The organism is Halomonas sp. R57-5 (genome assembly GCF_900070345.1).
Taxonomy (GTDB): domain Bacteria; phylum Pseudomonadota; class Gammaproteobacteria; order Pseudomonadales; family Halomonadaceae; genus Vreelandella; species Vreelandella ventosae_B.
On the sequence record NZ_LN813019.1, the window covers coordinates 4,783,591 to 4,898,933 of the forward strand.

The window sequence follows — 115,343 nt, forward strand, 5'->3', positions numbered from 1 at the left end:
AACGATCTCGGTTTTGGCTTCGGGAATAACGAAGTCATTTACACCGATAGAGGCGCCTGACCAGGTCGCCAGACGGAAACCGGTATACATCAGCTGGTCAGCGAAGATGACGGTCGGCTTGAGGCCAGCACGACGATAAACTTCGTTGATCAGGCTGGAGATCGCCTTCTTCTTCATCGGCTGATCGATCAGCTTGAACGGCACCCCTTCCGGCAGAATGCGGAACAGCAGCGCACGGCCGACGGTGGTGKCGTAAATACGCCGGTGGAAGCTACGCTCGCCGGTCTCTTCTTCAATGTCGATCTCGTCTAAACGCACTTTAACCCGTGCGTGGAGCGATACTGACTGGGTACCGAAAGCGCGCTCGACCTCATTAAGGTCAGAGAACACCATGCCCTCGCCTTTGGCGTTGATCTTTTCGCGGGTCATGTAGTAAAGACCCAGTACAACGTCCTGGGACGGCACGATGATCGGCTCGCCGTTAGCGGGCGAAAGCACGTTGTTGGTGGCCATCATCAGCGCACGCGCTTCGAGCTGGGCTTCCAGGGTCAGCGGTACGTGTACCGCCATCTGGTCACCGTCAAAGTCGGCGTTGTAGGCGGCACATACCAGCGGGTGCAGCTGAATCGCTTTACCTTCGATCAGCAGCGGCTCAAACGCCTGGATACCCAGACGGTGAAGCGTGGGGGCGCGGTTAAGCAGTACCGGGTGCTCGCGGATAACATCGGCAAGGATGTCCCACACTTCCGGCAGCTCGCGCTCGACCATCTTCTTGGCGGCTTTGATCGTTGAGGCGTAGCCCAGCGACTGCAGCTTGGAGTAGATAAACGGCTTGAACAGCTCAAGCGCCATTTTCTTGGGCAGACCACACTGGTGCAGACGCAGCGTCGGACCTACGGTAATTACCGAACGGCCCGAGTAGTCGACGCGCTTACCCAGCAAGTTCTGACGGAAACGGCCCTGCTTACCTTTGATCATGTCAGCGAGCGATTTCAGCGGACGCTTGTTAGAGCCCGTGATCGCACGGCCACGACGGCCGTTATCCAGCAGTGCATCGACCGCTTCCTGGAGCATGCGCTTCTCATTGCGCACGATAATATCCGGCGCATTGAGATCGAGCAGACGCTTCAGGCGGTTGTTACGGTTGATCACACGACGGTAAAGGTCGTTGAGATCGGAGGTCGCGAAGCGGCCACCGTCCAGCGGTACCAGCGGACGCAGATCCGGTGGCAGCACGGGCAGCACTTCCATGACCATCCACGCCGGCGCGTTGCCGGAGTGGTAGAAGGCTTCAAGCAGCTTGAGGCGCTTGGAGAGCTTCTTGATCTTGGTTTCTGAGTTAGTCTGCGGAATTTCTTCACGCAGATGGTTAATCTCTTCTTCCAGATCGATGTCTTTGAGCAGCTCTTGAACGGCTTCGGCACCCATACGAGCGTCAAAGTCGTCGCCAAACTCTTCCAGCGCTTCAAAGTACTGCTCGTCGTTCATCAGCTGACCACGCTCAAGCGTGGTCATACCGGGGTCGATAACGACAAAGCTTTCGAAGTACAGCACGCGCTCGATATCACGCAGGGTCATATCAAGGAACATGCCGATACGCGACGGCAGTGACTTCAAAAACCAAATGTGGGCGACCGGCGAGGCGAGCTCAATGTGCCCCATGCGCTCACGGCGCACGGCGGCTTTGGTCACTTCGACGCCACACTTCTCGCAGATAATGCCGCGGTGCTTCATGCGCTTATACTTGCCGCACAGGCACTCGTAGTCTTTGACCGGACCAAAGATCTTGGCGCAGAACAGACCATCCCGCTCCGGCTTAAAGGTACGGTAGTTGATGGTCTCGGGCTTCTTCACCTCGCCAAACGACCAGGAGCGAATCATGTCCGGCGACGCCAGGGTAATCTTGATCGCGTCAAACTCTTCGGACTGAGACTGCGATTTGAGTACTTTCACCAAATCTTTCATGGGACGGCTCCTAGCTCTCTAACTCGATATCGATGCCCAGCGAGCGGATTTCCTTAACGAGTACGTTAAAGGATTCCGGCATGCCTGCCTGCATGGTGTGGTCGCCATCCACGATGTTTTTATACATCTTGGTGCGGCCTTCGACGTCGTCCGACTTGACGGTGAGCATCTCTTGTAGCGTGTAAGCGGCGCCGTATGCTTCCAACGCCCACACTTCCATCTCACCGAAGCGCTGACCACCGAATTGCGCCTTACCACCCAAGGGCTGCTGAGTAACCAGCGAGTAAGAACCGGTAGAACGCGCGTGCATCTTGTCGTCTACCAAGTGGTTAAGCTTCAACATATACATGTAGCCGACGGTGACCGGACGGTCAAAAGCGTCACCGGTACGGCCATCGAACAGGGCCATCTGACCCGATTCAGGAATGTCCGCCAGCTTCAGCAGGTGCTTGATTTCGTGCTCTTTAGCACCGTCAAACACCGGCGTTGCCATGGGCACACCGCCTTTTAGGTTCTTCGCCAGGGCGATAATTTCATCGTCGGTCAGGGAATCGAGATCTTCAATACGCGTACCCTGGGTATTGTAGATCTGCCCCAGGAAGTCACGAATTTCAGCGACCTGCTGACCGCGTGCATCGCGCAGCATGGCTTCGATCTTGACGCCCAAGCCACGCGCCGCCATGCCCAGGTGCGTCTCAAGGATCTGACCAACGTTCATCCGCGACGGTACGCCCAGCGGGTTTAGCACCACGTCAACCGACTCGCCCTTCTCGTCAAACGGCATGTCTTCGATGGGCATAATCGCCGAGATAACACCTTTGTTACCGTGACGACCGGCCATCTTGTCGCCTGGCTGGATGCGACGCTTCACGGCCATGTAGACCTTGACGATCTTCAGTACGCCCGGCGCGAGGTCATCGCCCTGGGTCAGCTTGCGCTTCTTATCTTCAAAGCGCTCATCCATCTCTTTACGACGAATTTCCAGCTGTTCGTCAGCCTGAGCCAGTAGCTCATTAAACGACTCATCCTGCAGACGCAGCTTGAACCACTGCTGACGCGGCAGTTCGTCGAGGTAATCCTCGTCCAGCACATCGCCTTTCTTGAGGTTCGGGCCACCGTTAACGGCCTGACCGTCAAGGGTACGCTTGAGACGCTCAAAGGTGGCATCTTCGGCGATACGGTAAGTCTCTTGGAGATCCTTACGTACCTCATCAAGCTGGGTGCGCTCGATCGACAGGGCGCGGGAGKCTTTCTCAACGCCGTCACGGGTAAACACCTGAACGTCGATGACCGTGCCTTTCATGCCTGTCGGGGCACGCAGCGAGGTATCTTTAACGTCAGACGCTTTCTCGCCGAAGATAGCACGTAGCAGCTTCTCTTCAGGCGTCAGCTGGGTTTCACCCTTCGGTGTCACTTTACCGACCAGAATATCGCCCGGGCCGACTTCGGCACCGATGTAGACAACGCCCGCCTCATCCAGCTTGGAGAGCGCAGACTCGCCCACGTTCGGAATATCAGAAGTGATTTCTTCTGAGCCCAACTTGGTGTCACGAGACACACAGGTCAGTTCCTGAATGTGAATGGTGGTGAAACGGTCTTCTTGAACAACCCGCTCGGAAAGCAGAATCGAGTCCTCGAAGTTGTAGCCGTTCCAGGGCATAAAGGCGATGCGCATGTTCTGGCCCAGCGCCAAGTCACCCATATCCACCGACGGGCCGTCGGCGAGAATATCGCCACGCGCCACGTTATCGCCAGGCCGCACGATGGGGCGCTGGTTCATACAAGTGTTCTGGTTCGAGCGGGTGTATTTGGTCAGGTTGTAGATATCAACCCCGGCTTCACCGCCGATGATCTCATCTTCGTTAACCCGTACCACCMCACGACGCGCGTCAACGGAATCAATCACGCCACCACGATTCGCCACCGCACAGACACCGGAGTCACGGGCAACAAAGCGCTCCATGCCGGTACCTACCAGCGGCTTGKCGGCACGCAGGGTAGGAACCGCCTGACGCTGCATGTTCGAGCCCATCAAGGCGCGGTTGGCGTCATCGTGCTCCAGGAACGGAATCAATGCCGCTGCGACCGAGACGACCTGACGGGGTGATACATCCATCAGCGTCACTTGCTCGGGACGCATAAAGGTGGTCTCACCGCGGTGACGCACCTGAACCAGATCATCGCTTAGCTTGTTGGACTCATCTACCGCCGCTGACGCCTGGGCGATAACGAAATCGCCCTCTTCGATCGCCGAGAGATGGACGATGTCGTCGGTCAACTGACGATCAACCACTTTACGGTACGGCGTTTCAAGGAAACCGTAGCTGTTGGTGTGGCTGTAGGTCGCCAGCGAGTTGATCAGACCGATGTTCGGGCCTTCCGGCGTTTCGATCGGGCATAGGCGCCCATAGTGCGTGGCGTGTACGTCACGTACTTCGAAGCCAGCACGCTCACGGGTCAAACCACCGGGGCCGAGTGCTGACACACGACGCTTGTGGGTAACCTCTGAGAGCGGGTTGTTCTGATCCATAAACTGGGAAAGCTGGCTGGAACCGAAGAACTCTTTCACCGCCGCCGCGACCGGCTTGGCGTTGATCAAGTCTTGGGGCATCAGGCCTTCGCTTTCGGCCATGGAGAGACGCTCTTTCACCGCGCGCTCTACACGCACCAAGCCAACGCGGAACTGGTTTTCAGCCATCTCGCCAACGCAGCGAATACGGCGGTTACCCAGGTGATCGATATCGTCAACGTCACCGAAGCCGTTGCGAATATTGATCAGCTCGCGCAGCACATCCAGGATGTCTTTACGATCCAGTACGCCGGAGCCGGTGTCAGTATCACGACGCAGGCGACGGTTGAACTTCATGCGGCCAACGCCCGACAGGTCGTAGCGGTCCTCAGAGAAGAACAGGTTGTTAAACAGCGTCTCGGCAGACTCTTTAGTGGGCGGCTCGCCGGGGCGCATCATGCGGTAGATTTCCACCAAGGCTTCAAGCGCGGAGTTAGTCGCGTCCAGCTTCAAGGTGTCGGAAATGAATGAACCGCAGTCAAGATCGTTAGTGTAGAGCGTTTCCACCAGAGTGATGCCACCCTGAGCCATACGCTCGAGCACTTCGGGAGTGATTTCGGTATTACATGGGCAGATCAGCTCGCCGGTCTTGGAATCGATCTGATCTTTGGCCAGGGTTTTGCCGAACAGGTACTCCATCGGCACATCCAGACGCTCAAGGCCGGCTTTTTCAAGCTGACGAATGTGCTTCTGGGTAATCCGACGCCCCTCTTCAACGATCACATTACCTTCGCCATCTTTGATGTCGAAAGTGGCCGTTTCGCCGCGCAGGCGTGACGGCACCAGCTCCACAGAGAAACCGGATTTCTCAATGTGGAAGACGCTGGTTTCAAAGAACTCGGCGAGGATCTCTTCGGTGTTCATACCCAGCGCACGCATCAATACCGAGGCCGGCAGTTTGCGGCGACGGTCAATACGTACGAAGACGTTGTCTTTGGGGTCAAACTCGAAGTCTAACCAGGAGCCACGGTAAGGAATCACTCGGGCAGAGTAGAGCAGCTTGCCGGAAGAGTGGCTCTTACCTTTGTCGTGATCAAAGAACACACCGGGCGAGCGGTGGAGCTGGGATACGATAACCCGCTCAGTACCGTTGATAACAAAGGTACCGTTCTCCGTCATCAGGGGGATTTCCCCCATGTAGACTTCTTGCTCTTTAATATCTTTAATGGCTTTGTTCGAGGAGTCGCGATCATAAATGATCAAGCGAACCTTGACGCGCAGCGGGGCGGAGTAAGTCACACCGCGCAGCTGGCACTCCTTAACATCGAACGCCGGCGTACCAAAGCGGTAGCTGACATACTCAAGCGCTGCATTGCCGGAGAAGCTCTCAATCGGAAACACGGACTTGAATGCCGCGTGCAGACCGATCTCGTGACGCTCGTCGGGCGAACGATCTTGCTGGAGGAAGKCGTAATAGGAATCAAGCTGGATCGCCAGCAAGTAAGGCACATCCATTACTTGGGGCAGTTTGCCGAAATCCTTGCGGATGCGTTTTTTCTCAGTATATGAGTAAGCCATCTGTATTCCCCAGCTTGTTCACCATGGGTGACCGATGCGTGGTCATCTGCCCTACGGGCGTGTCAGACGCAGACAGCAAGCTCCTAAATCGGTAGCTCGCCGTCGAAAATCTAGTTCGATAACTCAGTCGTCGATAACACTGTCGTCGTTAACACTATCTTCAATAGCGCTTCAATAACGCTTTTACGCTTCTGTCGCTCTGCTATTTACCAACAGCAATGCTGCTATTAAACACCAGTTGCAACAGAAAAAGGCCGGCAGCGGGATATCCCGCCGCCAGCCGTGGAAGCTTACGCAGCGCGTAAAGCCGTCCGCACAAGGCTTACTTGAGCTCGACGGTTGCGCCCGCTTCTTCCAGCTTAGCTTTAGCTGCTTCAGCGTCGTCTTTCGACAGACCTTCTTTGATGGTCGCCGGAGCGCCGTCAACAGCACCTTTAGCTTCTTTCAAGCCAAGGCCGGTGATCTCACGAACTGCTTTGATCACGTTAACTTTCTTGTCGCCAGCAGCGGYCAGAACGACGTCAAATTCAGTCTGCTCTTCAGCTACTTCGCCGCCAGCAGCCGGGCCAGCCATTACGGCAGCCGCGGCAGAAACGCCGAACTTCTCTTCCATTGCTTCGATCAGCTCGACAACTTCCATCACGGTCATGTCGGCTACAGCATTGATGATATCGTCTTTAGACAGTGCCATTGTTTCATTCCTAACTTTGCGGGAGTCTCGGTCAGCCGATGACTCAGGATTCATTGCTCGGTTCAGGCAGCGTTCTGGTTCAACCATTCACGCCACCAGCAAAAAGAACTGCTTATGCAGCTTCTTGCTTCTGGTCGCGCAGCGCGGCCAGAGTACGAACCAGCTTGCCAGCGGAGGCTTCTTTCATTACCGACATCAACTTGGCAATTGCTTCGTCGTGAGTCGGTAGGGTTGCCAGACGGTCGATGTCAGCAGCCGGAATCAGCTCACCTTCGTAGGCCAACGCTTTTACTTCGAAGTCCTTGTTCGTTTTAGCAAACTCTTTGAACAAACGAGCGGCAGCGCCCGGATGGTCAGTAGAGAAGGCCAACAACGTAGGACCAACAAAGCTATCGTTCAGGCACTCCCACTGAGTGCCCTCGAGAGCGCGGCGAGCCAGCGTATTACGTACAACACGCAGCTCTACACCATTCTCACGCGCCTGCTTGCGCAGATCGGTCATTTTACCAACCGTAACGCCGCGAGAATCAGCAACTACGACGGAGAGTGCGCCCTTGGCCGCTTCACTGACCTCGGCAACAATCGCTTTCTTGCCTTCAAGTGCTAGTGGCACAGTGATCACTCCTTCGTGCCGGAACCCAGAAAGGTTCCGGTGGTTACCATCTCTCCCCGCTCTACTTGCAAAAGCGTTGCAAAGCGGAAAGCCTTGGGGATGGTGCTCACCAGAAAGCCGTTAAGCTAAACCAACTGGCGGCCACACCATCTGCGCAGGCGCTTATGGGGCAATTAAGCCGCCCTTGTCAGTACAAACAACGTACGAGCTAAGGACGGCACCTGCGGTCTTTGACGATGCCCCGGCCAGTGATAGTCACCAAACGGGGGACCGCAAAGTTCTTGCTCAGTTCTTACTACAAATCTACCGATCGTATGCTTTAAACAAAAGCAGAGTGATCGATGGTCAAACCCGGGCCCATGGTAGTGGACAGAGTCATTTTCTTAAAGTAAATACCTTTAGACGCGCTCGGCTTGAGGCGCTTCAGGTCAGCAACCAATGCTTCCAGGTTGCCGTTAAGTGCTGCTGCGTCAAAATCCACTTTACCCAGGGTAGTGTGGATAATACCGTTTTTGTCGGTACGGAAACGCACCTGACCCGCCTTGGCATTTTTAACCGCTGTCGCCACATCAGGCGTTACGGTGCCAACTTTGGGGTTAGGCATCAGGCCACGCGGACCTAGGATCTGACCTAACTGGCCAACAACGCGCATAGCGTCGGGCGAAGCGATAACGACGTCAAAATCCATCACGCCTTTTTTCACTTGCTCAGCCAAGTCGTCCATACCTACGATGTCGGCACCGGCTTCTTTAGCGGCATCGGCATTAGCACCTTGGGTGAAGACCGCAACGCGTACGTCTTTACCGGTACCGTTAGGCATGACGGTAGCGCCACGCACAACCTGGTCGGATTTACGTGGGTCAACGCCCAGGKTGATGGCGACATCAACGGACTCTTTGAATTTAACCGTAGACAGCTCAGCAAGCAGCGCTACTGCTTCTTCAATAGAGTAGGCTTTGGTAGCGTCTACTTTTTCGCGAATGATTTTCGCACGCTTAGACAGTTTAGCCATGATCAGAGACCCTCCACGTTTAGGCCCATGCTGCGAGCACTGCCAGCAATGGTGCGTACAGCGGCATCGAGATTCGCAGCCGTCAGGTCAGGCTCTTTGGTCTTGGCGATCTCTTCAAGCTGCTCACGGGTCACGGTGCCGACCTTCTTCTTGTTCGGCTCACCAGAGCCGGACTTGATACCGGCGGCTTTTTTCAGCAGCACGGCAGCAGGCGGCGTCTTGGTGACGAACGTGAAGCTACGATCAGAGTAGACAGTGATCACGACTGGCGTCGGCAGGCCCGGCTCAATTTCTTGAGTCGCGGCGTTGAACGCCTTACAGAATTCCATGATGTTCACGCCGTGCTGACCCAGCGCTGGGCCTACCGGCGGACTTGGATTGGCTTTACCTGCAGCAACCTGCAGTTTGATGTAAGCCTGTACTTTCTTGGCCATCTTTAACACTCCAGTTGGGTAATAGCGCCCGAAGGCTCCCCGGCACCAGTGAAACAGCTGAACCAGCCATTTCACACGAATTAAAACTTACCGCTTACTTACTATTCACTACTAACTATTTACTACTCACCCGCTACTCTTTCTCAACCTGAGAAAATTCTAACTCAACAGGCGTAGAGCGCCCAAAGATCAGCACGCTGACATGCAGACGACTCTTTTCATAATTGACTTCTTCGACGACACCGTTGAAATCGGCAAACGGCCCATCAACAACACGCACCGACTGACCCGGCTCAAACATCGTTTTGGGCCGCGGCTTATCGGTACCGTCTTTAACGCGCAGCAGAATTGCATCCGCTTCGCGTGATGTAATTGGCGCGGGCTTCTCTTTKGTGCCACCGATAAAGCCCATAACACGCGGCGTCTCATTGACGAGGTGCCATGTTTCGTCGGCCATCTCCATCTCGACCAGTACATAGCCAGGATAGAATTTACGCTCGCTCTTGCGTCGCTTGCCGTCGCGCATTTCAACGACTTCTTCGGTTGGCACCAGAATTTCGCCAAAGCGATCTTCCATACCATACATTTTCACGCGCTCAATCAGCGAGCGCATGACATGCTTTTCAAAGCCAGAATAAGCGTGGACGACGTACCAACGTTTGGACATGAAAGCTCCTAACCAATGACGCCGGACATCGCCCAGCCAAGAAGAGTGTCGATCAACCACAGCAATAGCCCGACCACCAGAACAGCCACCAGCACAATGGCGGTGGTCTGAATGGTTTCGGGACGGGTCGGCCATACAACGCGCTGAATCTCTTTCTTGGCGCTTCTGGCAAGCTCTACTAAATCACGACCTTTGGTAGTGGTTAGCACGATCAAACCGGCAATCACACACAACACTACTACACCAAGTACGCGGTAGAGCAGGCCAATATCGGCGAAATAGGTATTACCAACAACAGCAACGACAAGCAGCGCTACGACCGCCGCCCACTTGAGCCCGTCATGGCGCGTCTGTTGCACCTCGGCGCCATGTTTTACAGAACCAGGCTTCATAAAAACGAGACTCCTCAGGGTACGGCGAACGATAAAATAATTTCGGAAAAAAGACATACCAACCTGGGGAAGGTTGGCAGGCCAGGAGGGAATCGAACCCCCAACCTGCGGTTTTGGAGACCGCTGCTCTGCCAATTGAGCTACTGGCCTGTATCGTCGTACTGACTTTCTACATTTGCTTCTACTTCTGCCGACAAGCGTTTTTTTCAACCGCCTATACAACAGCGGGCGCCATGGTAGCGAAGAAACCCACCACTGACAACCCCTTCTTTACGCCTAGGCGTTACAAAACACCACCTAAACGCAGAGACAAAAAAAGCGAGCTTTGCTCGCTTATTTCGCAATATGGAGCTCATGGACGGAATTGAACCGTCGACCTCACCCTTACCAAGGGTGTGCTCTACCCCTGAGCTACATGAGCCAAACACATCAACTGGAGCGGGCGGCGGGAATCGAACCCGCACCATCAGCTTGGAAGGCTGAGGTTCTACCATTGAACTACGCCCGCAGAACCTGTCTTAGAATGACGATCCGCTGCACGAGGAACAGTAGCTAATGCCCGCTTACCGGCTTTTCATTCCCAAGCGATGAACAACTCAGCGCTTGATAAATCTGGTGGAGAGGGAAGGATTCGAACCTTCGAAGCTTTCGCGGCAGATTTACAGTCTGCTCCCTTTGGCCMCTCGGGAACCTCTCCAACTGTGGCGGCACATTATGCCAGCCTTCAAAACAGTGTCAAGCGAGATATTTACTTAATTTATCGTAGCTTGCGATGCTTGCACATCTGCTGACTGCCTTGGAACGCGCTGCATTTTGTCAAAGCAGCATAGAGAATGCAAGCCCAGCGCGAATCTTTTCTAGCGCCACTGGCTCAGGCACCCGCGGCGCGCCCGACATTTTACCAGCCCGCTCCGCGAGGGTCATCGGAAAGCACGCCTCTAAGCCGCCGTAGACCATATCGGGCCACACCGCGTGGGGCACCTGCACCCCTCTTGAGACAACCCGCGCATCGCCCCCCGTCAACAGCATCGGCAACGCCACACCCTCTTGGTCGCACACTTCACTATAAATACGGTTGATGGCACTGACGGCCGCCATATAAATACCGTGGTTCACGGCATCGACTGTGCGCCGCCCCGGCTCTAGCAACTCATCGGCCTCACTCTCCGGGTCGATAGCGACATTGCGAGTACCTAGCTTCAGGCTCTCTTTCATCAGGCGCAGACCGGGGATAATAAAGCCGCCAAGATGACTTCCGCCCGGCAAAACAAAGTCAATGGTAATCGCGCTACCGCAATCCACCGCACAACAGCCACCTGCTAGCTGATACCCCGCCAGCGCCCCCATCCAACGATCAACGCCCAAGCGCCCCGGCTCTTCGTAACCGTTAACCACGCCTAGCGCCTCATGGGTGGAGCGCGCCACGTGCACATGGCGCACCCGGCGGCGCAGCAAGGCGACCGTCTCCTCCAGCACGGCCGCCCTGGCGACACTGGATATACGCACCGCCTCGACGACATCAAGATCGGGGATATCGGCCCCTGGGCGCCACTCTTCCCGGGTCCACACCGCTCCACGGGAACGTATCTCGCTACTCTCGGCATCCTTTAGCCGCCACTTAGACAGCGTGTTGCCGATATCAAGATCCAGAATCATAAACGCCTGCGTACGCTAATCTCACCGCCAGCTAGGCGTCGCGAGTGACCATTTTCGGTAACCCATAGGTTACCACTCTCATCCACTTCCCCCGCGACGGCCTCGCTGGTCTGCTGCCCCTGAATTACCCGAATGGGCAGCCCTGCATAGGCGTGGCGTTCATTCCAGGCATCACGCCAGGCACTAAAACCCTCCTGTTCAAAGTTAGCCAGCATGGCCAATAGGCCTGCCACCTCCTCTGAGGCCAACTGGTTGCGTGAGATATTCGGCAGCCGCTCGAAAAGCGCGGCCACGGGCTGATCGATGGCGGCTCGCTGCGCCTCGGGCAGCCATAAATTCATACCAATGCCGATAACCACCTCACAGGGGCCTGCCGCATCGCCGGTCACTTCAATAAGAATGCCGGCCAGCTTGCCTAGCTCATCGTCAGGCTCATCCCCCTGCTCGGAGAGCAGGATATCGTTTGGCCACTTGAGCTTCGGCGCCACGCCGTGCTGCTCAAGCACCTGGGCAACGACAACGCCCACCGCCAAACTCAAGCCTTCCAACACGGCAATACCCGACTCGAAGCGCCAGCCCACCGAGAGCATTAGGCTCTGCCCCCAGGGCGTCGACCAGACACGCCCGCGCCGCCCMCGCCCCGCCGTCTGCAGCTCAACCAGACAGACCTCTCCATGTCCGGCGCCCTGTTCAAAGCGTTGACGCAGATATTCGTTGCTGGAGGGTAACTGATCTTCAACAAACAGACGCGCCAGATGGTGGCGCGCCTGAGCGGGCAGCTGCTCAACGATTTTGGCGCCCTCCAAGGGCTCCAGCCGCTGCGACAGCTGGTAGCCACGGCCTTTCACCGCGACGACTTCTACCCCGAGCGCTTCGAGTTTTTTTAACTGCTTCCACACCGCCGCACGAGAAATTCCCAGCGTTTCACCCAGCTGCTCGCCAGAGTGAACCTCGCCATCGCTTAACAAACGCATCAGGTTGCCGATGGTCATGCTCCTGCCCCAGTGGGAAAAGCGCTATTCTAGCGGATGAAGGTTCGCGGCGAAAACTTTCCGGGGGGCGACCAAGGTCGATAAGCGCTCCAGTAATATCAGCGAAGCCTTCGACATGGTAGAATAGTTATTGGACGCAAGCCCTGAGCCAAGATGGTCGGCAAATTGCCAGCCCTTGCGACCCGCATTTTCCGACCCGTGGACAAACGGGTGTTCACAAGAGTTCTCTCTCAGCATGCAAAACCAGCAAAACTCCAGCGCGGTTAATAACCTGCGCAACGTCGCGATCATAGCCCACGTTGACCATGGTAAAACCACACTGGTCGACAAACTCCTGAGCCAGTCCGGCACCCTTGACCGTAAAGCAGAAGGTCAAGAGCGCATCATGGACTCAAACGACCAGGAGAAAGAGCGTGGCATTACCATTTTGGCCAAGAACACGGCCATTCAGTGGCAAGACAGCCACGGTAACGGCTACCACATCAACATCGTGGATACGCCTGGGCACGCCGATTTCGGCGGCGAGGTTGAGCGCGTCATGTCAATGGTCGATTCGGTGCTACTGCTAGTAGACGCCGTTGATGGCCCGATGCCGCAAACTCGCTTCGTGACCCAGAAAGCCTTCGCCCAGGGCCTCAAGCCGATTGTGGTAGTCAACAAAATTGACCGCCCCGGCGCACGCCCTGACTGGGTTATCGACCAGATTTTTGATCTGTTCGATAACCTGGGCGCGTCTGATGAACAGCTCGATTTCCCGATCATCTACTGCTCTGCCCTAAACGGCATTGCTGGTATGGATCCTGAAGAGTTGGCTGACAACATGGACCCCATGTTCCAGGCCATCGTCGATATCGTTGATCCACCTCAGGTGGAGCTCAATGGCCCGTTCCAGATGCAGATCTCCGCGCTGGATTACAACAGCTATGTGGGCGTTATCGGCCTGGGTCGCATCAAGCGTGGCGCGGTGAAACCGAACCAGCAGGTGTCGATCATCGGCGTTGACGGCAATGTGCGTAAAGGCAAAATCGGKCAGGTCATGACCCATATGGGCCTGGAGCGCGTGCAGACCAACGAAGCCACCGCGGGCGATATCGTCTGTGTTACCGGCATCGACGATCTGTCGATCTCGGATACGCTATGCGATCCGGCCAAGGTCGAAGCACTGCCGCCGCTGTCTGTCGACGAACCGACCGTTTCAATGACCTTCCAGGTCAACGATTCACCGTTCGCCGGTAAAGATGGCAAGTTTGTGACCAGCCGTAATATCAAGGATCGCCTTGATCAAGAGCTGATTCACAACGTGGCACTGCGCGTTGAACAGGGCGAAACCCCTGAGAAGTTCAAGGTTTCCGGCCGTGGCGAACTGCACCTCTCGGTGCTGATCGAAACCATGCGTCGTGAAGGCTTTGAGCTAGCCGTAGGCCGCCCCGAAGTGATCATCAAAGAGATCGACGGTGAGAAGCAGGAGCCCTACGAAGAGGTCATCATCGACTGTGAAGAGCAGCACCAGGGCTCTATCATGGAAGAGCTGGGCTACCGTAAAGGTGAGATGACCAACATGCTGCCGGATGGCAAAGGACGGGTTCGCCTGGACTTCATCATTCCTGCCCGCGGCTTGATCGGTTTCCGTGGCCAGTTTTTGACCCTGACTTCCGGCACCGGCATCCTGACCAGCCGCTTTGATCACTACGGCCCGCTGAAGCCTGATGCCTCTATCGAGCGTCGTAACGGCGTATTGGTCTCGATGGTTGACGGTAAAGCCCTTGCCTATGCGCTGTATGCGCTGCAAGAGCGCGGTAAGCTGATTATCGATCACGCCACGGAAGTCTACGAAGGCATGCTGATCGGCATCAACAACCGCGCTAATGACATGGTGGTTAACCCCACCAAAGGCAAGAAGCTCGACAACATGCGCTCCACCGGTAACGATGAAAACATCGTATTAACCCCACCGGTTAAGTTCTCCCTGGAGCAGGCCATCGAGTTCCTCGACTCCGACGAGCTCGTCGAAGTCACGCCGGTGCACATCCGCCTGCGTAAAAAGCTGTTGAAAGAGACCGAGCGTAAGCGTTACAGCAAGAAGTAATCCGCTCCAAGCAGTAAGTACCCAAAAACCCGCGAAAGCGGGTTTTTTTATGTCCTCGCCCTTCTGCGCTAACATCAGCTCCCAGCGTTCACCCCTTTGCCACTACCTTTGCCAAGATAGCTCCCTAAACGCAGCCTAAACGCTAATACGCTGGAAAGGCGGCGCGTTCTATCGCACAGTAACGCTAAATTCAGCGCGTCCAAGGCACGCTGACATCGCTATATTCATACAGGCGTTTGGATACCACCCCATTCTGACGCCCAACTACGGACACTCTTACCCATGAGCGGTCATAACGTCTGGACGCATAAAGGCACTTTTCTTCTCGCCGCAGTTGGCTCCGCGGTCGGTCTGGGCAACCTGTGGCGCTTCCCCTACCTGACCGGTGAAAACGGTGGCGGTGCCTTTATATTGGTCTACGCCTTGACGATCTTTGCCGTCGGCATTCCCATTCTGATTGCCGAGATCATGCTCGGCCGCACCAGCCGCCAGAGCCCGATTATGGGCATGCGTCACCTAACCAAAACCCACGGCACTTCCCGCGCCTGGGAAACTATTGGTTGGCTGGGCGCCGCCTCGGCGTTTTTGATTTTAAGCTTCTATTCGGTAATTGCCGGCTGGGCGATTCACTACACTTGGCTAATGCTGACCGGCTCGCTGGTGGGCGCCGATGCGCAAACCATTGGCACTGGCTTTGACGCCCTGCTGGCCTCCCCCGGCCTAATGACGCTCTATCACACCCTTTTCATTGCGGCGTCCGCGCTAATTGTGGGTATGGGCATTCACAAAGGAATCGAATCAGGCCTGCGCATTATGATGCCCGCGCTGTTTGTGATTTTGTTGGTGGTGCTGGCCTACGGCGTGGTGAATGGCGATATAGGCGCCGCCGCCAGCTTTCTATTTACCTTTAATATCGCCGACCTTAGCCTTGAGGGCTGGCTACAGGCCATGGGGCAGTCATTCTTCACCCTGAGCCTGGGAATGGGGGCCATCATGGCTTACGGCGCCTACATGCCCAGCGATGTCTCACTGACCCGCACCGCCTTTGCTGTCGCCATCGTCGATACCGCCGTGGCGATGGTGGCGGGCCTGGCTATTTTTGCGCTGGTGTTTGGCGCCGGGTTAGAGACCGGGCAAGGGCCTGGACTGATGTTTGTCACCCTTCCGCTGGCGTTTGCCGAGATGCCTTTTGGCGCGTTGGTCGGCGGCGTATTCTTTATTCTGGTGCTCGGCGCCGCGATCAGCTCCTCTATTTCGCTGATCGAACCCGTCGCCGCCTTCCTGGTGGAGCGCTTTGACATGACCCGGCCACAGGCGGTCACGATCATGGTTATCGCCGCCTGGGCAATGGGTTTGCTGACCGTGGTTAGCTTCAACATTTGGGCCGAGGGGACGATATTCCATAGCCTGTTTGGGCGCAGTGCGTTTGAGTTTATCGAGCTACTCACCAATATCTTTATGCCGGTGGGCGGTCTGCTGATAGCGCTGTTTGCCGGCTGGGCGCTAACCCAGAGTGAAGTGATGAAAGAACTGGGCAGCAGCGTCACCTGGTTTAAGCTATGGCGTTTTCTGGTGCGCTTTGTGGCGCCTGCTGCGGTGGCCTTTGTGTTTTTACGCACCATTCCTCAGGTGGATGGCTATTTGATCCCCACCCTCGGTGCGCTGCTCATGATTGGGGCCTTTGCAGCCAGCCAGCGTTGGCTAAAAAAACCACAACAAACAACTTAATAACAGTGCGCAGGCGGCTTTTTAGCCGCCTGTATCGCGTGGAGACACCATGAACCCTCTTATTGATGTACAGCGAGTCAACAAAGCGTTCGGCGGCTTACAGGTGATTAACGACTGCTCCATTCAGGTGGAGAAGGGTTCCATTACCGGCATGATCGGCCCTAACGGCGCAGGCAAATCTACCCTGTTTAATCTGATTGCCGGCGCTTTAGCCCCGAATAGCGGCCGCGTTCTGCTCGATGGTGAAGACATTACCGCGCTTAGTGCCGACCAGCGTTTCCACAAAGGCCTGCTGCGTACCTTCCAGATTGCCCACGAGTTCAGCCAGATGAGCGCGCTGGAGAACCTCATGATGGTGCCACCCAAACAGGCGGGAGAAAGCCTTTTTAGCGCTTGGTTAAAGCCAGGCATAGTGCGCCAAGAAGAAGCCGAGGTGCGCCGCCGCGCGCTGGAGGTGATTGATTTCGTCGGCCTGCACCACGTGCGTAATGAGCTAGCGGGCAACTTGTCCGGCGGCCAGAAGAAGCTGCTGGAGCTTGGCCGCACCATGATGACCAATGCCAAGGTGGTACTCCTTGATGAGATCGCTGCCGGGGTAAACCGCACCCTGCTGGGCGACTTGATCGGCAATATTGAGCGGCTCAACCGCGAAATGGGTTACACCTTCCTGGTCATTGAGCACGATATGGAGATGATTGCCCGCCTTTGCGATCCGGTTATCGTGCTGGCTCAAGGCAGCGTGATGGTGGAGGGGCATATCAACGATATCCAGAATAATCCTGAGGTCATTGAGGCCTACTTCGGTACCGATGCCGCTTAAGCGTGACGTTTTCTCCCATTAGCCAATTAATATAATGATGTCGCTGCCAAGCGACCTTGCTGGAATACTTTGCTTATGTCATCAACAACCAGGCCATTAATCGACGCACGCGATGTGCACGGCGGCTATGGCGGCATGAATATCCTTAACGGGGWAAACATGACGCTGGAAGCCGATGAGGTCGGTGTGATCGTCGGCCCTAACGGGGCGGGCAAATCCACCATGCTGAAAGCCGTCTTTGGCCTGCTGCATGTTAATCAGGGCGAGATACTGCTTAACGGCCAGCCGATCCAAAATCTACCGCCTAACCAGCTGGTGCAGCGCGGTATGGGCTTTGTGCCCCAGGAGAAGAACGTTTTCCCCAGCCTTTCGGTGCAGGAAAACCTGGAGATGGGCGCCTTTTTAAAGCCGCAAAACGTCAAGCGCATGCTCGCTCAGATCTATGAGTTTTTCCCACCGCTGTACGAAAAGCGCCGCCAGCCTGCCGGTGAGCTTTCCGGTGGACAGCGCCAAATGGTCGCCATGGGCCGCGCCTTGATGGCCGAGCCGAGCCTGCTGTTGCTGGACGAACCCACCGCGGGGCTGTCGCCGCTGTATATGAATGAGATTTTCGACCGCGTCAAACAGATCAACGCCGCTGGCGTGGGTATTTTGATGGTGGAACAGAACGCCAAACAGGCACTCGCGATAGCCGATAAAGGCTTTGTGCTGGCCGCTGGCCAAAACCGCTTTACCGACACTGGGGCAGCACTGCTTGCCGACCCCGATGTCGCCAAAAGCTTTTTGGGCGGCTAGCCCCAGGGAGATACACGTGAACGAACTGGTTTTTTTCATCAATAATGTGGTGATTTCGGGCAGTGTAAGCGGCTCCATTTATGCCATCGGGGCCATTGGGGTAACGCTGATTTTCAGCATTATGCGCTTTGCCCACTTTGCCCATGCCGATATGATGACCTTCGGCGCCTTTATGGTGCTGCTGCTTACCACACTGTTCCCAGCAGCGGGCGCCAGCATCGGCGTGCCAACGGCGGTTTTAATGCTGCCGCTGGCGATGCTGCTTACTGCCGCCTTAGCGGTGGGGATCGACAAAACCTTCTATAAGCCGCTACGCGCCCATGGGGTAAAGCCAATCGTGTTAGTGATTGGCTCACTGGGTGTCACGTTAATTTTGCAGGGTTTGATTCGCCTGTTTTCCGGTACCGGCGGGCAGAGCCKCTATGTAGATGATCGCAAGGAGATCTTTCGCCTGGCACTACCCTTTGAGGGCGCCCGGGCGCCGATTGTGGTAACCGAACCGCAAATCTACCTGTTTGTGATTACCCTCGTCGCTGTTGTGGCGCTGCACCTTTTTCTTAACCGTTCGCGGCTAGGCAAGGCAATGCGCGCCATGTCGGATAATCCTGAGCTAGCCCAGGCATCGGGGATCAATACCAATACCATTGTGGCGGTAACCTGGATCATTGCGGGTGCCCTGGCCGCCATTGCAGGGACGCTGCTCTCCCTGGATGTCACTTTCAAGCCCGACTTAAGCTTCTTCCTGCTACTGCCTATTTTTGCTGCTGCCATCGTGGGCGGTGTGGGCCACCCTTATGGGGCGATTGTCGGTGGCTTTGTGGTCGGCTTTGCCGAGACACTGGCGGTGTTTAACTGGAACGTGCTGCTGCGCCCCTTCCGCGACAGTCTGCCCACCTGGTTAGAGCTCCCCTCAAACCTGGCCTTTGTGGGTACCGAGTACAAAATTGTGGTGCCGTTTTTCATTCTGGTAGCCATTCTGGTGTGGCGCCCCACCGGACTGTTTAAAGGCAAGGTGATCTAATGAGCCATTCAGAAAAAACGCGCAACCCTGCCTACACGCCCCAAGACGCCACCCAACAGCGCCGCTTTCCACTGCGCGAACTGGTCCTGTTCGGTGCACTGCTGGTCGCAGTGTTAGCGGTCTATGCCATCATGGGCGCCGCCTATAGCACACGCATGCTGGTAGAAGCAGCTTGTTACGCCATTCTTGCCTTAGGGTTAACCATTCAGTGGGGCTACGCTGGGCAGTTTAACGCTGGTGTGATGGGCTTTGTTGCTCTGGGCGGCTTCTGCGCGATGTTCTTTAGCGTGCCGGTCAATGATGCCTTCTGGGGCACTGCGCTACCCGGCGAATTTGGCCGCGTGCTGCTATACGGTGCCGCCGCTACCCTACTGATCGTGGGCGCCAGCAAACTAGATCGCCTGGGTGTGCCCAAGCCCCTGCGTACCTTTATCGCGGTGGTACTGGGCGTCGTGCTTTACCTGGTGGTTATTAGCCAGTTACGCGAGGTCACTGATGCGATTGAAAGCCAGGCAGGCTTCGTCGGTGGGCTAGGCTTACCGCCCTGGATCGGCTGGATTGTCGGGGGCGCCTTGGCAGGTGGCGTCGGCTACTTTATTGGCCATATCTGTTTGGGCTTACGCAGCGATTACTTGGCTATTGCCACCCTGGGCATTGCCGAGATCATCAAGGCGTTTTTGAAAAACTCTGACTGGCTAACCCGCGGCACCGCCACGGTTTCCCCGCTACCCTGGCCAACACCGGGGCCAGCTGAGCTGGGCTTTACACTGTCGCGTGCCATCTACCTTTCGTTTACCGCGGTGATCATTGCGGTAATCTTCTTTCTGCTCAATCGTGCCTACAACGCCCCCTGGGGACGAATGATTCGGGCCATTCGCGATAACGAAGTGTCTGCGGCGGCGATGGGTAAGGACATCAACAAACGGCGTCTGGAAATCTTCGTGCTGGGCTGCATTCTGATGGGTCTGGGCGGCGGCATACTGGGCACCTTCAACAGCCTCTTCGACCCACAAGGCTACCTGCCGCTGAACCATACCTTCCTAGTGCTGGTGATGGTGATTCTGGGCGGGCCGGGCAATAACCTGGGCACCATTTTTGGCGCCGTGGCGGTGTATATCATCTGGATTATGTCCGAGCCCCTGGCGCTGTTCTTAATGCAGTTAGCGGTGGCCTTTGGCGAAGGTGCGTTCGGCTGGGATGCACCGGGCAATATGGATAGCCGCGCCCTACAGGCACGGGTGCTGGTGATTGGCTTACTGATCACCATGGTGCTGCGCTTTGCGCCCAAAGGGCTACTACCCGAGAAGATCAAAAGCCACAGTTGATCCTCTCAGCTGCTGACTCATAAAAAAATGCCCGGCTGGTAACAGCCGGGCATTTATTTTAACGCTCAGCGGGAAGCTTAAAGATCAACCTGACCTTTGCTGGTAAAGGTGCCGTCTTCCACAGCCATCTCGACCACCACGCCAGGCACGTCGCCGTTGTCATCAAACTCATGCGAACCAGAGGCGCCTTCATAGTTGATGTCGGTGCCCGCGGCAATCAGCTCAACCGCTTTTTCCCACTCGCCGGGCAGAATGACCTCGCCGGGGGCACTGGAAACACTGCGCAGCGCTTCTGAAAGGCCTTCACGCTCAGCGCTGCCGTTCTGCTCAATCGCCAATGCGATCAGGAAAGCGGCATCATAGGCCTGGGCGGCAAATACTGCGCTTGGATCCAGTTCAGCAGCTTCGGCGGCTTCGATAAAGATATCGGTACCGGGCAGATCAGGGCTGCCGGGGCGCGTGGCGATCATGCCATCCAGCACGTCTGCACCGATAGCTTCGATAAGGCTATCMCCGACCATGCCGTCAGCACCTACGTACTGGGTAAACATGCCACTTTCGTAGGCTTGACGCAGTACCGTCTGCCCCGAAGTGTCGGCGTAGGCCAGCACGACGAGGGTATCAACGCCGCTCACCGAGAGCGAGCCTAGCTCAGAGCGATAGTCGGCGCGGTTATCTTCGTGGGCCAGGTTCTCGGCAATCTCGCCGCCACCGGCCTCAAACGCGGCGCTGAAGGCGTCAGAAAGGCCCTGACCGTAATCATTATTGACGTAGGTCACCGCCACTGCGTCAATGCCTTTTTCAAGCAGTAGCTTAGCCAGCATTTCCCCCTGGAAGGCGTCTGACGGCACGGTACGGAACACCAGGTCGTTGTCATCAAGCTCCGATACCGCAGGGGCGGTAGACGCAGGCGAAACCATCAATACGCCACCGGGAATAGCAGCGTTGTTAGCCGCGGCAATGGTCGCACCAGTACACAGCGCACCGACGATCGCGGTGACATTTTCAGAGTTCACCATGCGATCGGCGGCGTTAGAGGCAGCCGATGCATCGGAACAGGTCGTATCGCCGGACGGCATCACCAATGTTTGGCCGTCTAAAATACCGCCCTGCTCATTGATCTGCTCAACGGCTAGCTGCGCCCCTTCAAAAATGGGTGGCGTTAAACTTTCAATTCCCCCGGTAAAGCCGCCCAAGAAGCCAACTTTGACCTCTGCCTGGGCTAATCCGGTCATTGCCAGAGTTGAAGCCGCCACAGCGGTGGCTAATGCGCGCTTGTTGATCATGTTATTTGTCGCTCCCAGTGAGATAAAAATGTATGCATTTTTTTAGTATGCCCCAGCGGACAATCGTTAAGGCTGCTATTAATCTGGAACTGGAACGCCAAAAACACAAGCCTCGGTTTCTAACGCTACTTCGCAACAGGTACTACAGCCAGCGTTCAAACTTGAGCGTGTGGCTTAACCAGGCGTTGAAATCGCGCCAAAAACTACCCGGCTCAGCGGTTAAAACTTCCATTTCACCATCGCGCTCTAGGTGCCAGTTCAGCTCTCTTTCTGGCGTGAGATCGACGCGGTAGCTCAGCGAAGGCTCTTGACCGATGGCAACCAGATCATTAAATGCCTGCATCAGCGATTCGCTGCGCGCCAGCACGCCAATTTCCGTATTCCAGTAGATTGATCTAGGGTCAGCGTTAAATGACCCCACGAACAGCTGATCGTCAAAGCTCAAGGCCTTGATATGCAGCGCCGAGGCAGAGGCCCCAGGCACCGCCATATCTTCATCGGTACCCGCTTCTTGTTCGGGGCGCAGCTCAAAAAGAGTGACACCATGGGCTAGCAGCGTTTCACGCCAGGGTGCGTAGGCGCCATGCACCACGGCAGCGTCTGTGGACTCCAGTGAATTGGTAATAATTTCGACGGCCACGCCCCGGTCAGCAAGCTCGGTTAGGTTTTTCACCCCCCACTCAGTGGGTACAAAGTACGCCGAAATAATCACCAGCCGCTCGTTCAGCTCAATACCCTCGGTTAAATCACCGAGCAAGGTCTCTCGCCATTCGGGCGTTGCCGATGAAAGCTTGCCGGGAATATCCCACATCGCCCGACCTTCGCCCCAGTGCAGCGTCTCCCAGGGCGGTGAGTCGCGCGGCTGACGGCGCAGCTCGGTGAAATATTGCGAGTCGGCATTATCGTCTAACCACTCCTCCAGCTCAGTTTTGAGCGTTAGCCAAGCGTTATCCGCTACTCGGTGGTAGCGTTCAATGGGCTGTGCCAGGCCGTGGTTCCAATACATATCAAAGCTGCGCGAAAGCTCGGGCACCACATCGCCAATGGTCGCAAAGTCCAAATCGGCAAAGTTGCGCGAGTCGTTGGCATCAAAATACTCGTCGCCCAGGTTACGCCCGCCCACAATGGCAACGCTGCTATCAGCCACCCACAGCTTGTTATGCATGCGCCGATGTTGCTGAGCCGGATTAACGACAGACGCCAAAACCCGCGTGAACATATGTCCACGACCAACCGGCAGCGGGTTATAGACCCGCACATAGATACCAGGATGACTCGCCAGTGCCGCTAAGCGATCCCCTTGGCCAACCGCGCCTATATCGTCGACCAGCAAGCGCACCCGAACTCCCTCTTCCGCCGCTTTAATCAGCTGCGCCAGGATCAAGCGCGTGGTTTGGCCATCGCCCAATAGGTAGGTTTGAATATCTAACTCACGCTGCGCTTGGCGAATCAGCCTCACTCTGGCGGCAAACGCTTCTTTGCCATCGGCCAGGAGCGCAAAGCCATCCGGAGCTGACTGTTCCGCTAGTGCCTGATGCGCCTGACCGCCCAACCATGTATTACGTGCGTCTGATGGAGCAAGCGCGGTGTGATGCTCGCGTACCACCGCGTGGGTACAACCCGCCAACAGACCACTTAGCACCAGCAGGCCCAGCCAGAGAAGCCAACGATAGGGGCTAGGCATCATCATGATCGTTGTCATGAGCACCGTCTTCAAGGCGCTCGGCCCAACGCTTGCGAGCTAAATTACGGCGATAAAGCCGCACCAGCGCAATCGTTAACGCGGTGACCAGCATGGCGGCCAGCACCACACCCTGCCAAGGGCGTGCGGCGTTCCCCATGACAGTTTCCAGGGTAATAATCAGTATTAAGCCAATCGCTTGGGAGCCGATCGCTAGTGCGCGCAGCTTATCGAAAGCGGGTGGGGGCATAACGTCTCCGTAATTTTCAGCTCGCATGATATGGTCTGCAAGTGTACCTGCTTCGCGGCATGCTTAACGGGAAACCTAAGTTAAAAAATCTAAGTTAAAACCTGAACTGGAAATCCATGAACGCCATTGCTCTCGGCCCGCTACTGATTTCACTGCCCCGCCTTTACGCGGTTGGCTGCGCGCTGCTACTGCTACTCTGTGCGCGGCTTTTATTAGGGCTGCCCCGCCCGGCTCAACAGCGTTGGTTTACCGGACTTATTATTGTTTGGCTAGTCGGCGCGCGGGTGGGCCATATTCTGCTCAACCTGGAGAGCTATAGCGCCGCCCCGCTGGAAGCTTTCAAGGTCTGGCAACCCGGCTACCACGGCCTATGGGGCATGGCCGCTGGCTTGGTATGGACGGCCTGGACGCTGCGCACGCGGTTACTGGCTATGGGCGGTGCGATGGCCATGCTAATCGCCGCCTCCAGCCTATGGCTGGTGCTGGTCACCCTGGCGCCCCTGGGCAGTGACTTTGCGGTTGATGCCTTACCGGAGGTCACCCTTGAGGATGTAGAAGGCAATGACGTGCATCTACCCTCACTGACCGACAACGCTGACCTGATTATCGTCAACCTGTGGGCCMCCTGGTGCCCGCCCTGCCTGCGTGAAATGCCGCTACTTGAGGAGGCCGCCCAGCGCGATGGCGTCAGCGTGGTGGTTGCTAACCAAGGCGAAGACCTGCTGCCCATGGTGCGCTACCTGGATGAGCAGCAGCTTGAGTTTCGCTACGCCCTGCGTGACCCCAGCCAGCAACTGATGGCGCTTTTTCAAGCACCGGGATTACCCACCACCGTGCTGTTTGACGGCCAGGGGAACACCCTGGATGTCCACGTTGGCGAGCTTACCCGAGCCCATTTGGATCGCTGGTTACAAGATTGATGCCGATACACCTTAATCCCCCCGCTGCTTTGCGTTAGAATCCCCCGCCCTGTTGTCGCCGGTGCTCACGACCGGCGGCATACGACCCGTTTTGCAGACTCCCCCGAGGCATCATGAGCGATTTTTCTCCCGGCCAACGCTGGATTAGCGACGGCGAAGCTGAGCTTGGGCTCGGCACCGTGCTTAACTGCGACGCCCGTAGCGTTACCATTTTGTTCAGTGCCAGTCAGGAAACCCGTACTTACAATACCCGCCAGGCCCCGCTTACCCGCGTTATGTTCGGCAGTGGCGACCGCGTGCTGTCCGCCGACGGCTGGCAGATCGTCGTCGATGACAGTAAAGAGTCCGGTGGTCTAATCACCTATATCGGTGAAGACAAGGAGGGCAATCTGCGCGAACTGCCCGAGGCCAAACTCGCCGACACCATGCAGTTCGATCAGGCTCGCGACCGCCTGCTGACCGGCCAGGTCGATCGCAACGATTGGTTTGACTTGCGCTTTCGCACCTTGCACCACTATCAGCGTATCGAGCAACACAGCGCGCTGGGCTTCTCCGGGCCGCGCATCGATCTCATTCCTCACCAGCTCTACATTGCCAATGAAGTTGCTAATCGCCACGCCCCACGCGTGCTGCTAGCAGATGAAGTCGGCTTGGGGAAAACCATCGAAGCCGGGCTGATTCTGCACCGCCTGCTGCTCAATGGCCGCGTTGAGCGGGCGCTGATTCTGGTGCCCGACAGCCTCACCCACCAGTGGCTGGTCGAGCTGCTGCGGCGCTTCTCGCTTAACGTTTCGCTGCTGGATGAAACCCAGAGCCAGGCTCACGGCAGCGAAAACCCCTTTGAGAGCGCTCAGCTGGTGTTAGCCAGCCAGGGCTGGCTATTTGCCAACCCGCAACGTCAGGAGCAGGCACTGGCCAGCCAGTTCGACCTGCTAATTGTGGACGAAGCGCACCACCTCGACTGGAGKGAAGAAGGCAGCGGCCCCGGCTACCGGTGCGTCGAACAGCTTTCGGCGGTGATACCCGGCCTGCTGCTGCTCACCGCCACTCCCGAACAGATGGGTATCAAGAGCCACTTTGCCCGCCTGCGGTTGCTGGATAGCGAGCGCTACCACGATCTTGAGCGCTTCAAAGCCGAAGAGAGCCACTACACCGAAGTGGCCCGCGCCATCGACGCCTTGGAAGCGCTACCTAACGACCCTAGCGCCCGTACCGACGTCTCCGCGGTAGCCGATGACCGCGACAGCCAAGCGCTGCTGGCTATCCTGTGTAACGAAGAAGCAGGCAAAGCGCAGCAGGACGCCGCTCGCGCCCAATTGAGTGAAGCGCTGCTGGATCGCCACGGCACCGGCCGAGTGATGTTCCGCAACAGCCGCCGCCACGTAGGTGGCTTCCCGGAGCGACGCCTCAATCTAGTGCCCTTAGCGCTGCCTTCGGCCTACCGTCGCGTCGTGCGCCGCTTAGAGCGTGATGATGATTACCTCGACGAACTGTTGATCGAGACCGGCATGGATCATCCCGATGTGTTGATCTATCCCGACGCGGCCTATCGCGAGCTCAGCAATGATCCGCTCAACGGCGAAGACTGGTGGCACATCGACCCGCGGGTTAACTGGCTGCTGGAGAAGCTCAGCGACGACAGTGAGAACGGCTTCGCTAACGAAAAAGTCCTGGTCATTGCCCACCACCGGGAAACCGCCGAAGGGCTTGCCGAAGGGCTGCGGGTGCTGGGCGGCTACCATGCGCCGGTGTTCCACGAAGACCTCTCGCTGATCGAGCGTGACCGCGCGGCGGCAGCCTTTGCCGATGAAGACGAAGGCGTACAGGTACTGGTGTGCTCGGAAATTGGCTCAGAGGGGCGCAACTTCCAGTTCTGCCGCCACCTGGTGATGTTCGATATGCCCCAGCACCCGGATCAACTCGAACAGCGCATCGGCCGCTTGGATCGCATCGGTCAGCGCCATGCCATTGAGCTGCATATTCCCACCTTTGAAGGTAGCCCCGGCGAGCGCCTGCTGCGCTGGTACCACGAAGGTATGGATGCGTTCAGCGCCCCTCATGGGGTTGGCAACGACCTGTTTGATGCCTTTGGGGACGCCCTGGCTGACGCCCTGCTGGATGATGAGGCACTGGACGAGATCATCGCCGAAACCCGTACGATGTTTAGCGCCAAACTGGCCGAACACGATGCGGGCCGCAACCGGCTGCTGGAGCTCAACGCCTGCCGCCCCGCTCGCGCTCAACAGGTGATCGACGCGGTGCAAGAGCTTGATGATGATACCGCCCTGCCGCGCTACCTTGAGCGGGCGTTGGATATTTTCGGCGTGGATAGCCAGGAGATTGGCAAGGGCTTAATGCACCTGCAGCCCAGCCAACATATGCTCGACGGCCTGCCTGGACTGGTCAAAGGCGAAGAGGGCTTTACCGCCACCTACAGCCGCTCCCAGGCGCTGGCCCGTGACGMCATCCAGCGGCTCTCCTGGGAGCACCCACTGCTGCGCGAAATGATGGGCCGCGTGCTGGATGGCACCATGGGCAACTCGGCGCTCGCCCTGCTGCGCCACGACGCCATTCCCAGCGGCCGATTGATGGCCGAGCTGGTTTTCCGCACCCACTGCCCGGCACCCAAGAAGCTGCACCTTAACCGCTTCCTGCCGCCCACCGCGGTGCGCCTGTTGCTGGATGAATCGGGCGCCAACCTGACCAGCAAGATCTCCTTTACCGGCTTGGGCAAGAACCTGCAGAAGGTTAACAAGTCGCTGGCGCGGGATTTGATTAAGAGCCGTCACGACCAGCTGCGCGAGCTGCTAACCCAGGGTGAAGGCGAAGCCGAGCGCCAGCTGCCCAGCATTGTCGAAAACGCCGAAGCGCGCATGCGCGCCCAGCTGGATGCCGAGATTGCCCGCTTAACGGCACTTGCCGAGCACAACCCGGCGGTACGCAGCGCCGAAATCGACGCGTTAAAAGATGAGCGCCAGGCGCTTAGTGAAGCGATTGAGAACACCCGCCTGCGGCTTGACTCAGTGCGGGTGATTATCACCGTTGATGCTGACCGCTAAGCTATTGTTGCTTAAAGTATGGCCTCAAGCGCCTTGTCGAGAGTGGGGTACTGGAAGGTAAACCCTGCCTCTTCAAGGCGTGCGGGGCGCATATCGGCGCCGGTCAGCAGCAGCCGCGACATTTCTCCAAAGCCCGCTTTCAGTACAAAGGCGGGTACTGGGAAAATCGCTGGACGGTTAAGCTGCTTGGCCAAGGTTTTAGTAAAGGTGGCATTGGTCACCGGGTGCGGAGCGCTGCCATTGAAGGCGCCGCTCAAGCCCTCTTGATCGATGAGAAACAGGATCGCCGCGACTAAGKCATCGCGGTGAATCCAGGGCATAAACTGCTCACCGCTACCAAAACGGCCACCTAAACCCAACTTAAACGGCGGCAGCATCTTCTCCAGGCTGCCTCCCCCCGCCTCTAGCACMAAGCCAATGCGCACAATCGCCAGCCGCACGCCCATGGCCTCAATCGGCCGGGCGGCAGCCTCCCACTGCTTGCATAGCCGATGGGCGAACTCGTCGTTGGGCATTGTCTCTTCGCTCACCACCCGCTTACCCTGATCGCCGTAGTAGCCCATCGCTGAACCCGACACCATTACCTTGGGCAGCGGCTGGCCGTTGGSTTTCAGCTGCTCGCACAGCGCCACCACTTGTTCGGTCGCCGCCACCCGGGAGTTAATCAGCTTGGCTTTCTGCTCATCGCTCCAGCGCTTGGCGGCAATCGGCTCACCGGCCAGGTTAACCAAGGCATCCGGCGGCGACTCAATAAACGCCTGGGCGCTATCGCGAATGTCGCAATTGTTCGGCAAACGATCACGCACTTGGTGAGGCGAGCGGGAGACCACCTGCACCTCGTGGCCTAATTCGACTAACTGACGACATAGCCGCTGACCGACAAAGCCACTGCCTCCGGTGATTAATACGCGCATAGGAGTTGCTCCTGTTAGGTGACATCGTTGAAAGCCTTCATGGCTGTGCGAACAGCGTCGCAGCTTAATCAAGAAAACGATGACTAAATTGTACGGAATTTATACACAACTGCTACAATGCACCTCTACAACGCTTAATTCGACCTTTATTACCCGCTGCGAGGGCTCATGGCCAAACCGCTATCGTCGCTTCCCGCCCATCACTCGGTCGCTATCATCGGCGCAGGCATCGCAGGTCTTGCCTGCGGGCAGGTACTGGCAAGTAATGGCGCCAGCGTCACCCTATTTGATAAAGCCCGCGGCCCCGGTGGGCGTATGTCGAGTAAACGCAGACCCAGCGCGACGCTTGATTTAGGCGCCCAGGCATTTAGCGTGCGCGACGCGGATTTTCAACGCGCCGTCGATGAGTGGCTAACCGCAAGCTGCCTAGCGGCCTGGCCCACATGTACCTATCAGGCTAGTTCACGCGGCTGGCAGGCGCACGACGATGGCCAAAAACGCTACACCGGCGCGCCCAGAATGAGCTCTTTGACGCGGCATATGGCGGATTCGCTAACGGCCATGCCCAATGCCGAGCTGCATACCGGCACACCCATCGTGGCGCTTGAGCACTCGCCCAACGGCTGGCGGCTATTAGCTGCTGACGAGACTCGCCACGGGCCTTATGACCAGATCGTGATTAGCGCCCCGCCGCCACAGGCCCATCCGCTGGTCAAACCATGGGACGATGCGTTGGCAGCGGCGTGTCTCACCCAAGAACAGCGGGCGTGTTGGGCGGGATGGGCGATTTTTGACGGGCCGCTTCCGGCAATACCCGGCGTTGACCCGCAATGGCAGATGGCGCGTCTCGCCGATCCACTCCTTAATCTGACCCTTAATATCGTATCTCGTAATCAAACCAAACCTGGCCGCAACGCTCAGCCTGAAGGCGTCAGTCTGCTAGCCCAGCTTGATTGGAGCGAGGCCCATTTAGAGCAGTCTGCAGACGCAGTGGCTCAGCAACTCTTAAGTGCATTTAAACGCATTTTGCCTTCGTCAGCAGAGCTACCCCCATTAGTTGAAATAGGCGCGCACCGCTGGCGCTATGCGCAGCCATCAACCCGCTGCGAGCATGATTACTTATACAGTACGAACGGGTTAGCTCTGTGCGGCGACAGCTTTCGCGACGGACGCGTTGAGGATGCCTGGTTATCCGGTCACCGTTTAGGCGAGGCACTAATAGGTCGGTCGGTTCAATAAGCACGGAGCTTTAATGATTAAGAAGGATTCTTATAAAGGTTGTACCGGGTAGCGACAAGTTGTACAAATGGGCATACAGTATCATGCTAATGTTCAGCTCTTTAATCAGGCAAACCTTCACATGGAACATGAATCACCTTCGCCGCGGCGAACACTGACACGCCCCCGCAGCGCCACGCTGCCGCTAACAACGAGGTACTGGCGCCCATGAGTCTTAAGGCGACCCACCCACCCGATACCCCACTCTATCCGATACGCGAGGTTTCTCGCTTAACAGGAGTCAATTCGGTCACCCTGCGCGCCTGGGAGCGACGCTACGGGCTAATTCGCCCCCAGCGCACGCCGAAAGGCCATCGTTTATATGCCCAGGACGACATCACCCGCATCGAACGCATTCTGCAGTGGCTCAATCGTGGTGTGCCGGTCAGTCAAGTCGCCGACTTGCTTGACCAGCCAGAAACAATTGAGACGCCGACGCCGGATGCCGGTGATTGGGCGAGCCAGCGCCAGCAGCTGCAGGCCATCATCGAAGCCTTGGATCTTGCCAAACTGGAGGCATTTTATCACCAGAGTTTGGCCCTCTACCCGCTGAGCATTGCGATCAACGAGCTCTGGCAGCCGGTTATTTTAACCTTAGAGGCCAAGTGGGCCATTCAGGCGGATCAGCTAGTTCGCCGTACCTTGGAAGCGTTCCTGCGCAGCCAGGTGGGCATTCGTTTGCACTACGCCAATCAGGCTACTCGGGGCCCGCTGATTCTGCTCAATGCCATGCCCGATGACCCTGGCCCGCTGTGGGTGTTGATGTCGGCGCTGATGGCTAGCGAACAGGGCTACCGGGTGCAGATGCTTGACCACTCACTGCCGCTGGAAGATCTTCCCCAGGCAGTGGCGCGACTGCACTCATCGATGGTGCTGCTCTCTAGCGGCCAGCGCGAGAGCGACAGCTATATTCACCAAGCGCTGCCTAAAGCGGCCGAGGCGCTTAACGTGCCCATCGGCGTATGCGGCGAGGTGGCGCGTCTGCGTGAAAGCGACCTGCGCGATAGCCCAGTGCATATGTTGGGCGATGATTTGCCCCAGGCCATTGCCCGTTTGCGCCCGCTATTACGCGAGTCGGGCGTACTCTAGCCAGCACGCTTTTATCCTGGCCGTTCGCCCATGTGGCGACCGGCCATTTTTTTGTGCCGCAGGAKCCCCCTATGACAGGTGAGCGTATGAAACATCAGTTGATATGGCTGCGCAGTGMCCTGCGTATTGACGACAACAGTGCCCTCGCCGCCGCCGCGGCTAAGGGCCCTGTGATAGCGGTGTTTTTGCGCAGCAATGCCCAGTGGCAACAACATGGCCACGGCGCTAATAAGCTGGACTTTTGGGCACGCGGCGTTGCGAGCGTAAAAGCGGCGCTCAACGGCTTGAATATCCCGCTACTGCATCGCGATATTGAACGCTATGACCAAGCGCCCGAGGTACTGCTCGACATCGCTCGTGAATATGCCGTTGAACAGCTGCACTTTAACTATGAGTACGCGCTCAATGAGCGGCACCGTGACCAGGCAGTGCAGGACGCCTTTAAGCAGGCCGGTATTGCCGCCCATGGTTACCACGACGCCGTCGCCTTTGCCCCTGGCAGCCTGCTAACCGGCAAAGGCGACTACTACGGGGTATTTACACCGTTTTCCAAAGCGTGGCACAAGCAGGTCAGCGCCGACCAGCTGGCGCTGCGCGAGACACCAAAGGTGCAAGCGGCGCTGGCTCTTAAAAGCGATCCGCTGCCTGAACTGCCCCAACTTGATAGCGCCCCTATCGATGGGCGGCTGTGGCCTGCCGGTGAAAATGCCGCGGCGGATAACCTGGCCCGCTTTCTGCGTTTTCGGGGCCGCCACTACAACGCCCAGCGCGACCTACCCAAGGTGCGCGGCACCAGCGAACTATCGCCCTATCTGGCACTAGGCATGATCTCCCATCGCCAGTGTCTGCAAGCGGTGATGGCTGAAAATGGCGGCCATGTGGCGGATGGCGATATCGGCCTTACCACCTGGGTCAACGAACTGGTGTGGCGGGAGTTTTATCAACACGTAGCGGTTGGCTTTCCCCGAGTGTGCCGCTACCAACCCTTTCAGGAACACACTAAGCAATTAGCCTGGCGCGACGATGAGGAGGGTTTTCAAGCTTGGTGCGAGGGGCGAACAGGCTACCCGATTGTCGATGCCGCTATGCGCCAGCTAGTGACGACCGGCTGGATGCACAACCGGCTGCGCATGATCACGGCGATGTTTTTAAGCAAGCACCTACTGATTGATTGGCGGCGCGGCGAGGCTTTCTTTATGAAGCATTTGGTGGATGGTGAATTCTGCGCCAACAACGGCGGCTGGCAGTGGGCAGCCTCAACGGGTACCGATGCCGCCCCTTACTTTCGTATTTTCAACCCTMCCACCCAGTCCACTCGCTTTGACGCTGAGGGTGAGTTTATTGCCCACTGGATTCCTGAGCTTGCTAAGCTGCCTGCCAAGGCGCGCCATGCGCCACCACAAGACCTACTCAGCGATATCGAATACCCGGCCCCCATTGTCGACCACAAAGCGGCACGCCAGCGCGCCTTAGAGGCGTTTAAATCACTGTCTAAATAAACCTCTGGTTAGCGACTGCCTTACGGCATAGAAAAAGGAGACACGTCATGGCTGAGCCTGCGGCGTTAGAGGCGTTCTGCGCCTTTTTCAATAAACTAGACAATACCTGTACAGAAAAACTATACGAGGTATATACTGATGATATTGTTTTTAGCGATCCGCTGCACAAGATCAAAGGCCGCGAAGCGTTAGAGCGCTATTTTTCAACCATGTATGAAAATGTTGAGCAGTGCCAGTTCCATTATCACGCTCGGCAGTTACAGGGTCAGCAAGCGTTCGTTACCTGGACCATGACGTTTATCCATCCGCGCTTGGCAGGTGGCAAACCGGTAGAGGTTGAAGGCTGTAGTGCGCTTACTTTTGCTGATGACGGGCGCGTTCAGCGCCATCGCGACTACTTTGATGCGGGCGCCATGCTCTACGAGCAGTTACCGCTGATGGGCAGCGCCATTCGCTGGTTAAAAAAACGCCTCGCCTAGGTTTTAACATCACGGCGGGGCGCACTAGGAGGCTTGATGAGTACATGGGAAACGCCCCAACGCATTTGGTTAACCGGTGCCACATCAGGTATTGGTGAGGCACTGGCGCGCAAACTTATCGCCCAAGGCCACCAGGTGGTGCTTAGCGCACGCAACGCTGAAGCTCTCGAAGGGCTGTGCCATGGCCACCCCAATGCCCACCCTTTGCCGCTGGATATCAGCGACCGGCAAGCAGTACTCAAGGCGGGTAACGACATTCGCGACCAGCTCGGGGTGTTAAACTTGGCGTTCTTCAATGCTGGCACCTGCGAATACCTGAATGCCCAGCAGTTCGATATGGATTTAGTCGAGCGCGTTTTCAAACCTAACCTATTCGGCACTTTATACGGCGTCGAAGCCGCACTGCCGCTGCTGCGCGCAGCACGCAAAGAGGGCCTCCCAGCTCGGTTAGCCGCCACCTCCAGCGCTTCGGCCTATTTACCGCTACCGCGTGCGGAAGCCTATGGGGCGTCTAAAGCCGCGGTAAGTTACTTTTTAGAGTCACTGCGCTTAGACCTCGATCAGGAGGGCATTGAGGTCAGCCTGATCCATCCCGGCTTTGTGAAAACGCCGCTCACAGAACGTAACGACTTCCCTATGCCGATGCAGGTAACGGCAGAGCAAGCAGCCGATGCCATTATCGCTGGGCTGGTAAAGGGGCGGCTGGATATCCACTTCCCACGTCGGTTTACCTATTTGGTTAAATTGCTGGGCATTTTGCCCCCCGCCCTGCGCCGCCAGATTGGCCTGCGCATGACTCGCAGCCAAAAGGAGGCGTCATGAGCGCCATGGCATCGCAAAGGTCATTACAAAGCTCTGGAGCATCCCAGCGTATTGCCATTGTTGGCAGCGGTATCAGCGGCATGGCAGCCGGCTGGTACCTTTCCGCCCAGCATGAAGTCACCCTGTTTGAGGCGGACTCGCGCCTGGGGGGGCACACCGCCACCATGGATGTGAACGTTGAGGGGCGCGCCTACGCTATCGATACTGGCTTTATTGTCTTTAACGACTGGACCTATCCGCATTTTCAGCGCCTGATGGCCACTCTGGGTGTCGCCTCACAAGCCACCGAAATGAGCTTCTCGGTACACGAGACAGCGCGGGACTTTGAGTACAACGGGCACACCTTGGGCTCGCTGTTTGCCCAACGACGCAATTTGTTTAATCCCTCTTTTTACCGCCTGCTGGGCGACATTCTGCGCTTTAACAAGCAGACCACCAAAGCGCTGGAGAGCCAACAGCTCCCCGAACATATGACTCTGGGTGAATACCTGGMCCTCAACCACTACAACCGTGATTTTCAGCAGCGCTACTTACTGCCCATGGGGGCCGCCATCTGGTCAGCCAGCATCAGTGATTTACGCGCCTTCCCGCTGGCGTTTTTTGTGCGTTTTTTCCGTAATCATGGCCTGCTATCGGTCAACCACCGCCCCCAGTGGCACACCCTGGTTGGCGGTTCGAAAAGCTATATCCCCAGCCTGACGGCGCCCTATGCATCGCGCATTCATCTCAATACACCGGTCACCCGGATTATCCGCAGCAGCACCGGCGTCAGTGTTACCACGCCCTCCGGCACTCAGCGCTTTGACCAAGTTGKGCTCGCCTGCCACGCCGACCAGGCACTGGCCATGCTGGGCGACGCCAGCAGCGACGAGCAAGCGATCCTCAGCGCCATGCCCTACCAGGATAACGAGGTGGTGCTACATACCGACACCGCCCTGCTGCCGCGGCGCAAGCGTGCCTGGGCGAGCTGGAATTACCGCCTCGATCAGCGCGATAGCGAAGCACGGGTATCGGTCACTTACGCTATGAATATCCTTCAACGGATAGAGAGCGACACCACTTTTTGTGTGACCCTGAACGACAGCGCCAGCATCGATCCCAGCAAGGTGCTGGGCCGCTACACTTACGCACACCCCCAGTTCACCCTGGCTGGCCAAGCGGCTCAGGCACGACACGCCGACATTTCGTCTACGGCCCATCGCACCCACTTTTGCGGCGCCTATTGGCGTAACGGCTTCCACGAAGACGGCGTGTGGAGTGCGCTACGGGTGGCGCAGGCATTAGGCTGTGATGAAGCTGCCCCGCCGCCTGCACAACCTTCCGCGCTGCCTGCCCATGAGTTGCTATCACCGCAAGGKGTCGAGGGGCTGGGTTGATGGCTAGCATGCTKACTGAAATGACAGCTGGGATAACCACCCAGCCACGCTCGCGTATTTATCGTGGCACCCTACGCCACCGGCGCTTTACGCCCAAATCCCACGCCTTTAGTTACCAGCTATGGATGGCCTGGCTGGACCTGGATGAACTGCCCGACTTGTTCGATAAGGTGCCCGGCTTTAGCGCTCGCCGCCCTGCGCTGGCGCGTTTTCGTCGCGAAGACTATCTGGGGCCGGTTGATCGTCCACTGAAAACCGCCGTGCGCGAAGAACTTATTCGTCAACTGGGCAGCGCGCCTAATGGCCGTATCTGCGTGCTTACCCAGCTACGCACGCTGGGCTGCATGTTTAATCCTATTTCCGTCTACTACGCCTACGACCACCTGGGGCGACTGACAGCCGTATTAAGTGAGGTCACCAATATGCCCTGGCGTGAGCGTACACGCTATGCCAGCGCTGTGGATCCCTCACGCCATAGTCACCAAGCGCATTTCGATAAAGACCTCCACGTCTCGCCGTTTAACCCCATGGAGATGACTTACCGTTGGAAGTTTAATGCCCCCGGCGAAAAGCTCTTTCTGCATATGGAAAATTGGCAGGATCAGCAGTGCCATTTTGATGCCACGTTGACCCTTGACGCCTCTCCCGCCACCCGTGGCGCGKTGCTTAGAACCTTGGCCCGCCAGCCATGGATAAGCCTGAAAACCATTGCGGGTATTCATTTTGAAGCGCTTCGCCTGTGGCTTAAGCGCGTCCCCGTTTATAACCACCCCAAGCGCAAGGAGACTTCAAAGTGACGACCCTGCGTTCCACGCCCCCTAACCTTCAACCGGTTGCCGAAAGCCGCTTAACCAAGTGGCTAAAGCCACGCCTAAGGGCCCAACTGGACACCTTTCGCGGCGGACGTATCACCCTGATTGAGGGCAATCAGTGTCATCACTTGGGTCAGCAAGGCCCGCTGCAGGTGACCGTGGTGATACGCCACTCCCGCGCTTGGAAACGTCTCGCCTTTGGCGGTACGGTAGGAGCTGCCGAGTCGTATATGGACGGCGATTGGGACGCCGACGATCTGGTCGCCCTGGTACGGCTGTTCGCTGCCAACCTTGAGCATGTGAATGGGAAAATGGAGAACGGCAGCGCTCGCATTGCCCGCTGGCTGCTGGGTGCCGCCTACCGCTTTCAGCGCAACAGCCTAACTGGCTCGAAACGCAATATTGCCGCCCACTACGATATTGGCAACGATCTGTTTTCGACGTTTTTAGATCGCCACCACTGGATGTATTCAAGCGCCGTGTTTCCCTATCCCGAAGCCAGCTTGGAAGAGGCCTCTACCTACAAGCTCGACTTGATGCTGGAAAAGCTCGATGTGCAGCCCGAGCATCACCTGCTAGAGATTGGCACTGGCTGGGGAGGGCTGGCGATTCATGCAGCCAAAACCCGTGGCTGCCGAGTCACCACCACCACTATTTCCGATGAGCAGCACGCCCATACAGCAAAACGCATCATGGAAGAGGGGCTGGAGGACAGAATCACCCTGCTTAAGCAGGATTACCGGGAATTGACCGGCCGCTATGACCGGCTAATTTCGGTGGAAATGATTGAGGCGGTGGGACACCAGTATCTCGATACCTACCTCAACAAACTGGATAGCCTACTGACCGATGATGGCCAGGCTATGCTCCAGGCCATCACCATTCGTGATCAGCGCTTTGAAGAGGCTAAGCGCGACATGGATTTTATCAAGCGCTACATTTTTCCAGGCGGCTTTCTGCCCTCGCACCACGCTATGTTAACCAGCGTTATGCGTAAAACATCGCTGAACATCGTCGCACTGGATGAAATTGGCCCGCATTACGCGCGCACATTACGCGAGTGGCGCCACCGCTTTGAGGCCAGCCTGGAGCAGGTGCGAACACTAGGCTACGACGAGCGTTTTATCCGCATGTGGCGCTACTACCTGTGCTACTGCGAGGGCGGCTTTATCGAGCGCTCCATTGGCACCTGCCACTTACTGCTGGCTAAGCCGGCGGCTAAGCCCATTCCGCTCACCGGCGCTCTCTAAATGGCATCMCCCAAGTGGCGGGCGCTGGTGTTGAATGCCCTGCGCTTTGAGGCTGGCTGGCTCCTGTGCGTGCTCGGCGGCTCATGGGTTGCCGCCATAGCAGGGGGCAGCCTGTTGGTCTGGCACCTGTGGCGCTGCGCGCGGCCTGGGGAGTGGCAATTTATTGCCGGATTTGCCCTGCTGGGGCTGGTGATTGATGGCGGTTTGCAGCTGCTGGGTGGGTTCGATTTTAACGATCAAACGCTGGTGTTAGGGCTTCTACCGCTGTGGCTATGGATGCTTTGGCCGCTGTTTGCCACCCTGGTTCATCACTCACTGGCGTGGCTGTGGCGCTATCCACTGCTAGCCGCGCTGTGTGGCGCCATTAGTGGCCCACTCTCTTATTATGGCGGCGCACTACTGGCAGAGGTAACCATGGCGGCTTGGTTGCTCCCCATTCAGGCGCTCGTTTGGGCGGTGCTATGTCTGGGTATTAGCCGTTTCTACAAGCCTTAAGAGGCAGAGGGTGCGGCAACTGCCGTGGGCACCAGGCGTTTTTCCAATTCAGCTGCGGCTAGCGGCCGGGCAAAGTAGAACCCCTGTACGGATGTGCMCCCGGCATTAACCAAGAACTGACACTGCTCTTTGGTTTCAACTCCTTCGGCAATCACTCCTAACCCCATGCCTTCCGCCATCGCTAAGACGGCCTTAACGATTGAGGCATCCGCCTGATCGTGCGGCAACTCTTTAATAAATGCGCGATCAAGTTTGATTTTGTCCACCGGTAAGCGCTTCAAGTAGCCAAGTGATGAATAGCCGGTACCGAAATCGTCGATGGCAATCGCAAATCCCTGGTCGCGCAGCGCCTGCAGACGTGGCCCCATATCTCCCGCACGCTCGTCGAGTAGCACCGACTCCGTCAGCTCTAAGCCAATTTGCGAAGGCTTCAGCTGGTAACGCTTTAGGCAGGTCGTCAGTTGGCTTTCCAGATCGCCTTGAAACAGCTGCAGGGCCGAAATATTGACCCAAATCGTCAGTTTGGGCATAGCGCTATTACGCCAGTGCGCCTGCTGGGCACAGGCTTTTTCGATCACCCAGGCGCCCAGCTGACTCATTAGACCGTGCCGCTCGGCCAAGGGAATAAAGTCGCCAGGGGAAATCATACCGTCTTTAGGGTGACGCCAGCGCAGTAGCGCCTCCATCCCGACCAGTTCACCGCTGCCAGGCTCATGCTGGGTTTGATAATGCAGTTCCAGTTGGTCACCGGAAATAAGCGCAGCACGGAGATCACTGACCAGCGCCAGTTGAGGGTTATCCTGCTTATCCAGCGCCGGGCGAAAGCGCTGGCTTAAGTTACGCCCCAGCCGTTTGGCGCTGTAAAGCGCCGACTCTAAGCGCTGGAAGAGCACACCTGAGTCGTTACCATCTTCGGGCACGCGACAGCTGCCAATCGTCAGCCCTAAGCGCAGCGAGTGGTCATTAATTTCAAATGGCCGACTCATATGTTCGCGCAGCGTTGCCACCCACTGGTCGTGATCGTCAAAGGTGGTGGTGCGGATCACCATAAACTCGTCACCGCCCAGCCGCCCGACTACGCTTCCTGCTACGTAGCCGGTAAGCCGCTGGGCAAAGCGCGCTAACAGGCGATCACCCTGCTCAACCCCCAGGCTATCGTTGACTGATTTCAACCCATCAATATCCACCAGCGCCATATCCAGACTCTCCCCGGCACGTAAATGGCGCAGCCGGGAGGCCAGCAGGTCGTGAAGGCGGCGACGATTAGGCAGCCCGGTGAGAGGGTCTTCGTAGCCGATCCGGCGCAAATCGCGCTCMCGGGCTTTTTGCGCCGAAATATCGGTAAACAGATGAATAAAATGGGTAATGTTGCCGCGCTTGTCGGTCACTGCGCGGACTTTTAGCCACTCGGGGTACTCGTCGCCGTGTTTACGGCGGCTCCACATTTCACCTTCCCAGCGGCCGGTGCTTTTCAGCGTGCTCCAAAACGTTTGATAGAAGGCTTTGTCATGGCGCTGGGCGGCCAGCGTCTCCAGTTTCAGCCCCTGTATCTCTTGGCTGGCGTAGCCGGTAATTTCGGTAAACGCTGGATTAACCGCCATCACGCGGTTCTGGGCATCGGTAATCACCATGGCGTCGCTAGCGAGCCTGAGCGTATCTTGCGAAAGTCGCAGCCGAAGCCGCTGTTGACGCACTTGCTTCCAGGCATCCCAAAGCCCAAGCGCGACCAGCGTAGCTGCTACTAGGCGTAGCATCGCATCGGGGATCCAGACACAGGCGGGAAGCGCCGTCAGTGCGACCCAAACTAACGGACGATTGAGAGAAACAGGAAGCCACATGGCGATTCGCTATACCCTATACAAATTAACCTAGATAAAAATTAGCGTTAGGTGCCATGCTGATCATGCCGCCTAAGAAGAAATTTGAATACTCTATATTACGGCAATAGGACATTTATTGTGCATAATCGGCAGCTATTGACACATGCCGCCCACTTTAGTGCTATCGGCCAAACCGCTAAAATCTCCAGTTATGGGCGTTAAAAAGTCAGTTACGTGCATTCAGCGGTTTCGGGAAGTAGACTAGCCCAACAACCTATTTGATATTCGGAACGATTCAGTGACCAAGCAACACTCCTTTGATCGCGAAGAACTGCTGGCCTGCTCCCGCGGCGAGCTATTCGGCCCCGGCAATGCACAGCTCCCGGCCCCCAACATGCTAATGCTTGATCGCATCAGGCACATCCATAAGGAAGGCGGTGAGCATGGCAAAGGCGAGCTGATCGCCGAGCTGGATATCACGCCGGACCTGTGGTTCTTTGACTGCCATTTTCCCGGCGACCCCGTTATGCCTGGCTGTTTAGGACTAGATGCTATGTGGCAGCTAGTCKGGTTTTATTTGGGCTGGCTGGGCCATCCAGGTCGCGGACGTGCGCTTGGCTGCGGTGAAGTTAAATTCAGCGGCCAGATTCTGCCAGATGCACAAAAAGTGACCTATAGCATTAATATTAAGCGTATTATTACCCGACGTCTTATCTTGGGTATCGCCGACGGCACGGTAACCGTTGACGGGCGCGACATCTATCAGGCTAATGATCTGCGCGTTGGCCTATTTACCTCCACTGCGAATTTCTGAACAGGAGGCTCCCATGCGACGAGTGGTAGTCACCGGCCTTGGCATCGTATCGTGCCTTGGCAACGACCAACGACAGGTCCTGGACGCGCTCAAAACTGGGCGTAGTGGTATTCGTTTTAAGGAAGAGTATGCCGAGCGTGGCTTCCGTAGCCATGTGGCAGGCAGCGTCGATATTGATCTTGACGCACTCATCGACCGCAAACTGCGCCGTTTTATGGGCGATGCAGCGGCCTATGCCTATGTCTCTATGGCCCAAGCCATCGAAGACGCGGGGCTGAGCGAAGAACAAGTATCCAACCAACGTACTGGCCTGATCGCCGGCTCCGGCGGTGCTTCAAGCGCTAACCAGGTTGAAGCTGCCGATGTACTGCGTGACAAAGGCCTGCGCCGCGTTGGCCCTTACCGCGTTACCCGGACAATGGGCAGCACCGTTTCCGCCTGTTTGGCTACGCCGTTTAAAATCAAAGGCGTCAATTACTCTATCTCTTCTGCCTGTGCGACATCTGCGCACTGTATTGGCAGCGCGATGGAGCAAATTCAGCTTAACAAGCAGGATGTGGTGTTTGCCGGTGGCGGTGAAGAGGAGCACTGGACGCTCTCTTGCCTATTTGATGCCATGGGCGCGCTCTCTACCCACTACAACGACACACCTGAGCAGGCTTCACGTCCTTACGACCAGGCCCGCGACGGTTTTGTTATCGCCGGTGGCGGTGGCATGCTGGTGTTAGAAGAGCTTGAACACGCTAAAGCCCGCGGCGCCAAGATCTACGGCGAACTGGTGGGTTACGGCGCGACCTCTGACGGCCATGATATGGTCGCTCCTTCGGGCGAAGGGGCCATGCGCTGTATGCGCCAAGCGATGGCAACGGTCGATGGCAGCATTGATTACATCAATACCCATGGCACTTCGACCCCCGTCGGCGATGTTGCCGAGCTGAAGGCGATACGCGAAGTGTTTGGGAATACAACACCCGCCATGAGCTCGACCAAATCGCTCACCGGCCACTCCTTGGGAGCTACCGGTGTACAGGAAGCGATCTACTCGCTGCTGATGATGCAACACAACTTTGTTGCCGCCTCAGCGAATATCACCGATTTGGATGAGCAGGCCGACGGCTTTGATATTGTCACCGAACGCCGCGATGACGTGACGATAGAACGTGCCTTGTCTAATAGCTTCGGCTTTGGCGGTACCAATGCGTGTTTAGTCTTCCAGCGTTTCAACGACTAACGAACGACTAACGCTAGTACGGCTACTCGCATGATAAGCATAAAAACGGCGCCCATTGGGCKCCGTTTTTATGCTCAGGCTTTTATGTACAGGCGKAACGTATACGCAAAAGACGGTTACCGAGAGGTAGGCCGTGGCACGTCTGAAATTTCCTGTAACTGCGCTTCAATCCACGCTTCGACGTCTGCGAGCACTTCATCGGGCATACGCCCGGCTGTTTCAATCGGCTTACCAATGCGCACACGCAGTACGCCTGGCCGCTTAACCCAGTGGCGGCCTGGCCAGCGTTCACCCGCATTATGAGCCACCGGCAACACCGGCACCCCTGCCCGACACGCCACCACGCTGCCACTTTTGTTATAGCGTTTGCGGATGCCTGGATCTACCCGTGTCCCTTCAGGAAAAATCAGTACTGAAAGCCCCGTTCCCAAACGCTCGACGCCTTGAGTAAGCACTTGCTTCATCGCCCGTGCTGGTTTCGAGCGGTCCAGACTAATCGGGCGAAGCAGGCGCAACCCCCAGCCGAAGATCGGCAGGCGCAGTAATTCGCGCTTTAACACGGTACATACCGGTGGCTTCATCACCTGTAGAAACACGGTTTCCCACTCACACTGATGATTAGCTTGAATCACACACGGGCCGCTAGGCAGGTTTTCCCGCCCCTGGATGTCGTAACGCACACCGCAGGCGATACGAAACCACACCATCAAAAAGTAGTTATACAAATTGAGTAAGCGGTAGCGGCCAGACAGCGGGAGAAACGGCGCAATGGGGAGAAACAGGATGCCGATCATTAGCATGGCCAAAAAGTAGCCGGCATAAAAAACCAAACTGCGAACCACATTTATCAAGCCGACGCTCCTGTATCGCTGACACGATTATTTTCACGGATCAAACACCACGCATCCAGCATACGCCCAGCCTCTAACCGCCACGGCTTCTGATGAACGCCAAACACGTCCAGCACTCGGCGGCAGTTTAAGACGCGCCGCAGCTTGGCATCATGGTGGTGTTTAAGCGGCTGAACCTCGCCGAGAGCAATCTGCTCGCCGCGCCCCTCAAGGTGCGTTAACAGCTGGGTGCGCACCATGGAGGTAAAGGTAAAGGCGCTGACGGGTTCGGTGCCCGCAAGATGGTAGGCCCCCCAAGCCTCAGCGCCGCTGACCTGCTGCTGTAGCATGCCAATCAACGCCATGGCGACGGCGTCCGCGGAAGTCGGGCAAAAAATCACATCCTCTGCGGCACGCACCGCCTTCCCGAGCACCAAGCTATCGATGATCTCATTGAGCCACGCATGACTGCCTTCCAGCGCAAACAGCGGGCCTAGGCGCACAATCAAATGGCGCTGAAACCCCGCACGGATACGATCACCGGTTTGTACCAGACGGCGCAAGCTGTCATCTCGCGGCGCAGGCACCACATGCTCATCAATGGGGACTTCCAAACCGTCTTCGTAAAGCTGATCAGAGACACACCATACCAACGCCACGTCTTGCGATTGGCAGGCATCCAGGCAGCTATCTACCGCATCGGCATGGGSCGTCACATCCGCTGGCGCCATGTTCAGTGGGTGTGCCAATGGTGGAATAATCACGGCGTCAGGGGCGATCGCCTCAAGGCGCGACGGCGTGATGGTCGTCCCTTGCTCTATGACTAACTCTGTATCGGCGCGACGGTTTGCTTCCCGGGCCAGTGCCAAGCTTAAGCAGTGTCCGGCATCCAATATCAAAAGTTTCACAACCATCCTCTGCACAATTTACAAACATCAGAGCCACCCACCAGGGTCTCGACACCGTCTTACAAGATATGGCTCATGGGCTGTCGCTCAGCGACAGGAGCGGTACACTTTACTGGTTCTCGCCCCCTGTAGGAAGCCTCCACGCAGCTCTCCCCAGCGAATTAGCCAACGTTGATCGCAATGAAAAACAGCCCAAATGGCTAATTTAAAATAGCACAATAGGGAATCCTTACGCTTTAAGCGCTTTAGCGACGATAAAGCTCATTAGTAGAGAGCCACCAACCATGACTAAGAAAGTTAAAAAACACCAACACTCAGACTGATCAATGGGGTTTTTAAAGCATTGCAAACAACATAAAAAAACAAACTCATATGATGAAAAAAACACTGCTAAAAAATTATTTTCTTAATCACGATATCGACCATTTCAAGTGCCACTCGAAAGACTCATACATAACCACCTATTTTTTAAAAAAAATCTTAAAAAAAATAATACAACAGCCTATTAGCACTAGATATTTAGTTCTTGTGGGCTGTGCCAAAACAGCTAAGGTAAAAAATTGTAATGATGAGTGACGAGGCGTAGCCATGCGTAACTCATAGAGATCAGATGCGCAGCACCTTTTCTACACCAAAAAAACCTAATTTGTCAGTCGTTGCTTGCAATTAGCACATACATCGCGGGGGTGTCCTATGTTCTCTATTACTTGGATCAATGCAACAACGGGTGAAATCCAGCGTGGCTTAAACAACGCACAAACAGTTACTACAGATGAAATAGAAAACGGTGCTATCCGCATTATTCCTATTATTAATGGCTCCCTTGATCCACTTTATCTTACTAATACAATAGAACTAACCATTATTTATAATGATGGAGAGCCAATAACCCTAACGAGCACGGCACCTCCTTTTATCTTTGACGGCCTCCCCAATTTTACCGGTGGTACTGTCCAGCTACTCATCACCGCACTAGATGATGCTGGTAATACCATTGAGACTGGGAACGATACAGTGGTTTTTGAAGTTACTGATAGTATCCCCGTAACGCCCGTTTTCACGCCTATCCGCATTCAGGCAGAAGATACTGATAATACAGATGGTGAGGGCAATTATGCTGTTATGACGGGCGGAGTGACCACGTCCGCCGTCGGCGAACCCAATGCCGTTAATGCTGATGGCAATGCCTATGCCGATTTTGTCGGCCCGAGTGGTGAAACTCTTACCTTCAATGTCGATGTCCCGGAGGCGGGTGAATATGAACTGGCGGTAAGCTATGCCTTAAGCCGTAACAACGATGCTGTCGCCAGCGAACGTAACCGCCCTCTGCGTCTAGAAGTGAATGATCAGTTGGTTGATCGCATGTTTGACCTACGCAGTACCAGCCCCGAAGGCAATAATAATGCAAGCGACTTCACTACCTTTGCTGAGCGAACCATTATCGTGCAGCTTCAGGAGGGCGCAAACAGTGTTAGCTTTACTTCCAATGGCATCAGCGGCCCCAATGTAGATTATCTCGAGATCCGCAAACCCGCGCTAGGCACTCAGGTGATCCAAGGCGAAGAGCTTTTTTTGTCACCAGAACCCGACCTAACCCCAGATGGCGCCGATACCAATCGCCCGGTGACTACCGCCAATATCGTAAGCCTCAACGACACCTTCCGAGTAGGTGCCGAAGAGGCTAGCTACCTGGATTGGGCATTTGGCAATGTAGATGCTTATGGGGAATTTGTTTATCAAGCCCCCGTCGCGGGCACCTATTCCATGACCGTTACTTATGCTAGTCAAAATAACAGGCCGCTTGACCTGTCTCTGGTCGAAGGCAGTAACTTAACGACTATTGGCACCTTTGCGTTTATAAATACGACCCCCGCCCTTTATATGCCCGATGATCTCGATGATCTGCCCAGCGGCGTAACTACCAGTACGCCCGATGCTACGCAATGGGAAGGTTGGACGACAGAAACACTCGAATTCACGCTAGCCGCTGGCGAAAACTTACTGCGGCTGGGCGGCCGCGCCAACGGCCCCAATATCGATAAAATTGAGATGGCGTTGGTGGCGGCAGAGCCTTCCGCACCCACCGCCCTGCTGCTAGATAACAACAGCGTGCTGGAAAACCAGGAAGGCGCCGTTATTGGTCAGCTCATTGTGGAAGACCAGGATGACGACACCCATAGTTTTACTGTCAGCGACGAACGTTTCGAAGTAGATGCCAGCGGCGTATTGCGTCTAAAAAGTGGCAATAGCCTTGATTTTGAAACGGCAACTTCGGTCAGCGTTGAGGTCACTGCTACCGACCCGGCGGGGGCGAGTGTCAGCGAAACATTCTTAATTGCCGTTGGTAATGTTGAAGATAGCGTTACACCTCCTTCCGAGCCCGCCGATCCCATCCGTTTACAGGCGGAAGCGTTCGATACTGCCACAATCTTCACCATCGAGAACATCGCCGCCGCCGATGGCGGCCAAGCTATTCGCTTACCCGGCAGCAGCGAAGGCACGGCCAGCTATGCACTCGATGGCAAAGTAGCCGCCGGTACCTATACCGTCATCGTCGGCTATATCGACGAGAGCGATGGCGAAAGCACTGCTCAACTGAGCATCAGCAACGCCGAAGGCGAAAGCTTCAGCGGCGATTGGACGTTTGACGACGACGCCGACAGCGGCAACGGTGTTCAGCCGCAAAACTTCCGCACCACCACCTTTACCGACGTGACCGTGGGCGATGGCGCTACGCTGTCGCTCAGCGCCAGCTCAACGGCGCTGGAGTACGCGCGCATCGACTATATCGAGTTTGTGCCCACGGGCAGCGTGGAGCCGGAGCCGACTATTCTACTGGGCATCGCCGATGCCGACCCGATGGTAGAGAGTGGCGATGAGGGCGTCACTACGCTGAGCTTTGCGTTGAGCGCCTCAAACGCTTTTAGCGGTGACGTGGAGCTTACCCTGGAAATTGATGGCGTTGCCGACACCCGCACGGTCAGCTTTATCGACGGTGCCGCCACCCTAGCCGTTGATGTCGCCAACGACGACGAAGATAACGGTAGCGAAACCGTCACGGTTGCCCTTATCGGCGCAACCGGTGACAGCTTCGCCATCGACAGCGCCGCCGCGACGGCCAGCGGTAGCGTCAGTGAAGATGACGAAGCGGTAGTGCCTGCCGATCCCATCCGCCTCCAGGCGGAAGCGTTCGACACTGCTACGACCTTCACCATCGAGAACATCGCCGCCGCCGATGGCGGCCAGGCCATTCGCCTGCCCGCCAACAGCGAAGGTACCGCCAATTACGCTCTTGATGGCAAGGTGGCTGCCGGTACCTATACCGTCATCGTCGGTTATGTCGACGAGAGCGACGGCGAAAGCACTGCCCAACTGAGCATCAGTGACGCCACCGGCGAGAGCTTCAGCGGCAGTTGGACATTTGATGACGACGCCGACAGCGGCAACGGTGTCCAGCCGCAAAATTTCCGCACCGCCACCTTTACCGACGTGACCGTGGGCGATGACGCTACGCTGTCGCTCAGCGCCAGCTCGACGGCGTTGGAGTACGCGCGCATCGACTATATCGAGTTTGTGCCCACGGGCAGTGTAGACCCGGAGCCGACTATTCTACTGGGCATCGCCGATGCCGACCCGATGGTGGAGAGTGGCGATGAGGGCGTCACCACGCTGAGCTTTGCGTTGAGCGCCTCAAACGCTTTTAGCGGTGATGTGGAGCTAGCCCTGGAAATTGATGGCGTTGCCGACACCCGCACGGTCACCTTCACTGACGGGGTCGCCACCCTAGCGATTGATGTCGCCAACGACGACGAAGATAACGGTAGCGAAACCGTCACTGTCGCGCTTATCGGCGCCACCGGTGACAGCTTCGCCATCGACAGCACCGCCGCGACGGCCAGCGGTAGCGTAAGCGAAGATGACGAAGGAGAGCCCCCCGTTGAATCAATTCGCCTACAGGCGGAAGCGTTTGACACTGCTACGACCTTCACCATCGAGAACATCGCTGCCGCTGATGGCGGCCAAGCTATTCGCCTGCCCGGCAACAGCGAAGGTACCGCCAGCTACGCCCTGGAGGGTAAAGTGGCCGCCGGTACCTATACCGTCATCGTCGGTTATGTCGACGAGAACGACGGCGAAAGTACTGCCCAGCTAAGTATTGGTAACGCCGATGGCGAGAGCTTCAGCGGCAGTTGGACATTCGATGACGACGCCGACAGCGGCAACGGCGTTCAGCCGCAAAACTTCCGCACCGCCACCTTTACCGACGTGACCGTGGGCGATGGCGCTACGCTGTCGCTCAGCGCCAGCTCAACGGCGCTGGAGTACGCGCGCATCGACTATATCGAGTTTATGCCCACGGGCAGCGTGGAGCCGGAGCCGACTATTCTACTGGGCATCGCCGATGCCGACCCGATGGTAGAGAGTGGCGATGAGGGCGTCACTACTCTGAGCTTTGCGTTGAGCGCCTCAAACGCTTTTAGCGGCGACGTGGAGCTTGCCCTGGAAATTAATGGCGTTGCCGACACCCGCACGGTCACCTTCACTGACGGGGTCGCCACCCTAGCGCTTGATGTCGCCAACGACGACGAAGATAACGGTAGCGAAACCGTCACGGTCGCCCTTATCGGCGCCACCGGTGACAGCTTCGCCATCGACAGCGCCGCCGCAACAGCCAGCGGTAGCGTAAGCGAGGATGATGCCGTTCCAGACACTGTCGCACCCATCGTTATCCAGGCAGAGGATGCTGCCCTGGTCACCGTCAATGATAGTGGCGTGCCCTCCAATGCCGATTTCACTCGGGTGGTAGATCCTAATAACAATGATGCCTTCGGTAATTACCGCGAAGGCGCCGTCGGTGGTGCCTATATGGACTTTGGCACAAACCCCGGCGACGAGGTTATCTTCAACGTTGAAACCGAGGTAGCCGGCACCTACACCGCGGTCATTCGTTACGCCAACGGTAGCGCAGGGCCCCGCCCCCTTGACCTAATGATCAATGGAACGCCTGCTCCCCAAGCGGCTTTCCCGCCGGCAGTCAATGATGGCGTCAACGACCCATGGGATAGCTGGCTAGAGCTTGAAGTGGAGATGGAGCTTCAAGCTGGCCCCAACAGCGTCTCATTTGCCATACCGGCAGTGGCCGATGGCGGTGTCAACAACGGCCCCAATATCGATCAGATTATCTTCAACTACCAGCAGGACGACGGCGGTGAAACACCCACCGAGCCCTTCCTGTTTGAGATTCAAGGTGAAGCGCTCACCATCGATGATGATGAGCCCACCCCCGATACAGTGGTTCGCGACGCTAGCAATCCAGAAACCAATGCAGCCGCTGGCCCGGACGGCCTATGGGATGGTTTTACCGGCAGCGGCTACCTCGATATGGGCAACGAAGCCGGTGATGCGGCCTTCTTTGAGGTAGCCGTCGAAGAAGCGGGCACTTATACCCTGAATGTGCGCTATGCCAACGGTGATGGCGCCGGGGCTAGCCGACCGATGACTCTCCTGGTAGGTGGCGCCCCCCAGGGCGAACTGGCCTTCCCCACCACTGGCGCAGGCAACGACGGCTGGGTGAATTGGCAAGACGCCACCATTGAGCTGGAACTGATGGCGGGCAACAACACCATACGACTTGAGAATATAGGTAATGCTGGCCCCAATATCGATAGTCTGAGTGTTAGCCGCGAGGGAGAAGAGGAGCCCCCCTTCGTTGAACCGGGGGAGCGCTTTGCCGTCAAGATCAATTTCGAGCCCGATGGCTTTGCCACCCCGGAAGGCTATATCGCCGATACCGGCTTAGCGTTTGGCGATCAATCCGTCGAGATCGATGGCCAAGTTTACCAGTACGGCTGGGTTACCGAGGCCTCCATCGCCGATGGCACCGAAAATGGCACTATACCGATGGCGATCAATACCCTCTCCAGTGTCGCCGTTAACGATCGTACCGACGACATCGCCGGTCTTGACCCCCGCCAGGGCACCTACGCCCACTTTGACCAGCCTGCGGAAGGCTATGTCCGCGCCGGATGGGAAATGGAACTGGACGACGGCTATTATGAGGTCACGATTTCTATCGGCGATACCTCAGGGCCTTACGACAGCGTCAATCTGATCAACGCCGAAGGTGAGCAATTCAGCACCCCCTTTACGCCGTTCCGGCCCGATGATTTTCCAGCCGACAATAGCCCCAGCAACGACACCGAAGGCTTCCGCTCCGACTTGGTTACCCGCGTGGTACAGGTTACCGATGGCCGCTTGACCCTGGATTCGATTGGCCTTGGTGATAATACCGAGATTCAGTATATCGAGATCCAGTCGATTCCCGACCTGACACCGGAGGATGACCGTGAGGCACCGGAAGATTACGCCTTCTTCACCGACCCGCGTGCTATCGCCGGAGTGGGCGAGAACGAGATTCGGGTCGAGTTAGACGCCGAAGACGGCACGCCCCCCACCGGCGTCGATCCCGATTCGGATATTTTCGTGGGCATCTCGGTCGTCGATGGCCGTGGCGGTGCCCTGCTGGAAAGCTTAGGTGACGGCTCCGTACGGCTCTTCGAAACTGTCAGCGGCGAAGAGGTAGCTCTCAACGTCAACACTACCGGCGGCTTCGATTCGTTGACGATTTCTCCCAACAGCATGCTCAAAGAGTTCACCAGCTACACCCTGGTCATCGAAGGCTTTCAGGATCGTGGCGCCAATGACAACCCTGACGCTCCAACTCGGGAGTTCCAAAAATTCACCAACACCTTCATCACCGGTGAAGCCTCTGAAATTGTGCCAAGAGAAGTAGCATTCAACGATGTCATTGAGCTCAACGGCGCTGCCGACAACGCCTACCAGTTCACCTCGCTGGAGCTATCCCCTGATGGCAGCAAGATGTACATCTCGAATATGCTGGGCGAGATCAAGCGTTACGACGTTAACCCGCAAACCGGTGCGCTCTCCAATGAGCAAGTGTTGGCACTCGACTACTTTGCGGGGGACTCTGCAGGGCCGCGGGGCATTATCGGCCTAACCTTCGACCCTACTGACCCCAATGTCTTGTGGGTAAGCGATAACTATCCAATTCCACTTGAAGGGCGTGATAATGGCGTCCCCGATTTCAGTGGACGCATTTCCAAGATTACCCTGGAAGAAGGTGACGCTTTCAACGCCAGCGCAGAAGCCTATATCACCGGGCTGCCGCGCTCCAACGGCGACCACGTTACCAATAGCCTCGAATTCCGCGCCAACCCCGAATTCGATGCCAACACCAACCCAGACGTACCAAGCCACTTGCTGTATCTACTTCAGGGATCGAACTCGGCAATGGGGGCACCCGATAGCGCTTGGGGTAACCGCCCTGAGCGACTGCTCAGTGCGGCTGTCATGGAAATAGATCCGACCCGTGAAGCGCCAGCAGGTGGCTTTGATGKGACTACCGAGCCCTTGCCTGAAGATGGTTTCAACCGCCGCTTTACCGACGATGACGGCGTTGATTTCAAGGCAGACCCGATTGCTATGGGTAATGACCGTTTCCTGGTCTTCGCGGCCAACGGTACTGCAACCGTAGAGGATTCCGATGGTAATCTAATCGAAAGTTATTATGACCCCTTCGCCGATGACGCCGTGGTTAAAATTTTCGCCACCGGCGTACGCAATGCCTACGACCTGGTCTGGCACTCCAATGGCAACCTCTATGTCCCGACCAACGGTTCGGCGGCTGGCGGCAACGTACCGGATGACCCTTCGACGCCGCAAAATGAATACGCAGGTAACGTCGAAAAACAGGACGACTACCTGTTTACGGTTAAGGAAGGGGGCTATTACGGCCATCCCAATCCCCTGCGCGATGAATTTATCCTCAATGGCGGTAACCCAACCGCAGGCAACGATACTAACCAGGTGGGCAACTACCCGGTCGGCCAGCAGCCTGATCCCAATTACGATATTGAGGGCGTCTATTCGCTAGGCGAGAACCGTTCTCCCAACGGCGTCACTGAGTACTCCAGCGGAGTATTCGGCGGCAACTTACAAGGTAGTGTGCTGTTCACCGAATACTCCGGCGGTGACGACATACGCTCTATCACTCTCGACGCCGCGGGCAACGTCATCGGTGATGAAGTGCTACGCGATGTTGACGGCAACGTCATCACCTATATAGATCCGCTGGATATTATCGAGAACCCGGCCACCGGCCAGCTCTACCTGCTGACGTTGAACCGCAATAATGGCCAGAGCCAAATCATTCGTCTCGACCCCGCACCGGGGGGTGTGATCGTCGACCCAGAGGAGCCTGAAGAACCTGGTGAAGAGTTGGTATCGCTACTCACTATTCAGGCCGAAGACAATACCCCCGACGACGGCACCAGTGTATCGGTTGCCCAAGGAGGKGGCGCGGAGATTCAGGTTCGAACCACCGCCAATCCTGAGCCCAATCAGCCAACCGGTGTGCGCCCTGGTGCCTTCGGTCTGGATGGCAACAACAATGATAGCGACGGCGTTCTCGGAGGATATGCCGATTTTGGCAGCACGAATAGCGACTTTATCACCTTCAGCTTCGAGCTCTCAGGCGCCGATGCGGGTGATTCAGTACTGCGGGTTCGCTACGGTAACGGCGACACAGTGGACCGACCATTGGAAGTGTTCGTTAATAACGTTAGCGTCGGCACCTTCGGTTTCAGCCCCCCTGCTGGCGTCACTGGCGATGCCGCCTGGAACGAGTGGCTCACGCTGGATATCCCTGCGGCGCTGGTATCAGGGCTTAATACGGTGCGCTTCCAAGCCGTCAATAATACGGGCCCCAATATCGACCAGTTGGAGATTCTCCAGGCMCCCGAAGACACAACGCCCGGCTACACCGACTACGAGGCCGAAAACGCTCAACTCGATGGCCCGGTAATCGTCACCAACAGTGTGGATGACCGCAACGCCTCCGGCGAAGGCTTCGTCGATTTCAATGGCACCAGCGACCAGAGTATTACCTGGACAGTAGAGGTCGATGAGGCTGGCACCTACGACGTTGGCTTCCGCTATGCCCTGGCAGCCTCCAAGGCCGACCGCCCCATGGTCGTCGCAGTCAATGGGGTAGCGATCGGGACACTTAATTTCCCAGGCCAGAGTAACGACGCTGAGAATAACTGGTTCTTCCAATCCGCTTCGTTAACTCTAGGTGCAGGCAGCAATACGATTACCGTCACGGCGCCGGACGCCAATGGCCCCAACGTCGACCTGCTACGCATCGCGGATACCCCGTTGGATACCTTCGAGCCCATCTACGCCGACATTGATGGCAGTGGCCGTATTGAGTTGGAAGGCGGCGATAGCGCCCGAGCCGTTAATGAGCGTACCGCTGACTTCTACTTCACAGTCAATCAAGATGGCGCCTACAAACTCGATCTGGCAGCCAATGCTGGGGCGCCGGATGGCGGCGGATTGACGCTACTGCTCAATGGCCAACCAATTGACCAAATGAGCTTCCCTGGTGTTGGTGAGGCCGGTGAGCAATCTGCTTATATCGAACTACAGGCAGGGGTTACCTATAACCTGAGGGTTGTGTCCAGCGCGGACGGTGTCAATGAAATCGACTATCTTGATATCTCGCCTGCCCCCGGCGACCCCGATGCGGATATCGCTATTCAAAGTAATGATGCGGCCTACTTCTCTGACCGCCTGCACTTTAGCTACCTGGAGAACGACAGCGCCTCCAACCCGAACCGCGACTACAAAGAGGATGCCACGGTCACCATCAGTAATACTGGCACCAATGCATTGACCTTTATTGACGCCGATCTTGACGGCCCCTTCACACTCGTCGCCCCCGATATTTTCGATGGACTGACCTTGGCAGCGGGTGAATCGATTGACGTGCAGGTGCTGTTTGACCGCGCGGCCTATACGCCGCCAACTAACGATGCTGGTGATGGGGTATTTGAGGGTACGCTGCGCCTGATTACCAACGACGCAGATACCCCTGTGGCCGAGGTGCACTTGGCCGGTTTCTGGCAGGCGCGTGATGAAGGCGGCTGGGAGCCCAACGTTAATGAGGTCTGGGAAGTCTTCGGTTTCGGCAACGTGATCGAGGGGCTCACCACGGTGGGCGGCGGCGAGAACTCGGTGCTCAACGACTTCGACCTCTACCGTCCCATCAACGATGACGAGGTTATGTCACGCTACTGGAAGATCGCCGATGGCTTTGAATCGGCCACCATTACCCAGCTGGCGGCCTACCATGGCGACGGGGGGGCTACGTTGGGGATTCATAATCCCGGCAATAAAAATCAGGACATTATACTTTCCAACCACGCGGGCAATAACAACCAGTCGCTACTGCCGATCAAGTCTAACGGCCAGTTCGCGACCGCCACCTTCACCCGCGACCAGATACCCGACGGTTGGATCGGCAACGACATCTTTGGCATTGAAGTCGCCAATCTCTCCACCGACCCATCGCTCAATCCGGCAGGGGGAGGAACAGTCCCAGCGGATGCAGAAGGCATCGAGCGCGGCTATACCGTGCGGGTATTCCAGGCGCTGAATGCTAACGGCAGCGTGATCCCCAATACCTACCTGGGGATCATGGATTACACCGGCATTAACTACGATTACAACGATAATATGTTTGTCATCGAAGGGATCTCACCGGTTTCCGGCGGCGAGATATCGATCACCAACCTGGATGGGGTACCGTCGGATGACCGCCTGGTGATGAGCCGGATACAGAATCCAGCTAATGCCAATCAGGTATTCCATGACGAATCGACCTTTACCATCACCAACGATGGCTTCGCCAATCTGGAGATCAGCAGCCTGGCAATTGCTGACCCCACGCTGTTTGAAATCGTGGGAGCGACAGAGAACCTGGTGATTCCTGTCGGTGGCACGTTGAATGTCACGGTTCGCTTTATCGCCGAGGATTTCAACGACGCCACGCTGTATGAGTCAACGCTGATCATTAACTCCAACGACGGAGACGAGGGGCAGAAAGTGATCCAGCTGGCAGGGCTTGCCCAGGGCCAGTCTGAGAGCGGCCAGGAGCCGCTAGTGCAAGAGATCGTCGACGCCTTTGGTTTCTCGACCAATGTGGCTGAGGGTCAGATGAACAAAGGCGGGCTGGTGGAGGCCAACGGGGATGAAATCCTCTCACCCTACTTCCAGCGCGCCGATGGCAGCACGCCAATCAAAATCACCCAGTTGGCGGCCTATCACACCCAAGGCGACGTAGCTCGACTGTTTATCCACGACGTGGATAGCCGTGACCGTGACGAGATATTGGCCCACGACGAGCAGGATGGGCAGACGCTACTGCCACGCACGCTCAACAACGGAGACCTGCTGACCACTACCACGCTTGATCGCGACGCTCCCTTCGGCTTCTTCGCGGATATTACCGGCCGCCAGGGCTACATCTCCTGGTCCGACCCGGACGCCAATCTCTACGAGGACACGATTGATGCCATCGGCAGCCCAGGCACCAATCTCAATTGGGACGAAAATGACGGCCACCTGATTCGTGTTTACATAGCTAAAGACGCCGAAGGCAACGTGATCCCTAATACCTATATCGTGATTCAGGACTACGCGGGGGTTAACTACGACTACAACGACAATATCTTTTTGGTCGAGAATGTTCAGACCTACGACCCCACCGGGGCCGAGGATGCCAACGGTAACGGCCGTGTCGATATCTATGATGACGATGATGGCGATGGCATCCCCAACTTTCTGGATGGGGACGCACCTGCGGAGCCGGATGAGCAGACCGCCTACAATGCCACCGAAACACCGTGGGCGCTGGGAGCAGATGGGTTAACGCTGGAAGCCAAGCTGTTCGATAACGGCGGCCAGGGGGTGGCCTATAACGACACAACTACAGCTCATCAAGGCGCGCCTTTCCGCTCTGACGAAGCTGTGGATATCTCCAACGGCACAGAGGCGCTGGGCTATATCGCCGATGGCGAGTGGGTGGAGTACACCCTAAATGTGGAAACGGCAGGCACTTACGCACTGAGTTTCCTCACCTCGGCGGTGTCAGACGGTAAATCCATCACTGCCGCGTTTGAGCAAGGCGGCAGTTTCCAAGGCAGCTCCTCCGTCAATTTGCCTAACACCGGCAGCTTCACCAGCTTTCAGACCGTGGGCCCACTGGCGTTCGATCTCGCAGCGGGCGAGCAGGTATTGCGGCTAACCTTCAACGGCGGCCAGCTTGATCTGCAGTCGTTCAGTTTCGAGGCCATTGACCTGGGAGAGGAAAATGAGCAACAGCCCTTTAACACCAACCAAACACCCTGGCTGGTGGAGAACGACGGACTCGTGCTGGATGCAGTCAACTACGATACTGGCGGCCAGGGCATTGCCTACAACGACAGCAGCGAAAATCAGGAGGGCAGCAATTTCCGCGGCGACGGCGTGGATATTGTCGGTAATGGTACGGCCATCGGCTGGATCGAAAACAATGAGTGGGTCGAGTACACGATTAATGTTGCCCAGTCAGGCACCTACGAGCTTGCGTTTCTCTCGGCGCTAGGCACAACCGGTGGCGCTGCACGCTCCATCACCGCGTCATTTGCCCAAGGGGATAGCTCTTACACCACCACCTCCCCGGTCAGCGTGGGCTTTAGCGGCAGKTGGACGACCTTTGTGCCTACTGACAGCGTGCAGGKGAATCTGGAAGCTGGAGAACAGGTGCTGCGCTTAACCTTCAATGGCGGCTCCCAGGATCTGGCCTCGCTCTCACTCGTCCCTATCACTACTACTGACAACCAAACACCGTTCAATGACAGTGAAACCCCCTGGTTGATTGATGACGGCGGTCTGTTTCTCGACGCCATCAACTACGACCAGGGAGGCGCGGGCATTGCCTATAGCGATAGCAGCGAAGCGCAACTGGGTGACGCCAGCATTCGCGGCGAAGGCGTGGATATCGTTGGCGGCGGTGAGGCCATAGGTTGGATCGCCAATAATGAATGGGTAGAGTACACCGTCGATGTCGTTGAAGCTGGCGAACACACCTTCTCGTTTATTACCGCGACACCTTGGTCTGGCCGCAGCATAACGGTCGCCGCTGAGAAAGATGGCGTGTTCTACGCACAAGCCTCCCCGCTTAGCGTTCCCAATAGCGGCGACTGGGGAAACTATGTCCAAGGGCCGGAGGTGACGCTCAACTTGCAGGAAGGCGAGCAAGTGGTACGGCTAACCTTTAATGGTGGCTCAATGGATCTTCAATCACTCATCATTGAACAAGAGGATAGCCAGCCCGCAGCGCTCAACGTTGATGCTGGGGACGATGCCCTAGGCGTCATGGGGGTTCAAGAGCCATCAACCAGTGAACAGCTGTTCTAATCGCTGTGGCTAGACCGCTAGTGCAATATAGCCCGCTTATAGCGGGCTATATTGGTAGCTAGTTACGCGTTTTGGCACTTTGCTACTTAGAACGGAATCTCATCGTCAAAGTCGTCGAAGTTACCCGGATCCGGGGCGCCGTAGCTGCTGTTCTGCTGGTTGGGCGGGGGCGGTTGATTGCCCTGCTGCGGCGCTGGCTGGGCAGGACGAGGCGGCTGTGGGCTCTGCCCGCCGGGGTAATTATTACCGCCTTGGGGCGCGCCACCCTGCGGAGGATAGCCGCCTTGGTGATTAGCGGCAGGACTATTTTGAGCTGGTGCGTTCTGAGGAGCATTCTGGGGATAGTTATTCTGCGGGGCGCCGCCGCCCTGGAAGTCACCGCTGCGACCATCAAGCATCTGCATGTCGTTGGCGACAATTTCTGTCGAGTAGCGATCCTGGCCGTTCTGATCCTGCCACTTACGGGTTTGCAGACGCCCTTCAATATAGACTTTAGAGCCTTTTTTCAGGTACTGCTGGGCGATTTCGGCGGTTTTATTGAACATCACCACACGGTGCCATTCGGTGCGCTCCTGACGCTGTCCACTCTGGCGGTCCATCCAGGTATCGGTGGTGGCCAGGTTTAGGTTGGCCACGGCGGTGCCGCTGGGGGTGAAACGCACCTCTGGATCCTGCCCGAGGTTGCCAATCAAAATGACCTTGTTAATGCCGCGAGCCATAAGACGCTCCTTTAATAGCTGCCTAGTAGAGTTTATTGCCAACCGCCGTCACACTTTATCGCCACGGCTGGATTAAGATTTTGGAGGTGCCATCAGCCTGTTCAAGGCCGCCTGGTCAAGCTGCTTTCGATTGACCTTTAAATAGACCAAACGCTCTTCCGGCACCACCATTACGTCTTCGACGCCGACCACATCGGCTAAGTGCTCCATCAACAGGKCGAGCGCGTCTGCCTGAGTCTCGTGCAGCGCCACCMCTTCGCTGGAGAGCGGCGGCGGTGAGGGCATCCGCCACATGGCAATCCACCAGCATAGCGCAAGCCCAGCACAGCCAATAAAGACCGCGTTGAGGCCGCCATAATGCGCCAGCAAACCACCTAATGTACCGCCTAAAAAAGCGCCTAAAAACTGGCTGGTGGAGTAGACCCCCATGGCGGTACCCTTCGCCCCCGCCGGGGCCAGCTTGCTGAGCATGGAAGGTAGCGTCGCTTCCAGCAAGTTAAAGCCGGTGAAGAACACAAACAGCCATACAAACAGCCAGTAGCTTGGCGAGAGTGGCAACCCTAGCCCTGCCAGACTAATCACAATAGCGCCGATCGCCATTAGACACATCAAGCGCATGCGCTGCTGCTTCTCGGCGACAATAATCAACGGCACCATGGCCACAAACGATAGCGCCATAATGCCAAGATACGCCAGCCCGTGATACTCAATTGCCACACCGACGTTTAGCAAGCGAAAAGGAACCGCCACAAATATTGCCATCAGCACTAAGTGCAGGGCAAAAATCGACAGATCCAGCCGCCATAAATCAGGCCGGGTGATGACGCTTTTAAATTGCTGGCGATCCATACCCACATCGCGGTGGCGCCGCCGCCGCGGCGCAGCAGGCACCCAGCGCCATAGCACCAAAAGGCCTACTAGCGTGAGCAGTGCGGTACACCAAAACACGCCGGCAAGCCCCGCCCAGGCGGCAAGCCATGGCCCCAGCACCATGGCAATGGCAAACGACACGCCAATAGAGAGGCCAATGGTCGCCATGGCGGCAGTACGGATTTCCTCACGGGTTTGATCCGCCAGCAGCGCCATAATGGCCGCGGCCACAGCACCGCCGCCCTGCAGCGCCCGTCCGGCAATAATGCCCATAATGGTATCAGAGAGCGCGGCAACCACACTGCCGAGAGCAAATATCACCAGCCCCATGGCAATCACCTGCTTACGACCAATGCGGTCAGAGAGTAAGCCAAACGGGATTTGCAGCGTTGCCTGGGTTAAGCCATAAATACCCAGCGCCACGCCAACCAATAGTGGGGTTGAGCCCTCAAGGGTGTCGGCATACAGAGCTAACACCGGCAGCACCATAAACAGGCCCAGCATGCGCGACGCATATAGCCCGGCCAAACCACTGATCGCACGGCGTTCAGAGGCCAGCAATAGTGCGGAAACCTTACGCATAATGCCCTTTTCTATGGTGGTTAAACATGGAGTGAATCAGCTTGGATTGCGCCAATTCCCTATTCTAGCGGTTTGGACTGGCACTGGAAACGTCGCGAGTTGACGCAGGTTATCAAAGCGGTTTTGCCGGGAGGGTGCAGACAAACGTATAATCACGCTTTTGCCGCGCGATTCGAGGTGTTGATGGACAGCATTCTGGTCAGGGGTGCCCGCACCCACAACCTCAAGCAGATCGATGTGGAACTGCCCCGTAACAAGCTGATTGTGATTACCGGCCTCTCCGGCTCGGGTAAATCGTCGTTAGCGTTCGACACCCTTTACGCCGAGGGGCAGCGCCGCTACGTGGAATCGCTCTCCACCTATGCGCGCCAGTTCCTGTCGATGATGGAAAAGCCCGATGTGGATCACATCGAAGGGCTGTCACCTGCGATCTCCATTGAGCAGAAGTCCACTTCCCACAACCCGCGCTCGACCGTGGGCACCATTACCGAAATTTACGACTACCTGCGCCTACTGTTTGCCCGTGCCGGGACGCCCCGCTGTCCAGAACATGGCGAGGACTTGGAAGCCCAGACCATTTCGCAGATGGTCGATCAGGTCATGAACCTCGCCGAAGGCACCAAGTTAATGCTGCTGGCGCCGGTGGTCAAAGGCCGTAAAGGTGAACATTTACAGCTATTGGCAGAGCTACGCGCCCAGGGCTTTGTGCGCGCCTTGATCGATGGTCAGGTGCTGGAACTGGATGACATCGCACCACTGGATAAGCGCAAAAAGCACGATATCAGCGTCGTCGTTGACCGCTTCAAAGTGCGCGACGACCTTGCCCAACGTTTGGCGGAGTCCTTTGAAACCGCGCTGAACCTCGCCGACGGCACCGCCATGATTCACTTTATGGACGGTGAACGCGACGATATTGCCTTTTCATCGCGCTTTGCCTGCCCGGTGTGCGGCTACTCGCTGGCGGAACTTGAGCCACGCATGTTCTCGTTCAACAATCCTGCGGGCGCCTGCCCTACCTGCGACGGGCTAGGCGTACAGCAGTACTTCGACCCCGACAAGCTCATCAGCCACCCGGAACTCTCGCTAGCCGAAGGCGTGATAAAAGGCTGGGATCGGCGCAATATTTACTACTTTACTCAGCTCCAGGCGCTGGCCAAGCACTACGGATTTGAGCTTGAAACGCCCTGGCAAGAGCTCGCCCACCACCAGCAGGAGGTTATCCTCAACGGTAGCGGCGATGAGCAGATTCCGTTTGTCTATGTGGGCGACCGGGGCCGTAAAGTGACGCGCGAGCACGCCTTCGAGGGCGTGCTGCCCAACATGCAGCGCCGTTATCGGGAAACCGAATCCAACATGGTCCGCGATGACCTGGTCAAATACATCGCGGTGCAGCCTTGTGCCACTTGTAACGGCTCACGACTGCGTAAAGAGTCGCGCCATGTCTATGTGGACGATCACAACATCGCCGAAATTGTGCGCTTCCCCATTGGTGAAGCGTGGCGCTATTTTGCCGATCTAAGCCTGCCCGGCCGCAAGGGTGAGATCGCCGATAAAATCGTCCACGAGATCCATGCCCGACTAGAGTTTCTGGTCAATGTGGGGCTCGATTATCTCAATCTGGAGCGCAGCGCCGATACCCTTTCTGGCGGTGAAGCCCAGCGTATCCGCTTAGCCAGCCAGATTGGCGCAGGCCTGGTTGGGGTGATGTATATTCTTGATGAGCCCTCAATTGGCTTGCACCAGCGCGACAATGACCGGCTGCTGAAAACCCTGGAGCGACTGCGCGACTTGGGCAATACCGTGATCGTGGTCGAGCACGACGAAGACGCCATTCGCGCCGCCGATCACGTGCTGGATATCGGCCCCGGTGCCGGCGTTCACGGTGGAGAGATTGTCGCTCAAGGCACGCCCCAGGACGTGATGGACAACCCCAACTCGCTGACCGGTCAATATCTTTCGGGTACCCGGGAAATTGCGGTGCCCCCCTACCGCATTCCCGGCAATCCAGAAAAGCAGCTGATTGTGCGTGGCGCTACCGGCAACAACCTGCAAAACGTAACGCTAAGCCTGCCGCTGGGGCTGTTTATCGCCATTACCGGGGTTTCGGGCTCGGGTAAATCGACGCTGATCAACGGCACCTTGATGCCGATTGCCGCGCGCGAATTAAACCGCGCCACCACGCTGACCGCCGCACCCTATGAGAAGATAGAAGGGCTCGACCAGCTCGATAAAGTCATCGATATTGATCAGAGCCCGATTGGCCGCACGCCGCGCTCCAACCCGGCCACCTACACAGGCATTTTCACCCCCATTCGCGAGCTGTTTGCAGGCACCCAAGAAGCGCGTTCGCGGGGCTATAAGCCGGGCCGTTTCAGCTTCAACGTCAAGGGCGGGCGCTGCGAGGCGTGCCAGGGCGAAGGCATGATCAAGGTAGAGATGCACTTTCTACCGGATATCTACGTGCCCTGTGACGTGTGTAAAGGCAAGCGCTATAACCGCGAAACCCTGGATATCCATTACAAGGGTAAAACGATCCACGAAGTGCTGGCCATGACGGTGGAAGATGCGCTGGAATTTTTCAGTCCGGTACCGGCTATTGCCCGCCGCTTGCAAACGTTGCTCGATGTAGGTCTTTCCTATATTCGCTTGGGCCAGAGCGCCACCACCCTATCCGGTGGCGAAGCGCAGCGGGTTAAACTCGCCCGTGAATTGGCCAAGCGTGATACCGGCAAAACGCTGTATATCTTGGATGAGCCCACCACCGGCCTGCACTTTGAGGATATTCGCCAACTGCTGACGGTACTTCACCGTCTGCGCGATCACGGCAATACCATCGTGGTGATTGAGCACAACCTGGATGTGATCAAAACCGCCGACTGGATTGTCGACCTTGGCCCCGAAGGGGGTTCAGGTGGCGGACAGATCATCGCCGAGGGCACGCCGGAACAGCTCGCCAAACAGGACGTTTCGCATACCGGCCGCTTCTTAGCGCCGCTGCTCGCGCGAGGCAAGCGTGCAACGAAGCGCTGACGCTGGTTTTCGAGGGGTGAGCAGCGCTCACCCCAGGCTAAATAGGTACGCTAGTTAGCCTATTTGGGCGACGCAGTAGATGGCCACATCGTTTATAGTGGCGGGCAGATAATCGTTAGCAGTATTATCCAATCCTGTGCTGGAGGGATACGTCGTGGGTCAGGAAAACAGCTGTATTATTAAGCACTTCAATCATTACTGTTCATTAAGCGATGATGAGAAGGGATTGCTCATGGCGCTAGAGGAGAGCCCAACCAATATTAAGTCGGGCACGCTACTCTGGGAGATGGGCGATGCGGCCAATGAGTTTTGCACACTAAAAAGTGGTTGGGCCTACTCCTACCGTCACTTAGAGAATGGTGACCGACAGATTCTCGAAGTGTTTTTGCCGGGCGATATCATCGGGTTGCGCGAGKTTGCCTTCTCGCAGCGGCTTGAAAATGTGCGCATGATTGATGATGGCGTGATTTGTCATTTCCCGCATAAACGTATGCTGGAAATATTTCGCCAGTCGCTGCCCCTCACCTCGGTGATGTTTGCCATTGGCAGCCGTCAGCAGGCGCTGCTCACTGAGCGCCTCGTCACTCTGGCCAGACGCAGTGCACGTAAGAAAATGGCGCATTTTCTGTATGAAATGTATTTAAGGCTGCGCCAAACCAACCCGGATATTAGCAACCAGTTCCGCCTGCCGCTCTCCCAGGAGCAGTTAGCCGATGTGCTCGGGCTAAGCCCGGTACACGTTAGCCGCACCTTTACGGCGCTTAGTGAAGACGGCCTGGTATTTCGCGACCGCCACCATGTCACCATTCCAGACTTATCCGCGCTATGCACCGAAGGTGAATTTGACGATTGCTACCTCACCGACAATGTCCGGCCGCTGTTAGGCGATTCCACCTGAGAAAACTAACCACACTTTGACCAGCCACAGCCAGCATAGCAGGTCGGGCAGCCATCCATCATGATCAGCTCACCGCGGCACTCGGGGCAGTTACCCACTATGGCGGGGCCACTGCCTTCAGACTTTTTTCCCGTGGCTCCTGCTCCACCAATTGGCTCAACCGCCCCCTGTTCGACTGAATCCGCTTCTGCGCTCTCTTCCGGCTGCCAGGCATGGCCATGCTGCATACGGTGAGCATAGCGCTCCACTAGCTGTTCAACCGGCACTTGGTTACCGTCCCTATCCAGAAAGCCGCGGCGGTAGAGAATCTGCTGAATCGACCAGGCAATCGCCGCCACTTCCGAATCGTGGAACATCGGCTTKTTCCAGCGATTCATGCCACAGCGCACCAAACCTTTGTCCCAGGCTACTTTGCGTAGATCCGCCACCGCCTGGGTAACGTAACCACCGCGCGCCGCCAGCGACAGGCTTCGCATGGTCGCGGTGATCCACTGGTGCTCGCTGGAGAGCTGCCCTGAGGGGAAAAAGAACTCTACTGGCCGCTCAATCACCACGCGCTTGCCACCAATCACACCTTCCACCGGCATAAACGATACTAGCAGATAGACTTTCTTGCGCCCCTCCGCGCCTACGTATGAAATCTTTTCCGACACTGCCTCTAAGGTGCCTTCCGGACGGGAAGGAATACGCACCGTTAGCGGATCTTCATCCAGGAGTTCAGGAGCGGGCGCGGCCTGTTCCTGCTGCTTGATACGGTAACCAACAATTTTCGAGGTAATTTCAACAGCCATTGGGATATATCTCCGTTTAGCAAAGGTGTGCGTTAGTGAATAGAGCCGCTTAGCGCGGCATCACCATTTGCCGTAGGTGCCCTCTTTTAAGCCATCAAACAAGTTGGCAGCGTTATGCTCTTCACCGTCATAAATCACCGTCTCGTTGCCATTTAGCTCTAGCGTTTCACCGTTTTCCAGCTCAAACACGTAGGTGGTGTTTTTAAGGTCATCTTCACGCACCAGCACACCCTGGAAGGCCTCAGGATTAAAGCGGAAGGTTGTGCAGCCTTTCAAGCGGCTTTCATAGGCCTGTAAATAGAGCCCCTGGAACTGCTCAAAGGCAAAGTCTGTCGGCACATTGACCGTTTTCGAGATCGCCGAATCCACCCAGTGCTGGGCAGCGGCCTGAACAGCGACGTGCTGCTCAGGCGAGATCGCGTCAGCAGTGACAAAATAGTCAGGTAAGTCGCTTTCTACTGCGTCTGCGGCGATAAAGTGACGGTAGGCGGCCAGCTCAAACGACACCACCTCGACCTGCTCTTTGGTCTTTTTACCCGACTGAATAATATTGCGGAAGTAGCGGTGCGAGAACGACGGCTCAATGCCGTTGGAGGCATTGTTACCCATCGACAGGCTGATGGTGCCGGTCGGCGCAATCGAGCTGTGGTGGGTAAAGCGCGCGCCGTGCTCGGCCAGTTGCGCCACCAACTCCGGCTCATGCTCGGCCACTTGGGCCATATATTGGCTGTAACGGGCGTGCAGAATGCGCCCTGGCACTTGATCACCCACTTCGTAGCCATCTTTAGCCAACTGTGGCCGCTCACGCAGCATTTTGGGGGTAATGGTGTGCTCCTGTTCGAGCACCGGCGCCATGCCCTTCTCTTGAGAAAGCTCCAGCGCCTGTTTCCAGCCCTCAATGGCTAAATGACGGCTGACTTCATCGGTGAATACCAGTGACTGCTTAGAGCCGTAGGGAATCTTTAACATAGTAAGCGTCGACCCTAAGCCTAGAAAMCCCATGCCGTGGCGACGCTTGGCTTCAATCTCACGCTGCTGCTGAGGCAGCGGTAGACCAGCAATTTCCACCACGTTGTCAAGCATACGGGTGAAGATCGCCACCACTTTGCGATAGCGTTCCCAATCAAAGCGCGGCTCGGCGCCAAAGGGGTCAATCACAAACTTGGTCAGGTTCACTGAACCCAGTAAGCAGGCACCCTCAGGTGGCAACGGCTGCTCGCCACAGGGGTTGGTAGCGCGGATATCCTCACAGAACCAGTTGTTGTTCATGCGGTTCACTTGGTCGATCAGGATAAAGCCGGGTTCGGCGTAGTCGTAGGKAGAGGACATGATGGTGTCCCACAACTCCCGCGCTTTGATCACTTCAACAATGCGGCAGGCAACGCGGCCTTCGGCATCTACCGTGTAGCCCTCTTCAACCACCGGCCAGTCGCGGTAGATCAGGTCTTGCGCTTTAACGTCCTCTTTCTCACCAGGATGTAGCGGAAAGGCCAGCGGCCAGTCGGTATTGTTTTTGACCGCTTCCATAAACTCGTCAGTGATCAGCAGGCTAAGGTTAAACTGCCGCAGGCGACCGGCTTCACGCTTAGCCTGGATAAACTCGCGCACGTCCGGGTGGCCCACATCAAAGGTGCCCATCTGGGCGCCACGGCGGCCACCGGCAGAGGCGACGGTGAAACACATCTTGTCGTAGATATCCATAAACGCCAGCGGGCCGTTAGTGCCCGCGCCAGCGCCAAACACAAAGGCACCCTTATGGCGCAGCGTCGAGAAGTCGTAGCCGATACCGGCCCCGGATTTCAGCGTCATGCCCGCATCGACCACCGAGTCGAGAATATCGCGCATGGAATCACGAATGGTGCGCGAAACGGTGCAGTTTATCAGGCTCACCGCCGGCTTGTAGGCCTCAGCGCCTGCGTTGGAAAGAATACGCCCGGCAGGAATGGCGCCATTTTCCAGCGCCCAACGAAATTTCGGCAGCCACTCTTCGGCTTTATCACCTTCCACCGCAGCAAGAGCACGTGCAACCCGTTCAAACGTCGCCCCGACGTCCTGATCGACGGGCTGGCTATGACGATCCTTAAGACGGTATTTGGCATCCCAGATCTCCCGCGAGGGGGCCTGCATCGGGACGTCATTAGAGGTCTTGATAGCCTTAGCAGCGGTGCTCATGTCGCAAAACTCCTTCACAGCGGGGTGAATATAGCGCTCAAATGGGACGATTATAGATGGTATCGAGGTGAAGTATAGACACGACTTAACACCATATGAGGCACTTTTTTTAAATTTTTCTACCATATATAGAAAAATCAGCACCTTACACTTTTGTCCCTCACCTACACGCTATAGACTGGTTTTTCGGTTAATAGTCTAAGGATTTTGGTTAGATGGCTCAGATCATGACGGCAACTACCTTAATAACGACAGCAATGGCCGTCTCATTGCTGATCGCAACGCCCATGGCTAACGCAGCCACATTTAATACCGACGACGTCAGTACCCATGATCATTGGCACTCCATGACGCTCTCACTGGGAAACGAGCGCCACTACCGGGCGGTGGAAGCCCACAGCTACTCAGACGCGACGCTGAGCCTGAACGCCACGCCGGGAGTATGCGATTTACCCTGGCTGGAGATGCGCGTCACCCTTGAGCAGCAGCAGGGGGAGAGCCGGGCGGKTAATCTGGTGCCTACTCGACTACGCGTCGATGAGCAGCCCGTCATCGACACCATGGCCGAATTTATCACCGAGCGCGGCGATGACGGGTTTTATGCCCACTTTTATTTAAGCGACTTGGAATCCCTGATGGCCGATATGCGCCAGGGCGAACAACTGTTTCTCGGCTTTGACCAGGAAGAGCGCGAGCCTTGGTATATGACCTTTAGCCTGCAAGGCGCTGACGCCGCGATTAACCGAATGATGACGCAGTGTGAAAGCCACGGGGCGGCCACTCAATAATTCAATAAAGTATGAATTATTAAATTGACATCACGGGCTCTAGCGCCATTTCGACGCGGTTGCGTCCGCCATGCTTAGCGCGATACATAGCGTCGTCGGCCCGTGAGATAATGGTTTTGCAGCTGTCCCCCGTCTGCCAAACGGCAACCCCAATACTCACCGTAATCCTTTGTTCAAGCCCTTCTATACGCAGCTCTGCGACCAGCGAGCGCAGTCGTTCGGCCAGGCCAATAGCGGCGTCAATATCCGAGTGGGTCGCCAACACAATAAACTCTTCACCGCCCCAGCGGCCCAGGTGGTCGCAGCCACGCAGCGCGTTTTCAACTAAGCGTGCAAGGGCCACCAGCACATCGTCACCCACGCTATGGCCGTGGGCATCGTTGATCTGCTTAAAGTTATCCACATCAAACAACAAGAGGGCGAAGGCGGCCGCGTAGCGCTTGGCGGCCACTAGCTCGGCATTGATCGCCTCTTCAATGCGGTACCGGTTCCACACCTTGGTGAGGGGATCAAAATGGGCTAATTGCTCCAACCGCTGGTTGGCCTCGGCAAGAGCTTTACGCTCGTGCTCCAGGTGCATATTCAGCGAGCTAATTTCATAGGCTGAAATGGCCAGCGTCAGGTCTTCACCCAGGTCGACCGCCGCTAAGCGCTCTACCCGCTGCCAGGCTTCGCTCTTACCCACCACTTCCTCATGCCAAGCAACCGACGGGGTCACGAGCGCCACCGGTTGAGGATGGGTTGCAGGCTGCATCGCCCAATACAGCGTTTCCACCTGCTCGGGGCGAAAAAATATCAGCCAGGCGCGCTGAGTTGAGCTCATTGGCAGCGGCACCGCCAAGGCTCCGCACTGCTCGGGCATGGCCAGCGAAGCGGTTAACGTCTCTTTGGCGATTTCGCGCGTGCACCAAGGCCCGCTATGCACGTGGGCTCTTTCCAGACGTAGCACAAACTGGCTAATGGCTTCTGGGGTCGGCGTCATGCCTGCTTGATAAGCGCCGCCATTCMCCCATAGCACTACACCATGGGCGCGAAACAGCTTCATCCAGGTAGCCGCCTGCTCCTGGAGTAGCTGCTGGGGGCTTTGTGGCTCGCTACGCGCTCGGGTACTCAGTGCCAAGCTATCCTGAACCCGCTGCAGGTAGCGGGCTTCTTGTCGCGCCCGGAGCAGCAGTAAGCGCTGGGTGGCCATCTGCACCAAGGTACGAACGGCATCACGTGCCGACGGCTCAACCGAGTGCGGCGCGGCCGAGTGGCAAAACACTAGCCCCCATAAGCCGGTATCACCCTGCATTGCCAAACTGAGTGAGCCGCGTACCCCCAGCCGGTTTAAATAGCGCTGCCGTTCCGGGGCAGGCGCGCGTAAAAAGCTGCCACTAAGGCTTGCTCCCGAGTAGGCGGGCGTCAGCGTTTCAGGCGGCGCATCGACGTCTTCAATTAACCGTACAGGGTAGTGTTGGTAACTTTTGCGCAAGGCAGCTGGGAAGTCGCTGGCGGGAAAGCGCTGCCCCAACAGCGAGGGCAGCTGTTTTCCTAGCGCTTCGGCAACCATCAAACCATGCCAATCGCTATCAAAATGGCACACCGTCACGCGATCATGGCCGGTAAGCTGTTGAATCGCGTTAACCAAGGAGTCGAGCAGCTCTTCCTGATGGGTGGCTTCCGCTAAGCGCATCAGCCGCTCATTGACGGTGCAGAGCAAGCGGCGCTTACCCTGGGGATTTAGTGGTTCAATCTCGACGATAACCTGCTCGCCTACCCGGTAAGCATGGAGCTGAAAACGCACGTTGCTATGCTTGGAACGAATAAACACTAGCGGGCCGGAAAGCCGCTGCTGCCCGTGCATTTCGCGACGCACCCGCTGGCTTAGCCGTTTCCCCAACACACAGCCAAGGGTGAGCTGCCCATTTTCAGGGCGCTCAACACCGGTTAAGCGGGTTAAGTTAGTGCTACTGGCTTGGATGCGTCGACAATCAGCATCTAATACCAGCAGGGCACCAAACGACTGCAATCGCGGGTGGTACATGGACACAAACGTGGCCTCGCAATCTATTCACCCTCGACCTGCTGTCTTAGCAGCAGCTCTACGCGCCGGTTGGCAGCTCGCCCATCCGCGGTTGCGTTCGGTTCCATGGGTTGGGTATCGGCATATCCGACGGCCCGCATACGTGAAATATTGAACCCTTGGCGCTCTAAGTGCCTCACCACGGCGATTGCCCGCGCTGATGAAAGCTCCCAGTTCGAGGGGAAGCGAGCCGTTGAAATCGGCACGCTGTCGGTATGCCCCTCCACCGATATCTGGCCATCAAAATTCGTCAGCACACCGATAAGGCTTTCAACCACGCCTCGCCCTTGGGGGGTTAGTACCGCTTGGCCGCTGGGGAATAGCAGGCTGGTATCAATCCGCAGCGTCACCCCTTCGCGGCCTTGCGAAACGCTGACTCCAGGAATATCAAGCCCGTCAAACTGCGGCTGCACCCCAGCGTGGCGGGGCTGAATCCCGGTGGCTAGAGACGCCAGCGGCAATGATGATACCGCGCTGGCCGAACGCATGAAAGCAGTATCAGCCGCTTCACCGCCGCCCGGCGGCGTCAGTGAAAGCAGCAGTACAAAGAGCGTGATCAGCAGCGTCAATACATCCAGATAGCTGGTTAACCAGCCCTCTTCACCATCGCCTGGCGACGGCGTCATTTCCAGCGCGTGGCGTGTATCGCGGTCTAGCATCGGGCCTACCCCTTGGCCGCCGAACTCACCGACGAGTCAGGCCTGGGTTTGACGCTGTTATCACGAATTTCATCGTGGTAGTTAGCCACAAAGGAGTTGAGTGTCTCTTCGATAAACGACGGCAGGCGACGCTTGGTAATCAGCGAAATACCTTCCAGCACCATGTTCATGGTAATCAGTCGCTCTTCGGTGCGGCGCTCTAACTTCACCGCAATCGGTTTAAACACTAAGTTGGCGAGTAAAATGCCATAGAAGGTAGTCAGCAGGGCCACCGCCATGCGCGGCCCAATCACCTGCAAGTCGCCTGCATCCATGACTTCCAGCATATTGACCAGCCCTACCAGGGTACCGATCATGCCAAACGCAGGCGCATAGGTGGCCATGGTGCGAAATATTTGTGCCTCGGCATGCTCACGCGCTTTAAGGCGGGCGATGCGCCAGCGCAACATGTCAAAAATTTCGTCCTCTTTGGTGTTGGCGATCACCAGTTGGATCCCGGTGCGCAGAAACGGATTGCGGGTATGCTCCAACTCGCGCTCGACCGCGCGCACATCGCCTTTAAACCACAGCCGTGACATATCGACCAATTCGCGGATATCGTCACGCATATAGGTATTTTCGCGCCGAAATACCAAGCCCACCAGCCGTACGACACGCAGCACCTCTTTCAGCGGATAGCTGATAAAGGTCGCCGCCAGGGTACCGGTCACCACGATGGCCAGACCCGGAAAATTGATAAAGCTTTCAGGGGACTCTGCGGTTAAAAACAGCACGCTCACCAACAGCAGTATGCTGGCAAATATGCCTATCAGCGTCGAAGGATTCATCCACGGCTCCTTGCCGGTCACAAGTGAGTAAAAAGAGGTGTTATGCCGAGTCGTGTAAGCGAGCGCGTAAACGACTTACGGCCTGGCTGTGTAGTTGAGAAACGCGTGACTCCGTTACGCCCAACACAGCCCCTACTTCCTTGAGGTTGAGTTCTTCTTGGTAGTACAGCGCCATAAGCAACTTTTCACGCTCTGGCAGCGCTTCAATCGCATCAATCAGCGTTTGCCGCTGCTGTCCATCCAGCAACTGCTCGAACGGTGAATTGCCCAGTTCATGACTGATAGGCTCGCCGCCATCGGCGACTAGCTCTTCAAACGGCAATAGCTGGCCGCTGTTGGTGTCGTTAAGGAGCTGCTGATAGTCGCTCAGCGGCATCTCTAGGTGGTGAGCAATTTCGTGCTCTTCCGGCGCTCGCCCGAGCTGCTGCTCTAATTGGCGAACGGCGCGGTCAACCGCCCGCGCTGAGCGGCGTACGCTGCGCGGCAGCCAGTCGCGGGTGCGCAACTCGTCCATCATCGCACCGCGAATACGTTGACTGGCAAAGGTCGCGAAGGTGGCTCCCTGGGTAGCGTCGAAGCGCCCCAGCGCTTCCAGCAGCCCCACCATCCCGGCTTGAATAAGGTCGTCGAGCTCAATACTCGCTGGCAATCGAACCTGTAGCGTCAAGGCCTGACGTCGCACTAATGGCATGTATTGAGTCAACAGCTCATTTTGTTTAATTCTGCCCTGTGCTGTGTACATATTCTCGCCTCGCGGCTATCCAGCCTTCACTGATAATTCACAATCATTTGCAATCCCTGCACCCGAACAGGCCGCTGACCTGGACGTAAGGCGAAGCGAAAATGCAACGGCGCATCGGCGTCTCGTCCCGCTAGCGCGGTAGTAGAACCCCGCATACCCGTTAACGCAACGCACTGCTCAGGATGGCACAGCCAAGCGTTTAAGTGCGCACTGGGGGGGTAGKGAAACTGCCACTGTATACGCCCAAGCTGGCCTGACTGCAGGCTGGCGACGTCGGGTGGGGTGGCCGCCTGACTACTGCTTGCCCGATCACTCATCGCCMCCATCAGTCCCGGTATCTGAGTGCTCCAGCTACCGGGCGCTGCCTGGGCGCTCCCCGTTAAACCTGCCCATAGACACCCTGTCAGCAGCGCCGCGATCAACGGCAGCCGCCCTGTTAACGGCCAGCTTAGCATGCTTGGTCTCCTTGGCAGAGTGCGCTCATCGTGCAAGTACCAGTAACTCCATATTTAAGTAGTAATCAGCAGCCTCACGCAAGTTATCGAGTAGCCCCTGGCGCGGCAAGTGCGGCTCATGGAGTGCCAGCAAACGACGCGGCCCACCACCCTCATGCAACTGGCGCAACGTACGGAACATGGTCGCAAACGCATCGGCATCGCTACTAATCCACAGCGCCCAGCGGCTGTATTGGTCGCTCAGTTGCGCAAGCTCAGACGTTTCCGCCATGACGATGCGAATATCCCAGTCATCAGGCTCACCGGCCCAGTTTCGACCTAGCGTTGACCACTGCCCCAGACGTGCTTTGACCTTACTCACCTGAACTACGCCGCGACCGGGCAGCCCAACTACTATAAGCGGAATTTTGGGCCTGGGCGGCGCCACCGTCCTGGGCTCTTCCAGCGCCGCTCGCGTCGGCGTTGATAGGGGTGAAACGTGTTCGGCCACAGGTTCTGCCGCCGCAACATCAACCGCCCCCTCAGCCTGCTGCTGTTGGCGCTGCAGGTTTGCCCACTTGCGCAGTCCCGAGGCTTGATCTTGTTCGCTCACGCCACACCCTCTCGACTCACACTGCCCATTTGACGAATCGCATCCCGCGCCATAAAGGCGTAGACCAGCGCATCAAGCATACCGGTATCGCGGCGGCGACGGCTGGCGCCTAGTAGGTTGAGCAGATCGCCGCGCAGCGTCTGCGCCTCCTCATCATCGGCAACATCGAGATGCCCAGCGACCGACGCCACACCGCTGGCCATTAACAGCCGTACTTCGGCATTGAGATCACCGCTATCGGCCTCTTTTAACTGCTGCCACGCGCGCCGCGTCAAGGCGGCCAAGCCTTCACTTTGCAGCTGTGTTAACAGTAGCGAGAGCACCTCAGCCCCCAGCCGTGCAGGGGTTAGCCAGTAGCGGCGCGCTACCACTTTGGCACTTTCCGGGTCGCGCACTTCCCCGTACCAGGCGAGCAGCGCAGTGCCACTGGCGTCCTCAACCTCGGCGTAGACCGTCCAAAGTTGCACCGATTGGCCACGAAAACGCACGCCTACATGATGCGTTAGCACACTGTCATCAAACAACTGACGGAGGGTCTGGCGCTCATGGTGAAAGAGTACCCTATGACTGGGGGCTACTTGGCTGACCCAGGTCAAATGCTCGGCTTCCAGCCAGACGAGCGCCTCCGGTTCGGGAAAGCGCGGCAGTAGGTGTACCGCGACGCCGGTTGACTCTGACAGCGCGGCTAAGCGCGGCTGCCATCCCGCGACGTGGCGATGCTGCAGCCAGGGTAGCGCCAGCCAGGCGCCATCTGTGTCCAGCCCTATGTCCGGCATTGCCCAGTCGCAGCCGCGCTCATTGCGCCGCGCCGACCACGCCATCCCTAAGGTGGTTTCCGCCGCGGGATAGCCGGCGAGCAGTGCGTCCAAACGCTGTTCCTGCACACGGCTCGGCAGCGAGGCTAGGTTCCAGGTCTCTTCTAGTTCTGCAAAACCGGTGACGCGTTGGCGCAGCCTCGCCAGTAGTGATGACAAGCGACGCCCTTGGCCCAGTACATCCCGGGACCAGCGCGGCATTGCCATCGGGGCTTCAGCACTGTGGGCCCGTTCACGCTGCGGCGTTGCCGTGCTTAGCGCCTGATCGACTAAAGCGTCGGGAGTGGCAATGGCCATATCTTCGGGCACCTGCTGGCCATTGGAACCAAACAGCACACGCATCCCGTGACGCATAATAATATCTAGCACTGGCGCCAGCCGCCCCGCTTCATCCTGCTTGGTAATAATACAGTCATCGAGCTCTGCGCCCGCCGCTCGCGCGGCTTGGCGATAGCGCAGCACGACTTCTTCGAGGGTTTCTGGCTGGCTGGCAGCATTCAGCAGCAATACCAAGCGCACTCGCGAGCGTCCGCCCTGGAGGTGGGCGATCTGTTCAATCACCCGCTGGTCACGCTGACTCATGCCCACGGTGTCGATAATCACCCACTGCTTGCCCTGCAAGCGGCCCAGCAAATCGTCGATGGGCTGCTCGGCATCCAGCGCGTACATCGGCGTATCCAGCAAGCGCGCATAGATGCGCAGCTGCTCGTGGGCACCAATCCGGAAGCTGTCGGTGGTCACCAGCGCCACCGGGCGCGTACCGKGACGCATCACAAAACGTGCCGCCAGCTTGGCGGTGGTGGTGGTTTTCCCTACCCCGGTCGGCCCCACCAGAGCGACAATGCCGGTTTGATCAAAGAAACTAGGCTCATCGCTCAGCACGCAGAGGCGATCCATTAACTGCTGACGCAGCCACTGCAGCGGTGCTTCGCTATCGCTGTCTAACCGGGCTAATGGTTCGGGCAACCCTGCCAGCAGTTCATCGGCAAGCTCGCTGCCGAAACCGACGTTCCATAGCAGTTGGCGCAGTCGCGCGGCCGTTCCGGTGGGCGTTGCTGGCATTGGTGAAGCAGCAGGGGCTGGCTGGCTATTTGCTAGCAGCGCGCGCATATCCTGCATTTCGCGCAGTAAGCGCTCACTCATCGCCTGCATGGGGTCTTGCGGCGGAGGTGCTGTCGGCGTTTCGAGAGGTGCGGGTTCCGGTGAAGGTTCAAAGTGGTCGAKGGCTTCATCCGCCATGGCCAAAATTTCAACGCCCCCTTCGGTACGCCGATTAGCCACAATCAAGGCGTCTTCACCGAGCGTTTCGCGCACTTGGCGCATCACATCACGACTGTTGGCTCCCACGAAACGTCTAACGCTCATGATTTACCTTTTGTCTGTTCTGGAAATGGTCGACGCTAGCCTATCACGGCGGGCCATCATTAACGTCCGCCGACTATTGTGGTCACTCTTAATGTGCGGTCATCGGGAATTTCAGCCTGCGACAACACTGACATATGGCGTAAACGGCGGCGCAAAAAGCGTGATAGTACCGCGCGCAGCGAATGCTGCACGACCAGCACCGGCGGTTCGCCGGAACTTTCGTGACGCTCCAGCGCTTGCTGCGCCTGGGTCATCAGCGTCTCTGCCAAGCCAGGCTCCATGGCGCCGTTGCCGTTCATCGCCTGCACCAGCACCTGTTCCAGTTGGGCATCCAGTCCCATCACATTGAGCGTCTCCTGCCCTGCAAACCACTGCTGGACAATCGCACGCCCCAGTGAGACTCGCACCAGCGCTGTCAGCTCGTTAGGATCTTTTTGCTGGGCGGCGTACTCCGCCAGGGTATCCAGAATAGTGCGCATATCGCGAATAGAGACATCTTCGTCAAGCAGGTTTTGCAAGATACGCTGCAACACCGTCAGCGAAATAGCCTTGGGAATCACCTCTTCGACCAATGCTTTTTGATCATCGCCCATTTTATCCAGCAGTTTCTGCACTTCCTGACGCCCCAGCATTTCGGGTGAGTGGCGGTGCAACAGGTGGTTCAAGTGGGTTGCTATGACGGTGCTGGCGTCCACCACGGTGTAGCCATACACCTGAGCGTGTTCGCGCTGGTTGCTATCAATCCAAATGGCGGGTAAACCAAAGGCGGGATCCTGGGTATGGGTGCCCTGCAGCTCGCCGGAGACCTGCCCCGGATTGATCGCCAGCCACTTGCCGGGCTGCGCCTCGGCGCGACCAATTTCGGCGCCTTTCATTGAAAGCACATAGGCGTTAGGCGGCAGCTCCAAATTATCGCGGATATGCACCACTGGCGGCAGGAAGCCCMCTTCCTGGGCAAACTTCTTCCGCACGCTCTTAATGCGCCCCAGCAGCTCACCTTTTTGGCGTGAGTCGACCAGCGGGATTAAGCGATGGCCCACTTCCAGGCCAAGGGTATCGACCAGTTGCACGTCTTCCCAACTCGCTTCGGGGGTCTCTTGTAACGGTACAGGCGCAGTCGCAATTTCCTCCTTGACCAACAACTGCTCTTTTTGGCGCATAATAAACCATGCCAAACCCGCCAGCAGCGCGGTAAAGAGTAGAAACACTAAATTGGGCATACCGGGCACCATGCCCAGTAGCCCCATCACGATGGCGGCCAATATCAGTACCTGGGGATTAACGAATAGTTGGCTGAGCATTTGCTGGCCAATATCCTCGTCCGTGTCGGTACTCACCCGGGATACCGTGACACCCGCCGCGGTGGAAATCACCAAGGCGGGAATTTGCGCCACCAGGCCATCGCCGATCGCCAGCAACATATAGGTCTGACCAGCAGCGCCAAAGCTCATATCGTGCTGCAGCATGCCAATCATCAGCCCGCCGATGATATTGACCACCATAATCACCAAACCGGCAATGGCATCACCCCGGACAAACTTACTGGCACCATCCATCGAGCCAAAGAAATCAGCCTCTTGAGCGACTTCAGCACGGCGCTTTTTGGCGTCTTCCTCGCCGATTAAACCAGCGTTCAGGTCGGCATCGATGGCCATCTGCTTTCCGGGCATCGCATCCAGGGTGAAGCGCGCACCGACTTCGGCAATACGGCCAGCACCTTTGGTGATAACCATAAAGTTGATGATGACCAGAATCAGGAAGACCACTAGACCCACAGCAAAATTACCGCCGACCAGGAACGCCCCGAATGCTTCAATGACCTTACCCGCAGAGGCGCCGCCTTGGTGACCTTCCATTAACACCACACGGGTAGAGGCGACGTTGAGCGACAGGCGCAACAGCGTGGTAAACAGCAACACAGCGGGAAATGCCGCAAAATCCAGCGGCTTCTGGGTAAACATGCTGACCATTAACACCATAATGGCCAGGGCAATATTGAAGGTGAAGAGTAAATCGAGCGCGAAAGGGGGCAAGGGCACAATCATCATGCCCAAGATCATGAGGATGAGCAGCGGCCCGACCAGCAGCTTCATGCGCACATCACTCATCCAGTCGCGCCGCCCTACTAGCTGACTCAAGCCTTTCATGGTTGCGCCTCATTACCACCGGCGTCATGCCCGGGGCTTTCCATCTCCGGCGGAACCGGCAGGTTATCGGGGGTTGGGGGCACCTCGCCTCCTTGTTGTGATACTTGCTTGAGGCGGTAGGCCCAGGCCATTACTTCCGCCACCGCGGTATACAGTTCGGCAGGTACTTCTGCATCTAGATCGACGTGATGATACAGGGCCCGCGCCAATGGTGCTGCCTGCAAGCGAGGCACGCCTGCCTCTTCAGCGATTTCGCGAATGCGTGCAGCCACTGCGTCGGCGCCTTTTGCCACCAGCCGCGGGGCGCCCATACTGCCTTCCTGATAAGTCAGTGCTATCGCATAGTGCGTGGGGTTGGTAATGATAACGTCCGCCTCGGGTACCTTGCTCATCATCCTACCCCGCGCCATGGCCTGCTGCTGCTGGCGAATGCGCGCTTTCACATGCGGGTCACCTTCGGACTCTTTATGCTCACGCTTAATCTCTTCCTGGCTCATGCGCAATTTCTTGGCATTATCCCAGAGCTGGAAAGGGACATCGATCAAAATGACCACGATCAACACCAGCACCATTAGCCCAGCCGCCTGAGCGGCCATGCTTAAAGCGTTGGTAAGCGCTTGCTGGATAGGCTGATCCATTAGCGCCATAAATTTGCCGATGTTGAAATACAAAAACGTCGCGGCGACGCCACCCACCAGGACTGACTTGGCGATAGCTTTGGCCAACTCAATCAGCGCCTGGGTTGATAAAATTCGTTTTACGCCCTTAATGGGATTTAACTTGGAAAATTTGGGCTGCATCGATTTTCCCGATATCAGCCAGCCGCCCATCAGCCCTGGGGCGACTAACGCGATAACGGCTAACAGCAAAAATAACGGCATCATGGCAAATAGCGTGCGCTGACCAAGATCCAGCGCATTGGCCAGCATCGGTGTGCTTTCCATTGCTTGGCGACGCTCAAACAGAAAAGCCTGCTCCATCACCGCGCCCAACTGGTCATAGAGCATATTGCCCATGCTATACAGGCCAATCACCCCGCCCAGCAGAAGTAAGAAAGTGTTTAACTCGCGGGAACGGGCAACTTGGCCCTCTTCACGGGCTTTTTCCTTCCGCCTGGGCGTGGCCTCTTCGGTCTTTTCCTGGTCGCTATCGTTATCTGCCATACGGTTATCCGGCCAGGTGAAGCGAAGCGTATCACGTATTCAGCCGTCCATAGGGACGGCTGAATAGCGTGCTTGTGCGCCCAGAGGGCGTTTAATAACGCGCTTTAAAAGCCTAATTCATCCAACAAATCGTCTACTTGGTCTTGCCCAGAGACGGTATCGGGGACATTATCCTTCACTTGCGGCCCATTCAAAAGCTCTTCGTTGCGCCGTGCACTGTCGTTTTTCCACTGATCCTCGGCCTTGCGCTGCAGCGTTTCTCGTGCATGGGCGCCCGGCGCGTTATCAATAAGTACCTGCACCAGCTGATGTTCGATCTCATGGATCACGTCCATCATCTTCTTAATCACCTGGCCGGTCAGGTCTTGGAAATCCTGAGCCATCATGATTTCCATCAGCTCTTTATTGGTCGCTGATACCACATCGGGCACATCGCTGAGATAAGTGCGTGTCTCGACGACTAACGCCTTGGCCTCATCCAGCTCTTTCGGCGCCTCAAACCACTCGGCCCAGCGCTTATCCAGCGCTTCCGCTCGGTCTGACAATTGATCCTGCAGCGGCTGCGCACGGTCAACGGCATTGAGCGCTCGATCTGCAGCCTGCTCCGTCATGGTGGCGACATAGTGCAGGCGGTCGCGTGCATCAGGGATGGCTTCAGCCGCTTTTTCGATTTCTTTATCTAGCCCCAACTCGCGCATGTTTTCGCGCAACATGCGCGTTAACTTACCGATGCGATGAATTAGGTCTTCAGCGGCTTGTTCGGATTCGGACGATTGGGCAGAATCGGACTGCTCATTCTGGCTCATAATGTTGTCTCCTCGTTAACCAAGCACATGGGCTCAGTCACTCACATACCCAATTTATCGAAGATCTTATTGAGCTTCTCTTCCAGGGTAGCGGCAGTGAACGGCTTGACGACATAGCCGTTAGCACCCGCCTGAGCAGCCGCAATAATGTTCTCTTTCTTCGCTTCTGCGGTCACCATCAACACGGGCAGGTCTTTCAAGGCATCGTCTTGGCGAATCTCCTTGAGCATCTCCAGACCATCCAGGTTGGGCATGTTCCAATCGGAAACGACGAACTCGAATTTGCCAGCGCGCAGCTTATTAAGCGCATCCTGACCATCTTCTGCTTCATCCACATTGGTGAAGCCCAGCTCCTTAAGCAGACTGCGCACAATCCGACGCATGGTGGGAAAGTCGTCTACAACCAGAAAGCTCATATTCTTATCTGCCATGGGTCATCCTCTAATCAATCCGTATATGGCTCGGGGGTGACTGGAAAGTACAGTCAGGGGGTTAAAACTGTTCTGCAAAACCGTTCTTCAAAACTGTTCTTTAAAACTCTTCCCACTCTTCGTGGTCGCTACGCTTAGCGGCAGGTTGACTCGCTTGCTGCTGGGCGGCCCTGGGCGCAGGCATAGCATGGGTAGTTGGCGATGCGGCAGGAAGCACCTGACGCGACGCCTCCTGCATACCTAACAGTTTAAACACGGCGACAGCTTGCTCCAACCGGTTAGCTTGCTCCTCAAGCGAGGCGGCCGCCGCAGTGGCTTGCTGAACCAGCGCGGCGTTTTGCTGGGTGACTTGATCCATCTGGCCCACGGCCTGACTAACCTGCTCAATGCCGTCACTCTGCTCTTGGGAAGCGGCCGAAATTTCATCCATGATATCGGTGACTCGGCGCACCGCAGTGACCACATCCGACATTGTGGTACCGGCCTGCTCAACCAGGGTAGAGCCTTGCTGAATTTGCGTCACCGAGGCATCAATCAGGGTTTTAATCTCTTTGGCAGCATCCGCGCTACGGCTTGCCAGATTGCGTACTTCTCCTGCCACCACCGCAAAGCCTCGGCCTTGTTCGCCGGCACGCGCGGCTTCTACCGAGGCGTTAAGCGCTAAGATATTGGTTTGAAAAGCAATCGAATCAATCACGCTGGTGATATCAGCGACTTTTTTCGAGCTAGTGGAAATGCCGTGCATGGTCTGCACCACTTGCGCAACGACGTCCCCACCGCGCTCTGCCGTGGTAGAGGCATCTGCGGCCAAAGTGCTGGCCTGGCGGGCATTGTCGGCGTTTTGCTTTACCGTCGCGGTCATCTCTTCCATGCTGGCTGCGGTTTGTTGGATCGACGCCGCCTGCTGTTCAGTACGCGAGGAGAGATCCGCATTGCCGCTGGCAATTTCGCGGGTACCGTGGTGAATCTCGTTGCTACCTTCGCGCACCCGACTAACGATATTGGTGAGGTTCAGCTGCATGGTGCCCATGGCGCCAAACAAACGGCCTATCTCGTTTTTACCGGCTTCCGGTACGGGATCGGTTAAATCGGCATCGGCAATCGCATCCAGGCGCTGAATAGCGCCTCTGAGCGGCGCAATCACCGTACGGCGCAATCCGAAGTAAATAATCAGGGTCAACAATAGGGCAAAGACCACCACAGCCAAATTGATCATGGTAAACAACTTGCCCTGGGCCTGCGCGTCAGTACGAATGGTTGCTACCCGCTGGAAACCGTAAGTTACAAACGCAGTCATACTGGTAGCCATGCTACTTAAGGGCTCAACCAACTCATCGCGCAGGTTGTTATAGCTGGTTAAATCCATATATTCGAAGGTTTCATGCTGCTGTTTAACCAGCCCCATGACCGTATTAAAATCTTCAATCAGAGCGTTTGCCAATGCCTCACCTTGCGGAGAAAATGAATTTGCTGCAAAGCGCTCAAAACGCTCCTCCGCACGCGCAATGCGATCACCCGCGGTATCGACCTGCTCATTGGATTGCCGAGTCTGGCCCMCCATTAGGTAGTTGGAGGCAGTTTCCATCGCCAGCATGGCCTGATTTAACAACGAATCGGCACGGTTAATCTCATTTAACTGCGCATCGCTGATGCTGCTCAGCGTCGCTAAATTATTTTGTGAGTTGCGATCTGAGACAACGGTCAAACCTGCAATCACTAAAATCAGGGCGACAAAGCAAACGAGCGCCACCACTACAGCGGCATGAATACTCAAATTGCGCAGTAAACGATTCATTGGAAATTCCTTTGTAAGCTTATTGAAGTTTTTATGTCTAGTTTTTAAGCTAAGCTCTGATGAATTGCACTACACACGCTGGGCGCGGCCAGAAGCGGCAATCAACGCCATCATCCGCGAGGGGATATCATCCAGTGACACCACTTCCACTGCCCCGCCCACAGCGATGGCTTCTCGCGGCATACCGAAAACCACACAGGACTGCTCATTTTGGGCAATGGTGGGGGCGCCCGCTTGACGCATCTCAAGCAGCCCTGCCGCGCCGTCCTTACCCATACCGGTCAGAATTACGCCGATGGAATTTTTACCGGCGTGCTGCGCCGCTGAGTGAAATAGCACGTCTACCGACGGCCGATGGCGATTGACCGGCGGGCCATCATCTAATCGCGCCACGTAGTTAGCTCCACTACGTGCCAACTTGAGGTGCTGATCACCTGGGGCAATGTAAGCGTGCCCCGGTAGAATCCGCTCGCCATCACTTGCTTCTTTAACGGTAATCCGACACAGCCGGTCTAAGCGCTCGGCAAATGAGCGGGTGAAGCCGCCGGGCATATGCTGGGTAATCAAAATCGCTGGAGCGTTAGCGGGTAACGGTTCCAGCACCGCCCGAATCGCTTCGGTGCCCCCCGTAGACGCGCCGATAATGATTAGCTTCTCACTCGATACTAACGGGGCTTTCAAGGCCGCAGGCGGTGGCGTATTTTTATGCCGTGCCTGGCGGGGCCGTGAGCGCGCCGCGGCGCGCAGCTTTTCGGCAATCTCGTCGGCGTATTCCATCATCCCATTGCGGATTCCCAGGCTTGGCTTGGCGACGAAATCCAGCGCGCCGAGCTCAAGGGCGCGCAGAGTGATCTCCGAGCCACTTTGGGTGAGCGACGATACCATCAGCACCGGCATAGGGCGCAGGCGCATTAAACGCTCAAGAAAATCCAAGCCGTCCATACGTGGCATTTCCACGTCGAGCGTTAACACATCAGGATTGTGCTGCTTGATCAAATCCCTGGCGGCAATGGGGTCAGGCGCGACTGCGACGACTTCCATGTCGGGCTGGGAGTTAATAATTTCTGTTAACAAATCGCGAATTAGTGCCGAATCATCGACACACAAAACTTTGATCTTGGCTGCGCTCAAAGCACGCCTCCTCTTGCTGTAGACGCCTGATGTGTGATTGCAACCGCCGGAGCCACAGCGCCTAAAGCGATCATAAAGACACGATAATTGTTCATTTCTTGGCCAGGTTATAGACGGTCTGACCACGCAGTTTGAAGGCGTCACTGATGTACGAGAAGTTTTCTGAGTGACCTGCAAACAGCAAGCCATCGGGTTTCATCAGTGGCGCAAACCGCTTAAGAATTTTTGATTGTGTATCTTTATCAAAATAAATCATGATGTTTCGACAGAACACCGCATCAAAAGGGCCTTTAATTGGCCATTGCGGCGCCAGTAAATTAAGTGGCAAAAACTCGACCAAGGCGGATACTTCCGGGCGCACCCGAGCAAAGCCCGCATGGTTACCGGTACCTTTTTGAAAAAACCGTTTTACCCGCGTCTCATCGAGCTTACGCACCTGCTCCAAGGGATAAACACCAGCGCGTGCTCTGGCTAAGGCATCGGTATCAATATCGGTGGCAATCACTTTGGCTTGCGACGCTTTAGCGCCCAGCGTTTCCAGCAACGTCATGGCCAGCGAGTAAGGCTCCTCACCAGKGGAGGCAGCCGAACACCAAATGGTGACCGGGTCTTGCTTGTTCTTTATGTGCTCTGCCAGCAGCGGAAAATGGTGCGCTTCACGAAAAAAGGCCGTGAGGTTAGTAGTCAGCGCATTGGTAAACGCCTCCCACTCTTTGGCCTCTGGCTGACGCTCCAGGCGTACCAAATAATCAGTAAAGCGCGTCATACCGTGGTGGCGTAGCCGCTTTGCTAAGCGGCTATAGACCATTTCACGCTTATGCTCAGCCAGCACGATACCGGCGCGCTGATAGATCAGCTCGCGGATGCGGGTAAAATCCGCATCCGTCAATACCAGATCGCGTTCGATCTGACTGCCCGATGTCCACTGTCCAGCATCTAAAGCCCGTTCACGTTGTTCGGTCAAAACTCTTCCCACTCCTCTGCTGAGGATACTTGCCGTTTAACGGGCGGATTTGGCGTGGTAGCGCTAGGCAGTTGGGCAGCGGGTTTAGATGCTGTTACCACCGGCGGACGTAACGCCCCCTGACTGTTTAATCGAAACGCTTCCACTGATAACGCTAATAGCCCCGCCTGCTTCTCCAGCGAGACCGCCGCACGTGCGGTTTCTTGAACCCGTACGGCATTGCGCTGGGTGCCTTGATCCATCTCTGCGACTGCCTGGTTAACCTGGGCAATGCCATGGCTCTGCTCTTCGGAGGCGGCCGAAATCTCGTGCATGATTTGCGTCACACTGCGCGCTGCTTCTGCCACTTCGCTAATCGCCGCTTCGGCTTTGGTCACCAAACTGGCACCCTCGCCAACTTCACGGTTAGAGCCATCAATCAGGCCGCGAATTTCTTGAGCGGCGCCAGCACTGCGGCCCGCTAGATTACGCACCTCTTCAGCCACCACGGCAAAACCACGCCCATGTTCACCTGCCCGCGCCGCTTCTACCGATGCATTCAAGGCCAGAATATTGGTCTGAAAGGCGATCGAATCGATCACATTGATAATATCAGCCATCTGTTGAGAGCTTTGCGTAATCCGCTGCATATTGTCGACCAACTGCGCCATCAACTCGCCGGTATTGGTTACCTGGATAGCATTGTTATCGGCTAGACGACGGGCTTCTTGAGCGTTTTCACTGTTTTGCCGCACGGTAGCGGTCATTTCTTCCATGCTGGAGGCGGTTTGTTGCAAAGAGGCCGCCTGCTGTTCAGTACGTGACGACAGCTCTTCGTTGCCGCTGGCAATGTCCTGGGCAGCCGGAGTGACCACATCAATACCGCTTTTTACATCGGCGATGATGCTGCTGAGGCTTTTGCGCATAGTATTCAGCGAGTCTATTAATTGACCCACTTCATCACGTCTCTGGGCGGGGACTTTAGCGGCCAAATTACCGCCAGCAATTTGCAGCGTAAAACCTGCGGCACTTTTTAGCGGCCTGGTAATCGCCCGCAGGGTAACCATGCCGATCAAGATAAGCAGCAGCAAACCAATTCCAAGTACTATGGCTTGAGCGCCCAGCATCGTGGTTTGACCTTGCCGAGCGTCAACGGCCATGGCCTCAGCCGCCTGCTGCTTCTGGGCAATCAGTTGATTAACCATGCCTGACAGGATGCGGCCATCGCTGGTCATGACGCTAATCACAGCATCGAGACCGGTAAAGGCTTGGTAGGTCTCTTCTGCCTGAAGCACGCTGGCCGCCTGGCCCATGCCGTTCTGCAGGAAGGTCTGTAGCTGCTGGTCAAACTCGGTGGCAAGCTCAGTCGCATTGACCTCACGGGAATAGTACTCCTGCCACACCTCAGCAACCTCTGCTGCGCTCTCCTCAATGCTTTCACCCATCTCGAAGCGTTGGTTTATCAGCTCCATACGCTCTGGCTCAATCATCGTTTGGCGGGTTTGGGCAATGGTTTGGTCGATTTGCTGCAGGCGAATAACGTCACGCAGGCCATCGTTGTTCAGTTGGCCCAAACGCTCGCCAGAGACATTCAGGCCATACAACCCTAGCCCACCGCTAATTAACAGCAGCAGTCCTGCCACAACAATCATGCCGACCAACTTGGCACGAATGGTATCCAGGCGTACCCGAGCCAAACGCTTGATCACCCCTTTCTGACGCAACCGACCTTTATCCAAATAGAACCGCTTATTGCGGCCTTCGCGTATTTCAGCGTACGCCTGCTCCGCCTGCGCAATGGCTTCGCGACTTGCCTGCACGCGCACCGAGGTGTAACCCACGACTTGGCCATCTTCGATAATCGGCGTCACACTGGCGTTAACCCAGTAATGGTCGCCATTTTTACAGCGGTTTTTAACCAGCCCGCGCCACGTCTCCCCCGTCTTAACGGTTTGCCAGAGGTTTTCAAAGGCTGCTGGCGGCATATCTGGGTGGCGTATCAGGTTATGCGGCGCGCCTATCAACTCCGCGTGTTCAAAGCCGCTAATATCGATAAACGCAGGGTTAGCATAGGTGATGCGCCCCGTGGTATCGGTACGCGAAACTAAAAAGTCGTCCTCTTTTAGCTCAATTTCACGCTGAGAGACTGGCTGGTTATTACGCATAATCTACCTTTTTATAATGTTTTATTTTTTAGAAAAAATTTGCCTGCCCTACCAAGCAAATCAAAACGACGCCCACTCTTCTGCCTCTTCCGCTGGTTGTTTATGCCTTGCCGGGAGACTCGGCGTTGTCGAAGATATTGCCGCCGCTGGCACCACAGCCGGTGAGCGCGGAGTTAAAGCTTCAGTGACCCGAAAACGCTCTACGGCCTCGCGTAAGCGGCCCGCTTCGCTTTCGAGCTCATTGGCACTTCGCGCGGCCTGCTGAACAAGCTGGGCATTTTGCTGCACCACTTGATCCATTTGCGCCACCGCCTGGTTTACCTGACCAATGCCACTACTTTGTTGCTCAGAAGCTGCGGCGATTTCATCCATAATATCGCTAACGCGCTGAACAGCGCCCACCAGGTCTTGCATCGTTTGACCGGCTTGATTGACGCGCTGGGTGCCGGTATCCACCTTACTGAGCGAGGTATCAATTAGCGTACGGATCTCTTTTGCAGCAGCGGCACTGCGACTGGCTAAACTGCGCACTTCCTGGGCCACCACGGCAAACCCCCGGCCATGCTCACCGGCACGCGCCGCTTCCACCGAAGCATTCAGCGCGAGAATATTGGTCTGAAACGCAATATTATCGATAACAGTAATAATATCAGCGACTTGGTGCGAGCTTGCACTAATATCCTGCATGGTGCTCACGATTTCACCGACTTCTTCACCGCTGCGACGGGCCGTCAGGGTCGCACTCCCGGCCAGTTGGCTGGCTTGGCGCGCATTTTCAGCGTTATGACCCACCGTGGAAGCTAGCTGCTCCATGCTGGAAGCCGTCTCTTCTAACGAGGTCGCCTGCTGCTCCGTGCGCGAAGAGAGGTCGTTATTGCCACTGGCAATTTGTTGTGAACGCTCATAAATCGACGTGCCGCTGGTGCGCACAGTGCCTACCGTCTGCGAGAGAGAGGACTGCATATGTGCCATAGCGCTATAAAGCCGCCCGATCTCATTGTTGCCTGGAGAGGTGATCGCCTGGCTTAAATCCCCCTGCGCCATGCGTTCAAAATAGCCCACCAAGCGGTCTAGCGGGCGCAGCACATTGGCCGTCACCCCCCAGATCACAACGATAACCGTAGCGATGGTCATCAACACAATGCCAAGCAGTGCCCAGCGAATCGTCGCGGCAAACGCGCTGAAAGCGGCTTGCTGCGCCTGGACATCGTCCGATGCCTGCACAATTGACGCCCCGTGATGCAGGGCATAAAGGCCGATACCACTGGCAATTAAGACAAGTACCGAAAGCGTCGCTAATACCAAGCCCCAACTTAAGCGCACTGTCATATTATTCATTAATTGCCGCATTCGCTGTGTCACGCCCTTTTCTCCACGCACAACCGACACTCGCAAGCACTTTCCATAGCGCACGAATGCATCATTAGGTGAAACGGATCTGGCACGCTCCCTGTGCCACGCTTGGATCGCCTTACTGGCTGCTGGTACTTTCTACTAGCGCCATCTCGTCGCTGGTGAGCAACTTATCGATATCCACTAGTACCAACATGCGGTCATCTAGACTACCCAGTCCGCTGAGGAAATCAGACGAGAGGGTGACGCCAAATTCCGGTGCTGGCTTAATCTGATCGGGAGTCAATGTCATTACGTCGGAAACGCCATCTACAACGATACCGACCACACGGTCAGCAACATTAACCACAATCACCACTGTCTGGCCGCCGTATTCGACCTTATCAAAGTGAAACTTAATGCGTAGATCAACGATCGGTACAATCACGCCACGTAGATTGGTGACCCCTTTGATAAAATCTGGCGCATTGGCAATTCGCGTTACGTTTTCATAACCACGAATCTCCTGCACTTTCAAAATATCAATGGCGTACTCTTCGTCGCCTAATGAGAACACTAGGAATTCGCGATTTTCGGCTTCTGCGGCTAGCACCGCACCACTGTTKGCTTGACTCATGACGGCTCAGCCTCCTTAAAAGATGAAAGGTTTTGATTGTTTACTWCTTTTCTGCCTGCCTCTTTTTTATATCGGCTCAGGCGGTGTAAACCGGTAATATCCAGAATCAACGCAACGCTACCGTCGCCTAGAATGGTGGCGGCCGAGATTCCGGGTACTTTGCGGTAGTTGTCTTCCAAATTCTTGACCACCACTTGCTGCTGGCCGATTAACTCATCGACTAGCATGGCGTAGCGACGCCCTTCGCCCTGCACAATAACGGCGATGCTTTTGGTGGGATCGGTAATTGCATTCTCGACGTTCAGCACCTCGTGAATGGCGATCACTGGCAGATACTCGTCGCGCACCTTGATCACTACGTCGTCACCGGCCATTGCGTACATGTCTTCTTTAGCGGGCTGAAGCGACTCAAGCACGGTGGAAAGCGGCAGGATAAACGTCTCCCCGCCGACTTTAATCGACATACCATCCAAAATAGCCAGCGTGAGCGGCAGTACGATACGCGTATTGGTGCCTTCGCCCAGCTTCGACTGAATTTCAACGCGACCGCCCATGCTCTGAATGTTGCGCTTCACCACATCCATGCCCACGCCACGACCGGATACGTCAGTGACTTCGTTAGCGGTTGAGAAACCGGGGGCAAAAATGAGCTGGAACACCTCTTCGTCAGACATGGTGTCAGACACGTTAAGGCCGTTTTCGCGCGCTTTGGCCAGCAGGCGATCACGATCCATACCCGCACCGTCATCGCGCACTTCAATCAAAATATTGCCGCCCTGATGGCGCGCCGATAGCGTTAACTTACCAATACGCGGCTTACCAATGGCTTCGCGTACATCAGGCATCTCTACGCCGTGATCAAGGCTGTTACGCACCAAATGCGTTAACGGATCGGTGATCCGTTCAACCAGACTCTTATCCAGTTCAGTCGACTTGCCTTCGGTGATCAGCTCAATCTCTTTGCCCAACTTGCCAGCTGTGTCGCGCACAACCCGTGGGAAACGACTGAAAACGAACTCCATTGGGATCATGCGAATCGACATCACCGCTTCCTGGAGATCCCGTGCGTTACGCTGCAGCAGGCTCATGCCATTTTGCAATGAGGCATTGCCAACCGACTGATCCTCTAAATCGCTAACCGTTTGATCGAGCATCGATTGAGTGATGATGAGTTCACCCACCAAGTTGATAATTTGATCAACTTTATCGACAGATACGCGAATGGATGACGACTCGGCGGCTTTCTTAGGTTTTTCTTTGGCAACTTCTTTTGCCGGGCTCGCCTTAGAGGCGGTGCTTTGCGCAGGTGCTTGCGGCACTGGGGRAGCCGGCGCCGGAGCTTCTGCCTCGGGGGCGGCTGGTTCAGCAGCAACGCCCTCGACGACCGAAATTTCAATCTGATCTGGCTCGATAATAAAGCACATGACGGCTTCAATATCGTCAGCACTGTCGCTACTTTTGAGGATAACTTCGTAGCGCTTGGCGTCGCCGGATTGAGACTGTACTTCGCCAAGCTGCTCTAACTCTTCAACCAGCAAGACGCGGTCTTTATCTGCAACGTTAAGCAGTGCCACTAACAGATGGCCGCCTGCGCCACTCTTTGCTTCTGCGCTGTTGTCCGTACTGGCGTCAGGCGCAGGTGAAGTCTTGGGCTGAGCTGCGGGGGTAGCCGGACCATCTAGCTGCTGGCCGATTTCATCCAGGGCAATTTGTTGCAGCGTTTGGCAAATCCGCTCAAATGCCTCTTGGTTGGGCTCCTCTTCGCTGCGGTAGGCATCGAGTTGCTCATGCATGATGTCTTTAGCCTCTAAAAAGGTATCCACGAGGTCGGCTCGCAGCGTCAGTTCGCCTTTACGTGCGTAATCGAGGAGGTTTTCCAAAATATGAGTGGTTTTCTGTAGTACGGTAAAACCAAAGGTTCCCGCTCCCCCCTTAATCGAGTGGGCGGCACGGAAAATAGCATTGAGCTGCTCACTGTCAGGATCATCAACATCCAATTCCAACAAATGTTGTTCCATATCCGAAAGCAGCTCTTCAGCCTCTTCAAAAAAGGTGTCAAAAAAATCCGCTATATCCATGCACCGCTCCACCTTAACGTCGCTTTTATGTGAAAGGCTCTGACAGGCTCAGATCACTCTGGCGCTTGCACCTGAGGCTCGTCTTGTTGTGTTGATTCAATTTGCGCTTCGGCTGACGCTTCTACTGCTTCGATTGAAGCTTCCGGCGTTTCAGCCCCCGAATCCATCACGGCAGGATTGCGAATCGCCTCTGCAATTTCAGGAAAGAGCACCACCAGCTCTATGCGCCGATTGATCGGATTGGTTGGCTCAGTCTCGGGTAACAATACGCGATCCGCAAAGCCTGATACGCGCAATAGCTGATCTGGATCAAAACCACCCGCAATAAGCTCACGACGCGACGCATTCGCACGGTCATTAGAGAGCTCCCAGTTACTGTAACCGCGATAGCCACCCGCATAGGGAACGCTATCGGTATGCCCACTGATACTTAGCTCATTGGGAAGCTCATTTAACAGCGGTGCAATAGTACGTAGCAGGCTACGCATATAGGGGGCGACTTGGTCGCTACCTAACTCAAACATGGGCCGCTGGTCGGTATCCAAAAGCTGTATACGTAGCCCTTCGCGGGTTAAGTCAAAACGCATCTGACTGCGTAACTGGCGTAACTCGGGATCTTGCTCAATAGCCCGCTCAATACGCTCTTGCAAATTCCTGAAGAAGTTACGCTCCTGCATGCTTGGACGAGTACGCTGAAGGCTATCAATTCGCGCCCGCTCCCCATCACTATGGGTCGGATCCGGCCCACCACCAGGAATCGCGCTGGTGCTGCCCGAACGGTCTCCACCAGTGATCGCCGTTATCAGGGGGGTGCTAAAGTACTCAGCTACGCCCCTGCGCGTCTCTTCACTGGAAACACTCAAAAGCCATAGCACCAAAAAAAAGGCCATCAGAGCGGTCATAAAATCCGCTAGGGCAATTTTCCAAGCACCACCGTGATGGGCATGAACGACTTTTTTGCGCCGAATGACGATCGGGCGCTTGTCACCACCCTTACTCATGCGTTACCGGCCTTTTTTGCATCCCTCACGTACTCTTCAAGCTCCGTAAAGCTCGGGCGCTCGGCGGCAAATAGTGCTTTGCGACCAAACTCAACGGCCAACTGCGGCGCGTAACCATGCAAACTTGCCAGCAGGGTAATACGGATACACTGGAGCATTTTTTCGGCTTCTTTAGCCTGCCGGTCAATGTAGCTTGCCAGCGGGCTGACAAAGCCATAGCCAATTAAGATACCCAAAAAGGTACCCACTAGCGCCTGCCCGATCATAACGCCCATCTGGGCCGGCGTAGCGTCAGCATAGGKGAGTGTTTTAACTACCCCCATTACTGCCGCCACAATACCGAAGGCAGGCATCGCATCGCCAACTTTGGCGATGGCATCGATGGGGATATGAGCTTCCTGCTCAAAAACCTCAATCTCATGCAGCATCAGCTCATCGATTTCCATCGGCTCCATGCCGCCGCTTACCATTAAGCGTAGATAATCCGTAAGGAAATTCATGATATGGGGATCTGCCAGTACCGTAGGATGCTCCTGAAACATAGGGCTCTCTTGCGGGTTATCAATATCCCGTTCAATGCCTAACATTCCCTCACGGCGAATTTTGGACAGTAATTTGAACTGCAGTGCCATCAGCTCCATATAAAGGGCTTTGTTATATTTCTTTGCGCGCTTGAGGCGGGGCAGAATTTTAAATGTCGCTTTAATAGCCTTGCCATTGTTCGCGGCAATAAATGCGCCAACACCTGCGCCGCCAATAATCAGCAGCTCAAGCGGTTGGTACAGGGGGCCTAAGCTGCCACCTGCCAGCACATAGCCACCAAACACAGATAGCAATACGATTACATAGCCTAGAGGTATCAGCACAAGCAGGGTCCTTGCGGTATTCAGTATTAATGTAAGGGAACCAAAACTTAGCCACCTGTTCTGATGTATAAGAGTCGTTCCATCCCAAGCATTACTTATGCCCATCATACTAGGGCTAAGTTATTGTCTAATTAAAAAGCATCGCTGACTTTTGCAGCTATCTACGCCGATACGCTGAGATTTTATGACTAAGCACTCATCACTAAGTGTTATACCCTAATTCTGGCTATCAGTGACAAAGGAGCTGAAATTGTTACATTTTTTCACTATTCTCCTCCCTTGCTTTGCGCGTTTTGCCCGCCCGTGATGGGGGCTGACATATGCCACACACGTAGTGCTGAGCGGGGCTATGGGCGTGGGCCACAAACTGCCCCCCACAGCGTGTGCATTGATTGAGTTGAAGCAAATCACTCTCAAAAAATCGTACCAGGGTCCAAGCACGCGTCAGCCCAAGCACCGGCTCCACCTTTTCCAGCGACATTTGCTCGTCATAGAGGCGATAAGCTTTGACGAAGGCGTCAATTCGATCACAACCCGCCGCCTCTTTCAGGCTTAAATAAATATTGTAAAACAGTGACGAATGAACATTGGGAAGCCAGGTAATAAACCAGTCAGTGGAAAAAGGCAGCATCCCCTTTGGCGGCGACATGCCGCGCACTTCCTTATACAGCTTGATCAAACGCGTACGGCTTAATTCCGTTTCTGTTTCCAGTACCTGCAGACGCGCGCCCAGCTCAATCAATTCGATTGCCAACTGCACTTGGTGCATTTCGTCGATCAAGCTTTTCTGGCTCACTTCGTTTCCCCTGGCGGCATTGGCTCAAATGCTTCTCCGGCCAAAAGCAGTGAAGCGTGCAAACCAGCCAGTCCCTGATCGCGCGGGTTATCAGTGAGCTGACCAAGGCGCTCCGCGCTCATTTGACTAAACCGACACAACAACTGGCTTGTTCGCGCCAACTTGGTCAGCTGGCAAGCACTCAGTGACACAATCAGATCGGCGACATCGCTGTCTATTTTTAAGCGAAACATAGCAGCCTCACGATCTTCATCAAGTAAGCGCTGCGCCAGAAGCAAATAAGCTAAATTTATTTCCTGAATTTCATCGAGAAAGTTGGTTTGACTCATGATGTCCCATTAAACGACTCAGGCGCGATGTTGTGACCATTGTACTGGCGCCATTAATGACTTTTTATTACCTACCCTCATGGTTACATATAACGTCTGTAAATGGCTACTCAGGCATCTCACGATGAGTCAGTCCTTCTTCTGACAGTTCGAACACCCACACCAGGAGCTCCGCAACGATTTGGTAAAGGCCTGCCGGGATTTCTGCGTCCAAATCTAATTGCATCAAAAGCGCTACCAGTTCGGGCGCATCGTGCACATAAATACCCTGTCGCTGGGCTTCTGCCATAATGCGCTCGGCCAAGTCCCCATAGCCTTTAGCCACCACCCGGGGCGCACGATCGTTCTCTTGATAAGCCAAAGCAACTGCTTGGCGACGGCGCTCACCCGGCGTTGCCATAGGTGGCCTCCGCTTCGACATAGCGTGCGCGCAGCTGGACTTTGTGTAAGTCCAAAGCGCTCAGTCGTTTCTCTAATGCGGGCAGACCAGCGTCGATGCGCTGATAAGCCTGGGTACTTTCAGTAGTAAAATCGATACTTAACACATTTCGATAGAGCCACAGCGACGCGTTGAATGACCCTAAATTGGGAACGTCTAACTGCATATCAGAACGCCACCCACCATCCGGCTCGCCCTCTGGTTGCTGCCCCTCCTGCCCCTCACCGCGAGCAGGCAGATTGATCACTAAGGCCATAAAAATACCGGCCCAAACATCGCCCTCCCAACGAATAGTCGGCATTACCAGCATCTCGAGTTGCTGTCGCACGAGGCTCTGCAGGCTTTCGTGAACGACCTCGCGAGCGGGGCGATTCGCGATCAGCTCGGTGATCTCCCTAGCATGGCCTAACTCTGCACGAGCCTGAACACTGTCTCGCGCCTCGCCATGTGTGGAAAGCGGGGCAGGATTATTCAATATCTGCGCAGCACCCGCCTGGGCGGGAGTAGCAGCCGCTTGAGCGGGGGTAGCAGCCGTCGAGCCAGTTGCTAAAAAATGGGAAGCACCCGTCAGCCGAGCAGCTAAGCCTTGCTCATGAGTTACTGGCACTAGTGGGACGTTGGGCAAAATAGCCATGCCCCCCACCCCTAATTGCGCAGGCGCCTGCGCAATTAGGGGTGCCGTAGCAGAGGTTGCAGCTGGTGACGCAGCAGCCGCTAGGCCTGTCGGTAAAAGAGGAGCAAGTGGGCGAGGGCCAGGCTGCATTTGCGGTTGGTTCATTAGCTGCTGGCGAGTTCCCTCGCCCTGAAACCAACGTTTTAGATGCGACTCATAAAACAAACCACTATCGCGAATACTTGCCTCTAAACGCGTTGCGACTGTACTAGCCGCTGGCGTTTCTTGGCTGGTGATTAGCGGCGCTTCTGGTCGCATCACCGAGGGGGGCGCGGGAAACCGTAATAAAACATCAGCAATAGTCCTTGCTGCAGGACTAAAATGGGTCTGCGTTGACCCTGGCGGAGATGGCAGCGCATCACCACGGGGTAATGTGCGCCCCCCATCTGCGGGAAGAGGCAACCGTTTTAAATCGCTCAACGGTGAAGACGATGCTCGCCCATCCAAATTAGCATCGCCCATCACTGCACGCGGCCCTTGGCCCGGAGGAATAGGCTTTACGGGCTGATCCAGCGCCCGCTGCAAGGACAACTCTCCCTGCCGCCCCAGCACTTGGTGCAAGAGCGTATCAATAAGCGGGGTAATACCGCTCACGACGACCTCGTAGAATCAGCATCATCTGCTTCATAAGCGACCTCAGCGCCTTGATGGGGCGCATAAGCGCGATGCAGATCTCGCTGTCGTTGCGAAACCTCAATTAGCTTACCGAGCTCATCACGACGCGACACTAAGCGACGCCGAATATCCACATCGTGCTCAAGAATAAGCTCAAGCAGCTCTGCTTTACGCTGCTGCCCAGCGGCATCAAGTACAACGGTCGTATCCAGCTCACGCAACTGCTCCACCAGCAGTACATAGCTTGTACGCTGATCGATCAGCTCTGCCCACTGCTCGGCATTAGCAAGTTCGTGCATGTGTTCGACGCGACTTAATAGCGTTTCATAACTAGTAAGCAGCGCCTGTTGAGCACTTTTATTATGAGCAGATGTAGATGACATTATTGCCTCACGCGCTCTGCTGTTGGCCAATATCACGCCACGCTGAGGCGATATCTTCGAGCAGATGCTCGGCCTGGTTTAAGCTTTCTTCGTCGTTACGCAGATTCGCCGTCAATAGCAGGCGAGCAATATAGTCATAAAGCGATGCTAATCGCTCGGCAATCTCGCCACCTTTATCTTGATCCAGAGCAGCGGCAAGGCCATTATTAACAATATCCAGCGCTTTCGATATCGACTTACCTTTCTCGGCCGTATTGCCCGCCTGAATATGAATACGCGCAGCACGAATAGCAGCCTGAGCACCGTCAAACAGCATCACAATAAGCTGATGCGGGTCTGCCGACATCACTCCACTTTCTACGCCGACACGCGCATAAGCGTTAGCTCCCCGCCCATAGGCGGCGCCACCGCGAGAGTAAGTCATAAGCGGAACTCCTTTGCGTGGCTTTATGCTCACCCTAGAGAGGGAGAAACCACGAATATTAAAAGACAAAAACAAACTGCACTAACAGTATCTATCGGCGCGAGCCTGGGGGACTTTAATGGCTTACAACGCTTTTTTCTGCACTAGCGATGATATCCACTAGCGGCTTATCACGCATGAACATTTTGTCCATTAAGTAGACACGGCAATCTCGCTAACAGTTCGCCCAAGCCGTTCCGTAATATTATTCCGCACGACCACTCCCACATTGTCACGCATGGGCGGCTCTACCTGCGGCGCAAGCAGTACCTCCGTAGGGTTACCTTTAGCATCAATGCTTAAGACCCAACCCTGCTGCTGACTGGAAAAACGCGCCAACGAGCCCACTGGTAGGCCTTTAAAGTGCTCGATATAACGTTTAATCCAACGCATATCAAATTGGTGCGGATGCTGTAATAAATGGCGGTAAATTTGCTGTACGGTTTTAGCTGGACGATCAGCGCGATCGCGCCGCATTGCCTCGACCACGTCGACAATAGCACTGGCTTTGGCTAACTCATTAAGATCAGCCCCACTCAAGCCTCCAGGATAACCACTGCCATCCATGCGCTCATTAATCCCCCCAATCACTGCCTGCACAATACCCACCGACAGCCACTGACAGGCATGCAAGCGATCTAGCAACAGCTGGACATGCTCACCGACCGCCTCTCGATGCTTAACCTCAAAATGCGGCGCCTTAAACAGCACTTGAGGAACCAAGGCTTTGCCAAGATCGTGAATGAGGCCGCTGGCCACTATCGCTTTGCGCAGCTCGCGGGGCATGCTAGCTCCCACAAAATCGAGCAAATGAATGGCCACTGCAATACCGTGGCGCACAATCAAAGGCTCTGGAGATAAGCATCGCGAGGCAAATAGCAGCGCTTCTCGATCCTCCTCGTGAAGATCTAATACCCGATCAGCATAGCGGGAGAGTTGACGCCCATCGATATCGCTACCTTGCTGTAGCGAAAGCAGCTGCGCATCCAGATAAGCGGCCACTTTTACCAGCCGACGCGCCATGGGCGTCGCGTAGCGCTGTACATCACGCCGCCCAAGCAGCTCTCTGGCACCAGAACGCTTATTGACCAACGCGAATAGCGGAGAGGGCTGGCGCTCGCCCTGCTGCTCTTTTTTATAGCGGGCCGCTTCGCGCTCTATTTCACACACGAAATACCAAATTTGCCGCTCTTGCTCCGCACTACAATCGACAAAGCTAAAGCCGACGCGCAGTAGATGGCGCTCAGCGTCTGTTTTTTGATGGCGAGCCTCTCCTAGCACCTCAAAATAGGTGCCATCGGGAAAGGTAAATGCTAGCTTCAGAGAGATAGCGGCCTTCGCCAACAGACCACTGGCTGCCAACGGCAATTCAAGCTGGCAGCCGTCTTGGGATAAGTCTCTCAGCTCCCCCTCGATCTTGACATCGCCATCATACAAACTCGCCGATACCACCATCCCCATACGCAGCTCAGCGCGAAAAGACTCACGGCGCTGCAGCACTTCCAATGAAGCAGGGTAATCACTGCAACACAAAAAACGCCCTCCGGCCTGGCGCGTTTCCGTCAAGTGCAGCAGCGGCGTTTGCATCACCTTACCCTGCGCCTGCCCACGCAAGTAAAAATCAGCGCCGCCCTGAAGATGGTGGAGCAAATAATCAACAGATGAGAGATCCATCACTAATGCTTGCCCTGGATACTGCTCCATCAAGACGATAGGCTCAGGGCGCGCGCCAGCCGCGGCAAGGCAGAGTGACACTCCCCCCGTTTCGATCAAGGTATTCAGCAGAGACTCGATCACTGTTGTACTTGCTATTGTTTCAAACTCATCCTGCTCCGCCACAATTCTCGCCTCACTTACTCTTATGCGTTAATTAGTTAACCGCAAAGCGGGGAAGCATATCAGATGCCGGCAATGCGGCGTATGCTCAAAAAGCCATCATTCTCATGCTTATTAGGCGAGCTATAGCTTGCAGAGGCAGGAGGTTATATAGTCGGAGCTATCAATAACAAGCAAACACAACACCAAGCTGATCAATGTAAAGTTTTTCTGCGGCCTGCCGATATTAGTATAGAAACGCTTACTAAATTAGTTAAAATTCGAGCTATGGCTGCCGTTTCACGCTATTGCACCACTAACTGGCTGCCAAAGCTGACTTTAAAGAGGAACGTGCACCATGAGCTCACTACCCACCGACGCAATAACGCCGCCGTCGTCAGTCCTAACCCACTTAAACCCACGTCAGCGGTTAGAAAACACACTAGCCCAGCTAGCGACAACGAACACACAGCTTAAAAACACAGATTCCACCGAGCGTGAAATCTCTACCGAAGAACTCGTTGAGCCTATCCAGCGCATTAACGAGATAATGCGTCCACATGGCTTAGAGTTTGAGTTAAGTGAAAAAACCTCACGCGTGATTACGCGGGTCATAGACAGAGAGTCTGGAGAAATAATACGCCAGATCCCGGCAGAAGAAGTGCTCGCTATTGCTGAGCGACTAGAAGAAATGCAAGGACGTATAATCTCTATAGAAGCCTAAAGATCAACACAGCCCCCTACACCTGCATGTTCATAACATCACGATAGGCAGAAACTAAGCGGTTGCGAACCTGAAGCCCCATTTGAAACGCAACGCTTGCTTTCTGCATATCGACCATTACGTCATTGAGCTGTAGATTAGGATCACCCGCCTGAAAAGCCATGGCTTGGCTGTTAGCCGTTTGCTGAAGTCGGTTAATGCGTTGAATCGAGGCCTGAAGCTCACCCCCAAAACCTCCCTGTCCGACTACTGCTGACGCCTGGGCACCGCTAAGGGGCTGGGTGGATGCCGCCTGGGTTGCCATGCCTTGCATTTGCTGTAGCGCAGCCTGTATTGCGGGAGTACTCATACGCTCACCTCAATTCACAAAAAATATCTAATGCGAAAAGCCTAACACCAAAGCAACCCGCCTCATACGGACAAATGCGCATAAAAAGCGAAGCTTATCGTTCCTTTAGGCTCGACTAGTCACCGGATAATGGCCGTCATCACAATTCCGCCTCATCTTTTAGGCGGATAACCGCGATTGACGGATATAGCCTATGCCTTCTTTGGTGATGAGCCTGGGCCGACGCCAGCTTAGCCTGCCCCTCTGGAGGGTCGCATGAGCGAAACTGGTGCAACGGCAGGCCGTCAAAACAGTACGAATCAATCCACTCCCCGCAGTGGAAATATAAATAGTGGAAGCACAGGCAGTGGAAATGCTGAACGCGATACCGCCAACGGCTCGGCTTTTGATCGAACGCTGAAGCAGTTGCGTGGCAATCCGCTCGTCGCACTGCTTATCGCTGGTGCCGCCTCAATTGCTATTGTGGCGGCTCTATTTATGTGGGCCAGCAGCCCTGAGTACCGTGTGCTTTACAGCAACCTAAGTGAAGCTGATGGTGGCAGTATCATCAATGAACTAGATACCCGCGGCATTCCTTATCAGTTCAGTGAAGGTGGACAGGCGTTAATGGTGCCTAGCAACCAAGTCCACACCCTGCGCCTACAGCTTGCTGAGCAAGGCCTCCCCCGCGGCGGCAATCTTGGCCTGGAGCTAATGGATAGCCAAGCGTTTGGGATTAGCCAGTTTGCTGAGCAGGTCAATTACCAGCGGGGCTTGGAAGGTGAGCTTGCGCGCTCAATTGAATCGCTGGGACCGGTGGAAGGGGTGAGAGTTCACCTATCCATGGCCAAGCCATCGGTTTTTATTCGTGATCGTGAGCCAGCCAAAGCGTCCGTTGTGCTGACTCTTTTACCTGGCCGTGTTTTGGGTGAAGGGCAGGTCAGCGCGATTGTCCATATGGTTTCGGGTAGTGTGCCCGAGCTTGCCGCTGAAGATGTCACCGTGGTAAATCAGGATGGTCGTTTGCTGTCTGCCGAGACAAGTAATGGCAATGACCTGGATGGCTCGCAGCTTGAGTATATTGCTGAGGTTGAGCGTTCTTACCAGCAACGCATCGAGCATATTCTAACGCCCATTTTGGGTCGCGATAACGTGCGTGCCCAAGTTGCTGCACAGATCGATTTCTCGCGGCGAGAGCAAACCTCTGAGCGTTACGGGCCCAATCAGCCGCCTAACGAAGCCGCCGTACGTAGCCGTCAGCTAAGCCTTGCGTTTGACGGTGAAGACCCATTGGCCACAGGCATTCCAGGCGCGTTAAGCAATACACCACCGGGCACGATACCCTCCCCTATCAACCAGCCGGAAGGTGATGAAGAGGAAGCCGACCAGCAAGAAGATGTGCCCCCTGAAGCGTTGCGCAACTTGCGTCAAGACGACGTTATCAACTACGAAGTTGACCGTAGCATCGAGCATGTGCAGCACCGTCTTGGCCAGGTAGAGCGGCTATCCGCTGCGGTGGTTGTGAATTACCGCTCGGAAATGAACGACGACGGAGAATGGGTTGATGTCGCTCTAACAGAGGATGAGGTCGCTCAAATTGAACGCCTGGTTCGCCAAGCTATGGGCTTCTCACAGCTGCGCGGCGATGAAGTTGAAGTCGTCAATTCTCCCTTCGCCCGCAGTACCGAGGAAACCGAGGAGGTCGAGTGGTGGAAAGACCCCGACATCCTTTCAATGGCTGCCACTGCGGGTCGCTACCTGCTGGTTGCACTGGCAATTCTCTTGCTCTACCTGCTGATTTTGCGCCCCTTAATTAAGCGCTATACCCAAACGCCGGTTATGGCCACGGCTGCACCTGGCGGGACGCTGGCCGCTAGCGTCGGCGGCGAAGAAGACGAGGAAGGAGAAGAAGCGGGTGATGAGAGCGGTGAAACCTACGCCAAGCCGAAGCGGAAACGCAAAACATCACTTTACGAACATAACCTCAACGACCTGCGTGAAATGGCTCAGGAAGACCCACGCATGGTCGCGATGATCATTCGTAGCTGGATGAATGCTAATGAGTAGTTCAATTGCTGAAATGAGCGGTGCTCGCAAGAGCGCTGTCTTATTGCTTGCACTCGATGAAGACAGTGCCGCAGAGGTGTTTAAATACCTCGGCGCCGCTGAGGTACAAGAAATCAGTATGGAGATGGCCCGGCTGAACCAGGTCTCCCATGACGATATGAAGGCGGTACTCGAAGCATTCCATAAAGAGACCGAAGAGTTTGTAGCGTTGAATCTTAACTCCAGCGATCACATTCGCTCGGTGTTAACCAAAGCGCTGGGCAGTGAACGCGCGACCAGCCTGATTGAAGATATTCTTGAAACAACGGGTAACAACTCAGGTATCGATGCCCTCAACCTCATGGAAGCTTCCATGGTGTCTGAGCTCATTCGCGACGAACACCCGCAAATTATTGCGACGATCCTGGTTCACCTGGATCGCCATCAAGCGTCCGATATTCTAGAACTATTTGAAGAGAAACTGCGTAATGATGTGGTGCTGCGCATCGCTACGTTCAGCGGCGTTCAGCCTGCCGCGCTACAAGAGCTGACCGAAGTACTTACCAGCATGCTGGACGGTCAGAACCTTAAACGCAGCAAAATGGGCGGCGTAAGAACGGCTGCTGAGATTCTCAACTTGATGAACTCCTCCCAGGAGGAAACCGCCATTGAGACCGTGCGTGCGCATAGCGAAGATTTGGCCCAGAAAATTATCGACGAAATGTTCTTGTTCGAGAATCTGCTGGACCTCGACAACCGCGCCATTCAAATGGTGCTGCAAGAAGTCGAGACCAATTCTCTGGTGGTGGCTCTCAAAGGGGCGCAGGACGCCTTGGTGGACAAGTTCCTACGCAATATGTCACAGCGCGCTGCCGATTTAGTTCGCGAAGATATGGAAGCCCGCGGCCCTATCCGTGTCTCTCAAGTTGAAACCGAGCAGAAGGCTATCTTGCAGGTCGTAAGACGCTTAGCAGATTCAGGTGAAATCGTCCTGGCAGGTGGAGACGACGAGTATGTCTAATACTCACTCGCCTAAATTTGATCGCCATGGCGATTGGCGTCGCTGGCAAATGGAAGAGCTGGCAACCACGCAGAGCAACCACGCTGCGGATGGCGAAGTGCCTACGGCTCACCAGCGCAAAGTGCAGGCGGCACAAAAAGCTGCCGAGCAGGCGCGCCAGCGTGAAGAGAGTGAGCGCCAGGCACTGCACGAACGTATTCGTCAGCAAGCGGAAAAAGAGGGGTATAACGCAGGCTTTGAGAAGGGTCGTAAAGAGGGGCTTGAAAAGGGTTTAGAGGAAGCTGCCGAGCAGGCAAAAACCGAGCTAGAAGCGCAAATTCGCAAGACCGTCGCGCCGCTGGAAACACTGGGTAAACAGTTTGCGGATGCGCTTGAACACCTTGATGACACCATCGCCTACGACCTTGTTGAGTTAGCACTAGCCACAGGCAGGCAGCTTGCTAGCGATGCTTTGCAGGATACGCCTGAACAAATTTTGGTGATTGTCCGAGAACTTTTGCACACCGAGCCGCCCTTGGTGGGTCATCAGCGTCTCTGGCTCAACCCGGACGATCACACACTGGTAGAAGAGCACTTAGGCAATGAGCTAAGGGCCGCTAACTGGAAGCTGCAACCTGATGATCAGCTTGCCCGGGGTGGCTGTCGGGTAACCAGTGCCCAGGGTGAAATTGACGCGACCTTCGAAAGCCGATGGCATGCCATTCAAGCCCAATCGCGCAAACGCGGCCTTAATTCGCCCCCCTCTTCTAACGTTCCTTCATCCTAGGCGGATACGCTATGGCAGATACCACCTGTCCTCATCGACATCGCTGGAATAAGGCATTGCGACGCACGCAACAGCGTGTCAGTCACCTGCCGCGCTACCGCAATAGCGGCCGCGTCATTCGCGCGACGGGGATGGTGATTGAGGTGGTTGGCTTGCGCGTCGCCGTGGGCAGCGCCTGTCGTATTGAATTACCCGGCAGCGACGGACGCCTATCAGACAGCGATAAACATGCTGAAGCAGAGGTTGTCGGCTTTTCCGGTGACAAATTGTTCCTGATGCCACTGGAAGAGGTCATCGGACTAATGCCTGGTGCGCGCGTAGCACCTCTGGATGAAAGCGGTAGCAACAGTGCCCGTCGTTTCCCTATGGGCGACAGCCTGCTGGGCCGGGTGCTGGATGGCAACGGCAATCCGCTTGATGATCGTGAAAGCATTGAAGAGATACCTCGGGCAACACTCAACTCGCCGCCGCTCAACCCGCTTTCACGGGCACCGATCGATGCACAAATTGACGTCGGCATTCGTGCCATTAATGCACTGCTCTGCGTAGGTCGAGGTCAGCGAATGGGGCTGTTTGCCGGCTCGGGGGTAGGTAAATCAGTACTGCTAGGCATGATGGCGCGCTACACCAAAGCCGACGTGATTGTGGTTGGCTTGATAGGTGAGCGGGGCCGTGAAGTACAGGATTTTATCGATAATATTTTAGGCCCTGAGGGCCGACGGCGTGCTGTCGTCGTCGCCGCTCCCGCGGATACATCACCGCTGCAGCGCCTGCAGGGTGCCAGTTATGCGACACGCCTGGCAGAAGGCTTCCGTGATGAAGGTCGCGATGTTCTGCTGATTATGGACTCACTGACACGCTATGCCATGGCACAACGGGAAATTGCCCTAGCGATTGGAGAACCACCCGCTACGAAAGGCTATCCACCCTCCGTGTTTGCTAAACTGCCTGGCCTTGTGGAACGTGCAGGTAACGCCGAGCGTGGCGGAGGCTCCATTACGGCGTTTTATACCGTGCTAACAGAAGGCGATGACCAACAGGATCCTATTGCCGACTCTGCTCGCGCCATTCTAGATGGGCATATCGTGCTGTCGAGAACATTAGCAGAAGCAGGCCACTACCCGGCAATCGATATTGAAGCCTCGATTAGCCGTGCGATGACATCGATTGTCTCATCAGAGCAACTCCAGGAAGCGCGGGTCTTCAAGCAGCTGTTCTCTCGCTACCAGCGGAACCGGGACCTTATCAGCGTGGGGGCCTACAGCCCAGGTCATGATCCGCAGCTTGATGAGGCAGTGAAACGCTTTCCATCGTTAGAAAACTTCCTGCAACAGAATATTGATGAGTGTGCAACGCTTGCGGATGCACGCCAAGCGCTGTACACGCTAGTAGGGGGACGCGCATGAGCACTTCACAGCTCGAAATGTTAACCGACTTAGCCAGAGGCGCACGCGATCAAGCAGGCAAGATACTGGCTCAAGAGCGACAAACGGAGCAGCAAACGACCGCTCAGTTAAAATCACTATTGAGCTATCGGGCGGAGTACGCCGAGCGCTTGCAAAAAGCGATGAGTGACGGCATTGACCCTGCCACCATGTACAACTACCAACAGTTCCTGGCCTCTTTGGATGCGGCCCTAAGCCGCGCTCGCCAAGCGTTAGCTTCTCAACAGGCAAGCGTTGAGCAGAGTAAAAAGAACTGGCAACAAGAGCAGCGAAAGCTCTCTTCCTACGATACACTGACATCGCGTCGCCTGTTAGAAGAGCACCGCCGCAGTGAGCGTCAGGAACAAAAAACGAATGATGATCTAGTGACAAGCCGCTTGGCTCGTCAGCATAAAGACACTCCGCATTAGCGGTGCCAGGGAACTGAACATGAATATTCACCAGTTGCTTTCGGTAAGCCAAAGTTCACCTCAGACGCAGTCTCAAGGTGCTTTTAGCCGACAAAACTCAGCCAACGGTTTATTTCATCAGACGCTGCTACAAGCGTCTGATGCTCAGCGCTTGACCGCACCAGCGTTAAGTGATGCTAGTGCTTCCCAGGCATCCTTGCCACAATCACAGCTCAATGCGCTCAGCACTTTTTTGTCAGGCTCATTAGAAGTCGACGTTGACAATTTGAGCGCCGCCCTCGAAACACTGGGACTTGATGTCAGTGAGAGCGACTTATCTGAACTATTGGCTCAGCTGCAACTGCCGAACTCAGATATAAGCGTGGACACGCTAGGGCTAAATAGCGATAAGGCTTCCCCCCCCCTTGATGAAATAGCGAGTCGTCTGGCTCTAATGGCTTCCTTTACTGAAAGTTCTCATGACGCGCAATTGAAGTCTCCAATCGCTCCCGCGGCAATCAATGCGATCGCTGAACAGCTAAATATTAATCAAACGGAAGCAGCGCAACTTGTTTCCGCGCTCAATACCTTGGTAGGACAGCAACAAAATGCTCAGAGCCTGACTATCAATACGGCTAAGCCTGTTAATACAGTTAACCTAGCCAGCAGTGCCCATTCGCCTGCCCTCGAGCTCCAGACAGCCACAAGGCCACAGCCTGACAATTTCATTGCTCAAGTTAACACCACTACTGCAACTCCACAGATTAATCCCGTCGGAGCAGCACCCCAGATTAGCAGTGAGGCACTTATCGGTGCTTTACTGACTTCAGAGGCATCTTCTAAAGGTAATCCGACCAGTGAGCACTTGATCACAGGTTTCTCGTTAAGCAACAGCGGTTCATTGACACAATCCTCACAAGGTCAAAATTTTGCTCCGACTGTCACACCGACACCAGCGACCTTATCAACGCCCTTGACAAACCCCGCCTGGCCACAACAGCTAAGCCAACAGTTGGTGCAGATTTCTCAGCGCGGTGGCGAGCAGCATGTCCAGATGCAGCTTAATCCCGCGGAGTTAGGCCCGCTGTCTATCTCACTAAAATTTGGCGAGCAAGGGGCCCAGGCTCACTTTTTGTCAGCTCATGCACAGGTGAGGCAAGTACTTGAACAAGCGATTCCCCAGCTAAGGGAAGCGCTGGCTGAGCAAGGCATATCGCTTGGTGAGACATCGGTTGGCGAACAAGGTGACCCCAATGCTCAGGCATTTGCCCAATCAGGTGGCAAACAAGGTACTGGTAGCGGTAGTGACAACAGCGGTATCGATTCGGGTGAAGCACCCACTCAGAGCACCGAAAGCAGCTCGTTGATGCTGGACGGAAGAGTCGATCTTTATGCTTAGCGGTGGCGCCTGAATTTGTCTGATCATTCTGGCACTGCGATAGAACTAAGCACATAAATACGCATATAAGATAGCTAAACCAAAAGATAGGCTCGCCAAATGAGCCTGTTCATTTCATCACAAGCATGCGCTTTAGGCATAATACCTTGCTAGTGGTACGCATGGAGTTCACAGGAATCGCAAATGGCAGAAAAAAGTGGCGGGTCAAAAAAACTGCTCTGGATAATGATTATCCTGGTCTTGCTGTCGTCAGCAGGCGCAGCGGCAGCTATTTATATGGTAATGGATCAGCGTGATGACGGTTCAGAAGATGCAGAAATGCAGCAGACAATGGAGCGCGAACCGCCTATTTTCATGCGAATTGAACCCTTTACCGTCAACCTTGCCGATGACAGCTATGGCTCGCGATTACTCTACACCGGCGTGACCTTACGTGTGGGGAATGAGGAAAGCAAAGCGATTCTAGAAGAACACATGCCCCAAGTGCGTAGTCGTTTGCTGCTGCTGCTATCTGGAAAACAGGCTGATGAACTTACTTCCTCGGAAGGTAAGCAACAGCTTGCGCAGGCGATCGTTGATCGCCTTAGCGTACCGCTGACTGAAAATCAGCCGCCGCTTGATTTGCGTGAAGTTTTATTCACCGAATTTATTGTGCAATAACCCCGGGAACTGGAGCCGTTCATGTCACAGGACGATCTACTGTCCCAGGAAGAAATTGACGCCCTGCTTAAGGGCGTTAGCGGAGACGATGAACCATCGGCTTCATCTTCCCAAGCGCAAGATGAAGCGCGTATCCGTCCTTACGACCCGTCGACCCAACATCGCGTCATTCGTGAGCGTTTACACGCGCTAGATTTCATTAATGAGCGCTTTGCGCGCTATTTTCGTACTGGCCTGTTCAATCTATTAAGGCGTAGCGCGGACATTACCGTAGAATCCGTTCGTTATCAGAGCTTTAGCGAATTCTCTCGCAATGTGCCTGTACCCACTAACCTGAACATCGTGTCGATGAAGCCGCTACGCGGCTCCGCACTCGTGGTATTCCCGCCTAACCTCGTTTTTATGGTGGTTGATAACCTCTTCGGTGGTGACGGTCGCTTTGTCACCAAGTCAGATGGTCGAGAATTCACGAACACTGAACAGCGCATTATCCAGCGCCTGCTTAATCTCGCCATTGATGCTTACCAGGAAGCCTGGAAAGTCGTTTACCCGTTGGATGTCAGTTTTTTACGCTCAGAGGTGCAGTCAAAGTTCGCCAACATCACCAATTCGCCCAATGAAATTGTGGTGAATACCAAGTTCAATATCGAGGTTGGCAACCTATCAAGCAATTTTCAGATATGCATGCCTTACGCCATGATCGAACCGTTGCGTGATTTACTGGCCAACCCGATCAATGATAGCAACCATGACCAGGACGGCAGTTGGTCACGCCGTATGGCGAGTGAGCTACGTCAGTCGGAAGTTGAGTTAATCGCTGAATTTGCTCAAATACCTAGTCGTATCGCCCATGTAATGGGGTTAAAGAAAGGCGACGTGCTACCGTTAGACATTCCGAGTTCTATCACAGCAAGCGTTGACGGTGTGCCAGTCATGGAGTGTGAATACGGTAGTCAACGCCAGCAGCATGCACTGCGTGTGTTACACATGATTGACCATGCCGCTATGAATAACGCATCGTCCAAGGACTTTACTAAAGGGTCTACGCGACAGAAAGCCAAGGAATCCAAAGCATGACTGATCCCAACAAGCCTGATCATAATGTCTCTGACGATGATTCAGCGGATGCCATGTCTGAGCAGGAAGAAACTTCTTCAAGTGCCGATGCCGCTAGTGAAGAGGAAGATCCCTGGGCAGCCGCTATGGCGGAGCAAGAGGAGGCTTCTTCAGGTACTGATGCTAGCGAAGAGGAAGACCCCTGGGCATCTGCTATGGCCGAACAGGAGGCCGTTGAGGAAAGTGAACAACAGGCATCAGAGCCAGAGCGTAAAGCACCTGCCGCTAAAGCCGCGAGTGAAGATATCTTCCGGCCATTAAGCCCTGATAGCGGCTCTTCACAGGCTCGCGAACTAGAAATGATTATGGATATCCCGGTGAAACTCACCGTGGAGCTAGGTCGTACAAAGCTAACCATTAAGCAGTTACTGGAGTTAGCCCAAGGCTCTGTTATTGAGCTTGAAGGCCTCGCCGGCGAGCCGATGGACATATTAATTAATGGCTACTTGATTGCTCAAGGTGAAGTCGTCGTCATCGAGGATAAATACGGTATTCGTATTACTGAAATCATCACGCCCTCTGAACGTATTCATAAATTGAACCGATGAGCGTTGCAACCTCTTCGACGCAGAACGGTTCGCTCGATGCACTAAGTAACGGTGGTGAGGCGTTGATTGGCATGGCCGTTTTAGGCAAAACAGCCGCCGCTTTGGCTCTCGTTGTTGCGATTATTTTAATCTGCACAGCGCTTTTAAAGCGCTGGAGCAACCACACCACTCGCCATGGCGCCAACCTTCGCATTGTAGGCAGTACAGCCGTTGGCAATCGTGAGCGTGTCGTCATTGTTGAAGTGGAAGATACCTGGTTGGTAGTTGGCGTGGGTGGGGGGCGAATTACTAAATTGCACGAACGCCCAGCCCCCGAAAACCGCACGCCAACGACGCCGTTGCCCCCTTCATCGCGCTTTTCCCGGCATTTATCAAAAGCGCTGGCCGCTACCCGTCGCAGTGACTCATCCGCGCCCTCCGATCCACATCAGACGCCATGAGGCAACGGATGCACTTTTCTTGGCCCGTTTTTTTTAAAGCCTTTTTTTCTATGCACTATTTTTTTCCAGGCAGTGTTTTTAATAACAAGACGGCTGGCACGGATGGTCAGCGCTGGCTTTGGCTGGCATTGGCCCTTGGTGTTTGTTTAATTTTGGTGGCAGGCCCTGTCCATGCTCAGCAGATCCCCGGGATTACTTCGCAGCCACTAGAAGATGGTGGCCAGCAGTGGTCACTCTCGCTGCAAACACTGCTCTTCCTCAGCTCGCTAGCATTTTTACCCTCCATGCTACTGATGATGACGAGCTTTACGCGCATCATCATTGTGCTTAGCCTGTTGCGAACGGCAATGGGCACCCAGGCAACACCGCCCAATCAAGTACTCTTGGGAATAGCGCTTTTTCTGACTTTTTTTATTATGTCACCAGTATTGGCACAGGTGTATGACAACGCCTGGGTGCCATTGACGAATGAGACGATTAATTTTGAAGAGTTTTTGCTACTTGCTCAGGATCCATTTAGGGAATTTATGCTCGCCCAAACTCGCGAGCCCGATCTGGCGTTGTTCGTTCGCTTGGCAGACATAGGGCCGATGCAAGGCCCGGAAGAGTTACCGATGCGAGTGTTATTGCCTGCTTACGTTACGAGCGAGCTAAAGACGGCATTTCAAATTGGCTTTACAATCTTTATTCCGTTTTTGATCATTGACCTCGTGGTGGCCAGCACCTTGATGGCACTCGGGATGATGATGGTTCCMCCCATCACGATCTCATTACCTTTTAAACTGATGCTGTTCATTCTGGTGGATGGCTGGCAGCTTATTATTGGCTCGATGGCAGAAAGCTTTTACATGATATAGCGCTTTACACAGCACATCGTTCATACAGCACAAAGGATCCCAGCTATGACACCCGAAATGGTGATGAGCATTGCTTATCAAGGTATGCGTGTAACGCTTCTCCTTGCTGGCCCCATGCTGCTGGCAGCCCTCTTCACTGGCCTTATCATCAGCCTATTCCAAGCCGCAACGCAAATTAACGAAATGACGTTGACGTTTATTCCTAAAATTCTTGCCGTGTTTACAGTACTGGTATTAGCTGGCCCCTGGTTGCTTGGATTGATTACCGACTTTACTCACCGCCTATTTACCAACATCCCAAGTATGGTGATGTAACGCTATGGTGGAAGTCACTTTCGCACAACTACAGGGGTGGTTGGTGGCTTTTTTATGGCCGTTTGCGCGCATTACTGCTTTCATGGCGGCGTCGCCTCTATGGGGCCACTCCAGTGTACCTAACCAGGCCAAAGTGGGCCTGGCTGCCCTAATTTCCATTGTCATTGCGCCAATTTTACCGGCCATGCCTGATATTGCCATCATGTCTTGGGCTGGGGTTGGGGTTATGATCGAACAGATCCTGATCGGCTTAGCGATGGGKCTCGTTATGCATATCATGTTTGCAGTTGTTCAAGCAGCGGGGGATTTTATCGGCCTGCAAATGGGCCTGGCATTTGCGAGCTTTTTTGATACGTCGAGCGGTACCAATATTATGGTGCTATCACGTATTCTTTATATGATCACTCTGCTGATGTTCTTGGCGATGAATGGTCACCTGATGGTGCTTGAAACCCTGATTATGAGCTTCCAAACGCTGCCCATCGGCATCGGAACCTTTAATCCGGATGCCTTTGTGCTGCTTGCTCGCTACGGGGGGACGATTTTTGCGTCGGGTATGTTATTAGCCCTGCCGCTGGTGGGCTCCCTACTCACCATTAACCTGGCTTTGGGCATACTAAACCGTTCAGCTCCACAGCTCACGGTGTTTAATATCGGTTTCCCGACCTCTCTAATTGTGGGGCTAATATTAATGATGGTGCTGATGACCGACATTAATCGGTTTTTACAGCGTTTATTTACCCAAGGATTGGGATTTATGCAGGAGCTAATCGAAACGTTGGCGCCTTTAAACTAAAATCCCCATGTTTTTCATGAACAAAATTTCACAAAAAACATGGGGATAATTAGAGGTGTGCTAGGGCTTGCGAGCAGCATTTAAGCCCCAGGCATAGCCCAAGCAGTTACATATAGTTGAATAGCGATAATCCTTTAATGTCTACGAACGCTTTTTGCGCTGCCTGCATACCTACTTGGCGCAAACTATACTCTGAAATCGCTTCGGTATAATCCAGATCGACTAGATCCGATAGCGTTTGATCGTAGTTCAGCATTCGGTTACTGCTTACGGAATCGATAACATCGAGCTCATTCAAACGAGCACCTGCGGAAGCGCGCACGGTCAGAACATTATCTAAACTATTGTCCAGGTCGCGCATGGCAGTGTTCAGAGTATTGCGCTGATCGGCTTTCTTGGTGTCATTGTCCGCAGGATTTTCTAATACTCGAATGGCTTCTTCCATAGTGCGAAACAGGTCAGCGCCACGAACATCCCCACCTGATTTAGCAACCAGTATTTCATCATTCGGCGCAGGTGTGCCCTCAAGGCTAATGGATAAGCCACCGAATTCTAATGAAAGAGACCCCTCTTCGCTAATATCATCTGCCCAGATGCCAGAGCTTAATGCTGTACCATCCGTGTCGTTGTCCACCCAAGTATCCGTTTCATTATCAAATCGTTGAACCTGATATGTAGGGTCAGCAGCAGTTCCGTCAAAACTAACACGATAATCATTGCCATAATCAGCATCATTGACGTCAAGGGTCTGGGGGCCTCGAAATGTCACATTACCTTCATTCAGGGTGCCATCTTCTTTCTTCGCTTCTGCTACATATCCAGCACCGCTGGGTACMCTTTGGAAGATAGCCACGCCATTATCAGCTACTGGCATCAAGCGCGTAGAATCCACACGCTGTTCGCGTGTATTCGTATCGCCTCTATATTCCACACTACCGTTGGCAGACTTCACAAAGGGGGGATTATTATCTTTATAACCACCGAACAAGTAGCGCCCATTGCCATCAGTTGAATTGGCTTGGCCCAGCAGCGTTTCATAAACGCCTTTGAGCTCACTAGAAATGGACTCGCGGTTTTCGTCAGTTAGCGTGTCGCTAGACGCTTGAATCAACAATCCTTTCGCACTTGTTATCGCATCACTAACGCTATTAATGATGCTTTCAGTCTGCGACAGCGAATTACGCGCCGATACGCGTGAATCTGAAAATTGTTCAGTAACTGACTTGGCTTGGTCAACGCCAATCGCCCGTGAAGCGGCCTGTGGGTCGTCGGATGGGTTAACCACGCGTCGGCCGCTAGCTATCTGCTGACTCACTCTCATCAAGTCGCTCTGCTGGCGGTTCATAGACGCCGTGCTCTGCTCGAACATGGTAACGGTACTAATACGCATAACTTAAGCTCCCGAATTAACCGCGCAGGTTCAAGATGGTATCCATCAGCGTTCCTGCGGTGTCAATCACACGCGCATTGGCCTGATAGTACTGTTGGTAACGGATTAAATTAGCGGCTTCCTCGTCTAGATTAACTCCAGACTCTGATTGCTGTACGGCACTTAATTGATCGGTAAGGCCTTGACGAGCATCCAAATTCACCTCGGTGATATTAGTGCGGTTACCAACATCGCTAACCATGGATGCATAGGCACCGGTAACCGTTGCGCTAGCACCAACAATAGATTGGGACTGCAGGTCTTGCAGCGCTAAAGCATTACGGTTATCGCCACTGGCAAAAATAGTCTGGCTAACTGTCAATGACGACGTCTCACCCGCATCTGGAAGGTCGCCAACCGTAAAGCTGATACCATCAACTTCAATCTCATCGCCCGCTTCCAATTCAACGTCTGATAAGTCTGCTGCATCAACATTGGTACCGTTAACCGTTATATTCGCTGCCGGAGTCAGCGTCAGGCTACCATCCGAATCTACCTCAAATTGGTATTTTCTGTTATCCGCGAAAGCGTCTGAAGATATACCTAAATCGCTGACGTTTAAATCACCCTCACGTTCAAACGAGTTGCCCGTGTTATTTCCTACATTAATAAAACCTGCGTCACCTGCAGCAATTTTATCCACGTCAGCAATATTGGTTTCCATACCATTGGCGGCGCGCCGCACCGGCTGAATTTCATAGCGGTCACCATCTTGCGGCACACCGCTGAACTCAATGCTGACACCACCAAAATTTAATTCGCCATCATCATCCCAGGCATCCTGATCAAACTCGACTTCTTGGCCATTGTCGTTGCGCGTCACGACAGGAACCGAAGGCGCTGCACCTTCGAAACTGACGGTATAATCTACCGCCCTAAGGGCATCAATCTGCTCAGGGTCAAATTGAGCACTGGTAATATCAACGCCGCTATTTCCTTCATACCCATAGGTTTGCGGTGCGCGCACTGCAAAGAAGTCTTCGCCCTGGTCACCGTTAAGATCTACACCTTGCTTATGCTGCTCATTGAAAGCTGTCGCCAGCGACACAGCAAGTTGACCAATTTGGTTCTGGGTTTTATCTAAGGTTTCTGAACGAAAACTCATTAAACCGCCCAGCGCGCCGCCTTTGATGGTGGACTCATCTAGTTGAACGACATTACCACCACCATCACGATACCCTACCACCGTTCGCTGAGGGTCATAATCGGCTTGCACTGCTTCAAGTTGAAACGAGTTGGTGCCTGTTACCAGCGGCTGACCATTGGGCAGACTGATGTTGTAGGTTTTGCCATCCTGAATATTCAGGCGCAAATCCATACGCTCGTTAAGCTCAGATACCAATTGATCTCGCTGGTTGAGCAGGCTATTGGGCGCCTCCCCACTGCGAGCACGAGCCAGAGCAATCTCTTTATTTAAACCAGCGATTTGCTCGGTGGTGTTATTAATCTGGGTAATTTCGTCCTTAATCTGGCCATTAATATTGCCCTGCATATCTTGCAGGTAGCCATCAAAGGAGCGGAACTGGGAACTCAGCGTATTGGCTTGGCCAAGCACGCCCTGACGAGCCGCGGGATCAGAGGGTGAGGCCGCTAGATCTTCTAACGATGAGAAAAAATTCTGCATCAGAGGGGCTAAACCTGCTTCGCGGTCAGCCAGTAGGTTATCAAGTTGTGTTACCTGATTATAGTAGGTATCCAGTGCGCTCGACTGGGTTCTGGCGCTATTTAATTGGTCAGCCACGTACGTATTAAACTGGCGTTCGATGTCATTGACGCGAACGCCGCCTCCCACGCTCCCCTCGCCTAACTGCGCCAACTCTCGATTATAGCCAGGCGTATAGACATTACTAATATTATTACTGCTAGTATTCAGGGCATTCTGCGCCGCATTGAGGCCGCTTAAGCCGATCGAAAACATGCTCATGGTTCAATTCCTTAGGCCAATACCTATATATGATTTAAGTATCGGCACTGCGCAGAAAAACTTGAGGAAAGGGTTAACGAGAATCAGCTAGGAAGCTGCCAGCTGCGTTAAGTGGCCCAATAGTATTCATCACCGCTACCAACTTATCGGCATAGAGTGGATCAGTCGCATACCCTCCACGCTGCAGTTCTTGCGCCGCCTGCTCAGCGGTTGGCGCTTGTGTCACACCCGTGTAGCGGGGATTGTTGCCAATCAGATTGGCATAATCAGTAAAGGCATGCTCATACGAGTCATAGACGCGGAAGGTATCAACCACCTGCGTCCGCCGCCCGTTAATATACTCGTGTGTCACAATATCGGTTGTTTCGCCCTGCCACTGACTACCCGCTTTGATGCCAAATAAATTATGGCTGTTATTACCATTTCGAGTCGCAATTTCGTGCTTGCCCCAGCCCGTTTCAAGCGCAGCTTGGGCCAGGATTAACTCAGCAGGCACCCCACTGGTAGCGCTAGCTGCCTGAGCGGGTGCCGCCAGTGTTTGCATGAACTGATCTACATGCGGCAGCTGTCTTTCCGACTGCTCTCGGCTAGTGGCAGATTGCGCAGATACTGCTTCAGCCTCCTGGCCTTGGCGCTCAGCATCTAGCTCCGCCAAGAAACGACTCGCTGAGGGCACTGCGGGGACTGTTTTATCACCCGGGTTTAGGGGACTGTCCAATATACGCGGTGTTCCCCGCGGGATACCGGCAATCAATGCCTGCGTCTGTTGATCAGCGGAGGACGATGCGCTCTCACCTTTTGGAATCGCCCCCTCACGTTTTAGTTGCTCAATCAGCACATCCGCAAGCCCAACCCCTTTAGACGAAATGACCTGTGACCMCTGTTGATCCAACATCTGTTGGTAAGTATCCGTCGCGCTGCTGTTCATCAACCCGGACGTTGGGATCGCATCGCGCATGCTTTTCATCATCATCTGTACGAACAGTGCTTCAAACTGCTGGGCTGCCGACTGCACGCCTTCTTCGGGATCAACCCGTGCGGTGTGTTGAAGCCGCTGAAAGCCCTGCATATCAAGCGCAAATTGATTGCTCATATCAGTAGCATTCATTAGATGACCTCCAGCTCAGCACGCAGCGAACCCGATGCTTTCAGCGCTTCTAGAATCGACATTAAATCCTGAGGTGTGGCGCCTAACGCATTCAAGGCATTGACCACTTCGTTGAGCTGCGCACCCTCTACGATTTGCAGATAAGCCTCTTGCTGCTCAATATCAATATCCGCGTCGGGTACCACTACCGTCTCACCCTCTCCAAAGGGATTAGGCTGGCTAACGCCAAATTGGTTATCAATCATGATCGATAGACTGCCGTGGGCCACCGCCGCTTCTCGCAATGTGACAGCACTGTTCATGACCACCGAGCCGGTACGTGAATTCAGCACAACCAGCGCCGGTGCTTCAGTTGGCGTTACCTGAACATTTTCAACACGCGCCATAAAATTGACCCGCGCATTATCATTTGTAGGGCCGTCAAGGGCGATTACTCGGCCATTACGTGCGTAAGCCACCGACTGGCCAAATTCGTTATTAATCGCCGTCACCATGCGCTGAACGGTGCCGAAGTCGGAATCGTTGAGCTGTAATTCAAGCATGCCACCGTTACTGCCCAGGTTAAGCGGCACCTCCATTTCAACCAGCGCGCCGTTGGGAATACGCCCCGAAGCCTGCTGATTGATTTGTACACTGCTACCACCAGCCTGTGCACCCGCGCCTCCTACCAGCATATTCCCCTGGGCAATGGCATATGTATCACCGTCGGCCCCCTTTAAAGGCGTCATTAACAGCGTACCGCCTCGCAAACTGCGTGCGTTGGCTATCGATGAAACAACGATATCTAAGCGCTGGCCAGGTCTTGAAAACGGTGGTAAGTCAGCCGTCACCATCACCGCAGCGACGTTACGTAGTTGCAAATTCGTACCTGAAGGAACAGTCACGCCCAGTTGGGACAGCATGTTGGTCAGGCTTTGGCTAGTGAACGGCGCTTGGGTCGTTTGGTCACCGGTACTATCAAGACCAACCACTAAACCATAGCCTACCAATTGGTTATCGCGGACACCGGCAAAGCTTGCCAGCTCCCGAACGCTCTCTGCCTGAGCAGGTAAAGCCAATAGGCCCATCAACACTAAAGCACTCAGTTGGAGAGCCCCCTTATTGATTATTCTCCGGCTACTTATCCACAAACTACTTAAACGCATCACTATTGACCGCTGTCGCTTTTTCATTGAAGGGCCTTTTATTGCGGGGCCTGTCAGTAGTAGCTCTGTCATTGGTGGCTCCCCATAGAGCTAGAACGGCGAAACGTTTAAGAAGAAACGTTGTAGCCAACCCATATGCTGCGCCTCATTAATATAACCGTCGCCCACATATTCTATACGCGCATCTGCCACCTGAGTGGAAGGCACAGTGTTTTGTGCGGTAATCGTGCGCGGGTTAACGACACCGGAAAAACGAATAAACTCGGTACCTTGGTTGATGGCGATTTGCTTTTCGCCACGCACGCGTAAATTGCCGTTATTCATTACTTCTAATACCGATACTGTAATGGTGCCGGTAAAGGAGTTATTAGCCTGCGACCCTCCGCTGCCGGTAAAGTCATTTTCACCGGAAATATCGTAGCCATACTCTGCAAGCACATCGAGAATGTCTGGCAACTGTGCGAGTTCAAGGCTAGCGCTGCCACTACGACCTGCATTGGATTGCGAGTTTTTGCTCGCACTAACCTCTTCATCCAGCACAATGGTCAAAATGTCGCCTATTGAACGCGGACGGCGATCTTCAAAGAGTGGCTGATAGCCTTGCCTGGCCTGGTAAATAGAGCCATTGGGGATGGGAGGCGGGCGATCAACAATACTGATCTGCTCTTGCTCACCCACGACTGAGGCTCTGGGAATCTGAGCGCACCCGGCAACAACTAGCATTAAAAGCACCAGCCCCGCTAGCGCAATACGACGTGACATGTGGTGCAACTCCAACATAACCCAACCTATAAGTAAGCCCGATGAGCAACAGCCGTTACAGCTGGCTTAAGCGTGCCAACATTTCATCGCTGGTGGAAACCGCTTTGCTATTAATTTCATAGGCGCGCTGGGTTTGAATCATATTGACCATCTCTTCAACGACGTTGACGTTGGAGGTTTCCACGTAGCCTTGGAACAGCCGACCGGCACCATTCATACCAGGCATATTCTCATTGGGTGCCCCAGAAGCTCCCGTCTCTAAATAAAGGTTGCCACCGATACTTTGTAAGCCTGCTGGATTAATAAAGGTACTAACAGTGATTTGCC

Annotated in this window: 92 protein-coding genes and 4 tRNA genes (2 of these 96 only partly in view); 37 read left to right on the forward strand and 59 right to left on the reverse strand. The window is 55.4% G+C overall.

Features of this window, described 5'->3' with window-relative positions; genetic code table 11:
• The 14 genes from rpoC to HALO_RS21955 form a co-directional block, all read right to left on the reverse strand.
• Positions 1-1,965 carry the beginning of a DNA-directed RNA polymerase subunit beta' gene (gene rpoC / locus HALO_RS21890; RefSeq protein WP_050714029.1) on the reverse strand. 2,250 nt of this gene lie to the left of the window's left edge, so 1,965 of the gene's 4,215 nt are visible here — the first part of the coding sequence; its start codon is at positions 1,963-1,965; its stop codon lies beyond the left edge, outside the window.
• 10 nt (positions 1,966-1,975) lie between these two features.
• Entirely contained in the window at positions 1,976-6,052 is a 4,077-nt protein-coding gene (rpoB, locus tag HALO_RS21895; protein WP_050714030.1) for a DNA-directed RNA polymerase subunit beta, read from the reverse strand.
• A 322-nt stretch (positions 6,053-6,374) separates the two neighbouring features.
• On the reverse strand, positions 6,375-6,743 hold the full coding sequence (rplL, locus tag HALO_RS21900) for a 50S ribosomal protein L7/L12 (RefSeq protein WP_050714031.1): 369 nt from the start codon (positions 6,741-6,743) through the stop codon (positions 6,375-6,377).
• Positions 6,744-6,855: 112 nt separating this feature from the next.
• Positions 6,856-7,356 (reverse strand): 50S ribosomal protein L10, encoded by a 501-nt coding sequence (gene rplJ / locus HALO_RS21905; RefSeq protein ID WP_035582676.1) that lies wholly within the window; start codon positions 7,354-7,356, stop codon positions 6,856-6,858.
• A 319-nt stretch (positions 7,357-7,675) separates the two neighbouring features.
• Entirely contained in the window at positions 7,676-8,368 is a 693-nt protein-coding gene (gene rplA, locus HALO_RS21910) for a 50S ribosomal protein L1 (RefSeq protein WP_050714032.1), read from the reverse strand.
• 2 nt (positions 8,369-8,370) lie between these two features.
• Positions 8,371-8,802 carry a 50S ribosomal protein L11 gene (rplK, locus tag HALO_RS21915; RefSeq protein WP_007112017.1) on the reverse strand — a complete coding sequence of 144 codons (432 nt, stop codon included), beginning with the start codon at positions 8,800-8,802 and terminating at the stop codon, positions 8,371-8,373.
• 133 nt (positions 8,803-8,935) lie between these two features.
• The gene (gene nusG / locus HALO_RS21920; RefSeq protein ID WP_008959178.1) at positions 8,936-9,469 is read right to left on the reverse strand and encodes a transcription termination/antitermination protein NusG; all 534 of its coding nucleotides are present in this window, start codon (positions 9,467-9,469) and stop codon (positions 8,936-8,938) included.
• 8 nt (positions 9,470-9,477) lie between these two features.
• On the reverse strand, positions 9,478-9,861 hold the full coding sequence (gene secE, locus HALO_RS21925; protein ID WP_035582672.1) for a preprotein translocase subunit SecE: 384 nt from the start codon (positions 9,859-9,861) through the stop codon (positions 9,478-9,480).
• A 74-nt stretch (positions 9,862-9,935) separates the two neighbouring features.
• Positions 9,936-10,011, reverse strand: a tRNA-Trp gene (locus HALO_RS21930).
• A 196-nt stretch (positions 10,012-10,207) separates the two neighbouring features.
• Positions 10,208-10,282: transfer RNA gene (locus HALO_RS21935), tRNA-Thr, on the reverse strand.
• Positions 10,283-10,295: 13 nt separating this feature from the next.
• Positions 10,296-10,369: transfer RNA gene (locus HALO_RS21940), tRNA-Gly, on the reverse strand.
• A 105-nt stretch (positions 10,370-10,474) separates the two neighbouring features.
• Positions 10,475-10,558, reverse strand: a tRNA-Tyr gene (locus tag HALO_RS21945).
• A gap of 119 nt (positions 10,559-10,677) precedes the next feature.
• A complete protein-coding gene (locus HALO_RS21950; protein ID WP_035582671.1) occupies positions 10,678-11,517 on the reverse strand; it encodes a type III pantothenate kinase in 840 nt (279 codons plus the stop codon).
• On the reverse strand, positions 11,514-12,509 hold the full coding sequence (locus tag HALO_RS21955) for a biotin--[acetyl-CoA-carboxylase] ligase (protein WP_035582670.1): 996 nt from the start codon (positions 12,507-12,509) through the stop codon (positions 11,514-11,516). Before HALO_RS21955 ends, HALO_RS21950 begins: the two co-directional genes overlap by 4 nt.
• Positions 12,510-12,744: 235 nt before the next feature.
• Between HALO_RS21955 and typA the strand changes: the two genes are divergently transcribed.
• The 6 genes from typA (at position 12,745) to HALO_RS21985 (ending at position 20,284) form a co-directional block, all read left to right on the forward strand.
• On the forward strand, positions 12,745-14,595 hold the full coding sequence (gene typA, locus HALO_RS21960) for a translational GTPase TypA (protein WP_035564011.1): 1,851 nt from the start codon (positions 12,745-12,747) through the stop codon (positions 14,593-14,595).
• A 282-nt stretch (positions 14,596-14,877) separates the two neighbouring features.
• Complete coding sequence (locus tag HALO_RS21965) at positions 14,878-16,323, forward strand: sodium-dependent transporter (protein ID WP_035564008.1); 1,446 nt, start codon at positions 14,878-14,880, stop codon at positions 16,321-16,323.
• Positions 16,324-16,372: 49 nt separating this feature from the next.
• Positions 16,373-17,143: an ABC transporter ATP-binding protein gene (locus HALO_RS21970; RefSeq protein ID WP_035564006.1), complete on the forward strand. Its 771-nt coding sequence runs from the start codon at positions 16,373-16,375 to the stop codon at positions 17,141-17,143.
• Between the two features lie 75 nt (positions 17,144-17,218).
• Positions 17,219-17,938, forward strand: a complete 720-nt coding sequence (locus HALO_RS21975; protein WP_050714033.1) for an ABC transporter ATP-binding protein — start codon at positions 17,219-17,221, stop codon at positions 17,936-17,938.
• Between the two features lie 16 nt (positions 17,939-17,954).
• Complete coding sequence (locus tag HALO_RS21980; RefSeq protein WP_050714034.1) at positions 17,955-18,959, forward strand: branched-chain amino acid ABC transporter permease; 1,005 nt, start codon at positions 17,955-17,957, stop codon at positions 18,957-18,959.
• A complete protein-coding gene (locus tag HALO_RS21985; RefSeq protein WP_035564002.1) occupies positions 18,959-20,284 on the forward strand; it encodes a branched-chain amino acid ABC transporter permease in 1,326 nt (441 codons plus the stop codon). Before HALO_RS21980 ends, HALO_RS21985 begins: the two co-directional genes overlap by 1 nt.
• A gap of 77 nt (positions 20,285-20,361) precedes the next feature.
• Here the strand turns inward: HALO_RS21985 and HALO_RS21990 are convergent, their stop codons facing one another.
• The 3 genes from HALO_RS21990 to HALO_RS22000 all read right to left on the reverse strand — a co-directional run bounded on the left by HALO_RS21990 (position 20,362) and on the right by HALO_RS22000 (position 23,501).
• A complete protein-coding gene (locus tag HALO_RS21990) occupies positions 20,362-21,570 on the reverse strand; it encodes an ABC transporter substrate-binding protein (RefSeq protein ID WP_035563999.1) in 1,209 nt (402 codons plus the stop codon).
• A gap of 142 nt (positions 21,571-21,712) precedes the next feature.
• Positions 21,713-23,272 carry a phospholipase D family protein gene (locus HALO_RS21995; protein WP_231896769.1) on the reverse strand — a complete coding sequence of 520 codons (1,560 nt, stop codon included), beginning with the start codon at positions 23,270-23,272 and terminating at the stop codon, positions 21,713-21,715.
• Positions 23,247-23,501 (reverse strand): hypothetical protein, encoded by a 255-nt coding sequence (locus tag HALO_RS22000; RefSeq protein ID WP_035582668.1) that lies wholly within the window; start codon positions 23,499-23,501, stop codon positions 23,247-23,249. The genes HALO_RS21995 and HALO_RS22000 overlap by 26 nt, the downstream gene beginning before the upstream one ends.
• A gap of 116 nt (positions 23,502-23,617) precedes the next feature.
• Here HALO_RS22000 and HALO_RS22005 point away from each other — a divergent pair, with 116 nt between their 5' ends.
• Both HALO_RS22005 and rapA read left to right on the forward strand, forming a co-directional pair.
• Entirely contained in the window at positions 23,618-24,421 is an 804-nt protein-coding gene (locus tag HALO_RS22005) for a TlpA disulfide reductase family protein (protein ID WP_050714036.1), read from the forward strand.
• Positions 24,422-24,534: 113 nt separating this feature from the next.
• Positions 24,535-27,480: an RNA polymerase-associated protein RapA gene (gene rapA, locus HALO_RS22010; protein ID WP_050714037.1), complete on the forward strand. Its 2,946-nt coding sequence runs from the start codon at positions 24,535-24,537 to the stop codon at positions 27,478-27,480.
• Between the two features lie 11 nt (positions 27,481-27,491).
• Here the strand turns inward: rapA and HALO_RS22015 are convergent, their stop codons facing one another.
• On the reverse strand, positions 27,492-28,394 hold the full coding sequence (locus HALO_RS22015; RefSeq protein WP_050714038.1) for a TIGR01777 family oxidoreductase: 903 nt from the start codon (positions 28,392-28,394) through the stop codon (positions 27,492-27,494).
• Positions 28,395-28,562: 168 nt separating this feature from the next.
• Here HALO_RS22015 and HALO_RS22020 point away from each other — a divergent pair, with 168 nt between their 5' ends.
• From HALO_RS22020 to HALO_RS22060, 9 genes are all read left to right on the forward strand, one after another.
• Complete coding sequence (locus HALO_RS22020) at positions 28,563-29,633, forward strand: NAD(P)/FAD-dependent oxidoreductase (RefSeq protein ID WP_035582660.1); 1,071 nt, start codon at positions 28,563-28,565, stop codon at positions 29,631-29,633.
• Between the two features lie 207 nt (positions 29,634-29,840).
• A complete protein-coding gene (locus HALO_RS22025) occupies positions 29,841-30,761 on the forward strand; it encodes a MerR family transcriptional regulator (protein WP_172821694.1) in 921 nt (306 codons plus the stop codon).
• A gap of 86 nt (positions 30,762-30,847) precedes the next feature.
• Positions 30,848-32,260, forward strand: a complete 1,413-nt coding sequence (gene phrB, locus HALO_RS22030) for a deoxyribodipyrimidine photo-lyase (protein WP_050714226.1) — start codon at positions 30,848-30,850, stop codon at positions 32,258-32,260.
• A 47-nt stretch (positions 32,261-32,307) separates the two neighbouring features.
• A complete protein-coding gene (locus HALO_RS22035) occupies positions 32,308-32,739 on the forward strand; it encodes a nuclear transport factor 2 family protein (protein ID WP_035582656.1) in 432 nt (143 codons plus the stop codon).
• A gap of 36 nt (positions 32,740-32,775) precedes the next feature.
• Positions 32,776-33,561 (forward strand): SDR family NAD(P)-dependent oxidoreductase, encoded by a 786-nt coding sequence (locus HALO_RS22040; protein WP_035582654.1) that lies wholly within the window; start codon positions 32,776-32,778, stop codon positions 33,559-33,561.
• On the forward strand, positions 33,558-34,937 hold the full coding sequence (locus tag HALO_RS22045) for an NAD(P)/FAD-dependent oxidoreductase (protein WP_050714039.1): 1,380 nt from the start codon (positions 33,558-33,560) through the stop codon (positions 34,935-34,937). The genes HALO_RS22040 and HALO_RS22045 overlap by 4 nt, the downstream gene beginning before the upstream one ends.
• Positions 34,937-35,734, forward strand: coding sequence for a DUF1365 domain-containing protein (locus HALO_RS22050; RefSeq protein ID WP_231896770.1), 798 nt, complete (start codon positions 34,937-34,939; stop codon positions 35,732-35,734). Before HALO_RS22045 ends, HALO_RS22050 begins: the two co-directional genes overlap by 1 nt.
• Positions 35,731-36,999, forward strand: a complete 1,269-nt coding sequence (locus tag HALO_RS22055) for an SAM-dependent methyltransferase (RefSeq protein ID WP_035582650.1) — start codon at positions 35,731-35,733, stop codon at positions 36,997-36,999. Before HALO_RS22050 ends, HALO_RS22055 begins: the two co-directional genes overlap by 4 nt.
• On the forward strand, positions 37,000-37,494 hold the full coding sequence (locus HALO_RS22060; protein WP_035582648.1) for a DUF2878 domain-containing protein: 495 nt from the start codon (positions 37,000-37,002) through the stop codon (positions 37,492-37,494).
• Here HALO_RS22060 and HALO_RS22065 read toward each other — a convergent pair.
• Complete coding sequence (locus tag HALO_RS22065; RefSeq protein WP_050714040.1) at positions 37,491-39,332, reverse strand: putative bifunctional diguanylate cyclase/phosphodiesterase; 1,842 nt, start codon at positions 39,330-39,332, stop codon at positions 37,491-37,493. The genes HALO_RS22060 and HALO_RS22065 overlap by 4 nt on opposite strands.
• A 280-nt stretch (positions 39,333-39,612) precedes the next feature.
• On the opposite strand from HALO_RS22065, the gene fabA reads away from it, so the two are divergent.
• Together fabA and fabB are read left to right on the forward strand one after the other, a co-directional pair.
• Entirely contained in the window at positions 39,613-40,128 is a 516-nt protein-coding gene (gene fabA / locus HALO_RS22070) for a 3-hydroxyacyl-[acyl-carrier-protein] dehydratase FabA (protein ID WP_050714041.1), read from the forward strand.
• A 13-nt stretch (positions 40,129-40,141) separates the two neighbouring features.
• Complete coding sequence (gene fabB, locus HALO_RS22075) at positions 40,142-41,359, forward strand: beta-ketoacyl-ACP synthase I (protein ID WP_035582642.1); 1,218 nt, start codon at positions 40,142-40,144, stop codon at positions 41,357-41,359.
• A gap of 116 nt (positions 41,360-41,475) precedes the next feature.
• Here fabB and HALO_RS22080 read toward each other — a convergent pair whose 3' ends face one another.
• Both HALO_RS22080 and HALO_RS22085 read right to left on the reverse strand, forming a co-directional pair.
• A complete protein-coding gene (locus tag HALO_RS22080) occupies positions 41,476-42,210 on the reverse strand; it encodes a lysophospholipid acyltransferase family protein (RefSeq protein WP_022520897.1) in 735 nt (244 codons plus the stop codon).
• Positions 42,207-43,097: a sugar nucleotide-binding protein gene (locus HALO_RS22085; RefSeq protein WP_050714228.1), complete on the reverse strand. Its 891-nt coding sequence runs from the start codon at positions 43,095-43,097 to the stop codon at positions 42,207-42,209. The genes HALO_RS22080 and HALO_RS22085 overlap by 4 nt, the downstream gene beginning before the upstream one ends.
• A gap of 693 nt (positions 43,098-43,790) precedes the next feature.
• Between HALO_RS22085 and HALO_RS22090 the strand changes: the two genes are divergently transcribed.
• Positions 43,791-56,420: a carbohydrate-binding protein gene (locus tag HALO_RS22090; protein ID WP_050714042.1), complete on the forward strand. Its 12,630-nt coding sequence runs from the start codon at positions 43,791-43,793 to the stop codon at positions 56,418-56,420.
• An 86-nt stretch (positions 56,421-56,506) separates the two neighbouring features.
• Here the strand turns inward: HALO_RS22090 and ssb are convergent, their stop codons facing one another.
• The gene (gene ssb, locus HALO_RS22095) at positions 56,507-57,139 is read right to left on the reverse strand and encodes a single-stranded DNA-binding protein (protein WP_035582640.1); all 633 of its coding nucleotides are present in this window, start codon (positions 57,137-57,139) and stop codon (positions 56,507-56,509) included.
• Positions 57,140-57,211: 72 nt separating this feature from the next.
• On the reverse strand, positions 57,212-58,591 hold the full coding sequence (locus tag HALO_RS22100) for an MFS transporter (RefSeq protein ID WP_050714043.1): 1,380 nt from the start codon (positions 58,589-58,591) through the stop codon (positions 57,212-57,214).
• A gap of 183 nt (positions 58,592-58,774) precedes the next feature.
• Between HALO_RS22100 and uvrA the strand changes: the two genes are divergently transcribed.
• Positions 58,775-61,621: an excinuclease ABC subunit UvrA gene (gene uvrA / locus HALO_RS22105; RefSeq protein ID WP_035582636.1), complete on the forward strand. Its 2,847-nt coding sequence runs from the start codon at positions 58,775-58,777 to the stop codon at positions 61,619-61,621.
• A 154-nt stretch (positions 61,622-61,775) separates the two neighbouring features.
• A complete protein-coding gene (locus HALO_RS22110) occupies positions 61,776-62,519 on the forward strand; it encodes a Crp/Fnr family transcriptional regulator (protein WP_050714044.1) in 744 nt (247 codons plus the stop codon).
• 5 nt (positions 62,520-62,524) lie between these two features.
• Here the strand turns inward: HALO_RS22110 and HALO_RS22115 are convergent, their stop codons facing one another.
• Positions 62,525-63,310, reverse strand: coding sequence for a hypothetical protein (locus tag HALO_RS22115; protein ID WP_050714045.1), 786 nt, complete (start codon positions 63,308-63,310; stop codon positions 62,525-62,527).
• Between the two features lie 60 nt (positions 63,311-63,370).
• On the reverse strand, positions 63,371-65,482 hold the full coding sequence (locus HALO_RS22120; protein ID WP_050714046.1) for an adenosylcobalamin-dependent ribonucleoside-diphosphate reductase: 2,112 nt from the start codon (positions 65,480-65,482) through the stop codon (positions 63,371-63,373).
• A 215-nt stretch (positions 65,483-65,697) separates the two neighbouring features.
• Between HALO_RS22120 and HALO_RS22125 the strand changes: the two genes are divergently transcribed.
• Positions 65,698-66,270, forward strand: coding sequence for a hypothetical protein (locus HALO_RS22125; protein WP_050714047.1), 573 nt, complete (start codon positions 65,698-65,700; stop codon positions 66,268-66,270).
• A 19-nt stretch (positions 66,271-66,289) separates the two neighbouring features.
• Here the strand turns inward: HALO_RS22125 and HALO_RS22130 are convergent, their stop codons facing one another.
• From HALO_RS22130 to HALO_RS22260, 27 genes are all read right to left on the reverse strand, one after another.
• Entirely contained in the window at positions 66,290-68,296 is a 2,007-nt protein-coding gene (locus tag HALO_RS22130; RefSeq protein ID WP_231896771.1) for a sensor domain-containing diguanylate cyclase, read from the reverse strand.
• Positions 68,297-68,319: 23 nt separating this feature from the next.
• A complete protein-coding gene (locus tag HALO_RS22135; protein ID WP_035582622.1) occupies positions 68,320-68,994 on the reverse strand; it encodes an OmpA/MotB family protein in 675 nt (224 codons plus the stop codon).
• Between the two features lie 5 nt (positions 68,995-68,999).
• Positions 69,000-69,821, reverse strand: a complete 822-nt coding sequence (locus tag HALO_RS22140) for a motility protein A (protein ID WP_035582620.1) — start codon at positions 69,819-69,821, stop codon at positions 69,000-69,002.
• Between the two features lie 40 nt (positions 69,822-69,861).
• Positions 69,862-70,563: an RNA polymerase sigma factor FliA gene (locus tag HALO_RS22145; protein WP_035582618.1), complete on the reverse strand. Its 702-nt coding sequence runs from the start codon at positions 70,561-70,563 to the stop codon at positions 69,862-69,864.
• A gap of 26 nt (positions 70,564-70,589) precedes the next feature.
• Positions 70,590-71,018 (reverse strand): flagellar protein FlhE, encoded by a 429-nt coding sequence (locus tag HALO_RS22150; protein ID WP_050714049.1) that lies wholly within the window; start codon positions 71,016-71,018, stop codon positions 70,590-70,592.
• 25 nt (positions 71,019-71,043) lie between these two features.
• Positions 71,044-71,610: a hypothetical protein gene (locus tag HALO_RS22155; protein ID WP_035582614.1), complete on the reverse strand. Its 567-nt coding sequence runs from the start codon at positions 71,608-71,610 to the stop codon at positions 71,044-71,046.
• Complete coding sequence (gene flhF, locus HALO_RS22160; RefSeq protein ID WP_092490879.1) at positions 71,607-73,790, reverse strand: flagellar biosynthesis protein FlhF; 2,184 nt, start codon at positions 73,788-73,790, stop codon at positions 71,607-71,609. Before flhF ends, HALO_RS22155 begins: the two co-directional genes overlap by 4 nt.
• 59 nt (positions 73,791-73,849) lie before the next feature.
• The gene (gene flhA, locus HALO_RS22165) at positions 73,850-75,937 is read right to left on the reverse strand and encodes a flagellar biosynthesis protein FlhA (RefSeq protein WP_050714050.1); all 2,088 of its coding nucleotides are present in this window, start codon (positions 75,935-75,937) and stop codon (positions 73,850-73,852) included.
• The gene (gene flhB / locus HALO_RS22170; RefSeq protein ID WP_035582609.1) at positions 75,934-77,100 is read right to left on the reverse strand and encodes a flagellar biosynthesis protein FlhB; all 1,167 of its coding nucleotides are present in this window, start codon (positions 77,098-77,100) and stop codon (positions 75,934-75,936) included. Before flhB ends, flhA begins: the two co-directional genes overlap by 4 nt.
• Before the next feature lie 104 nt (positions 77,101-77,204).
• On the reverse strand, positions 77,205-77,906 hold the full coding sequence (cheZ, locus tag HALO_RS22175; protein ID WP_035582607.1) for a protein phosphatase CheZ: 702 nt from the start codon (positions 77,904-77,906) through the stop codon (positions 77,205-77,207).
• A 41-nt stretch (positions 77,907-77,947) separates the two neighbouring features.
• Positions 77,948-78,337, reverse strand: coding sequence for a chemotaxis response regulator CheY (cheY, locus tag HALO_RS22180; protein WP_022520923.1), 390 nt, complete (start codon positions 78,335-78,337; stop codon positions 77,948-77,950).
• Positions 78,338-78,437: 100 nt separating this feature from the next.
• Positions 78,438-80,132, reverse strand: a complete 1,695-nt coding sequence (locus HALO_RS22185) for a methyl-accepting chemotaxis protein (RefSeq protein ID WP_050714051.1) — start codon at positions 80,130-80,132, stop codon at positions 78,438-78,440.
• A gap of 69 nt (positions 80,133-80,201) precedes the next feature.
• On the reverse strand, positions 80,202-81,263 hold the full coding sequence (locus HALO_RS22190; protein WP_035582601.1) for a protein-glutamate methylesterase/protein-glutamine glutaminase: 1,062 nt from the start codon (positions 81,261-81,263) through the stop codon (positions 80,202-80,204).
• A 91-nt stretch (positions 81,264-81,354) separates the two neighbouring features.
• Positions 81,355-82,227 (reverse strand): CheR family methyltransferase, encoded by an 873-nt coding sequence (locus HALO_RS22195; protein ID WP_050714052.1) that lies wholly within the window; start codon positions 82,225-82,227, stop codon positions 81,355-81,357.
• Positions 82,224-84,371 carry a methyl-accepting chemotaxis protein gene (locus HALO_RS22200; protein ID WP_035582595.1) on the reverse strand — a complete coding sequence of 716 codons (2,148 nt, stop codon included), beginning with the start codon at positions 84,369-84,371 and terminating at the stop codon, positions 82,224-82,226. The genes HALO_RS22195 and HALO_RS22200 overlap by 4 nt, the downstream gene beginning before the upstream one ends.
• Before the next feature lie 60 nt (positions 84,372-84,431).
• A complete protein-coding gene (locus HALO_RS22205; protein WP_231896772.1) occupies positions 84,432-85,709 on the reverse strand; it encodes a methyl-accepting chemotaxis protein in 1,278 nt (425 codons plus the stop codon).
• Positions 85,710-85,842: 133 nt separating this feature from the next.
• Positions 85,843-86,340 carry a chemotaxis protein CheW gene (cheW, locus tag HALO_RS22210; RefSeq protein ID WP_035582589.1) on the reverse strand — a complete coding sequence of 166 codons (498 nt, stop codon included), beginning with the start codon at positions 86,338-86,340 and terminating at the stop codon, positions 85,843-85,845.
• A complete protein-coding gene (cheA, locus tag HALO_RS22215) occupies positions 86,337-88,418 on the reverse strand; it encodes a chemotaxis protein CheA (protein WP_050714053.1) in 2,082 nt (693 codons plus the stop codon). Before cheA ends, cheW begins: the two co-directional genes overlap by 4 nt.
• Positions 88,419-88,471: 53 nt before the next feature.
• The gene (motB, locus tag HALO_RS22220) at positions 88,472-89,419 is read right to left on the reverse strand and encodes a flagellar motor protein MotB (protein WP_035582586.1); all 948 of its coding nucleotides are present in this window, start codon (positions 89,417-89,419) and stop codon (positions 88,472-88,474) included.
• Positions 89,416-90,285 carry a flagellar motor stator protein MotA gene (gene motA / locus HALO_RS22225; protein WP_050714054.1) on the reverse strand — a complete coding sequence of 290 codons (870 nt, stop codon included), beginning with the start codon at positions 90,283-90,285 and terminating at the stop codon, positions 89,416-89,418. Before motA ends, motB begins: the two co-directional genes overlap by 4 nt.
• 253 nt (positions 90,286-90,538) lie before the next feature.
• Positions 90,539-91,081, reverse strand: a complete 543-nt coding sequence (flhC, locus tag HALO_RS22230) for a flagellar transcriptional regulator FlhC (RefSeq protein WP_035582580.1) — start codon at positions 91,079-91,081, stop codon at positions 90,539-90,541.
• Positions 91,078-91,410, reverse strand: a complete 333-nt coding sequence (gene flhD / locus HALO_RS22235; RefSeq protein WP_035582577.1) for a flagellar transcriptional regulator FlhD — start codon at positions 91,408-91,410, stop codon at positions 91,078-91,080. Before flhD ends, flhC begins: the two co-directional genes overlap by 4 nt.
• A gap of 106 nt (positions 91,411-91,516) precedes the next feature.
• On the reverse strand, positions 91,517-91,810 hold the full coding sequence (locus HALO_RS22240) for an EscU/YscU/HrcU family type III secretion system export apparatus switch protein (RefSeq protein ID WP_035582575.1): 294 nt from the start codon (positions 91,808-91,810) through the stop codon (positions 91,517-91,519).
• On the reverse strand, positions 91,794-93,116 hold the full coding sequence (fliK, locus tag HALO_RS22245; protein ID WP_035582573.1) for a flagellar hook-length control protein FliK: 1,323 nt from the start codon (positions 93,114-93,116) through the stop codon (positions 91,794-91,796). Before fliK ends, HALO_RS22240 begins: the two co-directional genes overlap by 17 nt.
• Positions 93,113-93,520 carry a flagellar protein FliT gene (fliT, locus tag HALO_RS22250; RefSeq protein WP_035582571.1) on the reverse strand — a complete coding sequence of 136 codons (408 nt, stop codon included), beginning with the start codon at positions 93,518-93,520 and terminating at the stop codon, positions 93,113-93,115. Before fliT ends, fliK begins: the two co-directional genes overlap by 4 nt.
• 7 nt (positions 93,521-93,527) lie before the next feature.
• On the reverse strand, positions 93,528-93,944 hold the full coding sequence (fliS, locus tag HALO_RS22255) for a flagellar export chaperone FliS (protein WP_035582569.1): 417 nt from the start codon (positions 93,942-93,944) through the stop codon (positions 93,528-93,530).
• 192 nt (positions 93,945-94,136) lie between these two features.
• Entirely contained in the window at positions 94,137-95,822 is a 1,686-nt protein-coding gene (locus HALO_RS22260) for an HD domain-containing phosphohydrolase (RefSeq protein WP_327050261.1), read from the reverse strand.
• Positions 95,823-96,156: 334 nt separating this feature from the next.
• Here HALO_RS22260 and HALO_RS22265 point away from each other — a divergent pair, with 334 nt between their 5' ends.
• Positions 96,157-96,522, forward strand: a complete 366-nt coding sequence (locus HALO_RS22265) for a flagellar protein FlaG (protein ID WP_035582562.1) — start codon at positions 96,157-96,159, stop codon at positions 96,520-96,522.
• Between the two features lie 16 nt (positions 96,523-96,538).
• Here the strand turns inward: HALO_RS22265 and fliE are convergent, their stop codons facing one another.
• Complete coding sequence (gene fliE / locus HALO_RS22270; protein ID WP_035582559.1) at positions 96,539-96,871, reverse strand: flagellar hook-basal body complex protein FliE; 333 nt, start codon at positions 96,869-96,871, stop codon at positions 96,539-96,541.
• Between the two features lie 255 nt (positions 96,872-97,126).
• On the opposite strand from fliE, the gene fliF reads away from it, so the two are divergent.
• The 13 genes from fliF to fliR all read left to right on the forward strand — a co-directional run bounded on the left by fliF (position 97,127) and on the right by fliR (position 108,648).
• The gene (fliF, locus tag HALO_RS22275) at positions 97,127-98,917 is read left to right on the forward strand and encodes a flagellar basal-body MS-ring/collar protein FliF (protein WP_035582557.1); all 1,791 of its coding nucleotides are present in this window, start codon (positions 97,127-97,129) and stop codon (positions 98,915-98,917) included.
• Positions 98,910-99,917: a flagellar motor switch protein FliG gene (fliG, locus tag HALO_RS22280; protein WP_035582554.1), complete on the forward strand. Its 1,008-nt coding sequence runs from the start codon at positions 98,910-98,912 to the stop codon at positions 99,915-99,917. Before fliF ends, fliG begins: the two co-directional genes overlap by 8 nt.
• Positions 99,910-100,683, forward strand: a complete 774-nt coding sequence (locus HALO_RS22285; protein ID WP_035582552.1) for a flagellar assembly protein FliH — start codon at positions 99,910-99,912, stop codon at positions 100,681-100,683. The genes fliG and HALO_RS22285 overlap by 8 nt, the downstream gene beginning before the upstream one ends.
• Positions 100,684-100,694: 11 nt before the next feature.
• Positions 100,695-102,089 carry a flagellar protein export ATPase FliI gene (fliI, locus tag HALO_RS22290; RefSeq protein ID WP_035582550.1) on the forward strand — a complete coding sequence of 465 codons (1,395 nt, stop codon included), beginning with the start codon at positions 100,695-100,697 and terminating at the stop codon, positions 102,087-102,089.
• Positions 102,086-102,538, forward strand: a complete 453-nt coding sequence (fliJ, locus tag HALO_RS22295) for a flagellar export protein FliJ (RefSeq protein ID WP_035582548.1) — start codon at positions 102,086-102,088, stop codon at positions 102,536-102,538. Before fliI ends, fliJ begins: the two co-directional genes overlap by 4 nt.
• A 151-nt stretch (positions 102,539-102,689) precedes the next feature.
• Positions 102,690-103,916 carry a flagellar hook-length control protein FliK gene (locus HALO_RS22300; protein ID WP_197671953.1) on the forward strand — a complete coding sequence of 409 codons (1,227 nt, stop codon included), beginning with the start codon at positions 102,690-102,692 and terminating at the stop codon, positions 103,914-103,916.
• 183 nt (positions 103,917-104,099) lie between these two features.
• The gene (gene fliL / locus HALO_RS22305) at positions 104,100-104,576 is read left to right on the forward strand and encodes a flagellar basal body-associated protein FliL (protein WP_035582546.1); all 477 of its coding nucleotides are present in this window, start codon (positions 104,100-104,102) and stop codon (positions 104,574-104,576) included.
• A 21-nt stretch (positions 104,577-104,597) separates the two neighbouring features.
• The gene (gene fliM, locus HALO_RS22310) at positions 104,598-105,653 is read left to right on the forward strand and encodes a flagellar motor switch protein FliM (RefSeq protein ID WP_035582545.1); all 1,056 of its coding nucleotides are present in this window, start codon (positions 104,598-104,600) and stop codon (positions 105,651-105,653) included.
• Complete coding sequence (fliN, locus tag HALO_RS22315) at positions 105,650-106,240, forward strand: flagellar motor switch protein FliN (RefSeq protein WP_035582543.1); 591 nt, start codon at positions 105,650-105,652, stop codon at positions 106,238-106,240. Before fliM ends, fliN begins: the two co-directional genes overlap by 4 nt.
• Complete coding sequence (fliO, locus tag HALO_RS22320) at positions 106,237-106,680, forward strand: flagellar biosynthetic protein FliO (protein ID WP_035582541.1); 444 nt, start codon at positions 106,237-106,239, stop codon at positions 106,678-106,680. The genes fliN and fliO overlap by 4 nt, the downstream gene beginning before the upstream one ends.
• An 8-nt stretch (positions 106,681-106,688) precedes the next feature.
• The gene (gene fliP / locus HALO_RS22325; protein ID WP_269449312.1) at positions 106,689-107,537 is read left to right on the forward strand and encodes a flagellar type III secretion system pore protein FliP; all 849 of its coding nucleotides are present in this window, start codon (positions 106,689-106,691) and stop codon (positions 107,535-107,537) included.
• A gap of 45 nt (positions 107,538-107,582) precedes the next feature.
• Complete coding sequence (gene fliQ / locus HALO_RS22330; RefSeq protein ID WP_035582531.1) at positions 107,583-107,852, forward strand: flagellar biosynthesis protein FliQ; 270 nt, start codon at positions 107,583-107,585, stop codon at positions 107,850-107,852.
• A 4-nt stretch (positions 107,853-107,856) separates the two neighbouring features.
• Positions 107,857-108,648, forward strand: coding sequence for a flagellar biosynthetic protein FliR (gene fliR, locus HALO_RS22335; protein ID WP_035582529.1), 792 nt, complete (start codon positions 107,857-107,859; stop codon positions 108,646-108,648).
• A 106-nt stretch (positions 108,649-108,754) separates the two neighbouring features.
• On the opposite strand, the gene flgL is transcribed toward fliR, so the two are convergent.
• The 6 genes from flgL to flgG form a co-directional block, all read right to left on the reverse strand.
• Positions 108,755-110,038, reverse strand: a complete 1,284-nt coding sequence (flgL, locus tag HALO_RS22340) for a flagellar hook-associated protein FlgL (protein ID WP_050714056.1) — start codon at positions 110,036-110,038, stop codon at positions 108,755-108,757.
• A 16-nt stretch (positions 110,039-110,054) separates the two neighbouring features.
• Positions 110,055-112,001 (reverse strand): flagellar hook-associated protein FlgK, encoded by a 1,947-nt coding sequence (gene flgK, locus HALO_RS22345; RefSeq protein WP_035582527.1) that lies wholly within the window; start codon positions 111,999-112,001, stop codon positions 110,055-110,057.
• A gap of 73 nt (positions 112,002-112,074) precedes the next feature.
• Positions 112,075-113,109 carry a flagellar assembly peptidoglycan hydrolase FlgJ gene (gene flgJ / locus HALO_RS22350; RefSeq protein WP_050714057.1) on the reverse strand — a complete coding sequence of 345 codons (1,035 nt, stop codon included), beginning with the start codon at positions 113,107-113,109 and terminating at the stop codon, positions 112,075-112,077.
• Positions 113,109-114,176, reverse strand: a complete 1,068-nt coding sequence (locus HALO_RS22355) for a flagellar basal body P-ring protein FlgI (protein ID WP_442905703.1) — start codon at positions 114,174-114,176, stop codon at positions 113,109-113,111. The genes flgJ and HALO_RS22355 overlap by 1 nt, the downstream gene beginning before the upstream one ends.
• A 168-nt stretch (positions 114,177-114,344) precedes the next feature.
• Positions 114,345-115,034: a flagellar basal body L-ring protein FlgH gene (locus HALO_RS22360; protein WP_035582523.1), complete on the reverse strand. Its 690-nt coding sequence runs from the start codon at positions 115,032-115,034 to the stop codon at positions 114,345-114,347.
• 37 nt (positions 115,035-115,071) lie between these two features.
• Positions 115,072-115,343 carry the end of a flagellar basal-body rod protein FlgG gene (gene flgG, locus HALO_RS22365; RefSeq protein ID WP_022520957.1) on the reverse strand. 511 nt of this gene lie beyond the right edge of the window, so only the last 272 of its 783 coding nucleotides appear in the window; its start codon lies beyond the right edge, outside the window; its stop codon occupies positions 115,072-115,074.

Excerpts from the sequence above, each read along its gene's own strand:
- rplK (WP_007112017.1), bottom strand. The coding sequence starts at position 8,802 with ATGGCCAAGAAAGTACAGGCTTACATCAAACTGCAGGTTGCTGCAGGT.
- secE (WP_035582672.1), bottom strand. The coding sequence starts at position 9,861 with ATGAAGCCTGGTTCTGTAAAACATGGCGCCGAGGTGCAACAGACGCGC.
- HALO_RS21950 (WP_035582671.1), bottom strand. The coding sequence starts at position 11,517 with ATGATTCTGGATCTTGATATCGGCAACACGCTGTCTAAGTGGCGGCTA.
- HALO_RS21965 (WP_035564008.1), top strand. The coding sequence starts at position 14,878 with ATGAGCGGTCATAACGTCTGGACGCATAAAGGCACTTTTCTTCTCGCC.
- HALO_RS21970 (WP_035564006.1), top strand. The coding sequence starts at position 16,373 with ATGAACCCTCTTATTGATGTACAGCGAGTCAACAAAGCGTTCGGCGGC.
- HALO_RS21985 (WP_035564002.1), top strand. The coding sequence starts at position 18,959 with ATGAGCCATTCAGAAAAAACGCGCAACCCTGCCTACACGCCCCAAGAC.
- HALO_RS21995 (WP_231896769.1), bottom strand. The coding sequence starts at position 23,272 with ATGACAACGATCATGATGATGCCTAGCCCCTATCGTTGGCTTCTCTGG.
- HALO_RS22000 (WP_035582668.1), bottom strand. The coding sequence starts at position 23,501 with ATGCCCCCACCCGCTTTCGATAAGCTGCGCGCACTAGCGATCGGCTCC.
- HALO_RS22020 (WP_035582660.1), top strand. The coding sequence starts at position 28,563 with ATGGCCAAACCGCTATCGTCGCTTCCCGCCCATCACTCGGTCGCTATC.
- HALO_RS22025 (WP_172821694.1), top strand. The coding sequence starts at position 29,841 with ATGAGTCTTAAGGCGACCCACCCACCCGATACCCCACTCTATCCGATA.
- HALO_RS22035 (WP_035582656.1), top strand. The coding sequence starts at position 32,308 with ATGGCTGAGCCTGCGGCGTTAGAGGCGTTCTGCGCCTTTTTCAATAAA.
- HALO_RS22040 (WP_035582654.1), top strand. The coding sequence starts at position 32,776 with ATGAGTACATGGGAAACGCCCCAACGCATTTGGTTAACCGGTGCCACA.
- fabB (WP_035582642.1), top strand. The coding sequence starts at position 40,142 with ATGCGACGAGTGGTAGTCACCGGCCTTGGCATCGTATCGTGCCTTGGC.
- ssb (WP_035582640.1), bottom strand. The coding sequence starts at position 57,139 with ATGGCTCGCGGCATTAACAAGGTCATTTTGATTGGCAACCTCGGGCAG.
- uvrA (WP_035582636.1), top strand. The coding sequence starts at position 58,775 with ATGGACAGCATTCTGGTCAGGGGTGCCCGCACCCACAACCTCAAGCAG.
- HALO_RS22135 (WP_035582622.1), bottom strand. The coding sequence starts at position 68,994 with ATGCTAGACCGCGATACACGCCACGCGCTGGAAATGACGCCGTCGCCA.
- HALO_RS22140 (WP_035582620.1), bottom strand. The coding sequence starts at position 69,821 with ATGAATCCTTCGACGCTGATAGGCATATTTGCCAGCATACTGCTGTTG.
- HALO_RS22145 (WP_035582618.1), bottom strand. The coding sequence starts at position 70,563 with ATGTACACAGCACAGGGCAGAATTAAACAAAATGAGCTGTTGACTCAA.
- flhB (WP_035582609.1), bottom strand. The coding sequence starts at position 77,100 with ATGGCAGATAACGATAGCGACCAGGAAAAGACCGAAGAGGCCACGCCC.
- cheZ (WP_035582607.1), bottom strand. The coding sequence starts at position 77,906 with ATGAGCCAGAATGAGCAGTCCGATTCTGCCCAATCGTCCGAATCCGAA.
- cheY (WP_022520923.1), bottom strand. The coding sequence starts at position 78,337 with ATGGCAGATAAGAATATGAGCTTTCTGGTTGTAGACGACTTTCCCACC.
- HALO_RS22200 (WP_035582595.1), bottom strand. The coding sequence starts at position 84,371 with ATGCGTAATAACCAGCCAGTCTCTCAGCGTGAAATTGAGCTAAAAGAG.
- HALO_RS22205 (WP_231896772.1), bottom strand. The coding sequence starts at position 85,709 with ATGAATAATATGACAGTGCGCTTAAGTTGGGGCTTGGTATTAGCGACG.
- motB (WP_035582586.1), bottom strand. The coding sequence starts at position 89,419 with ATGAGTAAGGGTGGTGACAAGCGCCCGATCGTCATTCGGCGCAAAAAA.
- flhD (WP_035582577.1), bottom strand. The coding sequence starts at position 91,410 with ATGAGTCAAACCAACTTTCTCGATGAAATTCAGGAAATAAATTTAGCT.
- HALO_RS22240 (WP_035582575.1), bottom strand. The coding sequence starts at position 91,810 with ATGGCAACGCCGGGTGAGCGCCGTCGCCAAGCAGTTGCTTTGGCTTAT.
- fliT (WP_035582571.1), bottom strand. The coding sequence starts at position 93,520 with ATGTCATCTACATCTGCTCATAATAAAAGTGCTCAACAGGCGCTGCTT.
- fliS (WP_035582569.1), bottom strand. The coding sequence starts at position 93,944 with ATGACTTACTCTCGCGGTGGCGCCGCCTATGGGCGGGGAGCTAACGCT.
- HALO_RS22265 (WP_035582562.1), top strand. The coding sequence starts at position 96,157 with ATGAGCTCACTACCCACCGACGCAATAACGCCGCCGTCGTCAGTCCTA.
- fliE (WP_035582559.1), bottom strand. The coding sequence starts at position 96,871 with ATGAGTACTCCCGCAATACAGGCTGCGCTACAGCAAATGCAAGGCATG.
- fliF (WP_035582557.1), top strand. The coding sequence starts at position 97,127 with ATGAGCGAAACTGGTGCAACGGCAGGCCGTCAAAACAGTACGAATCAA.
- fliG (WP_035582554.1), top strand. The coding sequence starts at position 98,910 with ATGAGTAGTTCAATTGCTGAAATGAGCGGTGCTCGCAAGAGCGCTGTC.
- HALO_RS22285 (WP_035582552.1), top strand. The coding sequence starts at position 99,910 with ATGTCTAATACTCACTCGCCTAAATTTGATCGCCATGGCGATTGGCGT.
- fliI (WP_035582550.1), top strand. The coding sequence starts at position 100,695 with ATGGCAGATACCACCTGTCCTCATCGACATCGCTGGAATAAGGCATTG.
- fliJ (WP_035582548.1), top strand. The coding sequence starts at position 102,086 with ATGAGCACTTCACAGCTCGAAATGTTAACCGACTTAGCCAGAGGCGCA.
- fliL (WP_035582546.1), top strand. The coding sequence starts at position 104,100 with ATGGCAGAAAAAAGTGGCGGGTCAAAAAAACTGCTCTGGATAATGATT.
- fliM (WP_035582545.1), top strand. The coding sequence starts at position 104,598 with ATGTCACAGGACGATCTACTGTCCCAGGAAGAAATTGACGCCCTGCTT.
- fliN (WP_035582543.1), top strand. The coding sequence starts at position 105,650 with ATGACTGATCCCAACAAGCCTGATCATAATGTCTCTGACGATGATTCA.
- fliO (WP_035582541.1), top strand. The coding sequence starts at position 106,237 with ATGAGCGTTGCAACCTCTTCGACGCAGAACGGTTCGCTCGATGCACTA.
- fliQ (WP_035582531.1), top strand. The coding sequence starts at position 107,583 with ATGACACCCGAAATGGTGATGAGCATTGCTTATCAAGGTATGCGTGTA.
- flgK (WP_035582527.1), bottom strand. The coding sequence starts at position 112,001 with ATGAGCATGTTTTCGATCGGCTTAAGCGGCCTCAATGCGGCGCAGAAT.
- HALO_RS22355 (WP_442905703.1), bottom strand. The coding sequence starts at position 114,176 with ATGGGCCTATTGGCTTTACCTGCTCAGGCAGAGAGCGTTCGGGAGCTG.
- HALO_RS22360 (WP_035582523.1), bottom strand. The coding sequence starts at position 115,034 with ATGTTGGAGTTGCACCACATGTCACGTCGTATTGCGCTAGCGGGGCTG.